Below are 103,820 nucleotides of genomic sequence, written 5' to 3' on the forward strand. Positions count from 1 at the left end.
GCCTTGATCCACTCGGGCTTGCGTTCGACCGGAACCGCTTTGTTGCGCTGCTCAACACGCAGCAACTTACGGCCTTCAGGTGCGGGGTTACTCAAATGCACGCTCATAGGGAGCTCCAGGACTCAGGTGGCGCGGGGGCGCCACGTTGATGTGGTTCCTCCCCGCTCTGTATTGGACCTGAGAGATTCCGCGCCGCCCGCAGCTGCGGGGGTTCGCTTGCCCCGTCGGTGAGTCCGGGCTGTGGGTTCAGCCGGACTGCTTTCCAGAGGTGCCTTGCCGCGGCGGTACGTGGGCCTGAGAGATTCCCGGGGAGGGTTTGCTCCTACGGCGCCTGCTGGACGTACCGGCAGGACTCTCCCGCCGCAGATCATAAGCGCGCGCCGCCACGGGGCGGCACGCTTCACAGGGTACCGGTCGGTGGCGGCCGCGGGCAAAAGGCGGCAGACAATCGGGCGCGATTCGCCGGGGTCGCGGGAGCGCTGCGGGCTCGCTGGAGCGTTCCGGCGACCCGGCACTGTTCCGGCGATTTCGACGTCGGACCGGGGCGGCTTCGTGGGGCGGTTCAGTCTGCGTTCCCCCGGAACTCGGCCAGCAGCTCCGGATCCTCGCAGGCTTTGGCGAACGCGTCGATCCGCCGTTCGATTTCCCGGCCCAGCAGCCAGCCGCCGATCCGCTCCGCAAGTGGTTTCAGCAAAGCCGGCCGGCAGGAAAAGGTGTACTTCCAGACGGCACGGGTGCCGCCGTCGTCGGGGGTGAAGCGCCAGCCTCCGCCGAAGTTCTCGAAGAACCACGGCCCGGCCACCATGGTCATGCCCACGCTCTTCGGCGGCGCGTAGGAGACGTATTCGCTCACCATGCGCAGGCCCATCCGGGACACCGTGCGGGTGCGGATGCCCTTGCCGGCGGCCGTGGCGCCGTCCACGAAGGATTGGGTGGAAATGAAGGGGTCCCATTTCAGGCGGAAGGCGCCGGTGGTCTGGGACATGGCGAAGGCCGTTTCGGGGTCGAGCCGGATGAACCGTTCCGCGCGCACCTGGGGCATGGCTACACCTTGCGGTAGCAGAGGTCGAAGATCATCCGGCCGGCCTCGTGGGCCTTGTTCTCGAAGCTGGTGCGGATGCGGCCGTCAAAGCGCGGGGCCCAGCCGCCCACCTGGTCCACGCCTTCGTTGGGGCCGGTGTGTTCGGTGCTGACCGGCGCGCGGCCCTCCTTGACGGGTGCCCCGCCCACCACGGACTCGACGCCGGATTCCCACACCTTGGTGAGCGGGCTCTCCGGACCGGAGCGTTCCCCGTCGTGGAGGTTCTCGAAGTCCTGCGACTCCGCCACGACGCTGCGGACGTGGACGGCGTAGTTGGACCAGTCGGTGGCGACCCGCCACAGCCCGCCCTTCTGAAGGACGCGGGCCACCAGCGTGGCGAACTCGGGCTGGATGAGGCGGCGCTTGTGGTGCCGCGACTTGTGCCATGGGTCCGGGAAGAAGACCCAGACCTCGCTGACGGAGCCGGCCGGGAGCATGGTGGCCAGGACCTCGGGGGCGTTGGCTTCCACGACGCGCACGTTGCTCAGTCCGCGGCTGGCGATCTTGATCAGGGTGTTGGCCAGGCCGGGAGTGTAGACCTCGACGGCGAGGAAGTCCTTGTCCGGGTTTTCCTCCGCCGCGTGGCAGACGGCCTCGCCCAGGCCCGAGCCGATTTCCACCACCAGGGGGGCTTTCCGGCCGAACTCGGCTTCGGCGTCGAACACGTAATCGGGGTGCACGGAGGTGTTGGCGACGTGCCGCGGAACGTCCAGCACCCAGCGGTCCGCGTGCTCGTCCCAAGCCTGCTGCCGGCGGCCCTGCAGGCGGGTTCCGCGGCGCACGAAGCTGACCGGGCGGCCGCCGTAGGTGCCGAAGGAAGCCTGGCTGCCGGGGGTGACGGGGCGCGGCGTCGAAGGCTGGGCGGGCTGCGGGGACTGCGGAATGTCGGGGGTGCTCATCCCTTTCAGGATAGCGGGGGCCAGGGAAGCGGGCCGCCGTGCGGCCCAGCTCCGGCTGGGCCGGCTCCGCCTTCCTCCGGGATGACCTCCCGAGCCGTTGTCCACCCCCAATGAAAATTTCAGCGGGTCAACAATATTCGCGGGGGCGAAATAGCGGCGGCGTGTAGATTTCGGAACGTGACGCGCAACGCCGAGAACCCCGAGCAACTGGTCGACGCCGAAATCGACGAGGTCCCCGCCGCGGCGCCCACGCGGGTCTCCACCAAGAAGGGCCTCGTGTTCCTGGGCGTCTGCCTGGTGCTGATCGGGCTTAACCTGCGCACCGTGTTCTCCAGTTTCTCCGCCGTGCTTCCGGAGATCACCGCCGACGCCGGCCTGCCGGGCTGGGCGGTGGTGGTGCTCACCACTGTGCCGGTCACCCTCCTGGGGGTGTTCGCGCCGCTGGCCCCCGTGCTCGCACGGCGTTTCGGTGCCGAGCGGGTGCTGCTCGGTGCGATGGCACTCCTGACGGCGGGCCTGCTGCTGCGTCCGGTGGATGTCCCGGGTGCCGGCCACCTGCCCGCCCTGCTGGCCGGTACGGCAGCCTGCGGTGCCGCGATCGCGTTGTGCAATGTGCTGCTGCCGGGAGTGGTGAAGCGCGACTTCCCGCACCGGCTCGGTCTGATGGGCGGGCTCTACACGACGGCAATCTGTGCCTCCGCGGCGCTCGGTGCCGGCTTCACCTATCCGGTGTTCCGGGCTGCCGGCCAGTGGACCTCGGCTCTCTGGTTCTGGGCGCTGCCCGCCGCCGTCGTCCTTCTGCTGTTCCTGCCGCTGGCGATCCGCCAGCCCGCCGTCCGGCACCAGGTGCTGGGCGGGGGCGTGAATGTGTGGCGTTCGGCCGTCGCCTGGCAGGTGACCGTCTTCATGGTGCTGCAGGCGATGATGTCCTTCAGCGTGTTCGCCTGGCTGGCGCCGATCCTGCGCGAGCGCGGGGTCGACGGCGGCACGGCCGGGCTGATCGTCTCCGTTTCGATCGCGCTGCAGATGCTCGGTTCCCTGTTCGCCCCGGGCCTGGCCGCGCGGTTCCGGGACCAGCGCGCCATCAATGTGGTGGTGGCCTTGATGACCGGCGGCGGCTTTGCCTTGAGCATTTTCGGACCGGTGGAGCTGGCCTGGCTGTGGACCGGACTGCTGGGCCTCGGGCAGGGCAGCCTCACCGCCGTGGCCTTGACCATGATCATGCTGCGCACCAGGGACGCGCACACTGCGGCGCACCTTTCGGGCATGATGCAAGGAGTGGGCTACGGACTGGGCTCCACCGGCACCCTGCTGGTGGGGCAGCTGCACCAGGCCACGGGCGGCTTCGCGGCGGCCGGTGTCCTGTTCCTGATGGTGGGTTCACTGGCCGCGGTGTTCGGCTACCGCGCCGGACGTGACCGGTACGTCGAGGGCTGACGCTGCCTTAAGAGGCTGACGCTGCAGGAGACGTGGTTACGCGAGCCCGTGGCGGAAGACCCAGAGGTCCTTCGGGCCGCCGTCGAAGCTCCAGTCCCGCTCCGGAACCCGCACGAAACCGAGCGATCCGTAGAGCCGGTGGGCCGGCGCCATCCAGGCGCCGCTGGTGATGGCCACGGCCTCCACGTCGTCCAGCGAACGGGCATGGTCGAGGACCCGCTCCACGATCCGGCGGCCGACGCCGAGGCCCTGCGCAGCCGGGTCGACGGCCAGCATGCGGAACTCGATCTCACCGTCGAGCGCCACCTCGGTGTACTTCCGGCCCGGGTGGGTGATCATCACCGAACCCACGGCCCGGCCGCCCACCTCGGCGATCCACAGCTCGGCGTGCCTGGCCCGCTGTTCCACATTGCCCAGGATGGCCAGGTACGGGTGGCCTTCGCTGATGTGACCGGCGTCGAGGTAGGCGGCGAGCGTGATGCGCCGGATCTCGGCGAAGTCCTCCGGCCCGGCAACGCGGATCTCCAACTCCGTAGCGGCGGGGGCGGCCGTCACGCGGACGCAATCCCCAAGTAGGAATCCAGCCGCCCGAGCTCCGGCTGCGAGGAGTGCTGCCCTACGGCGTCGGCCCCTACCGCGTTGGCGGCGGCCAGGGCCTGCTCGTCGGAGAGCCCGTTGCGCAGGCCCAGCACGAGGGCGGCGCAGAAGGCATCGCCGGCGCCGATCGTGTTGACCACGGTGGCACGGCGGCCGGCGGCGCGGGCCACCTCCTTGCCGTCCCGGAACAGGGCCGATCCGTCCTTGCCGTAGGTCACGGCCACCAGCCGGGCCTGTGCCAGCCCGGGGATGAGCTCGTATTCGGTTTCGTTGACGATCACCAGGTCGCAGCGCTGCACGAGTTCCACGGGCAGGGACTGGGCCGGGGCTGCGTTGAGTGCGAAGAAACCGGGGTGCCTGCGGGAGGCCTCGACGACCACGTCCAGTCCCACCTCGAGCTGGCAGAGGAGCGTCTCGTCCTCGGCGAAGACGACACCGTCCAACGACACCTCGCCGTTCGCGCCCGGGCACACGACGATCTGGTTCTCGCCGGCGCTGTCGACGACGATCAGCGCGGTTCCGGTGGGCGTGCTGCGGTGCGCGACGTCGGACACGTCCACTCCCGCGGCGGTGAGTGCCTCGAGCATTTCGCGTCCGGCGTCGTCGTCGCCTACTGCGCCGATCATCCGGGCGGAGCCGTCCAGGCGGGCCGCTGCGGCGGCCTGGTTGGCGCCCTTGCCGCCCGGCTGCCTGCTCAGGGCGCCGCCGCCGATGGTTTCGCCTGCCGTGGGGAGGCGTTCCGCGGTGGCGATGAGGTCAAGGTTGATGCTGCCGAGCACGGTGAGGGCGCGGCGGTTCGGCTGTGGCCAGTCCGAAGCGGGCCGGGTCGAAGAAGTCATGGGGGACAGTGTAGTCATTTTCACACTTAAATGTTGTACTTGTTCGTAATACATGCTTGTATAACAACTCGAATCCATAAGGTTCCCGTCATCCCAACCCGAGAAACACCGCCCGACGAACAAGGGAGTTTGTTGTGATTTCCTCACCCGCCAACGCCGCCCCCCAAGGCGCCGACGTCGAGGCCGCCGCCCCGGCTCAGGCAGCCTCAGCGCAGTCCGCCGGCCGCCGCCCCCAGGCCGCCGTCCTCATCACCACGCTCCTGCTGGGCGTGCTGTCCTTCCAGCTCAACGCAAGCATGGTCACCCCGGCGCTGCCGCAGATCGGCGTGCATTTCGGTGCCGACGCCGGAGCAGTGGCCCAGGTGCAGTCCATGTTCTTCCTGGCCGGCGCCATCTCCGGGCCCATCATGGGCCGCTGGAGTGACTTCATCGGCCGGCGCAGGGCGCTCCTGCTGGTGCTCGGCGTCATGGCCGTAGGCACCGTGCTCTGCCTGCTCGCCCCCAGCCTGCCGCTGCTGGTGGTCGGCCGCTTCCTCCAGGGCGTGTCCAGCGCCATCTTCGCGCTCGCCTACATCGTGCTCCGGGAAAACCTCGATGCCCGCGCTTTCGGCACCTCGGTGGGCATCATCGCCGCGGTCAACGGCGGAATCGCCGGCTTCGACGGTTACGCCGGCGGGCTCATGACCGAGGCCTTCGGTTTCCAATCGATCTTCCTGGTGGTCCTGGGCCTCGCCGCGATCGCCGCCGCGTGCATCATCCGCTTCGTCCCCGGCGGGCGGACGGCACATGCCGCCGGTACCAGCGGAAGCATGGACTGGTGGGGAGCTGCCTTCCTCTCGGCGTTCCTGGTCTGCCTGAGCTACTTCGTCAGCACCGGTTCCTCCGCGGGCTGGACCTCCGTGCCCGCACTCGCCCTGCTGACCGGGACCGTGGCGGCGTTCATCGCCTTCTACGCCGTGGAAAAGCGCCGCAGCTCCCCGCTGATCGCCGTGCACCACCTGCGCTCCCGCCAGGTCTGGACCGTCATCGCCACCACCGTGCTCACCCTCGCCGGCATCTTCGCCATCATGAACTTCACCGTGGTGCTGCTCAGCCAGGACGGCAAGAACGGCTTCGGGTTCAGCGCCTCCCTCTCCGCCCTGCTCTTCCTCACTCCGGCTGCCCTTATCGGCGTCTTCGCTGCGCCCCTGGCCGGCTGGCTGACCGGCCGGATGGGCTGGATCAGGACCCTCCGCATCGGCACCGCCCTCAGCCTCGCCTGCGCCATGGCGGCGGCCCTCTTCGCCGGAAACGAATGGGCGGTCCTGGCTGCTGTCGCCGCCCTGGGCATCTTCTACAACGGTTTCTTCCTCACCTCGATCAACGGCCTCTCCGTGCTCCTCTCGCCGAAGGAAGCCCCGGGCTCCCTGCCAGGCATCAACGGTGCCTCCTTCGGCACCGGGGCGAGCCTCGGCGTCGTCCTCGTGGCACCCTTCGCCGGGCTCGGCACCCAAGGCGGCTACGGCGTCGCGCTCTGGATTTCGGTGGGCATCACCGCGGCGGCCCTGCTGGTCAGCCTCCTGGTCCCCGCCCCCGACGCCTCCGCCTAAGCCCGCACCCTCCCACAGAAAAGAGATACCCAGACATGCTGCCCATCTACCTGGACTGCGACACCGGAATCGACGACGCCCTGGCTCTGGCCTACCTGCTGGCCGCGCCGGAGGCCCGGCTGCTCGGCATCGGCAGCGTCAGCGGAAACGTCGCAGCGGCCACCGGCGCCGTGAACACCCTGGATCTGCTGCGCCTGGCCGGCCGGCCGGAGATTCCGGTGGCCGTCGGGGCGCACGACTTCCAGGCCCGGGCGTTCGACGGCGGTGCGCCCCACGTGCACGGCGCCAACGGCATCGGCGGGGTGGCGCTGCCCGCGTCCGGCGCCGCGCCGCTGGCCGAGACCGCCGCCGAGATGCTGGTCCGCCTGGCCCGCGAAAACGCCGGCGAACTGCGCGTGCTGGCCATCGGCCCGCTGACCAACATTGCCGAGGCCCTGCGCCTGGAACCTCGGCTGCCCGAGCTGGTCGCCGAAATCACCATCATGGGCGGCGCGGCGATGGTTCCGGGCAACATCAGCCCCCTTGCCGAAGCCAACATCGGCAATGATCCCGAGGCCGCGCGTGAGGTCTTCGCCGCGCCGTGGAACATCAAGCTGGTGCCGCTGGACGTGACCATGAGCAACGTCCTGGAAGAGGAACACCGCCTCGAACTGCTCGCCTCGGACAGCCCGCTGGCCCGGGCCCTGGGCGAGATGCTGGGCTACTACTACCGCTTCTACGAGGGCATCTTCGGCCGCGCCTGCTCGGCGATGCACGATCCCTTGGCCGCCGCAGTGGCCCTGGACGCCGTCGCGCTGCGGACCGCACCGGTGGTCCATGTGGAAGTCGACGCCGGCGACGGGCCGGGCCGCGGGCAGACGGTCTGCGACTTGCGCGGTGTGCACTTGGGCTACCCGGAGCAGTCCGGTGCCCACTGCCAGGTGGTCCTGGAACTCGAAGAGGATTTCGCGCCGCACCTGATGGCGGCGCTGCTGGCACGCGTGCCGGTGTCGCTGGAAGCCTGACGGCGGCACATGTCCTTCCCATGCGGCGAAGGATGGACCTATCAGCAAGATGTCCATCCTTCGCATGCGGGGGAGGACATGTCCGTTTGTGGGGTGCGTCGCTGCGGCGCCGACCCCGGACTCAGGACTGGCCGGTGACCGTCAGCGTGATGAGCACGCAGTTCAGGATGACGATCAGGGCGGCGCTGGTCCAGCCCGCGATCTTCAAGGCCGTGGAGTCCGTGTGGATACCCATGACGCTGCGGTTGCCCGTCAGGCGGATCAGCGGGATCAGGGCGAAGGGGATGCCGAAGCTGAGCAGCACCTGGCTGAGCACGAGTGCCAGGGTCGGTTCGATGCCGACGCCCAGGATGACCAGGGCCGGAATGAGGGTGATCACGCGGCGGACCAGCAGCGGGATGCGGATCGTCAGCAGCCCGCCCATGATGGTGGCGCCCGCATAGCAGCCCACCGAGGTCGAGGCCAGGCCGGAAGCGAGCAGGCCGATCGCGAAGACGACGCCGATCACCGGGCCGAGGGCGGATGTGACGGCGGCGTGCGCACCCGCGATGGTGTCCGTTCCCTCGATGCCGCGCAGGCTCGAGGCGGCCAGGAGCAGCATGGAGACGTTCACGACGCCGGCCAGCAACAGGGCCCCGACGACGTCGAAACGCGTCGCCCGGATGAGTCGGGTCCGCACAGCGGGGTCCTCGGAGAAGCCGTGCCGGTCCCGGGCCAACGCGGAGTGCAGGTAGATTGCGTGCGGCATCACGGTGGCTCCCAGCATGCTCGCGGCGAGCAGGACCGTGTCCGTGCCTTCAAAACGGGGCAGCAGGCCACCCAGGGCACTGCCGCCGTCGGGCGCGTGGACGAACAGGCCGGACATGAAGCCGACGGCGATGACCCCCAGCAGGACGAGGATCGCGTACTCGAAGGTGCGCTGCCCCCGCTGCGACTGCAGCGCCAGGAGCGCCATGGAGGCCAGGCCGATGATGACACCGCCGGCCAGCAGCGGAACTCCGAACAGCAGGTTCAGGGCCACGGCCCCGCCGATCACCTCGGCCATGTCCGTGGCACCGGCGACGATCTCGGCCTGGGCCCAGTACAGGCGGCGGCGCTTGGTGCCGAGGCGCTTGCCGAGGATTTCCGGCAGGCTCATGCCCGTGGCCAGGCCCAGCTTCGCCGACTGGTACTGCACCAGGACCGCCATGGCGTTGGCCATGACCAGCACCCACACCAGCAGGTAGCCGTAGCTCGCACCGGCGGTAAGGTTCGCGGCCACGTTCCCTGGATCGACGTAGGCGATGGCGGCCACGAAGGCCGGTCCGAGCAGCAGCAGGCGCGACCATGCCTTTGCCGGTGTGGCACGGGTCCGGAGGGTGGTGGTTGTGGCCATGGGGGTCCTTCAGCGTCAAGGCATCTGTTACGAGGATAACGAATATTTAGGCATGCCGAAAATACGTTTTTAGGAGCGCCGATCAAGTGCCGCCCCGGATGCCTGAGCAGGCACGCTCAGCGTGGATACGGCGTGCGGCCCGGGCAACGCGGCATAATCGGGTGGATGGTCATGAACGCACCTTTGCGCGAGCTGGACGGCCTGGACCGGCGGATCGTTGGAGCCCTCCAGGTCAACGGCCGCGCCTCATGGCGCCGGATAGCCGAGGTGCTGGGGGAGTCCTTCAGTACCGTGACCCGGCGCGGCATGGCGCTGCTCGAATCCGGGACGGTGCGGGTCGCCGGGCTCGTGACCCTCGGCCCCACCCACCTGGTGGAGGTCCAGTGCGAACCGGCAAAGCTGGCCGGCATCGCGGAAGAGCTGGCCAAAGACCCGGACGCCAACTTCCTCTACGCCCTCACCAGCCCCACCCGGCTGCTCTTCGAAGTCCAGGCCCGGCCCGGCCGGCTTTCCAGCCTGGTGCTGGAGGAACTCCCGGCGCTCGACGGTGTCACGCAGGTGAACGCCTGGCCCCTCATGGAGTATTTCCGCACCGTGGCCGAGTGGCACCCCGGCCCCGTCACCGCCGAGGAGACCGCGGCACTGCAGGACTTCCCCTCGCCATTGTCCCGGCCCAGTGCCAGTGCCATGCTCGACGACGTCGACACGCGGCTCGTGCAGTTGCTCGTCGAGGACGGCCGCGTTCCGGTGGCCGAACTCGGCGAAGCCGTGGGCCTGTCCGCTCCGGCCGTCCGGCGCCGGCTCAACGCCCTGTTCGAACAGGACACCCTCACCGTCCGGGCCATCGTTGAACCCGCGGATATCGGCCTGCCCATCGAGGCCGTCATCTGGGTCCGCACGGCACCCACGGACGTCGTGGAGGTCGGCCGGCTCCTCGGTGGGGAACCGGCCGTGCGCTATGCGGCGATGGCCCTGGGCGAGTTCCAGATCATGGCCAACGTGACGCTCGCGAGCCTGAACGAACTGCGCGCCTTCCTGCTCGAATCCCCCTGGGCCGGGCGCGCCCTTGCCGTGCGCAGTTCGCTCGTGGTCCGCGCATACAAGCGCGGCGGCGTGCGCATGCCCGAGCGCCCCTGAACTGCTCTGATTCCAGCCGGGGCTGCCGGCGGGTGCGTGGTGGCGGCGTTGTGTTGTCGGTAGTGCCGCTCTAGACCGCGGAAACGGAGTTCTGCTGGGCGGTCCAGGCTGCGTAACTGCCGTCAAGTTCAACGACGTCATACCCGGCCCGGCGCAGGGCGCTGGCTGCGACGGAGTTCCGCACGCCGGATTGGCAGTAGGTCACGATGGTGCCAATGACAGGCAGTTCGCCGAGGTGCCACATGAGCCGGCCGCCGCTGAGCTGGTGCGAACCAGGAATGTGGCCGGCCGTGTGCTCGGTCTTGTTGCGGACATCCAGGATCATGGCGGCGTCAAAACCATCCAGTTCCTTGGGCTGGATGAGCTTCGGGGCGGTCGTGGGCAGGCCTTCGATGCTGGTGAGGTACCCGGCGACGTTGTCGATGCCGACGCGTACGAGGTGGTCCCACATGTCCTGCGCGGTTTCCTGGTTGGAGGCGAGGAGCACCAGCGGGTTCTTGTCGGTTTCCGGGTTGACGACCCAGGCACCGTAGCTGGCTACTGACTTGCCGGCCGGAACGTTCAGGGAACGAGCCACGGTGCCTTGGTGGACCTCACCGTTGGAACGGGTGTCGATGAATGTGACTTTGTCCGCTGCCAGGTCCTTGGCGACATCGGCGCTGTCCAGTTCCCTGAGGGGCGTGCGTTCGCCCATGACGGCCGGTCCTTCACGGTTTTCCCGCTTCATCCGGCCGAAGTAGGCGTGGGCATCCGGCTGGCCGTCGAGGAGTTCGTCGATGAAGCCCTGCTCGTCATTCGCTGCGAGGTAGGGTCCCCACCAGGCATAGAGGCGTTCGTAGCCGACGGTGGAGGACGGAACGGCACCGAGGGCCTTGCCGCACGCGCTGCCTGCACCGTGGGCCGGGTGGACCTGGACGTAGTCCGGCAGGGTGAGGAATTTGTCCCGGAGGCTGGCGAACAGTTGCCTGGCGCCTTCGAAACGGGTGTCGATGCCGCCGGCTGCTTCGTCGAGCAGGTCCGGCCGGCCGAGGTCGCCGGAGAAGACGAAGTCACCCGAGAGGAGGTAACCGGGCTGGTCGCTGAACGCACCGTCGGTCACCAGGAAAGACAGGTGTTCCGGAGTGTGCCCGGGTGTATGGATGGCCTTGATGGTGATGTTGCCCAAGGTGACGGTGTCTCCGTCATGGAGCCGTTCGCCGTCGAACCCGTACTGCCAGTCCGGGCCGCCTTCGCCGGAGAGGTAGACCGTTGCCCCGGTGGCCGCGGCCAGCTCGCGGGTACCGGAGAGGTAGTCGGCGTGGATGTGGGTCTCGGTGACGGCGATGATCTTCATGCCGTTCTTCTCAGCCAGGGACCGATAGACGGCGATGTCGCGCCGGCCGTCCACCACGATGGCTTCTCCCTTGGCCTGGCAGCCGATGAGGTAGCTGGCCTGGGCAAGGTCTTCGTCGTAAATACGCTCGATAAGCATGGTGCTCTCCTTGGATGAAAGGGACGTTTGTTGTGTCCTGGCTGGACGGGCCCTGTTTCAGCCGTGTTGGTGTCCGGCAGCGTTCCGGAGCTTTGTCATGTCCAGGTTCCTTACTCCCTGGATGACTTCTTCCAGGCCTGCGGCGTTGAGTGCTCCGGGTCGGGCGAAGACGAGCGTCCTGTTCTTGAAGGCCATCAGGGTGGGGATGGAGGTGATGTTCGCTGCGGCGGCGAGGGCTTGTTCGGCTTCGGTGTCGACCTTGGCGAAGGTGATGTCCGGGTGCCTGTCGGCGGCGGCTCCGTAGGTGGGGGCGAACATGCGGCAGGGACCGCACCAGGCTGCCCAGAAGTCAACGAACACGATCTCGTTGTTCTCCAGGGTCCCGGCGAAGCTTTGTCCGGTGATGTCGATGGTTGTCATCGTGTCTCGCGTCCTTTCGGGTGTTGTTCCGGCAGTTGGTGGGTGGGAGTACAGGGATCAGGTGGTGGGAAGGCCGGCGCGGGTCCAGGCGATCATGCCGCCGGCCATGGTGTCAGCCGTGTACCCTGCTCCGTTCAGGGCGTCGGCGACGCGGGCTGAGCGGCCGCCGCTGCGGCACACGGCGATGACGGGCACGGCCGGGTCCAGTTCTGACAAGCGGGCCCGCAACTGGCCCATCGGGATGTGCAGGGCGCCGGGGATCATGCCCTCGACGACCTCGAGGTCCTCGCGGACGTCCAGGATGCGCGCAGTGGAGCGGCGCCGGTCGGCGTCGGTGACGGTGATTTCAGCCATGGGGGTTCTCCTTTGAAGCGGTGGGGTTGCTCTTTAGCGGACTGGCTCGCCTGCCCGGCGCCAAGCGTTCATTCCGCCGCGGACCGAGTAGGCCTGGTACCCATTGGTGGCCAGGAGCCTGGCTGCCGACACCGAACGGACCCCTGAAGCGCAGATGGCAACGACGGGCCTGTGCTTCGGGATCCCGGCGAGGCTGTTTTGCAGCCGGTCCAGGGGCACATGTTTCGCCTGCGGGGCGCGGCCGGAGCGCCATTCCTGGGCGGACCGGACATCCACCAAGGTGGCGCCCGAGGCCAAGAGCTCCTTGGCCCCGGCCACGGACACGGTCGTGTAGGGCTTGCGAAAGGCGTTCCTGAGGGAACTGATGAGGCTCATGGTTCTCCTAACCCGGGGAGTGCGGTTTTGGGCGATGTGAATACCCCACCCAGTATTTCAGATACCCCTCGGGGTAGTCAAAACACCCTGGGGGGTATACTTGGTGGGAAGCTACCGATATTGGAGAAGCCCATGGAACTCAACCCCTCTGAACTCACGCCCGTCATCAATCGGCTCAAGCGCGCCCAGGGCCAGCTCGCCGCCGTCACCCGGATGCTTGAAGAAGGCCGGGACTGCAAGGACGTAGTCACCCAGCTCGCTGCCGTCTCGAAGGCCCTTGACCGGGCGGGGTTCGCCGTCATCGCCACCGGCCTGGAACAGTGCCTCGTCCAAAAGGACGCAACGATGGACAAGAAAGACCTCGAGAAGCTCTTCCTCTCCCTTGCGTAACGGCTCACTGCATAACGGCCCCCTTGCATAACGGCTCACTTTCGATCCGCCGCCCCGGGGAACCGGGACGCATGCACTCAGTACCCGCCTTCCCGTGACGCCGGGCGCCCCGCGCCCGGCCCCGTCCTCCCTGACCTCTTTGAATCGCGATGGCCCGCGACCCGCCGTGAACCACGGCGCGTCGCGGGCTTTGTCGTGCCAAAGAAGGTCAGGGCGGCTGCCCCGACTCACCCTGCATGACGCTGCCGTGCGCCCGTCGCCCGTACCCCGCGCGTCTCCAACGCGCCAAGAAAATCCCCCGCACCCCTAGCCAAACGTGATTGGCGCCACTATGGTGATTCATTAACTCCAACTAGGCCGTATGAACGGTTCAAAAGGAAATCAAACAAAGGTTCTATGAATCATGATGAATGAATTGGTGTACCGCGGGGCGGTGGAGCTCGCAGGGCTCCTGCGCTCCCGTGAGGTATCCGCCGTCGAGGTGCTCGAAGCCCACCTCGAACAGATTGACCGCCTCAATCCGCTCGTGAACGCCGTGGTCACCATCGATGAAGACGGTGCCCGCGCGGCCGCGGCAGAGGCCGACCGCAAGCTCGCCGCAGGCCTCGCCCCCGGGCCCCTGCACGGCCTGCCCGTCAGCTTCAAGGACACCGCCCGCACGGCAGGGATGCGCACCACCTTCGGGCACCCGCGCCACGCCGATTTCGTGCCGGACTTCAACGACCTGCACGTGCAGCGGATCCTGGACGCCGGAGCCATCCGCGTGGGCAAGACCAACGTGCCGGAATACGCCGCCGGCTCGCACACCTTCAACCGGCTCTTCGGCACCACCCGGAACCCCTACGACCCCACCAAGTCGGCCGGTGGCAGCAGCGGCGGCGCGGCGGCGGCACTGGCCTCCGGCTTCCAGCCGATCGCCGACGGCAGCGACATGGGTGGCTCCCTGCGCAACCCGGCGTCGTTCTGCAATGTGGTGGGCCTGCGCCCGACGCCGGGCATGGTCCCCAACACCGACGGCGGCAACGTCTTCTTCCCGCTGGGCGTCGCGGGTCCGATGGGCCGCACCGCGGAGGACACCGCGCTGCTCTTCTCGGCCATGCGCGGGGCCACCCCGGACGACCCCTTCTCCGTCTTCCCGGTCGAGCAAGGGCACACCGGCGAGCCGTCCCCGCAGGACTTCGCCGGGTTGCGCATCGCCTACGCCCCCACCCTGGGCGGCCGCATCCCGGTGGCCCGCGAAGTGCTGGACGTGCTGGACCCCCAGGCCAAGGCACTGGCGGAACTCGGCGCCCACGTGGAGATCGACTGCCCGGACCTGGACGGCTCCGACGAAGTGTTCCGGGTGCTGCGGGCGGCCAGCTTCCACGCCGCCTGGGGAGACGACCTCGACGCCGAGCCAGGCCTGTTCAACCATTTCCTCTCCGGAAACATCCGCGACGGCGCCGGCCTGAGCGGGCGCGACGTGTTCCGGGCCGAGGAAGGCATGACCCGCCTTATCCGCAAGGCGGCGGAGTTCTTCACCCGCTACGACCTTGTGATCGCGCCGGCCTCCCAGCTGGCGCCGTTCGACGCCGACCTCGAATACCCCACCGAGATCGAGGGGCAGCAGCTCGACAGCTACCTCGACTGGATGCGCGCCCCGTACCTGTTCACCCCGCTGGGACTCCCGGCCCTGTCCGTCCCGGCCGGCTTCACGCCGTCGGGCCTTCCCGTCGGCCTCCAGATGGTCGGCGCACGCGGCAGCGATGTCCGCCTGCTCCGCCTCGCCTCGGCCTTCGAACAACTCTCATCCTGCTCAGCCGTTCGCCCCCAAGGAGCTGCAGTCCTATGAGTACCGTCCTCGCCTCACCCAAGCGGCTTTCCATCGCCGCAGTCCCCATCATCGGCATGATCGCCACCCCCTTCCTGCCCTTCGTTTCCACCCCCACCCTGTGGCTGGGCCTGCCCGCCGCAATCGTCTGGATGGGCCTGATGATCATCGCCACGGTGGCGGCCCTGCAGATCATCGAGCGCAGCTACCTGCGCGAAGGCGGCGCCGAACTGGACCGGCTCGAACTCGAACTGTCCGAACAGCGCCGGGCCGCACTCGACGCGAACGGACCGGAGGCCCACTGATGCTTACTGTCGCCATCATCATCGGAATCATCGGCATCGGCGCCCTAGGCATCGCCGGCCGCCGCCGCCAGACCGAACTCTCCGGCTGGACGGTCGGGAAGCGCGACCTGCCCCGCTGGACCACCTGGTTCCTGCAGGCCGGCGAATCCCTCACCACCTTCAGCTTCCTGGGCCTGGCGGGCATCGCCTTCGGCGGCGGCGTCGCAGCGCTCTTCGCCGTCGCCTACCTGACCATCACCTGCATCCTGCAGTACTTCGTGGTCCCGCGGCAGCGCGAACTGGGCGCGCACCGCGGCTACCTGACCATGGCCGATTTCTTCGGGGACCGCTTCAAGAGCAAGTCCCTGGGCAAGACCGTTGCCCTCGTCGGCGCCGTCTTCCTCATCCCGTACCTGCAGCTGCAGATCACCGGCCTCGGCCTGATCGTCCAGCTGGCCACGGGCAGCGAATCGGCCCGCGGTTACAGCATGGCCGTGGCCAGCGTCCTGGTGGTCGTCTTCGTCATCTGGGCGGGCATCCGCGGCCTGGCCAAGGTGGCCATCTTCAAGGACTTCGCCATGCTCGCGGCCCTCGTGATCGTCCTGGCCGGCGTGGTCGCCGGCATCGGCGGCATTCCGGACATCTTCGCCAAGGTCATCGACACCGCCCCGGACTACCTCACCGTCACCCGGCCCGGCTTCGATGCCACCTTCTGGGTGACCTCCGTGATCGTGACGAGCATCGGTGCCGGCCTGAACACCTTCCCGCACCTGTGGCCGCCGGTCCTGGCCGCCAAGAGCGGGGCCGTGCTCCGGGACAACGTCAAGTGGCTCGCCATTTACCAGTTCCTGCTGCTCATCCCCATCACCGCCGGCATCGCCGCCACACTCATCCTCGACCCCAAGACCAAAGGGAACCAGGTCCTGCTGAGCATCGCCCAGCACACCCTGCCCGAGCCCCTCATCGCGGTCATCGCGATCGGCGGCGCGGCGGCCGCCATGGTTCCGGCCGGCGCTATTGCCATGGGCATATCCTCGCTGGTCTCCAACAACCTGCTCACGGTCAAGAACCCCAAGCTGCGGTTCCGGCTCAACCATGTGGTGGTCGCCGTCGCCGTCGGCCTTGCGCTGGTCTTCGGGCTGGCGAAGTCGGACATCGGCGCGCTGCTGCTGCTCACCTATGGCGGCCTCACCCAACTGGCGCCCGCCGTCGCGATCGCCATCGGCCGCAAGGTGCGTGTCGGCGCGGTCCCGGTCAACTTGGGCATCATCACCGGCACACTCACGGTGGCCCTCATAACCTTCGGAAACATCCCCACCGGCGGGGTGGATTCGGGCCTGATCGCCCTGGCCCCGAACCTCCTGGTCCTCGTCATCGGGGAGTTCATCCGGCGCCGCCGCAACCCGCTGGAGGTCCACGACACCGCGGACGAGGACCCGCTCAGCGGACGCCGGGCAGTCGGAGCCCCGGTATGACGGGCGCAGGCACGACGGGCACCGCGACCGGACCTCTGGACGGCACGCTCGTCGTCGACCTCTCCCGGGCGCTCGCCGGCCCGCACGCCGGCATGATGCTTGGCGACCTCGGTGCCCGGGTCATCAAGGTGGAGAATCCCGACGGCGGCGACGACACCCGCGGTTGGGGCCCGCCCTTCGTGGACACCCTGGAAGGCCGCGAGTCAACGTACTTCCTCTCCTGCAACCGGAACAAGGAATCCCTGCGACTGGACCTGAAGTCGGCAGACGGCAAGGACACCCTGCGTGAACTCCTGCGCCGGGCGGATGTGTTGATCGAGAACTTCCGCCCCGGCACCTTGGACCGGCTGGGCTTTGACCCCGCCACCCTGGAGGAGCTCAACCCGCGGCTGGTCGTGCTGGCCATCAGCGGCTTCGGGCACGACGGACCGGAAGGCCGCCGTGCCGGCTACGACCAGATCGCCCAGGGTGAGGCCGGACTGATGTCCCTCACCGGCTCCGGCCCGGAGGACCTGCAACGCGTCGGCGTCCCGATCGGCGACGTCCTGGCCGGAATCCACGGTGCCTACGGGGTGCTGGCGGCCCTGCTCGAACGGGAGCAGACCGGCCGCGGGAAAATCGTGCGGACCTCCTTGCTCTCCTCGATCGTTGGCGTGTTGGCGTTCCAGGGCACCCGCTGGACCGTGGGCGGTCAGGTGCCGCAGGCCCAGGGCAACCACCACCCGTCCATCGCGCCGTACGGGCTCTTCCGCTGCGCCGGCGGGGCCGTGCAGATCGCAGTCGGCTCCGAAGGGCTCTGGCAGCGATTCGCCGCCGAGTTCGGCCTGCCCGCCGCGGATAAACGCTGGAAGGACAACCAGTCCCGGGTCAGCAACCGGGCCGGGCTCATCGAAGCCATCGAAGCCGTCTTCGCGGAGACCGGATCGGAGCAACTGCTCGCCCGGCTGGAAGCAGCGGGCATCCCGGCCGGCCGCGTCCGTTCCCTGGACGAGGTCTTCGCCTGGGAGCAGACCCGCAGCCAGCACCTGCTCCTGGACGTCGAGCACCCCACGCTTGGCCGGATCGGGATCCCGGGCTCCCCGCTGCGCTTCTTCGACGGTGATGGCACCGAAACCACCCGCCTGCAGCACACCGCCCCGCCCCGGCTCGGTGAGCACGACCAGAGCATCCGGGCCTGGCTGAACGAGGGCGCGCTGCTCGGTGCCGGGGCCAGCGCCGCAGGAACGGGCGCGCCATGACCGCCGTGCTGGAAAGCGGCACCCGGCCGCTGCGGCTGGGCGGCGCCGAAGTCCTGGAGCGGTTGCTCGATCCCGGCAGCTTCCGCAGCTGGGACCGGCCGGCCGGGGTGCCGGCCGGCGCCTCCCGGGCCTACCTCGACGACCTGGACCGGGCCCGCGAACGCAGTGGCGCCGACGAGGCCGTCCTCAGCGGCGAAGGCAGGATCGACGGGCAAGCCGTCGCCGTGCTGGCCAGCGAGTTCACCTTCCTGGGCGGCTCGATCGGCCGGGCCACCGCGGACCGGATTGTCGCGGCGATCGAGGAGGCGGGCCGCCGCGGCCTGCCGCTCATCGCCGCACCGGCGTCCGGCGGCACGCGCATGCAGGAGGGCACGCTCGCCTTCCTGCAGATGGTGCGGATCACCGAGGCCCTTACCGCGTACAAGGCGCTCGGCCTGCCCTACCTGGCGTACCTGCGGCACCCCACCACGGGCGGCGTGTTCGCATCCTGGGGTTCCCTGGGCCATGTGACCGTGGCCGAGCCCGGCGCCCTGGTGGGCTTCCTCGGGCCCAAGGTCTACGCCGGGCTCCGCGGCGAGGAGTTTCCCGCCGGGATCCAGTCCGGCGAACACCTGCTCGCGCTCGGAACGGTCGACGCCGTGCTGGACGTTGCGGGCTTCCGGAACCTCGCAGCCGGGGTGCTGGGGATCCTGGCCGGCCGGGGTTCGGCGCCAGGTGCCGGGTCGCCCGGTGGCGGGGAGTCCGACCCTTCCGAGGCGGCGCCCGACTCCAAGGCGGCGCCCGACTCCAAGGCGATGCCCGACGGCGGCACCCCCGTTCCCGCGGAGCGCACCGGCAGCGTGTGGGACTCGGTCCTGCGCAGCCGCGAAGCCGGTCGTCCCGGCCTGGCGGAACTGCTCGACGGCGGCTTCGGCCGCACGGTCCGGCTGTCCGGTACGGGACGCGGGGAGCGTTCGGCGAGCACCGCCGTCGTACTGGCTGAACTCCCCGGAACGTCCGGGCTGCCCGCCCGGCCGGTCGTCGTCGTCGGGCAGGACCGTGCGGCCCAGCGCGCCGGTGCCGTGCTCGACGCCGCGGGGCTGGCGCAGGCCCGCCGCGGCATGCGCCTGGCGCAGGACCTCGGGCTGCCCCTGGTCACCGTGGTGGACACCCCGGGCGCCGAGCTTTCGGTCCGCGCCGAGGAAGCTGCGATCGCCGGGGGCATCGCCGATTGCATCGCAGGGCTCCTGCAGCTCACCGTGCCCAGCGTGGCGATCCTGATGGGCGAAGGCACCGGGGGAGGGGCCCTGGCGCTCGCGGCCGCCCGCCGCACCGTGGCTGCGGAGCACGCCTGGCTGGCGCCGCTGCCGCCCGAAGGCGCCAGCCTGATCGTGCACCGGGACACCGCGCACGCCCGGGAGTTGGCGGAGCAGCAGCGGATCGGCGCCCCCGAACTGTTCGGCGACGGCGCCCTGCACGAGATCGTCCCGGAGGGAAGGCCCGGCGAAGGGTCGGAGTTCTGCCGCCGGCTTGCCGCCGCAGCGGCCCGCCAGATCGCAGTCCAGGAAAGGCTCGCGGTTCAGGAGGTTGAGTCGCAGGAACGGCGGGGAGGCCGTAACTCCTGACCTCCTTTGAACGGCGAGGGCCCGCGACACACCGTGAGGTACGGAGTGTCGCGGGCTTTTCCGTGCCAAAGAAGGTCAGGAGGGTCGTGTCACTGTCCGGCGGAGTCCTCCAACACGGCCATCGCGGCGTTGTGGCCACCGATGCCGCTCACTCCGCCGCCGCGCCGGGCGCCTGCACCGCAGAGGAGGATGCGCGGTTTGCCGGTGCCGACGCCCCAGCGTTCGGCTGCCGTGTTCCTCGGTGCGTCGTCTTCAAGGAACGGCCAGTCCAGCGAGCCGTGGAAGATGTTGCCGCCCGGCATGTTGATGGCGTGCTCCAGGTCCAGCGTCGTCTTGGTTTCGATGCACGGCCTGCCGTTGGCGTCCTTGAGGATCAGTTCCTCGATCGGCTCGGCCAGGACCGAATTCAGTGACGCAAGCACGGCCGACTGCAATTCTTCCCGTCGTGCGACGTTGTTTTCTTCCGTGATGAGCCGGTGCGGGACGTGCAGGCCGAAAACAGTGAGCGTCTGCGCCCCGGCCGCAACGAGTTCAGGCGAAAGAATGCTCGGATCGGTCAGCGAATGGCAGTAGATCTCGCAGGGCAGCGGGCTGGGGATCGCGCCTCCGAGCGCTTCCTGATAAGCCTCTTCGAGCTGGCCGTAGCCTTCGTTGATGTGGAACGTTCCGCCGAACGCCGCTTCGGGGGCCACGGATTGGTCGTTGAGCCGGGGGAGCCGGGCGAGCAGGAGGTTGACCTTCACCTGGGCGCCTTCGGGCTTTGCGGAACGGGTGCTCCTGGGGCTGTTTCCGCCGTCGAGCAGGCCGTCCAGGACCCAGGGAGCGACATTGGCCAGGATGTGACGGCCTTCGACAGCGTGCTCTTCGCCGTCCAAAACGTAGCGGACACCGCCGTCGGGCGATACCGCGGTGACTTCGGCGCCGGTGAGCAGCCTGGCGCCGGCCTCGCGGGCCACACGTTCCAGCTCGCGGGAGACAGCGCCCATGCCTCCGATAGGGATATCCCAGTCGCCGGTTCCGTTCCCGACGACGTGGTAGAGGAAGCAGCGGTTGGCGTCCAGCGAAGTGTCGTCCAGGGAGGTGAAGGTACCGATGAGTGCATCGGTCGCCATAACGCCGCGGACGACGTCGTCCGTGAACCGCCGGGCGATCGCCTGGCCCAGCGGCTGTTCGATGAGCTCCTCCCAGAGGGCGTCGTCGTCGAGCAGTTTGCGGGCCTCGGAGCGGCTCGGCAGCGGCTCGCAGAAGGTGGGGAACAGTGCGCGGGCCAAGCGCCCGGTGTCGGCGCTGAATTCCTGCATCGCATCGAAGTCGGCATCGTTGCCGGCCACGCGCTCGAAGGATTCCCGGGTGGCCTCGCCGTCGCCGCCGTCGATCAGCAAGCCTGCCGAAGTGTTGCCGGGGACGGGGGTGTAGGAGGAATAGCGGCGGCGGGCGAGTTCGATGTCCAGGTCCAGCTCTTCGATGATCTGCTTCGGCATGAGGCTGACCAGGTAGGAATAGCGGGACAGTCGGGCGTCCACCCCGTCAAAGGCTGTAGCCGAAACCGCTGCGCCGCCCAGATGGTCATCGCGCTCAAGGAGGAGCACGTCCTTGCCGGCCCGCGCCAGATAGGCCGCGGCGGTGAGGCCGTTGTGTCCGCCACCAACAATCACTACGTCGTAAGAGGTGTTCGTCATGGGGCCAAGCTATGCGGAGAGCGCGGTTTCCTGATACGACTGCCGGGGATTCGTAAGGAAGGCTTTCCCTTGGTGCGCAAAATCCGGGACGAGCATCACTGATTGGTGCCTGGGGTTGAATTATTACTGCGGTAAGCCGCCTCCGTGACGGGCAGTGGGTAAGCACATGTCTCCTTTTCCTGAAATTGCCTCCCGCGTCAAATATTGTGGGCTGGTCCCGATTGCAGCAGCCTGTTCACTCCCAGGAGCCTCCTTGCAGCTGAGTATTTACCTTGGCTTGGCCGCCTCCCTCCTCGCAGTGGTGGGACTGCTGGCCCACGCGCGCTCCGAGCGCCCGGAAGTTTCACGTGCTGGATCCAAACGAACCTATCCTTTGAAGGGCACACCGTGGGTGTTGGTTCTCCACCCAATCGTCCTGTTCCTTGGATTCTGCGCCTATCAAGGTGGCCAGGAGTTCGTATCTTCGGGCCCAGCTGGCCTGGCCGCTTGGGGTGTGCTTTGGCCGGCGGCGGCTGAGACAGCTTCGTTCGGCCGCCCGTACAGAATTGCCCGGCTGCTTCGGCACTACTTGGACTACGGGTCGCTTCTGCCGTTCACCCCGGAACACAGCAAATATCGAAGGAAAATGCGCCCTTTGCGCCTTACGGAATGGAAACTCTTTGCCCTCGTCCTGCCTGCCATGCTGGTTGGGGGTGCCTTGGCCAGCGTGTTTTCAGGAGCTTCCTAAGAGTGGTGGTTCGTGAGGCGGCGGATCAGGTCGTGCATGAGCCTTTCATACGCGGCCCGCTCGAACACGAATGTCTTATCGATCTCCACCGCTTCCGTGGGAGAACCGAAGACGTCATCCCATCCGAAATCAGCCCAGGCGACGGTCGTCTCCGTGAAGGTGATGCGGGTGCTGAAGCCGCCGCATCCCGGGTCCCCACATTGGCAGTACAGGACCCAGACTCGTCCGTTCCTGTCGGCTGGCAATGGGCCGCCGAGGAGCTGCTGGAGCTGGTCCAAGGATTCATCCGGGCGATCCCGTCCGAGCAAGGGCATCTTGCGATCAGGATCGTCCGCCTCAGCTGGCTCGATCAACGACAACAATGGTGCGCCATCAATGTAGAACTCATGCACGGGCGCTTTGCGTTTGACTTCCTCCCGTCGGCGGAACCACCGGAACGTGGACTCCGTCCATTCCACGTGATTCTCGACGATTGTCAGGACGTTGCTCGGATTGCCCATGCTGAATACCTCCGATTCTCAGAGGTCCCGGACATGAAAGACGGACCTGAGGCCCAGTTGCCGGCGGGGCCGGCTTTCCCTGAGGTTGTCGATCAGGACAGATGCTCCGACCCATGTCGCTCCGGTTTCCTCGACAAGTCTTTGCATCGCGAGCAGTTGTCCTCCTGTGTCAATCAGGTCGTCAACAGCGAGCACCCTATCGCCAGCGCGGATCAGCCCCTTGGGTAAGCCCAGTTCGAGGTGGCGGTCCTTGTAGTCCGGAGGGCTGGTGACCTTTACCCATGGATCGCTGTCAAAAGAGGGCGCAGGGTCCTTGCGCACGGGGCAGAAGCCAACGCCCAGGCTCACGGCCGTGAGGACTCCGGTGAGGTGTCCACTAGCGGACGGACCGACGACGATATTCGGAGAAGCTGCCCGGAACGGCTCGGCGAGAAGGGAACCCACACCGGCCACAACCTCTGGTTCCCTCCACCAAGCAAAGAGATTGAAGTACTGGCTGCCGGTCTCGGGGTTGGCCTTCCATTCGAAAAGCTCCGCCATGCGGCGTCGAAGCTGTGTCGTGTCGGCGGCAGGCATGCGCTACATCATATTTCCTCCTGCCTGCACCCAAAGCCTCCAAGCGCGAATGCCCGCGGCGCATCGTGCGAGCCGCGGGCATTCGGGGACGGGGCTCCCGGCATGACCTAGTGCGTGAGATCCTTGCCCTTGGTCTCCGGGATGGTGAACACGAAGGCGATGCCGATCGCCAGCAGCACCACGGCGTAGACGTTGAACAGGCTGCCCTGGCCGGTGCTCGCCAACCAACTCTGCAGATAGGGGGCCGTGCCGCCGAAGGCTGCGACGCAGATGGAGTAGGGGACGCCGACGCCCACGGTGCGGATCTTGGTGGGGAACAGCTCCGCGTAGACGGCCGGCACGATCGCGGCGCTCGCGGCGATGAAGAAGAGCATCACGGACATGCCCACGGCCAGCTGCCACGGAGAGTCCTTCAGCAGCCAGGTCATCGGGAAGTGCAGCAGCGCCGCGCCGGCGGCGCCGGCAATGAGCACCGGTTTGCGGCCGATCCGGTCCGAGAGCCTGCCCCAGAACGGGAGGGCGGCGATGAACACGATGTTGCCCACCACGCTGGCCCACAGCGCGGCGCCGCGGTCCATCTTCAGGGTGGTGGCGGCGTAGCTCGGGGCCACGACGCCCCAGACGTAGTAGATGACGGTCAAGCCCACGGTGAGCCCGATGACCTGCAGGGCCTGCTTGCGGTGCCGGAAGATCTGCGGCCAGATGGGCTGGTGCTTTTCCTTGACGGTCTCCGCCTCGAACGCCTCCGTCTCCTTCATCCGCGCCCGCATCACCAGGGCATAGATGCCCAGGAAGCCACCCAGGATGAACGGGATGCGCCAGCCCCAGGCGGCCATGTCGGTCTTGCTCAGCATCGCGGACAGGATGGCGCCCAGGAGCGTTCCGAGGAGGATGCCCACCGTGCCCGAGGTGTAGATGAGGGTGGCCCAGAAGCCGCGCTTCTCCTTGGGTGCCATTTCGGACAGGTACGTTTGCGACGACGGCAGCTCGCCGCCGTGCGCCAGGCCCTGGATGAGCCGGGCGAACAGCAGCATGATCGAGGCGAAGACGCCCACCGTTTCGAAGGTGGGGGCGACGCCGATCAGCAGGCTGCCGAAGGCCCCGAGCGCGACCGCGAAGGTCATGGAGGTCTTGCGGCCGATCCGGTCGCCGATCCAGCCGAACACGAAGCCGCCGAAGGGCCGGGCCACGAAGCCGACGGCGAAGATCGCCAGGGTGGACAGGATGGCCGAGGTGGGGTCGGCGCTGCTGAACAGGGCGCTCGCGATGAACGGGGCGAACGTGGCGTAGATGGCCCAGTCGTACCATTCGACGGCGTTGCCGATGCCGGTGCCGACAAGGGTGCGCAGGTGCGACTTGTGCTCCTGGACGGGGGTCTGGGTCCCTGTGGTGGTCATGTCATGCTCCAAACGGGGGAGTTGGGGATTCAGTTGCGGGCGCCGGCGAGGGCGGCGATACGGGAGACGGCCAGTTCGGCGTAGAGCGCTGCACCGTCGGCCAGCACGCCGTCGTCGAATGTGGCGAAGGGCGAGTGGTTGTAGGCGGCGGCCTGGGGGTCCGCCCCCTTGGGGACGGCGCTGAGCCCGATGAACGTTCCGGGCACCTCGGCCATGACGCGGGAGAAATCTTCCGATCCGCTGAGCGGGGTGGCCCAGCGGGTGTGCCGGGATTCGCCGAACATTTCCAGGATGGTCTTTTCGGCGGTTGCGGTTTCGTCTTCGTTGGTGACGCTGAGGGGGTATTCGCCGCGGTAGTCCACGTCCACCTCGAGGCCATGGGCGGCGGCGATGCCCTTGAGCAGGACGGGGATGGCCTTCATCATGCGCTCGCGGGAGGCCTCGGAGAAGGTCCGGATGGTGGCTTCGAAACGGGCGCTTTCCGGGATGACGTTGCGTTTGGTCCCGGCCTGCAGCACCCCGACCGTGAGGACCACAGGATCGAACATGTTGAACTGCCGGGTGATCATCACCTGCAGTGCCGTGACCATTTCGGCCGCGGCCGTCACCGGATCCTTGGCGGCAAACGGCGCGGAACCGTGCCCGCCGGCACCAAGCACGGTGACGAACAGGCCGTCCGAGGCGCTCATGATCACGCCCGGCTTGGTGCAGAACCGGCCGTACGGCTCCATCGCGGAGAAGACGTGCATGCCGTAGGCGGCGTCCACCCGGCGGCCCGCGGCGTCCAGGACGCCTTCGCGGATCATGTGCCCGGCGCCGTCGAACCCTTCTTCACCGGGCTGGAACATCAGCACCACGTCGCCGGCCAGTTGCTCCCGGCGTTCGGCGAGCAGGGTCGCGGCGCCGGCCAGCATGGCGGTGTGCAGGTCGTGGCCGCAGGCGTGCATGGCACCGTCCACCGTTGAGGTGTAGTCAACGCCGCTGCGCTCCTGCACGGGCAGGGCGTCCATGTCCGCGCGCAGCAGTACCGCCGGTTTCCCGGCGGAATCAGCGCCTGCGCCGGGTGCGCTGCCGCGCAGCACCGCGGTGACCGACGTCGTGCTCTCACCCAGGGTGATTTCGTACGGCAGTCCGTCGAGCGCCTTGAGCACCTTCTCCTGCGTGCGCGGGAGGTCCAGTCCGATTTCGGGCTCGCGGTGGAGTTCGTGGCGGAAACGGACGATGTCTTCCTGGAGTTCCCGGGCGTCTGCAGCGATGGTCATACGGTGTGGTCTGCCTTTCCGAATGGTCGGTAAATCCTCTCCAAGCCATTGTGGAGTAATGCCGTTCACATTCAGTAAAATGGCAGGAAAAATGCAGAAGTAGAATGATAGCCGCAGGATTAACGCATGGAGAGAGGGGTGGGAATGGAACTGAGCGAAGAGGACCTCGGGCTCATCAACGCGCTGCAGATCGCCCCGCGGATCAGCTGGTCCGACGCCGCCGGAGTACTCGGCGTCCACGCCACTACCCTCGCGGCCCGCTGGGAACGGCTCCGCTCGGCCGGCGCGGCCTGGACCACTGCCCACCTGATCGGCGATCCGAAACAGATGTGCCTGGCCCTGGTGGACATCGACTGCGACATGCGGCTCCGGGCGGACGTCACCGCGGCGTTGGCGGCGATCCCCGAGGTGGTGACGGTGGAGGAGGCTGCCAGCAACCGCGACCTGATCCTGACGGTGATCACGCCCACCCTCGCCGCATTCACCGACACCGTGGTGCCGCAGTTCAAGGAGATCGAGGGGCTGCAGAAATACCGCACCTCCCTCTGCACGCGCCTGCACACGGGCGGCCACGCCTGGCGGTTGAACGTGCTGGACCGATCGCAGCAGGCCGCCCTCAAGGCCCTCGCCGGTCCGGAATCCTCCTCGGCCGCGGCGCCCGTGGGTCCCGAGCTGCCGCAGAGCCACCTGGACCTGATCCCTTTCCTGGCCCAGGACGGCCGGGCGACGGCGGCGGACATGGCCCGCGCGCTGGGCCGCAACCCCGCCACCGTGCAGCGCCAGCTCAACCGCCTCCTTGCCAGCCGCGTGCTGTCCTTCCGCTGCGAGGTGGCGCAGAAGTTCTCCGGCTACCCGGTGACCTGCCAGTGGTTCGCCAACGTCCCGGCCGGCCAGCACGAGGCTGCCGCCGCAGAGCTGCGCGGGTTCAGGAACCTGCGGCTCAGCGCCTCCACCACCGGGCGCACCAACTTCGTGATCGTCATGTGGCTGCATTCACTGTCGGACGTGATGAATGCCGAGCTCGCCCTGCAGCAGCGCATCCCCGGCATCGAACTGGTGGAAAGCGTGGTGGTCCTCAGCTCGGCCAAGCGCGTCGGCTGGATGCTGAACCCGGACACGACGGCGAGCGGCGCCGTCGTCGTTCCCGCCGCCGAGCTGAACCCGACAGCGTAGCCACCCCTGATCGCAGCTGTTTGTTTCCGCACGGAAGACAACAAAAACAATCACTTCAGGACTAGGCTTGACCAATGACCGACGACGATCTTTCGGCCGGGATCCTGCGCCGCCCGTACCTCCTGGCCACCGTGGGTTCCTGCGCCCTGGTGTTCATGGTCGCCTTCGAAGCCATGGCGGTCACCACGATCATGCCGCGTGTGGGCCGCGAACTGGACGGCCTGGAGCTCTACGCGCTGGCCTTCGCCGCACCGCTGGCCACCAGTGTGGTGGGCATGGTGGTGGCCGGGAACTGGGCCGACCGCCGCGGACCCGCAGGGCCGCTCTACGCCTCGGTGGTGCTGTTTGCGGCCGGACTGCTCGTCGCGGGCACGGCCCTGTCCATGCCCGTGTTTGTCGGCGGCCGCTTCGTGCAGGGCCTCGGCGGCGGCGCCATGACCGTTGCCCTCTACGTGATGATCGCCCGCGCATATCCCGCCCGGCTGCACGCGAAAATGTTCGCCGCCTTCGCCGCGGTATGGGTGGTTCCGTCCATGGTGGGACCGTTCGCTGCCGGTGTGGTGGCCGAGCTGGTCGGCTGGCACTGGGTCTTCCTGGGCGTCGTGGTCTTGGTGGTTCCGGCGCTGGCGATGACCGTTCTGGCGCTACGGCAGATGCGCGGGCCGGCCGACGGCGGCGCAGCCGCGGCTTCCCCGCCGGCTGTCCCCTGGAAGCTGGGCCGGATCGGCTGGGCGGTACTCGCCGGCGTCGCGGTCCTCGCCCTGAACCTGTCCGGGCAGGTCCCGGTGGCGGGCTGGGTGCTGGCCCTCGGCGCCCTCATTGTCTCGCTGTTCGCCGCACGGCCGCTGCTGCCGCCCGGCACCCTGACCGCCGGCCACGGGCTGCCGAGCGTGATCCTGCTCCGCGGCCTGGTCGCCGCCGCCTTCTTCGGCGCCGAGGTCTACCTGCCCTACCTGCTCACCGAACGCTACGGTTTCTCCCCGGCGTTCGCGGGCCTCGCGATGACGGGCTCGGCGCTGGCCTGGGCTACGACCTCGGGAATCCAGGGCCGCTGGGGTGCCCGCATCAGCAACGCGGCGGCGATCCGGACCGGCACGTCGGTGGTGCTCGCGGTCCTGCTGCTGGAGCTGGCGGCGGTGCTCTTCGCCTGGCCGCCACTGCCCGCCATCATTTGCTGGACCTTCGGCGGCGCCGGCATGGGCCTGATGTTCCCGCGGCTGAGCACCATGACCATCGGCCTGTCGGAGCCCGACGCCCAAGGCTTCAACAGCTCGGCCCTGTCCATCTCCGACTCCATCGGCAGCGCCCTGGCCCTCGCCATGGCGGGCATGATCTTCAACCTGCTCGCGGCAGGGTACGGCTTCGCCGGGGTGTTCGGGCTGACGGCGGTGATCGCCGTCGCCGGGCTGCTGGTCTCGCCGCGGGCCACCACCGTCGCGGCAGGGAGCCGCACCGCCGTTCTCGCCGGCCGCTGACTCGCAGCTAAGTCGCTTTGAGCGCCCAAAACGGCCTCAACTGCGGGCTAGTTGGACGGGTCCGGGGAGATCAGGGACGCGTAGCCCGCAGCACCGTGTCCACGAGCGTCCGGCTTCCGCCGTCGGGAGCGGCGACGATCCGTTCGCGCGTCTCGAGGATGTGCACCGTCCACGTGTCGAGGACGCCGTCGAGCGCCGCGGCCAGTTCGTCCGGCGTGTAGAACATTTCCCGCGCCGAGTGCTGGCCCTGCGGGTAATGGCCCACCAGCAGCAGGGTGCCCCCGGGCGCCACCGCCCCGGCCGACGCAACCGCGGAGGCACGCCAGTCCAGCAGGGGCGAGTGCAGGTACTGGGAGGACACCAGCCCGTAACCTGTTTCCGGCCGCCACGTGGCCAGGTCCCTCCGCCGGAAGGTGATCCGTTCCGCCACACCCGACTCGGCGGCGTGCCCGGCCGCCCGTTCCAGCGCGACGGCGGAAACGTCGACGGCGGTGACCGCCCAGCCCTGCTGTGCGAGCCAGATCGCATCGGCGCCCTCGCCGCAGCCCAGATCCAGCGCGGTGGCGCCGGGTTCCGGAACCGGGCCGGCCATTTCCACCACGAGCTGTGGATTCGGGCGGCCGCTCCAGATCCGCGACTGCTCGCGGTAGCGGTCGTCCCACAGCTGCCCGGCACTCCCGGCACCCGCCCCGAAGGCGTGGGCGCCGCCGTCGTGGTTTCCGCCGTCGTGCTGCCCATGGGAGGCGTGATTTCCGCTGTGTTCCACGCGAGCGTCCTTTCGTCGTGCTCCCATCTTGCCCCGTGGGCGCCAAAGAACCGCCGGAATCGCCCGGAATCCGCCGGCGGTGAAAATCCTGGTGGAAATCCTGGCCTCCGGCCCCTGTTAGACTGGAGGAACTTGATGTGCAATGGGAGGCCCGCGTGTGCGGGCCTTGTTCATGTGAGAGGCACATCCTGCGTCGATGAACGCGTTCGGTCCCGGCCCCGGCTTCCTGTCAGGCGGTTGACCACTGACTTTTTCCTCGGCGAACCCCTGGCCCAACCGGCGTCGGGGGCCGATGCCCGGACGGGCGCCGCCAGAAAGACCCACCAAACACATGACTACTTTTGCTGCCCTTGGCACGCCCAAAGCCATCGCCGAATCCCTCGCAGCCAACGGCATCGAAGAAGCCTTCCCCATCCAGGTGAAGACCCTCCCGGACACCCTCGCCGGCCGCGATGTGCTGGGCCGCGGCCGCACCGGTTCGGGCAAGACCATCGCCTTCGCCATCCCGCTGGTGGCCCGCCTTGCCGAGCGCGAGGCCGCGTACTTCCGCAAGCCCGGCCGCCCCATGGGCATGGTCCTGGCCCCCACCCGCGAACTGGCCACCCAGATCAACGCCACGGTTGAGCCGCTGGCCAAGGCCATGGGCCTGACCACCACCGTCATCTACGGCGGCGTCTCCCAGGCCCGCCAGGAGAAGGCACTCGCCGCCGGCGTGGACATCATCATCGCCTGCCCGGGCCGCCTCGAAGACCTCATCCGCCAGCGCATCCTGACCCTCGAAGCCGTGGAGATCACCGTGCTGGACGAGGCCGACCACATGGCCGACCTCGGCTTCCTGCCCGTGGTCAAGAAGCTCATGGACATGACCCCCAGCCAGGGCCAGCGCCTGCTCTTCTCGGCAACCCTGGACAACGGTGTGGACAAGCTGGTCCACCGTTACCTGTCCAACCCGCTGACCCACTCGGTGGACGACCCCCAGGCCGCCGTGACCACCATGGAACACCACGTCCTGGTGGTCAACGACCAGACCGTCAAGAAGCAACTGGTTGTTGAACTGGCCTCCGGAACCGGCCGCCGCGTGCTCTTCATGCGCACCAAGCACCACGCCCGCAAGCTGGCCAAGCAGCTCACCGACGTCGGCATCCCCGCCGTGGACCTGCACGGCAATCTTTCGCAGAACGCCCGCGACCGCAACCTTGCCGAGTTCTCCTCCGGTGACGTGCGCGTGCTGGTGGCTACCGACGTCGCGGCCCGCGGTGTGCACGTGGACGACGTCGAACTGGTCATCCACGTCGACCCGCCCACCGAGCACAAGGCGTACCTGCACCGCTCCGGCCGTACCGCCCGCGCGGGCTCCGAAGGCACTGTGGTCACGCTGACGCTCCCCGAGCAGCAGCAGGACGTCAAGAAGCTCATGAAGGCAGCCGGCGTGGAGGTTTCCTTCGAACGCGTCACCGCCAGCTCACCCCTGGTTGCCGAGCTGGTGGGAGACGTCGCCGAGAAGATCGATCCGCGCACCCGCGCGGCCCTGCTGGCGGCCAAGGCCCAGCCCCAGGGCGGCGGCACCTCCACCGGCGCCAACGCCCAGCGCAAGCGGGCCCGCCGCTCCAGCCAGGCAGCGCCCACCGCGGGTGGCCGCGGAGGGCGTGGCGGACGCGGCAAGGTTTCGGCCGAACCCGTGCGCACCGACCTGAACCGTGCCGACCGCCGTGCAGCAGCAAGCGAGGACGTCGCCCGCAACTCCCGCGGCCGCGCCGCTGCTTCCGCTCGCACGGGATCCGGCCACCGCAACGATGTCCCGGCCGCCCAGGGCCAGGGCGGAGGCCGCGGCGGACGTCCGGCCACGGGTCAGCGTGCCGCTGGTTCGCGTTCGGCTGCGGCTCCCCGTTCGGCCTCGGCAACCACCTCGCGTGGTGCAGGAAACTCCGGCAGCAAGGCCGTGTGGTCCTCCAACACCGGCGGCACCTCGGGTGGCTCGTTCGGTGCGGGCTCGGGCAACTCAGGCCGTCCCGCCCGCAAGGGTCCGCGCCGGGCTTCGGCTCCGGCGTCGAACGAGCGCCGCGGCCGCTAAGGCTCCCGCTTTCAACGTTGTGAGGCCCGCTTTACGTCCAATGGCCAAACCAAAGGGCGTAGACCGGGCCTCACAACGCTTCTACCAGCCGCGCTCGCGCCACTCCTGCAGCTGCGGCCGCTCCGCGCCGAGCGTGGTGGGTTTGCCATGGCCCGGGTGCACCACGGTGTCATCCGGGTAGGCGTTGAACAGCCTCTCGGTCACATCGTCCAGCAGCGAGGTGAAGCGCGCGGGGTCGTTCTGCGTGTTGCCCACCCCTCCCGGGAACAGCGAATCGCCGCTGAAGATGTGGGCGGGGCCGTCCGGGTCCTGGTATACGTAGGCGATCGAGCCGGGGGTGTGCCCGCGCAGGTGCACCGCCGTGATGTCGAAGCCCTCGAAGTTACCCACGTCGCCGTGCTCCAGCAGGACGTCCACGGGCACGGGCAGCGCCGCGGCGTCATCCATCCCGGCTGACGTCTTCGCCCCGGTGGCCGCCACCAGTTCCGGCAGGGCGCGGACGTGGTCCCAATGCTGGTGCGTCGTGGCAATCAGGGCAAGCTTCGGAGTCGCCGTGGTGTCCGCGGCCGACTCCACCAGCATCGCCTGGATCGCCGGCAGCTCATCCGCGGCGTCGATCAACAGCTGCACCCCGCTCGCTTTGGCGGTGAGCAGGTACACGTTGTTGTCCATCCCGCTGACCGAAATGCGCCGGATGGTGATGTCCCGCAGGGAGTGAATGAGTGAGTCCATCCACCCACTCTACGGAACGCTACTCGCGGCCCTGCGACACCCACTTGGGGTCGGCGGAACGGGAGCCGACGACGGCCGACGCGGCGCCGTCGAGCACCTCCAGCTGGGCGGCACCCAGCTCCACGGACAGTGCCCCGAGGTTCTCGTCGATCCGCTGTGCGCGGCGGGTGCCGGGGATCGGGACCACCGGGAGGCCGAGGCGGCGGCCCTGCTCGAAAAGCCAGGCGAGCGCCACCTGGGCTGGGGTTGCCTCCAGTTCCGCGGCCACGGAGCGGACGGCGGCGACGACGGCCTGGTTGGCGTCCAGCGCGTCCGCGGCAAAACGGGGGATGCGGTGCCGGAAGTCGCTTTCGCCGAGGTCGCTCGCATTGACGGTGCCGGTGAGGAAACCGCGGCCCAGCGGGGAGTAGGGTACGAAGCCGGTCCCGAGCTCCTTCGCGGCCGGGACCACGTTGCGCTCCACGTCCCGGCTCCAGATGGACCACTCGCTCTGTACCGCGGCAATCGGGTGCACGGCAGTGGCTTCCCGGAGTTCCTCGGCTGTCACCTCGGACAGGCCGAGGTGGCGCACCTTGCCTTCCCGGACCAGCTCCGCCATGGCCTCCACGGTTTCCACAATCGGAACGCGGAGGTCACGGCGGTGCAGGTAGTAGAGATCGATGGTGTCCGTGCCAAGGCGGCGCAGGCTGTTATCCGCGGCCTGCTTCACGTAGGCGGCGTCGCCGCGGACATCGGTGTAGCCGTCCCGCGGATTGCCCACGATGCCGAACTTCGTGGCCAACTGGACCTCGTCCCGGCGGTCTTTCAGGAGCCGGGCTACGAGTTCCTCGTTGCCACCGGCACCGTAGACGTCCGCGGTGTCGATGAACGTGACGCCGGCATCGACGGCGTGATGCAGGGTTTGCAGGGACTCGGCAGGGTCGGCGTCGCCGTACACCGTAGTGAGGGCCATGCCGCCGAAGCCGAGGGGACTGACGGTGAGGCCGTCGCCGAGGTGGACGTGTGCGGGAATGGTGCCAGGGGTGTTCTCGGGTGCCATGGTTCTCCATCCTTCGGGATTGCTACCTTCGTTGGCAAGAACCCAGGCCACTGCGGGAGTATTCCGAAGAATGTCAGGCCCTCTTGTCCGCGGATGCCTCGTCCCCGGCCGGTAGGGCCTTCAAACCGGCTGCGCAGCCCACGATTCCCGCGATGAAAAGAAGCTTCAGCGGATTGGCAGGCTCCACGCCGGTGACCATGGCCCACGCGACCGTCAGCGCCGCGCCGATCCCCACCCACACGGCGTAGGCGGTGCCGAGGGGGATGCGCTTCACGGCCACGCCCAGGCCCACCATGCTCAGCGTCGCGGTCACGGCGAAGACGAGCGAGGGCAGCAAACGGCTGAAGCCCTCGGACAGGCCCAGGGCCGTGGCCCACACGGCCTCGAGAACGGCGGAGGCCAGGAGCACCAGCCAGGAAAGGCGGACGGACATCGCTACGCCACCACCTTCAGGCCGACCACGCACATGCCGATGCCCGCGAGCAGCGCAAGCCGCGCCGCCGTCGGGCGTTCAACCTTCGTGACCATCGCGTAGGCGGCGGTGAGGACAACGCCGACGCCCACCCACACGGCGTACGCCGTGCCGGTGGGGATGTCCCGCATCGCGAAGGCCAGGCCGCCGGTGCTGGCAATGACCGAAACGAGGAAGACCAAGGAGGGGACGGGGCGGCGGAAACCCTTGGAACGGTGCAGGGCTGCGGCCCAGACGGCTTCGAGTGCACCCGAAAGAATGAGGACGATCCACGACATGACGTTTCCTTTGGCCAGTCTTGTCGCGTGCCGGGTACTGAACCGTCGTCCGGAGGCCCGGATGCGGGCCTTGGTCCTAGGCTAGCAAACTAGTGCAGCGCCCCGTCCCGCGCCGGCCTACGCCGTAACCCGGTCGATCGACACGACGGCCACGAAGCCGCGGCCCAGGAGTTCGGGGCTGCGCCGGTCCGAACCGACCACGGCGTCGTAACGGCCCAGTTCCACGGGCCCAGCGGCGGGGGCCTCGTCATCCGGGTCCGCTCCCTCTTCCGCGGAGCCTTCAACCACGGAAGCCTTGCCCTCCAGCAGGATGGCCAGCTGGCCTTCGAACACCGGGTGGGCGCGTTTCTTGGACAGCTCGATGATCGAGGTGTAGCCCTTGAAGGACCCGGCCCGGGCGATCACGTTGAGGTCCCGGATGTCGCCGGTGGGCAGGGCGGAACTGGTGTCGGCTTCGCCCGAGAAACGGAACGGCCGGTACTTCTCCACCGGGTGTTCCCCGCCGTCCACCGTCAGGAGCAGCAGTTCGCCGTCGATCACGGTGAGGACCCGCTCCATGCCCGGGAAGGTCGAGAAGGCGCCGGCTTTGGAGACGTCCGCGATGCTGACCCGCCAGTCCCAGGCGCCGTCCTGCGCAGAGGCTGCCTTCGGATGGCTGGCGAGTTCGCGTGTCACCCCGCCGCCGTTGCGCCAGGGTTCGGGCCGGATGTCGGAAAAGCGGATGATCTCCATGTGTTCCACCCTACCCATCGACGTAGTTCGGAGCCGCGCGGCGCGGCTTGCTAACGTCTTGGGTAGGAGATTCATCGGGAAACGGCTGGAGGCGCGGGAGTGTTCGTCAAAGTGTGCGGCCTGAGCACGCCCGAATCCGTGCAGGCCGCCGTCGAAAGCGGTGCGGACGCCGTTGGCTTCGTGCTCACGAAGAGCCCGCGCGAGGTCTCGCCCGAACAAGCCCGGGCCCTGCTGGCTGGCGTGCCGGAGGGGGTTGCCGCCGTCGGCGTTTTCCGCCACGAAACTGCCGCCGACGCCGTCGCCACCGCCCGTGCGGCCGGCTTGGAATGGGTCCAGCTGCATGGCAGCCGCACCCCGGAAGATGTCCGCACGGTGAACGACGCCGGGATGCGGCTCATCCGCGCCGTCACCCTGGGGGCCGCCGATGGGGAGTTCGCCGACTGGGGCGAGGAACTGCTGCTCGTCGATGCTGCCGTTCCCGGCTCGGGTGAAGCCTGGGACTACGCCCTGATGCGCGAAAAGGGACTGGCTGGCCGGAAGTGGCTGTTGGCCGGCGGGCTGTCCCCGGAGAACGTGGCGTCCGCCGTCGAGGCCGCCGCTGCCTGGGGAGTGGATGTGTCCTCCGGCGTCGAAGCCTCCCGCGGGGTGAAGGACCTGGTGAAGGTGCGGGCATTCGTGGCCGCCGCCAGGCAAGCCCGGACTTAAGGGGCCGTTCAGGGCAAACCCCTACCCCCTGCGGCGGGAGGAAGCGGGAGAATGGTTGGCATGAAGACGATCCTCAACATCATCTGGTTGGTTTTCGGCGGGTTTTGGCTGGCGCTGGGCTATTTCGCGGCCGGCATCGTGTGCTGCGTGCTGATCGTGACCATCCCTTGGGGGATCGCGTCCTTCCGGATCGCCGCCTACACCCTGTGGCCGTTCGGCAGGACAGTGGTGGACAAGCCCGGCTCCGGAAACGTGTTCACCCTTCTGGGCAACGTGATCTGGCTGCTGGTCGCCGGAATCTGGATCGCGATCGGCCACGTGGTCACCGCATTCGCCATGGCGATCACCATCATCGGCATCCCGCTGGCCATCGCCAACCTCAAGCTGATCCCGGTGTCCCTCATGCCGCTCGGCAAGCAGATTGTGCCCAGCAACCGGCCGTTCGCGAGCAACTACCGCTAGGCGGCTAGGCCCGCCCGAACGCCCCGTCCCTCAGCACCGCCACCGCGGAGGCGGCGTCCAGCCCGGCCGCGATCTCGACGTCGTCCGGGTACCCCATGCCGATCAGCTCCCGGCCGCTGGAGCAGCCCCGCAGCAGCTCCGGCAGGGCCGGCTCGGCGGCGTCAAAAGCGGCGGCCGCCGCCAAGGCCTCGGGGGACAATGCCTCGGGGGTGAAGACCTCGCGCCCTGCCGCCACGAGTCCGGCCAGGAACGCGCCCGCACCCCACAGGTCCTCGATGGCCGGCCGGAGCCCGCCGTCGGGCCATTTCTCGCCCGCCGCCACCACCGCGATCACGGCATCCTCGGGAAGGGTGGCCAGCACCCAGTCAGCGGTAGCCGCGGCGTTGCGCAGGCACACGGCCGTCAGCCGCGGCACCTCCCGGGCCAGTTCGTGGCAGATGGCCGAGCCATTGGGCGACGGCAGCACCACCCGCTCCAGCCCCGGGGTGTCGCGCAGGCTCGACGGCGACAGGCTCAGTCCGCCGCCGTTCCGCGGCCCCGCCAGCGTGGCGTGGTGGTGGACGGCGAAGTCCTCGGCACCAGTGTCCTTCCAACGGTACGGGTAGACCTGCACGCCGCGTTCGACGGCGACGCTCACGCAGGTGCTGAACGAGAGCACGTCCACCACCACCGCGAGGTCCGCCCCGGACGTGACCGTGCGGGCGCCGTCGAGCCCCCATTCGAACCTGATCCGGTATGGCTGCTGCCGGTGCACGGCCGCGGCGGTCACTGCAGTTCCGCCTGCAGGTTCCGGCGAGCGGCGTCCAACCAGAGCGTTTTGGCGCGGGAGCTGTGGAAGAGCGGGTCGAGCGCCAGCAGGCGGCGGACGACGGCGGCCCGGCCAGCGGCGAAGTCGGCGTCGCTGACGTGCGCGTAGTCTTCGCGGACGGCGGCCAGGTACAGCGCGTAGGCGGGCGGTTCGGCGCCGAGGACGGAGAGGTCCGCATCGCAGAGCAGGGCGCCGGCGTAGTCTCCGGGCGCGGGATCGTGGGTGGCGGTGAGCCGGACCAGGCGGGCGACCTCGGCAACGTCGCCGGCGGGCAGGCCCGCCTCGGTGAGCAGTCTCTCGGCCAGTACGGCGGATTCCTCTTCATCCTGGCCGGCGATACCTTCGTAGACGGCGTCGTGGAACCAGGCCGCCAGGGCCACGGTCCGGGCTGGCAGGGCGGGGTCGGTCAGGGTGTCCAGCGCTTCCAGGACCGCCAGCAGGTGGGTACGGCTGTGGTATCTGCGGTGGTCTTCGCCCCAGCGTTCCAGCAGTTCGAAGCCGAGTTCCTCGTGGCCGGGAAGGACCGAGTTCCAGCGCTCGAGCAAGGGGACCGTCAAAGTTTTGCTGCGTTGGCGGGCCGGGATCCGCAGGCCGCTGGCGATCAGCTTGCGCACCAGCACCCGGGCTTCGACGGCGATCGCCCCGGCCGCCACAAGGTCGGCGTAACGGCGCTCCGGGACGTCGTAGTGGTCGCCGTCGAAGGCCCGCTCAGGTACGCCGGCCGCCGCGGCGAAGGCGTGCAGTTCCTCAAGGGACGTATCCGACACCAGGTGGGAGAACACGGTCCCGTGTGCGGGCCACAGGGGTGGATCCACGTAGACGGCCATGGCCAAAGTGTAGTCCGGGCGGAGGGCCCGGCAAGGGCCTCGCGGGTGACGGCTCAGCGCTCGGCAGGGAGGATGTTCTGGTTGCCGCGGAAGGTGTTCTCCGGATCGAATTCCCGCTTCACCCGGGACAGCCGCTTGTAGTTCTCCTCGCCGTACGCGGCCACGATGCGTTCTTGCCCTTCGTGGCCGATGAAGTTCAGCCACACGCCGCCCGTAGTGTGCGGGGCGATGTCGGCGCGGAAACGCTTGACCCAGGCTTTGGCTTCCTGGCCGCCCTCGGGCGTGTCCGCCAAGCCGAACGGGTGGCTCACCCAGGCGGCGCTGCGGTTCTGCAGGGGCGTTGACGCCGCGCCCGGCCCGCCTACGGCTCCGCCCCAGCGGGCGATGAGCTGCTGTGAATGTTCGCCCGGCAGTCGCTGCGCCGAGTCCACGAAAAGGTCCAAGGCATCGTCCGGAAGCTGGTCGTGGTAGTCGGCGCTCCAGTAGTTGTACTTGCCGGGTGGATCGTCCAGCATGCACTGGAAGTCCGCATATCCCATGGGCCCCACGAGGTCCACGACCGGGCCCATGTCGCGGAACGGCTGGACGTGCGCGGCACCCTCCTCGGCGTCCCCGGCATAGACGTACGCCACGCCAACCGCCATCTTGCCCACCATGTGCTCCGGGACGAACGGTTCCGGCGGAGCTGTGAGGTAGATCAGGGCGGTCCCGACGGCGTCGGGGGCTGCCAGCGCTGCGTCGCGGAAGCCGCGGCTCACCTCCGCCGCAGTGCCGCCGTCGAAAAGCAGGATGCCAGCCTGCACGGTGGGGCCGAGATCCCGCAACTGGAACGTGAAGGACGTGGCCACCCCGAAGTTCCCGCCGCCTCCGTGCAGGGCCCAGAACAGGTCCGGGTTTTCCCGGGCGTTCGCGGTGACCCGCTCCCCGGCCGCTGTCACCAGGTCCACAGCGAGCAGGCTGTCGCAGGCGAAGCCGAAGGAACGTTCCAGCCAGCCGGAGCCGCCCCCCAAGGTGAAGCCTGCCACGCCGGTGGTGGAGGCCCGGCCGCCGGTGGTGGCGAGGCCGTGTTCCTGGGTGGCGCGGTCGAACTCGCCCCAAGTCACGCCCGAGCCAACCGTCACGGTTCGGGCTTCGCGGTCGACGCTGATGGTTTTCATGGGCCGCACGTCCACCACCAGGCCGCCTTCGTTGGTGGACATCCCCGCTACCGAGTGGCCGCCGGCGCGCACCGCGACGTCAAGGCGGTGGTTACGGGCGTACTGCAGTGCCTCGGCCACGTCGGTCGGGGACGCGCATTGCGCGATGACTGCCGGACGGAGGTCGATCATCGCGTTGAAAAGCTTCCGCCTTTCGTCGTAGTCCGGGCTGTCGGGCCGGGTCCATTCCATGGTGCACCTCCGCGTCCGTGGCCCTACCCCTCACGCTAAACAGTACGACGGCGCGCTGCCGCCAGCCACGGGGGAATCCTTAGGAAATTCTTTCAGCCTTGCCGCTTGGCAGCCTCGGTGCCGAGGGCGGCCAGGCCCTTTTCGAAGTCCTTGCCCACCATCTTGTCCATGTTCATGAACAGGGCGAACAGTTTGGACATGAGGGTCTTGTTCTCGCCGGTCATTGCCCAGGTGACCCGGGTGGCGCCGCCTTCCTGGACGAAGGTGAAAAGGGTGGGGTTCACGCTCTTGAATGGCTTGATGAACTCCAGCCTGATCTGGACACGGGACGGCTCATCCGAACCAACAATCTCCATGTTGCCGGAGCCCACCTTGCCATTGCCGGTCCACGCGTATTTGGCGCCCACACCGGACTCGGGGCCGGAGTAGCTGCGGCTGAGGTTCGGGTCCATGGCTTCCCACGGAGACCAGTGGGTCCATTCGTGGAAGTCATTGACCAAAGGGAAGACCGCTGACGCGGGTACGGGGATGAGCGCGCTTCGGGAAACAGAAAAGGTTGCCATGGCCACATGGTACGACTGTGACGGAGCAAACAGGCGGCAGGCGCCCGGCCGTACCGCGTTGGGCGACCCTGCTACATTCCGGGGATGTCGAGCGCCGGGTAGATCTGGATGCTGGATCCGCCTCCGCTCAGCTTGTTCCTAGGACGCGGCTTCGCCGCCCGGGAGGGGCGCCCGGTACTCGTTTTTCGGGCCCGCTGGACAGCCGTTCCGCGGTGGGCAAGCATGGACCGCAGAAGACGAAAATAAAGTTGAGCGTGATAGACTCAAGTTTATAAAGTCATCGGACTCAACTTTGAATTTTCAGCTTCCCGAAAGGAGCTCTTTCTTGGACGTCAAATTCACCACCAAGAGCCAGGAGGCTCTTTCGGCGGCAGCCATGAACGCCTCGACGGCGGGGAATCCGCAAGTCGAACCGGCCCACCTCCTCAAGGCCCTCATGGACCAGCGCGAGGGCGTCGCTGTCGCGCTGTTGCGTGCCACGGGCGCGGACCCGGACGCGGTGAGCGTCCAGGCGAGCTCCGCGATCAAGGCGCTGCCGTCGTCGTCGGGCAGCTCGGTGCAGCAGGCGCAGCTCTCCCGGCCTGCCCTGCAGGCCATCAAGGCCGCCGAAAGCGAAGCGGAAAAGCTCGGCGATTCCTTCGTCTCCACCGAACACCTGCTGCTGGGCCTCTCCGCTGGAAGTGACGCGGTCGGGAAACTGCTGCGCGACGCCGGGGCCTCCCATGAAGCGCTGCTCGCCGCCCTGCCGGGTGTCCGCGGCGACCGCAAGGTCAACTCCCCGGATCCGGAGAACACCTTCCAGGCGCTCGAGAAGTTCGGCACGGACCTGACCGCCGTGGCGCGTTCGGGCAAACTGGACCCGGTGATCGGCCGCGATTCCGAAATCCGCCGCGTCATCCAGGTGCTCTCGCGCCGCACCAAGAACAACCCGGTGCTGATCGGCGAGCCCGGCGTGGGCAAGACCGCCGTCGTCGAGGGCCTGGCCCAGCGCATGGTGGCCGGTGACGTGCCGGAGAGCCTGCGCGGCAAGACGCTGGTGGCTTTGGACCTGGCCTCGATGGTGGCCGGTGCCAAGTACCGCGGCGAATTCGAGGAACGCCTCAAGGCCGTGCTGGAGGAAATCAAGAGCTCCGAGGGCCAGATCGTCACGTTCATCGACGAGATCCACACCGTGGTGGGTGCCGGTGCCACCGGTGAGAGCGCCATGGATGCCGGAAACATGCTCAAGCCCATGCTGGCCCGCGGCGAGCTGCGCCTGATCGGCGCCACCACCCTGGACGAGTACCGCGAGAACATCGAAAAGGACCCCGCCCTGGAACGCCGCTTCCAGCAGGTCTATGTGGGCGAGCCGAGCGTGGATGACACCATCGGGATCCTGCGCGGCCTCAAGGAGCGTTACGAGGCGCACCACAAGGTGGCCATCGCCGACTCCGCCCTCGTGGCCGCCGCGACCCTGTCCAACCGCTACATTTCCGGCCGGCAGCTGCCGGACAAGGCCATCGACCTCGTGGACGAGGCCGCGTCCAGGCTGCGCATGGAGATCGATTCCGCTCCGGAGGAGATTGACCAGCTCCGCCGTGCCGTGGACCGGCTCACGATGGAAGAGCTCGCCCTCCAGGGCGAGACCGATGCCGCCTCCGTGGAGCGCCTCGCTGCGCTCCGTGCGGACATGGCGGACAAAAAGGAAACCCTGGCCGCACTCAACGCCCGGTGGGAAGCGGAGAAGGCAGGGCTCAACCGCGTCGGTGACCTCAAGGCGAAGATCGACGAACTGCGTTCCGCCGCGGAGAAGTACCAGCGCGAAGGCGACCTCGAATCGGCGTCGCGCATCCTCTACGGCGAACTGCCCGCACTGGAACGCGAGCTGAATGCCGCGGCGGCGGAGGAGTCTGCCCGGACGGGAACGGGCGACAGGCCGGACCTCATGGTCGCGGAGGAAGTCACCGCGGATGACATCGCCGAGGTCATCTCCGCCTGGACCGGCATCCCCGCCGGGCGCATGCTGCAGGGCGAGTCGCAGAAGCTGCTGCACATGGAGGAAGAGCTGGGCAAGCGCCTGATCGGCCAGCACAAGGCCGTCACCGCCGTCTCCGACGCCGTCCGTCGCGCCCGCGCCGGCATCTCCGACCCCCACCGGCCCACCGGCTCGTTCATGTTCCTCGGCCCCACCGGCGTCGGCAAGACCGAACTGGCCAAGGCCCTGGCGGACTTCCTCTTCGACGACGAACGCGCCATGATCAGGATCGACATGTCCGAATACGGCGAAAAGCACTCGGTAGCCCGCTTGGTCGGTGCCCCTCCGGGCTACATCGGCTACGAGGAAGGCGGCCAGCTCACGGAAGCCGTGCGGCGCCGCCCGTACTCCGTGGTGCTCCTGGACGAGGTGGAGAAGGCCCACCCCGAAGTCTTCGACATCCTCTTGCAGGTGCTCGACGACGGCCGCCTCACCGACGGCCAGGGCCGCACGGTCGACTTCCGGAACACCATCCTGGTGCTGACGTCCAACTCCGGCAGCCAGTTCCTGGTGGATCAGTCGCTGGACGCCCGTGCCAAGCAGGAAGCCGTGATGTCCGTGGTGCGGGCTTCCTTCAAACCGGAGTTCCTGAACCGCCTGGATGAAATCGTGCTGTTCGATCCGCTGAGCGTGGACGAACTGGCGGACATCGTGGAACTGCACGTGGCCGAGCTCGGCAAGCGCCTGCACGGCCGCCGGCTTACCCTCGAGGTCAGCGACGGCGCCCGGGCCTGGCTGGCGATGACCGGCTTCGATCCTGCTTACGGTGCCCGGCCGCTGCGCCGCCTCGTGCAGCGCGAGATCGGCGACCGGCTCGCCAAGGAGATCCTGGCCGGCACGATCGCCGATGGGGACACTGTGCTGGTGGACACCGCCACCGACGTCGACGAACTCACCATTGAGGGACTCGAGGCCCTTGCCGGGCCCGACGGCGGTGCTCCTGCCGGCGCCGGCCTGGTGGTGCGCCGGAAGGACTGATTCGTCGCGCGGGTTCCCTGCTTCCGGCAGGGAACCCGCCGGCCCTATTTCTGGAGGACGCTTTCCTTCAGTGTGTTGCCCGAGTCCACCACGATGAAGCAGTCCACGCGGCGGTCGCCGCTGTCCCAGCTGGTGGAACTCGGATAGACGTTCTGTTGGAGCAGCTTGTAGTTGCGGGAGGCCTCGTTCAGCATCACGGTGAGGCAGACCGCGCGCCCCTTGTCCCGCAGGGCGTTGGTGCCCGGGAAGCTGTCGTTCTCCTTGTAGCTGAACACGGCGCCAAGCTGGGCGGAGTGCGGCGTGGTGCATTCCACGGCGCGGGCCTTGTCGGCATTTGAATCGAAGTCCGCAAAGCAGTCGCCGACGCGGTAGTCCTTGGACTCGATGTCAGCAGGCAGCGGAGGGCGGCTGGCGGAGGCCGCGGCTCCCGGGCCGCCGGCGGGCTCGGGGCGGTTGCCGAAGACGGAGACCAAGGTCCAGATCAGTGCGATGATCAGCAACAGCACGAAAAGGACGACGCCGCCGATGATCAGCCGCTGCCTGGTCAGGAGGTCCATCGGCCTGCGGGACCATGCCGGCCGGTTGGCGGGCACGGCGTCGCCGTATCCGTCCTCCGTGTTGTCCGGGAAGGGGTTTTCCTGGCCCATGTCCGAATCCGTGCCTTTCCTGCTTAGCGAAGCTCACCTTTGGGAGACTTTACCCAAGTTTTGCCCGCGCCCGCCTGCCATGGTTCACACGGGGCTGCCGGGGTGCCAAGGGTGGGTCCGCGTGGCACGCAGTCGCTCCAGAAAGCATGTAATCTAGACATACGACAAATTGACCAAACATTCCGGGGCCTCACCGATCGCCAAGGTGACCACCTCCGGTCCAAGTACAAAAGGGGGTCACGCCATGGGGCGCGGCCGTCAAAAGGCAAAAGCTACCAAGCAGGCTCGGGACATCAAGTACTACTCCCCGAACACTGACTATTCGGCCCTCCAGCGTGAGCTGACGGGGCCATCAAGTCGTGCGGTGAGCCACTTCGATGACGATCCCACGGAGCCGGATTACTCGGCCTATGCGGACAAGTACGCACAGGATGACGAAGACGACGAGGTAGACTCGCGCCGCATCGGCTAGTTGGCGTGTGCGGTGCCGCCAGGCACCGGCGACGCCACCGCCGTCGTACTTGCATCTCCCGCACTTCCGCCTACCCGGAACGACACCGGGAAGCACAGTTCTTCACCCGCAGGGTGCGCCCCAGGCGCCCCCTGCGGGTATTTTGCGTGCCTTGGCTATAAACGTGCCTGGCTATGAACGTGCCTGGCTATCGAGCAGATCGGCCCGGTGGGCAGATTGATTGGCCGGCGACGGTGCCGGAGCTAAGCTGCCGACCCGCCGGACCCGCGCGGAGTGGAAGCGTCGAGGGATGCCGAGAGGGCCTCGATGAATTCCGTCTGGTCGCCGAGGTCGCTGTGCGGGCTTGCGTTGAAGGCGGCCATGACGGCGTCCAGGTACAGCCTGTTGACCCACCGCATCGCCTGACGTCCGCCGGGCGTGAGCGCGAGCTTGATACTGCGCCGGTCGGTGGGATGCGGTTGGCGCACCATCAGGCCCGCGCGCTCGAGCCGGTCGATCATGGTGGTCATCGATCCGGTGGTGAGGTCCATGAGCTCGGAAAGCTTCTTGGGGGTCAGGCCCTCCTGGTCGGCGGCATGCGAGAGCGCGTTCAGTTCGGCCATGCTGACGCCCAGTTCCTTGGCGATGCCCGCACGCAAGTTACCGCTCGTGAGCTGAAGCTGGCGCAGCAGCAGAACGAACGGCACGTAATCAGCTGAGCTGGCCATTGCCGGACTCCCTAATAGCTTGATGTGAAAGTTACCTCAGTATAGGGCTAGCTCGTCAAGCTTGCTCGGTTTTCCGTCGGTTCCAAGCCGGACGACCCGTTTTAGCTTGATGAAAATATAGCTTGATAAAAATTTTGCTTGACGATCAAGTGAAATTTGCTACGCTGGTTTCGAGCCCGCGGCAGTGGCTCACCCGATGAGGTCTCAATCGGCCCACAGCTTTCAGGAGTCACCATGCGTCACTCAGTTCACGCAGCCGTCATCGCAAAATGGGCTGCCGTTCCTGCGGCACTGGTCGTCAGCGGCCTGCTCGTGTCCCAGGCGTCGTACTCGGCGTTCAGCGCAACCACCAACAACGCCGGCAACAGCTGGGCTTCCGGCACCCTGGCCCTGAGCAACGATGCATCCGGGACGGCGCTGTTCTCGGCCTCCAACATCAAGCCGGGTGACGCGGGAAGCAAGTGCATCACCGTTTCCACCACGGCAAACGTCGCCAGCACCCTGAAGCTCTATGCCTCCAGCTACAGCAAAGGCACCAAGAGCCTCGGTGACCGTATCAACGTCACCGTCACCAGCGGCAGCTTCCCGGGCGCTGCCCCGGCCAACGGCGCCTGCACCGGTTTCACCGCCGGCTCGGTTGCCGTCGCAACGACCTCGCTGACGTCCTTCGCCGCCGCCTCGAGCAGCTACGCGACGGGTGCAGATTCCTACGCGCTGCCCGCCGGTGGTTCCCGCACCTACAAGGTCGACTGGACCTTCGCTACCGCGGGCTCCACTTCGGCAGACAACGCGTACCAGGGCGACACCGCCTCCATCGGGTTTACCTGGGAGTCCCAGAGCTAGACCCTCCGTGCTTGCCGCCACCCGTCCCACCCTGCAGGAGCCCCCGAATGTTGCCGACAGAACAAGCAGCCGCAGCGGATGCTGCCGCGACTGCCGGCGACCCGGGGGAGCCGAAAGGGCACTCCATTTCCCAGCAGTGGCTGCGCGTTCTGGGCGCCGCGCTGGGGCGGGTGGTGGTGATTCTTGCGGTCACCATGATGGGCTGGGCCTCCGCGCCCGCCCTCCTTGGCTGGCAGCCCACCACCGTGGTGAGCGGCTCCATGGAACCGACCATCTCGGTGGGCGACGTCGTGGTTTCCCGCCCCGCGGGAGCTCAAGACCTCATACCCGGGCGCGTGGTCCTGGTGGACGACCCGGACCACGCCGACCGGCTCCGCCTCCACCGCATCGCCGCGGTGAACCCGGACGGCTCCCTCGTCCTGCGGGGAGATGCCAACGCGGCCAACGACTCCTCGAGCGTGTGGCCCTCGGCCGTGCACGGCGTGGGCTACCTGAGGATCCCGGCAGTCGGCCTGCCGATCGTCTGGGTCGGCAAAGGCCAATGGACACTGCTTGTCATCGGCGTCGTAGTGCTGGCCATGGCGCTGGCCATGACGAGGCTGGACAGGCACTTCGCCCGGCCGGGACGGAAGGACGCCAAGTCCGGAAGCCGCCGTCGAGCAGACTGGAAAGCCAGGCTCAGGCCGGCGCGGCGGACAAGCTGCCTGGTGTTGTTCCTGGCTGCCGCGGCAGGCCTCGCCGGAGGTGCTGTCATGACCGCCCCCATGGCGCACGCTGCATTCGCCGGGACGAGTTCAACCGAAGCCAGCACCCTGTCGTCCCGGGCGTTCTTCAGCTGCACGGCTGCGGCCCTTGCCGACGCGCCGTCCCTGTTCTACGGCTTCAACGATTCGCCGAAACCGGCCACCGCCGTCACTGACAGCTCCGGTGCCGGCGACGACGGTACCTTCCGCATGACGGCGTCCCTCAGCACCTCGGTTCCCTGCGCAGGGGACGGCGGCAACAGCGCAGATCTTTCCGGCCTCCGGTACATCGCAACCACCACCTCCAGCAGCGGGCCGACGGTGTTCAGCTGCGAAATGTGGTTCAAGACCAGTTCGATCCTCGGCGGGAAGCTGGCCGGATTCCAGGACTCCAAGAACAATGCCCTTGGCACCAACGACCGCAACCTCTACATGCGGGCCGACGGGAAGTTGGTCTTCGGCGTCGCCCCTGGCGGCACCATGCAGACGATCGTGTCGCCCGCGGCCTACAACGACGGCGCATGGCACCACACCGTGGTCACCCTTTCTTCCGCGGGAATGAAGCTCTACGTCGACGGCGCACAGGCAGCCTCCTCGGCCTCCGTCACCACGGCCCGGAGCGGCTACACCGGGTACTGGCGCTTCGGCGACGGCGACCTCACGGCCTGGCCCGGTGCCGCTCTGTCGGCGTTCAACGGCCAAGTGGACAACATCGCCATCTATGACACCGCCGCCCTCACCCAGGCGCAGATCCTGGCACACTTCCAGGCGGCTGCGCCATGAGCCGCCGGACCGCCGCGCTGACCGCGGACACAGACTTCCGTCCGGAACCGGGTTCCGGAACCCCACTGAAGGCACGCTCACGCGATGAAAGGACCATTGGCCATGAACAAGCAGAATGACTTCCTGTTGCTGGACGACTTGGATGGAAGCAGCGCCGACGAGAGGGTGCGGTTCGCGGTCGATGGCATCGACTACGAAGTGGACCTGTCTGCGGCGAATGCTGCGGCCTTCCGCTCCTACCTCGGGGTCTTCATGAACGCGGGCCGGCGGAAAGCGTCGGCTCCGGCTCCCCAGGGCAAGAAGGAAGCGCCACTTTCCGTGACGGCCAGGATCCGTCGCTGGGCCGCGGAACAGGGCTACGAACTGAGCAGCCGGGGCCAGATCCCCAAGTCGATCGTGCAGGCCTTCCAGGCCGCCGAAGCCGGTGCCTGAGCACCAACACGGGGTCACGTACGGCCCATACGGGGCTGGCGGATGGGCCGTACGTGACCCCGCGTTGCACAGCGCCGCCTGATAACGCAAAAGCGGGCCGGCAGTTCATCACTGCCGGCCCGCTTTCGTCGTTCCCGCTTAGGCGTAGGCGTTCACCAAACGGACGGCTCCGCCGTCGACGCCCTTGGCGCCCTGGACGTAGTCCGGACCGCTCTTGTCAAGCGAGCTCAAACCGGAGTCCGTCGAAACGGTGCCCATGATCCAGGACGGCAGGCCGCGCTCGTTGAGGCGGGCCACTGCGGCATCGGCGATTTCCGGGGACACGATGGCCACCATGCCGACGCCGAGGTTCAGGGTGCGCTCGAGGTCGGCGAGCGGCACGTTGCCGAGCTCGGAGACCAGCTTGAAGATGGCCGGCAGTTCCCACGTGGCGCGGTCGACGGTGGCGACGAGGCCCTGCGGCAGCACGCGGGCCAGGTTGGCGGCCAGGCCGCCGCCGGTGACGTGGCTGAAGCCGTTGACACTGCCGTTGGTGGCAGAGCTCCTGTTCACCGGGAAGGCACGGGCCAGGTCCAGGCAGTCGGCGGCGTAGACGCGGGTGGGTTCGAGCAGTTCCTCACCCAGGGTGCGGCCGAGTTCGGAGACCTGGCGGTCCAGGGCCCAGCCGGCGTGGTTGATGACGCGGCGGACCAGGGAGTAGCCGTTGGAGTGCAGGCCGGAGGAGGCCATGCCGATGACGACGTCGCCGGCCTTCACGCGCTCCGGGCCCAGCAGGGCGTCGGCCTCGACAACACCGGTGGCTGCGCCGGCGACGTCGTACTCGTGCTCGCCCAGCAGGCCCGGGTGCTCGGCGGTTTCGCCACCCACCAGGGCAGTGCCGGCCACGGAGCAGGCGGAGGCGATGCCGCGGACGATCCCGGCGATGCGCTCGGGGACCACCTTGCCGCAGGCAATGTAGTCGGTCATGTAGAGCGGCTCGGCGCCGACCACCACGATGTCATCGACCACCATGCCCACCAGGTCGAACCCGATGGTGTCGTGGATGTCCATGGCCTGGGCGATGGCGACCTTGGTGCCTACGCCGTCCGTGGAGGTGGCCAGCAGCGGCCTCTTGTAGCTCAGCAGCTTGGAGACGTCGTACAGGCCGGCGAAACCGCCGACGCCGCCCAGCACCGAGCTGTTGTGCGTCGCCTTGACGGCGTCCTTCATGAGCTCGACTGCGCGGTCGCCCGCTTCGACGTCGACGCCGGCGGAGGCGTAGGTGATGCCTGAGTTGTTTTCGGCGGCGGGGGAGGCGGAGGTCATACAGACTCTTTCTTGTCGGCGTCGGTCAGCAGGTTCTCAAACTCGGCGTCGGGTCCTGGATCGCAGCCCGTTGCGCCCGGCTTCTCTGCCGGGTCCTCTGTGTCATTCAGGGAAGCGTTCGACGCCGGCAGCCCGCCGAGGTCGGCGCGCTCCAGCAGGTTCTTGCCCAGTTTGTCCGAGCCCGGGAGCTCGATGGGGTACTGGCCCGTGAAGCACGCGGTGCAGAGGCGTTCGCGGGGCTGCTGGGTGGCCCCGATCATGCCGTCTTCGGAGATGTAGGCGAGGGAGTCCGCGCCGATGGCCTGGGAGATTTCCTCGATGGTGGCGCCGTTGGCGATCAGTTCCGCGCGGGAGGCGAAGTCGATGCCGTAGAAGCACGGCCACTGCACCGGCGGGGAGGAGATCTTGATGTGGACCTCGGCTGCGCCGGCCTCGCGCAGCATGCGCACGATGGCGCGCTGGGTGTTGCCGCGGACGATCGAGTCATCCACCACCACCACGCGCTTGCCGCGGATCACGGACTCGAGGGCGTTGAGCTTGAGCCGGATGCCGAGCTGGCGCAGGGTCTGCGAGGGCTGGATGAAGGTGCGGCCCACGTAGGCGTTCTTGACGAAGCCGTGCGCGAACGGGATGCCGGATTCCTCGGCGTAGCCCACGGCGGCAGGGGTGCCGGATTCCGGGACGGGAATGACGATGTCGGCCTCGTGGGTGTTTTCGCGGGCCAGCTGGCGGCCCATCTCCACGCGGGATTCGTACACCGAACGGCCGTTGATGGCGGCGTCCGGGCGGGCGAGGTACACGTATTCGAAAACGCAGCCGGCCGGCGTCGCGTCTGCGAAGCGCTGGGAACGGACGCCGTTCTCGTCGATGGCGATGAATTCGCCGGGTTCGATTTCGCGGATGAAGCTGGCGCCCACGGTGGCGAGGCCGGCCTGCTCGGAGGCCACCACCCAGCCCCGCTCCAGGCGGCCGAGGCACAGCGGGCGGATGCCGTAGGTGTCGCGGGCTGCGTAGAGGGTGCCTTCGTCCATGAACACGAAGCAGAAGCCGCCCTTGATCTTGGGCAACAGCTCCATGGCCGTCTCTTCGAGGGTCTTGCCGGGCTCGCCTTCAAGGAGGGCGGTGACCAGGGCGGTGTCCGAGGTGTTGCCCTGCTTCATTTCGCCGGTGAGCTGGCCGTCGTTGCGCTCGAGGATCATTTCGCGCAGTTCGGCCGTGTTGGTCAGGTTGCCGTTGTGTGCCAGGGCAACCGTGCCGGTGGCGGTCGCGCCCAAGGTGGGCTGTGCGTTGGCCCAGTGGCTGGCTCCAGTGGTGGAGTAGCGGCAGTGGCCGACGGCGAGGTGCCCGGTGAGGGTGTTCAGGGTGGTTTCGTCGAAGACCTGGGACACGAGGCCCATGTCCTTGTAGACATTGATGCGCTTGCCGTCACTGGTCGCGATGCCAGCCGACTCTTGTCCGCGGTGCTGCAGCGCATACAGCCCGTAATAGGTGAGTTTTGCTACCTCTTCGCCAGGGGCCCAGACTCCGAAGACGCCACAAGCGTCCTGGGGTCCTTTTTCGCCGGGGAGAAGATCATGTGAAAGTTTTCCGTCGCCACGTGCCACTGGTCGATTGTCTCACGTCCCGGGCGTGGTATTTTCCGCCGACTCGGATTGTGACCCGTCCGGGGGTGTGATCTCAGTCGTCGCCGGGTTCGTCATCGGCCACGGCTTCCACGATGGCGTGTTCGCTGCGGCGGATGCTCAGGCGGTCCAGGATGAGTGCCACGATGCAACCGAGGATCACGCCGGCCGCCGCGAAGGCGACGGTGAAGAAGCCGAACACTGCGCCGGCGTCGAACTGCGGATCGGCTGGCAGGCCGAATGCCACGAAGGCCGCAACCACAATCCCGAGGAGCCCGCCGAGCACCATGAACGGCACGAAGCGGGGCGCGCGGCGTACCGTGATGCGCCGCTCCGGAGCGCTGTCCGCGGAGTTGCCGGTGATGTTCGAGTCCTCAGAAACCATGCCTTCCAGCCTACCGGCTTCCGCCCTGGCCCAACTGACTCGCAGTCAGTTGGGCGGGCAGGGAGGGGCTAGCTGCCGCGATAAGTGGAGAAGGCGAAGGGGCTCAGCAGCAGCGGCACGTGGTAGTGCTCGCCGGCGTCGGACACGGTGAAGCTCAGGTCGACCTCCGGGAAGAAGGTCTCCGTTCCGAGGCCCGCGTAGTACGCGCCGGTGGCGAAGTTGAGCTTGTACGTGCCGCCCGGGACCCGCTCGGGGCCGAGGTCCTTGATCCGGCCGTCGGCATCTGTGGTGCCTTCCGCGACGGGAGTCCAGTTGCCGCCGTCGAGCACTGACAGCACGACGGCGACATCCGCCGCCGGGCGGCCGGAGCCAGTGTCGAGGATGTGGGTGGTGATCTGGGAAACGCTCATGCGCCGATTACTCCTTCAAGGCGGAGCAGTGCGATTTCGCGGAGCTGCTGGGCCACGATGCGGTCTTCTTCTTCGGGGGTGTGGTTGAGTCGCTCGTTCAGGGAAGCGAGGATTTCCTGGGCGCTGCGGCCGGCAGCGCGGATCAGGAAGACCCGGTTGAACTTCTCTTCGTAGGCCCGGTTGCCTTCGGCCAGCGCGCGGGCGGTGGCGTCGTCGCTGGGGTCCACGCCGGACTGCTCCGAACGGGACATGGCCGCCTCGGTGGTAGTGGCCTGTGGGCGTTCGCCGATGCGCGGGTGGTGGGCGAGTGCGGACTCGAGTTCTTCCGCAGTGAACGGGGCGGCCGCGTCCTTGGCGAAGGCCAGGAGGTCATCCTTGCCACTGAACGGCCGGGCGTCGGCAATTTCCCCCACCCAGCGCTCGACGTCGAGGCAAGGGCGCAGGACTCCGACGGCGTCCGCACGGTCTGCGCTGTTGAATACTGCAAGCTGCATGCTTGTTCATTCCTCGTGCAAAATGCTGGCATCCATGGTGACGGCTATGCGGAACTCCGGCGGTGGTGCCGGATGGGCAGGCGCCACACGGCAGCCAAACCTTCCACATCATGGAACTGTTATTTCAGCATGCGTAATAGTTAAGCGGAGCCGACGCGCCGCTGTCAAGGACTTTGCGGTCAAGCGCGGCGGCAAGACCGCTGGCAAGAGCGTACCGCCCGCGGCGGCCCTGGTGCAGAATTGGCCCAACGGTTGCCCCGACGGGTGAAGGAGTCCGCACATGCCAGCCATCTTGACGTCCAGGTACCTGTTTGGCCCCGGCCCGGGCAACGCCTATCCGGAAGCCATGGCCGCCCTGTCCCATCCGGTGATCGGACACCTCGATCCCGTGTTCATCGAACGGCTGGACCGCACCTGCGCCGGGCTGCGGACGGTCTGGGGGACCGCGAACACCCGCACCCTGCCGCTGAGTGCCACCGGTTCCGGCGGCATGGAGGCCGCGTTCGTCAACACCGTGTCCGACGGCGACGTGGCCGTCGTCGCGGTCAACGGGCTGTTCGGTGAGCGCATGTGCGAGGTGGCCCGCCGCTGCGGCGCCACCGTGGTCCGCGTGGACCACGCATGGGGGCAGCCGGTGGACGCCGAACGCGTCCTCGCGGCGCACCCGGCGCCCAAGGTGATTGCCGCGGTGCACGCGGAAACCTCCACGGGCGTCCTCTCGGACATCGCCACCCTGGGTGCGAACAAGGGCGACGCCCTGTTCATCGCCGACGCCGTGACCTCGATCGGCGGCCTCGAACTGCTGGCCGACCAATGGGGGATCGACGTCGGCTACGCCGGAACCCAGAAGTGCCTGGGTGTGCCGCCGGGGCTGTCCCCGTTCACAGTCTCGGAGCGGGCCTTCGAGCGGCGCATCCGCGATCCGCGTTCCTGGTACCTGGACATCGGGCTGCTGGGCGGCTACGCCGGGGCGGCCACCGGCAGCCGGACCTACCACCACACCGCCCCGGTCACCATGATCGCCGGACTCGAAGCGGCCCTGGACCGGATCCTCGCCGAAGGACTCGAAGCGGTGCAGGCCCGCCACCACGCGGCCGGCGCCGCGCTGCGCGCCGGGCTGCAAGAACTCGGCCTGGAACTGTTCGCGGCCGAAGGCAGCCGGCTGGACAGCCTCACCACCGTGAAAGTGCCCGACGGCGTGGACCCGGCTGCCGTCCGCGGGTACCTGTTGCGCAACTTCAGCATGGAGATCGGCGCCGGAGTCGGGGCGTTCAAGGACATTGTCTGGCGGATTGGAACCATGGGGCCGAATGCATCCCCGGCCACGGTGACGCTCGTGCTGGGCGCGCTGAAGGAGGCGTTGGCGAAGGCGTGAGCCTTTGTCGCTGGCCTGGCGTGAACCCGGCGGTGCGGCTCAGCGGTGCGGCTCAGCGGTCGGGCGACTCGCCGTTGCCCACGGCCTCGATCCAGTCGATGGCATCGTCGGAGAAGTGGTAGCCGTTGGAATCGGTTTCGCCGGACCACCAGGCCTCGGATGCGATGGAGCCGCCGACGTCCACGATCTCCCTGATGATGGACTTGGGGACGGCGTCGCCGTTGTTGTCGATCAGCCACTGCTGCGTGGCCGGCGTCAGCCTCCGCCACCACTGCGCCATCTCCAAGGGCTCCTCGAAGTTCATGGGCACAGTGTCCCACTTCGGGTCCCCGGGGACGAGGGGTATGGGGACCCACCGGGCGAGCTCGAGCGCCGCGGGCTCGCCGGAAATTTCCGGCGACCCCGCGGCGCTCCCGCGAGCTCGCTGAATTTGCCCGCGCCTTACGGGTCCGGGCGCTACAGGTCCGGGCATGAGGGGGTGGGCCTACACGAGGGGGCGGGCCTACTTGGCCGGTGCGGCCGCCTTCGCGGCGAGCATCTTGTCCAGCGGCTTCGCGTACCGTTCCTGGACGATTCTCAGGTGCAGCCAGGATTCGACGCGCGCCACGGAATCCATGGCGCGTACCTTGTCCAGGATCCCGTACATTTCATCGAGGGAACTGACGCCGACGGTGGCCACGAGATCGTGCCTGCCAAGGCAACTGGCGATGAACTCCACGCCGGGCGTGGCCGCGAAGAAGTCCACGGCCTCTGCACTTCCGCCCGCAGTGGAGATGCCGAAGCCGAAGGCCAGGGCGCGGGAAGATCCTGATCGGCTCCGGATGGGGCCGATCTGCATGACACGCGCCTCCAGCAGGCGGAGGACCCGCATTCTGGCGGCGCTGGCGGAAAGCCCCACGCGTTCGCCCAGCGTTTCGAAACCGAGCCTGCCATCCACTTGCAACTCGCCCATGAGCAGCAGGTCCGTGTGGTCCAGCTCCAGCCTGGGATCCGGCGGCTCCTGGCCCAGGAAGAGGCTGCGGACCACGTCCTTGTACATCAGGACCTCGACGGCGGCCACGCCGTCCGCGAGCCGGACCGTTTCGATGTCCTCGTAAAGGCGCTCCATGCTGGGCAGCCGCAGTTCGGCCACGATGCCGTACTTGCCCGTGGTCAGCGAGGCGAATACGGCTCCGTCCAGGCGCGCCAGGGTGTCGAGGGCAGCCTGCGCCGAGCCGTTGAGCTGGATGGAAATATGCGCGACGGCGGTCAGGCCCAGCAGGCGCGGGTGGACCGCGGCCACGACCCTAAGTTCGCCAGACGACAGCAGGTCATTGAGCTTGGCCGTGACGGTGGAACGGGTGACGCCAAGTTGCTTGGACAGTTCGCTGAACGAGGCCCGGCCGTCGGCCTGCAGCAAACGGATCAGGCGCTCGTCCAGAGTGTGCATGGTTCTCACCTTAACTGTCCTGTCTCCCGCTGAGGTTTCGTCCCGCAATAATCGCATGGTTTCGCGCTTGAAACTAAAGATTTGGAGTCTTCACGCGATCAAACTGAACAAAAGCTCTGTAACAGAGAGAGTAATCGCTTGATTTGCCATCTTGTTTCGTTACTATCGTGACCAGCGCCACACCGGTTCCCCTCCGCCGTCGCGCATCCGCTTCACTGTTCAGCATCGCCATCGCATCCGACCGTTCATTGGAGACAGCACATGTCCACGTTCACCAAGCCCGCGCTTGCCGCGGCCGCCCTCGCCCTTCTCCTGAGCGGCTGCTCCGGCGCCGCCAGTTCCTCGCCGTCGGGCCAGTCCCCGGACAAGGCGCCCAAGGGGCTGGCCACCAGCGGGAAGCTCACGCTGTGCATCGACCCCGAATACGCCCCGCTGGAGTACTACGCCAACGGCTCCAGCGGCGAGATCGTGGGCTTCGACGCCGACGCCGCCCGGGCACTGGCCAAGCACTGGGGCGTGGAGGCCAAGTTCGAGGTCACCACGTTCGACGGCCTGATGCCCGGCCTGCAGACCCGACGCTGCGATGCGATCTTCGGCGGCCTGTACATGAGCAAGGCACGCTTGGAAGTTGCCGACGCGGCACCGGTGATGAACGCCGGGCCGGCGATCCTGGCGGCACCGGACAACACCGGGAAGTTCAAGGAGCCGCTGGATCTCTGCGGGCACTCGGTCGCGGCCCAGAGCGCCTCGGCCAACGCCGCCCGGATCGCCGCGCTCAAGGACGAGTGCAAGGCCGCCGGCAAGGACGAGCCCCGCCTCACCGAATACCCGAAGACCGCCGAAACGGTGCTGGCCGTGCTCAACGGCAAGTCCGAGGCCCTGATCGAAACCAACGTCGCCGCCGCCTACATGGCTTCGCGGAACGAAGGCAAGCTCAGCGTGGCGCCGGGCGTCTTCCCGCCGGACACCACCTTCGGTGTCTTCACCCGCAAGGGCGACCAGCTCAGCCCGGCGGTTGCCGAGGCACTGAAGGCGCTGCACGACGACGGCACCCTCGCCAAGATCGCCACCCAGTACAAGCTCGATCCGGCGATCGTCGACGTCAAGCGCTAAGACCTCACGCACCCAAGACACTGAAAGGAGTGTCCTGATGGAATTCGACGTCGGCATTTTCCTCCAACAGATCGTCAATCCCAGTTACTTGAGCGGCGCGTTCCTGTCCGTTGCCGTCGCCGTGCTGTCCTTGGTGCTGGCCACCGTGATCGGCTTCGTCGTTGCCCTCGGCCGCACCTCCCGGAGCCGCGTGGCGCAAGGCGCAGCCGGACTCTACACCTGGTTCTTCCGGGCGATCCCGGCGCTGCTGGTGCTGCTCATCATCTGGAACGCCCTGCCGCAGCTCTTCCCCGTGCTGCGCCAGGAGTGGTTCTCGCCCTTCATCGCCGCGTTCATTGGCCTGGGGGTGGTGGAGGCAGCGTTCATGGCCGAGATCATCCGCTCCGCCCTGCTCAGCGTGGACGAGGGCCAGGCACTCGCGGGCCGGGCGCTGGGCATGTCGCCGGCCAAGGTCATGCTGAAGGTCATCCTTCCGCAGGCCATCCGCATCGCCCTGCCGCCCACCGGCAACGAGTTCATCGGCTTGGTGAAGTTCTCCTCGCTGGCCTCGGTGATCTCCCTGCAGGAACTGCTGACCACCGCCCAGGTGGGCGTGAACATCACCTTCCGCTACGCCGAGTACTACGCCGCGGCAATCGTCTACTACCTGATCATCGTCAGCTTGCTGACCCTGGTCCAAAGCCAAGTGGAGAAGAAATTCGTATGGACCTCACGGACAAGATCCAAGAAGCTTCCCAGGCCGGAAACCGCAGGCCAGGGGGTGTTCTCATGAGCGAAGCAAACGCCCCCGTCAGCCCGGTCCTCAGCGTCCGGAAGCTCCACAAGCGCTACGAAGACCAGCACGTGCTGCGCGGCGTCGAGTTCGACATCCACAAGGGCCAGGTCAAGGCCGTGCTGGGTCCCTCCGGTTCGGGCAAGTCCACCATGCTGCGCCTGATGGCGCTGCTCGAACCGGCCGACGACGGCGAGATCCTCCTGCACGGGCGGCGCATCGGGGTGCGCGATGGGAGAGCACCGGGCGGCCTTGCCGTCGCCTTGCCGGAGCGGGAACTCGCCAAGGAACGCCGCAACATCGGCATGGTGTTCCAGAAGTTCAACCTGTTCCCGCACCTCTCGGCGTGCCGCAACGTGATGCTCGGCCTCACTTCCGTGAAAGGCATCCACCACAAAGACGCCGAGGAGCAGGCGATGGCCATGCTGGCCAGCGTGGGCCTGTCCCACCGCTCCGGGCACTTCCCCTCGGAACTGTCGGGCGGCCAGCAGCAGCGTGTCGCCATCGCCCGTGCGCTGGTCATGAACCCGGACGTGCTGCTCTTCGACGAACCCACTTCCGCCTTGGACCCGGAGTTGGTGGGCGAAGTCCTGGACGTCATGGAATCCCTCGCCAACGACGGCATGACGATGATCGTGGTCACCCACGAGGTCCGCTTCGCCCGCCGTGTTGCCGACGAGGTCACCCTGTTCGACGGCGGCGTGATCGTTGAGCAGGCCGCCCCGGACGAATTCTTCGACAACCCGCAGCACGAGCGCACCAGGAAGTTTCTCAGCCATGTCCATTAGTCCGCAGGCCCCGACGCCGGAGGAAGCGCCGTCCGGCACCCAAACGGGCCGCCGCCCCCTCGCCGTCTACACCGATATGGAAGACCTCGACTACTCCGCCGGTCTCGCCCTGCTGGAGGAGAACGGCTACGACGTCCGGTATCTCGGCACGCAGGATCCCAAGGTGATCGCCGAACAGGCCAAGGACGCCGAGGCCCTCCTGGTGGGGTACGCCCCCGTGACGGCCGCAGTCATGGACGCCATCCCGGGCTTGAGAATCATCGCCCTCGTGGCCATGGGCTTCGACAATGTCGACATCGAAGCGGCCCGGGAACGTGGCATCTGGGTCAGCAACCTCCCCGGTGTCGCCACCGAGGAAGTGGCCACCCATGCGCTGGCACTCGCGCTCGCCGTGACGCGCGAGATTCCGTTCTTCCAGGGGCGCGTGGCCGACGGCGATTGGAACACCCGCCCGGACAGCAGGGTGTTCCGGCTCAGCCAGGAGCGCTTGGGGCTGATTGGACTCGGACGGATCGGCAGCCGGCTGGGCGAAATCGCGTCCGGCATTTTCGGCGAAGTGATCGGCTACGACCCCTATCTCCCGGACACCCCGGACACCCAGGGGATGCTGGCAAACGCGGGCATCCGGCGGGCCGGCCTGGAGGAGGTCCTTGCAGAATCCGCCGTGGTGTCCTTGCACATGCCGCTTACCGCGGAAACCCGGCACATCATTAGCGCCGAAAGCCTTGCGGCAATGCGGCCGGGAAGCTATCTGGTCAACGTCAGCCGCGGAGAGCTGATTGACAACGATGCCCTGCGCGCCGCCGTCGATTCGGGGCACATCCGCGCGGCGGCCCTGGACGTGCTCGATATTGAACCGGCACCGTCCGGCCACCCGCTCATGGGCCATCCCCGGATTCTTGTGACGCCCCATGTGGGCTTCCTGTCGGACGTCACCCTCGCCGAATACGTCAGGATCCAGGCCCAGAACGTCGTCTCCCACGCCCGTACGGGTTTCCCGGACACGCCCCTGTTCCAGCTGGAACCCGCAGTCTGACTGCGACCGGTCCCGGCCGAACCCCCCATTCCAAACACGAAAAGGTACCCATGTCACGACTGGCATCCCACGAAACCTCGCCCATCGCCCCCTCGGCGACCATCTTCCACGGCGGACGCATCCGCACCGTGGACGAACAGAACTCCACCGCGGAGGCGATGCTCGTTATCGGCAACCGGATTGCCGCCGTCGGGAACCCGGAACACTGCCGTGCCGCAGCCGCTGAACTGACGACGGCGGCGCCCGCCGTCGTCGACCTCCAAGGACGCACGGTGGTGCCCGGCTTCCTGGACCCGCACGCGCACCCGCTCATGTACGGGCAGCTGTTGTCCTGGGTGGACTGCGGGCCGGACGTCGCGCCGGATATTCCCACCATGCTTGAGCGGCTGAAGAAGGCCGCGGCTGGGACTCCCGGCAATACCCCGATCCGCGGCTACGGCTACGAACACCGCAACCTGGCCGAACGCCGCCACCCCACGCGGCAGGAGTTCGACACGGTCTCCACCTCGCGCGAGGTGTACGTGATGAACGCCAGCGGCCACGGCGGCGTCGTCAACAGCTTCGTGCTGGAGCAGGCGGGGATCGGCAAGGACACCCCCAACCCGCCCGGCGGCACTTTCTTCCGGGACGCCGACGGCGAGCTGACCGGTGAGCTCTCCGACGCCGCCTGCGACATCCTCACCGGGGCCGAAGGCGTGAAGCTGGGCCACCACGGACCCAACTTCCACCTGGGCGACAGCAAGGAGCAGCACCGTGCCCAGCTGCTGCACGCCCAGCGCGAGTTCCTGAGCCACGGCGTCACCACTATCGGCGATGCGCAGGTGACCAAGCGTGAATTCTCCGCATACCTGGATCTTGTGGAGCGCGGCGAACTGGTGGCCAGGGTGAATGCGTATTTCCTCTCAAGCCTGCTGGACGAGGTGCTGGAGCTGGGACTGGTGGACAAGTTCGGCGACTCGCTGCTGTCCTTCGCCGGCATCAAGCTCTATGCCGACGGCACGCTAGGCGGCTGGACGGCCTACTTCCCGGAGGGTTACCGGGACGATCCCTGCCGTACGGGTTCCCTGTACCACGAGCCCGCCGAGTACAAGGCGTTGGTGGCCAAAGCCCATGGCGCAGGACTGCAGACGGCCACGCACGCGCAGTCGCCCACGGCCATCCAGCTGGTGCTGGACGCCGTGGCTTCGGCGCTTGAGGCTTCGCCGCGGAAGGACCACCGGCACCGGATCGAGCACTGCGGACTACCCACCCTGGAGCAGATCGACCGCATGGCCGAACTCGGGATCATGCCCGTCAACCAGCCGCAGCACTATTACAACTGGGGCCCGGGCGTCACCGATGCCATCGGTTCGCCGGGGGAGCGGTTCAACCCGCTGGGCGAATTCGTGGCCGCGTCCGTGCCTGTGACCATGAGCTCCGACGCGCCCGTGGCCGATCCCCGCCCGCTCGAAGCCATCCAGACCTCCGTCACCCGGCTGACGCGCTCCGGGGTGCAGTTGGGCGGCGACCAGCTGAAGATCGACGCCGTCGAGGCCCTCCGTGCCCACACCATCAACGGTGCCCGGGCCATGGGACGTGAGCACGAGCTCGGTTCCCTGGAACCGCGCAAGCTGGCCGACTTCGTGGTCCTGGCGGCAGATCCCCTGGAGGTGTCCCCTGGCGAGATCAGTGGCATCGAGGTGCTGGAAACCTGGGTCAACGGGGTGCAGGTGTACGCGGGATAGGGGGTTCCGGTTCGCTCCGCGGCAGGGCACCGGCGCTCAGGAGCGGTGTTTCAGGGCGCGCAGGATGCGGCTCTTGAATTCCTGTTCGCGGAAGAGGTCCTTCCATTGGAGCCGGATGAAGTACCAGCCCTCCTCCATCAGGGCCTTCTCCCGGAGACGTTCCTTGTAGAGCACTTCTTCGGTGGGTTCGTAATCGAAGTACTTGGCCTTGCCGTCGAATTCGAGAGCGACTTTGTTTTCCCTCCAGGCGAAGTCCAGGCGGTGGCGTCCTTCGCGGCTGGTTACTTCGAACTGTAGTTCCGGCATGGGGAGTTTCAGACGGAGCAGCAGTTCCCTGGTAAGGGTTTCCCCGGGTGATTCCGAGCGCGGGTCTGCGTTACCGATGGCCCGGCGGAGGGTTGTGACTCCGGCCCGCCCGGCCAGTTTGGCGCAGGCTTCGCGGAGTTGCTCGACGTCGGCACCCAGCCGTAAAGCGTGATCCACGACGATGAGGGCTTGTTTGTCGTTGAGCATGAGGCAGCAGTCCACGACAGTGCGTTCCAGGGATGTGCAGGGGAGCCCGTCGATCGTCGCGACCTCCTTGCTGCCCAACTCCCGGGTATGCGCCACCACGTCGCTGCCATGCGAAACCGGCGACGGCACGGTGCTTTGCGTGAGGTGGATGCGGTCATCCGCTTTCCAGAGTTTCAGGCGGTGCAGGCGTGCAGCCGTGATGTGGCTGTAGACGAATCCGCCCTTGGACGTGCACAGGGTTCCATGGGAATGGGCGGCTATAAGGAAACGGCTCCGGGCCGGCTTGCCCATCTCTGCCCAGGCGCTGCTCCTGCCGTAACAGCCCCGGCGGAGACGCAGGATTACGCCCGCGGTGACCAGTTGCCTGATGGCAGGCCACGTGAAGCCCGCCTGCAGGAGTTCTTCCGTGCGCCAGAGATTCGCGCCGGATGGTAGCTGGGGTGCCTGACGAGGTGCCATGGATCAAGAATTCGCCCTGGCCCCGAACGGCGCGACCCCGAAACCGCGCTATGTGGAAAGGCCGATTAGACGGTTCCCGCACCACACGATGGAGGCCATCGTCTCATGGTGCGGGAACCGTCTAATCGGCGCAGCAGCCCGTAGAACGCCGTCCCTACAACCCCCGGATCGCCTCGCCCAGGCGACGGACGCCCTCGCTGAGCTGCTCTTCGTCCGCGTAGGAGAAGGCGATGCGGAGCTGGTTGGCGCCGCCGCCGTCGGCGTAGAACGCACTGCCGGGGACGAACACGACGCCGGAGTCGATGGCGGCGGCGAGGACCTGTTCGGTGTCGATCCCCTCAGGCAGGGTCACCCAGGTGAAGAAGCCGCCGGCGGGGGTGGTCCAGTGCGTGCCGTCGGGCATGTGGGCGGCGAGGGCGTCCAGCGTGGCCCGGCAACGGGAGGCGTACACGGAGCTGTAGGCCTCGATCTGTCCGCGCCAGTCGTAGGAGGAGATGTAGTTTTCCACGATCAGCTGGCTCAATACGGAGGGGCAGATGGTGGTCGCTTCGGAGGCGATCTGCAGCCGGCCGCGCACGTCTTCGGGCGCCACCACCCAGCCCACGCGCAGGCCCGGGGCGAAGATCTTGGAAAAGGATCCCAGGTACAGCACGTTGTCCGGGTCCAGGCTGTGCAGGGCGGGGGCGGGCGCGCCGTCGAAGGCCAAAAGCCCGTAGGGGTTGTCCTCCACAATCAGGACGTCCTCGGCCCGGCATACGTCCACCACGCGCTGCCGCCGCTCCAGCGAGAGCGAAATGCCGGAGGGATTGTTGAAGTTGGGGATCGTGTAGAAGAACTTGATGGTCTTGCCCGCTGCCTTGAGCCCGGCGATCAGCTGCTGGAGGTGCTCAGGGTCCACGCCGTCGTCGTCCATGGCAACATGCGCCACTTCGGCCTGGAAACCTTCGAACACACCCAGCGCACCCACATAGGTGGGGCCCTCGGCGATCACCACGTCGCCCGGATCGCAGAACAGCTTGGTGACCAGTTCCAGCGCCATCTGGGAACCGGCGGTGACCTGGATGTTTTCGGGCGCGGCGGAGATTCCCTCGCGCTTCATGACCTGGCAGATCAGGGCCTGAAGTTCCTCGGTCCCGGCACCGGAGCCGTACTGCAGGGCCTCCAGTCCGCGCTCAAGGACTACACCGCGCGCCAGCTCCGCGATCCCCTCCAGCGGCAGGGCGGGCAGGTAGGGGTTGCCGCCGGCCAGCGAAATCATTCCCGGCTGCATGGAGACGTCGAAGACGGCGCGCACGGGGGAGGGCTGGAAGCCGGCGGCGCGGGTGGCCATGTTGGCCAGGTGTGAGGAGGTGGCGGTGACGGTCATGGGAGGTCCTTCGTGACGGGGCCGGACGCGTCGCTGCGGCCGGCTGGGTCGGGTTAGCGTGCGTCCACCAGCTTGGAGCGCTTGTTGCGGATGAATTCTTCGGCGTCGATGCCGAATTCCCGGGCGGCGAAACGGTGCAGCGTGGTGACGAGTTCGTCCGGGGTGGCGGCGTGGACGCCGTTGAGGGCCTGAATGGCCAGGCCGTCGATCGTGGCCACCAGCAGGGTGGCGAGTTCGTTGATGTCGATGGCCGGCTGGAGCAGCTTCTCCTCGGCGGCTTCCTCCAGTGCACGGACGAAGAGGCCGCGCCAGGAGTTCCACACCGAGGCCACGCTTTCGCGGATTTCGGCGTTCTTGTGGGCTGCCGCGTAGATCTGCAACCAGAATCCCCAGGCCTCCTCGAAAGGGGTGTCGCCCTGGATGGCGAAGGTCAGCAGGTCATGCAGGCGTTCCAGGGCGTTGGCACCGCGGTCGTAGATGCGCTGCCATTCGGCCAGGGATTCCTCGATCCGGTACTCCACGGCGGCGCCGATCAACCGCTCGCGGTGCCGGAAGTAGTGCTGGATCATGCCGATGCTGTAGCCGGTGGCCTCGGACAGTTCGGCGAAGGAGCACCCTTCCACGCCGCTGCGCGCAATCACCTGGGAGGCGTGGTGCAGGATGCTTGCCCGGCGCTCGGCCATGGCTTCCGCGGTGACGCTGCGCGTGCGCTTGGCTGCGGTGGTCCCGTTCATGGTGTTGCTTCCTTCATGCGGTTGCTCCTTTTGCTGCTTCCCGACGGCGGTGGTTCCGGCGGTTTCGTTCCCTGCGGGCGCTTTGTGGGCGCTCTTGTTCCGTCTCCACGATGGTGCCACGTCACCCGGCGCGGTTCCGGTGGAAGTCCCTTGACAGGTATTGTGGCTGATCTCACAATAAGTTGAACATATTGTTATTTCAACCCGATGCGAACCGGAGATCCCCCATGATGCTCAAAGGCGTGAAGCGGCCGCTGATTGCAGCAGCCGCCATCAGTTTCCTGGCGCTCACCACCGCTTGCACCAACACCGAAGGCCCCGCACCCGCAGCCAGCAGCGACGGCGCTGCACGCGGAAAGAGCGGGCAGGAACTTGCCCAGGCGGTGCAGGCCGACCCGAAGGTCCAGGAACTGGTTCCGGCCGCCATCAAGTCCAAGGGCAAGCTGACCCTGGTCACGGACCCCACGTACGCGCCCATCGATTTCACCGACGAGAAGGGCAACATCGTGGGCCTGGAACCGGACATGGCACTGGCCGTGGCCAAGAAGATGGGCGTCACCATCGCCATCGAGAAGGGCGACTTCAACGGCATCATCGCGGGCATCGAAGCCAAGCGCTACGACGCCTCCTGGGCGGCCTTCTCCATCACCGAGGAACGCAAGGCCAAGGTCAACATGGTCAGCTTCATGCAGGGCGGCACCTCCGTGATGGTCCGCAAGGGCAACCCGCTGGGCATCAACTCGGAACTGGACCTCTGCGGCAAGACCGTGGCCGCCCAGACCGGCACCACCCAGGCACTGAACGTCCTTCCCGCCTTCGACAAGAAGTGCGTGGACGCCGGCAAAGACAAGCCAACGTCCCTGCTGCTGCCCCAGCAGGACAACGTCAACCAGTCCGTTGCCGCAGGCCGCGCCCAGGCGCTCATTGCGGACAACGCATTGACCGCCTACTACGCCCAGCTGCAGCCGGACGCGTTCACCTCCGTGGACTCGATCCTGGTGGAGCCGTCCCTCTCCGGCGTGGTCAGCACCAAGAACGACGGCGGCCTGGCCAAGGCGTTCCAGGCAGCCATCCAGTCGCTCATGGATGACGGTACCTACGCCGGGATCATGGAGGCCTGGAACCTGAAGTCCGGCATCGTGGAGAAGGCTGAAGTCAACCCGACGGCGGGGTCATGACCGTGACCGGACAAACCGCCGTCGCCGAATCCCGGCCGGACTTCGTGGAACTGGCCTCCCGGCCGGTGCTCAAGCGGAAGCGCCCCGGGCAGCTGATTGCCATGGTGGTGGTGGGGCTGTTCGCGCTGATGGGCGCCTACATCGTCGTCACCAACCCCGGTTTCGGCTGGCCCACCGTGGCCAAGTACCTCTTCGATATGCGGATCCTTAACGGCCTGCTCACCACGATCGAACTCACGGTCATCGCCATGATCCTGGGCTTCGTGATCGGATTGGTGGTTGCCGTGATGAGGATGTCCGAAAACGGGCTGCTCCGGGGCGTGGCCGGGGCCTACATCTGGTTCTTCCGCGGCACTCCGCTGCTGGTGCAGATGCTCTTCTGGGGTTTCGCGGCCGTGCTTTTCCCCACCATCGGGATCGGCATCCCCGGCGGGCCCATGCTGGTGGAATGGAACACCAATGACGTGCTTCCGCTGTTCGTGGCCGGCATCCTGGGCCTGGGCCTGAACGAGGGCGCCTACATGGCTGAGATCGTGCGCGCCGGCCTGATGGGCGTGCCGGCCGGGCAGTCCGAAGCCTCGCACGCCATGGGCTTCAGCCGGATGGAAACCCTGCGCCACGTGGTCATTCCGCAGGCCATGAAGATCATCCTCCCGCCCGTGGGCAACGAGACCATCTCGATGCTCAAGACCACCTCCCTGGTGATCGTGATCGGCGTCGGGGACCTGCTCTACAACGCCCAGCAGATCTATGCCCGCAACCTCGAACAAATCCCGCTGCTGATCGTGGCCAGCCTCTGGTACATCCTGCTCACCACCCTCCTCTCGCTCGTCCAGGCGCGCATCGAGAAGCAGTACTCCCGGGGCAACATGCTCCAGGTACGAAAGGCATAAGCTCCATGTCCGAAGTCCAGTTCCTCAACGTGCACAAGGATTTCTCCGGGGTGGAGGTCCTGAAAGGCATCAACTTCACGGTGCAGGCCGGGCAGGTGGCGTGCCTGATCGGACCCTCCGGTTCCGGCAAGTCCACCCTGCTGCGCTGCGTGAACCACCTGGAGACCACCAGTTCCGGCACCATCCTGGTGGGTGGCCGGATGATCGGCTACGAAGTCCACGGTGACCGGCTCATCGAAGCCCACCAGAAGGACATCAACAAGCGCCGTTCCCGGATCGGCATGGTGTTCCAGTCCTTCAACCTCTTCGGCCACATGACCGCCCTGGAGAACGTGATGATGGGCCCGGTGAAGCTCCTCAAGGTGCCCAAGGCCCAGGCTGAAGCCGAGGCCCGCGAACTGCTGGCCAAGGTGGGCCTCGCGGAGCGCACCGGCCACTACCCGGCACAGCTGTCCGGCGGCCAGCAGCAGCGCGTGGCCATTGCCCGGGCGCTGTCCATGAAGCCGGACCTCATGCTCTTCGATGAACCCACCTCCGCCCTGGACCCCGAGCTGGTGGGCGAAGTACTGGACGTGATGAAGGCCCTGGCCCGCGACGGCATGACCATGATCGTAGTGACCCACGAGATGGGCTTCGCCCGCGAAGTTGCCGATGTTGTGGCGTTCATGGACGGCGGCGTGATCGTCGAGGCCGGCGATCCCCGCGAAATCATCTCCAACCCCCGGCACGAACGCACCCAGGCTTTCCTTTCCAAAGTGCTCTGATTCTCCTGCCCTGATTCTTCCTAAGGACCACCATGACCATCCCCAGCAACAACGTCGGCCTCGCCGTCATGACCACGCTGCGGAACTACGGGATCGACACGATCTTCGGCATTCCCGGCACCCACAACCTCGAGTTCTACCGGCACCTGAAGCCGCTCGGCATCCACCCCGTGACGACCCGCCACGAGCAGGGGGCCGGGTACGGCTCGGACGGCTGGAGCCAGCTCAAGGGACTTCCCGGCGTCGTGATCACCACTTCCGGGCCCGGGCTGCTGAACGCGCTGTCCGCCGCGGCCACCTCCTATTGCGAGTCCCGTCCCATGATCATCCTGTCCCCGGGCGCCCCGCGCGGCAGCGAGCTTTCGGATATCGGCCTGCTGCACGAAACCCGTGACCCCACCGGCGCGGTCCGGGCGCTGATCGGCCGCAGCACCCGGGTGGCCAGCGGCAGCGAAGCCGTTGAGCTCATCCACGAGTCCTTTGCGCTCTTCGCGCACGGCCGCCCGCGGCCGGTCCACATCGAAATCCCGCTGGACGTGCTGGAAGGACCCAGCGACGTACCGGAGAGCGCGCTGGAGGCCCGCCCGCTGGGCGCTCCGAAGCAAGCAGCCGACGACGCCGTTGCCGCCGCCGCGGATATCCTCCGCGGTGCGTCCAACCCGGTGATCCTGGCCGGCGGCGGCTCCCTTGGAACCGGCGGCGCCCTGCTGGATCTCGCCGAGACCCTGCAGGCACCCGTCGTCACCACCATCAACGGCAAGGGCGCCATTCCGGAGTCGCACCCGCTGTCGTTGGGTTCGGAAATCCGGCTCGCCACGGCCCAGGACCTGTGCAGCGGCGCTGACGCCCTGTTGGTGATTGGCTCGAAGGTGGGGCAGTCCGAGCTCTGGGGCGGCAAGCTGGTGCCGCAGGGCAAGTGCATCCGGATCGACGTCGACCCCGGCCAGCTGAGCTGCAACCTCGAGCCGGACGTCGGGCTGGAAGGCAACGCGGCCGCCGTCGTACCCCAACTGCTGGCTGCACTCGAAGGGCATGACCCGGGCACGGCACCTGATCTGAAAGCCCTGTGGCAGCATCTGCGCTCCGAAGCCCGGAACATGGCGCCGGTGTTGTCCCGGATCAACGAGATCCTCGCTGCTGCACTGCCTGCGGACACCGTGGTTGCCGGCGATTCCTCGCAGATCACCTACTTCGGCACCACGTCCTTCTTTCCCATGCAGCACCCACACCAGCTGCTCTACACTCCGGCGTATGCGACGCTCGGCTACGGGCTCCCAGCGGCCATCGGGGCCAAGGTGGCGGCACCGGAACGCCCGGTGGTCTGCCTGCTGGGCGACGGCGCGCTGATGTTCGCGGTGCAGGAATTCATCACGGCCGTCGAACAGGGCGTGGACCTGCCGATCATCTGCATCGACAACGGCGGCTACGGCGAGATCAAGCAGAACATGGCGGACCGGGACCTTGAGGCTGTCGGCGTCGATCTGGTCCAGCCGGACTGGGTGCGGATGGCTGAGGGCTTCGGGCTGGCGGGCTTCGCGGTGGAATCGCTGGACGATCTCGCGGCCACCGTGAAGCGGGCCATGGCCGTCAAAGGACCCAGCCTGGTCCACGTGAGCATTTGAGGGGGCACCCATGACTGAGCTGAAAAAGACCGCCTGGGACTGGGTGGAGCAGCGCCGCGAAGATTTGTCCGCCTGGCACACCACCATCTGGGAACTCGCCGAGCCGGCCTGGCGCGAGTACGAATCCTGCGCCTGGTACGTGAAGACGCTGCGGGAACACGGCTTCACGGTCGAAGAAGGCAGTGCGGGCATGCCCACCGCCTTCGCCGCGGAGTGGACAAGTCCGGCCGGGCCCGGCCCGCGGATCCTGGGCTACGCCGAATACGACGCCATCCCCGGCAACTGCCAGGCGGCCTCCACCAAACGCGAGCCGCGCGCGGGACTGTCCCGCTTCGCTCCGGGCCACACCGATCCGCACTCGGCCCTGGGCATCTCCACGCTGGCCGGTTTCCTCGCCGCCAAGGACGCCATGGAGCGGCACAACATTCCCGGCACGCTCGTCTATACGGGCGAGCCGGCGGAGAAGGTTCAGGGCTCCAAGGTGGTGCACGGCCTGCGCGGCTACTACGACACGCTCGATGCGATCATCTCGTACCACCCCTTCTACATGCTGCCGCTGTGCAACACCGCGCGCTGGGACACGCACTGCGGGGCGTACTACAGCAAGATCTACACCTTCACCTGCGACAACCCGGAGGACTGGAACAACACCTACGGGGACAGCCCCATCCCCTCCTCGCACTCGGCCGCCCGGGCGCCCGGCGCGGACGCGGCCCTGTTCACGATGTTCTCGCTGACCAAGACCACGCAGGACTCAATGCTGCCGCAGGCCGGAGGCTGGTCGCTTTCCGAGGCGATCCTCACCGCGGGGCAGGCGACGGCGGACAACCAGCCCGCGGGCCTGGCCCAGATCCAATACTCCTGGCGCTGCTCTGGGATTGCTGAGGCTGACTCCGTACTCGCCGTGCTGGACCGGAACGCGGAACTGGCCGCGGCCGCGTCGCACTGCACCGTGAGCGCGCGCTGGGTGGCGCGCAACCGCCCCGGCATCGCCAACCACACGCTGGCCCACGTGGCGTGGGAAAACATCGCCGCGGTCGGAGCTCCGGTGCTGGACGAGCGTGCCCGGGAAATCGGCCGCGAGATCCAAGCTTCCTGCGGCGTGGAGCCCATGGAGAACCCCTTCCATCCGGCGACGGCGGAGCTCATCAGCCCGGCCGACGCCGAGGCCGAGTTGCGCCGCCACATCCCGGCCACCCAGCTGAACTGGACCAGCGACGACTACGTGGAAATGACCTGGTACGCGCCCACCATCCGCTTCTATACGGCACGGCCCACGCTGGCGCCATCGCCCGACGGAAAGCCGTACCCGGGCTGGGCCATGACCGCGCTGGGCGGCATTCCGGAAACCATCGACCCCACCATCACCGCCACGGGCAAGATGGTGGCCGGCATGGTGCTGGACCTGCTCACCTCGCCCGGGGTGCTGGCGGAGGCCAAAGCAGAGTTCGACGCCGAGAGGGCCCGCCGCGGGGCCGTGCAGCCACTGCTGCCTGCCGATTTCAGCGCGCCCACGGACTTCCGCTGGCCTGCATACACCGGCGAAGGTCCAGGCCGCGACTGGTGGATCCCGGTGTCCGAGGAGGCGTGGAACAGCGCGGGCTAACGGTCTGTTGCCTTTCAACCGGCCCGGGCCTACCATCCTGTTACGCCTTGTAACGTAATTAAACGGACCGAGTCACGCACGCGGCACAAGCCGTAAACGTGGCTCGGTCCGTCATCGGTTCTTCCTGGCCGGGTCGCGGCACCGCCGGAAGGCATGGGGGTAGCCGCGCTCCTTGGGAGGGCGTTACTGCCGTGAACTCTGTTGAAAACACTCCGAGCGAAGCTGCGCTGATCGAGGCCGTCAAGCCTTGGCTGTCGCGGCCCAACATCGTCGGCCTGGACGTCGGGGAAAAGACCGTCAACGGCCAGCCGACGGACGTGCGCGCCATCGTTGTGCACGTGGTGAAGAAGCTGCCGCTGGCCCAGCTCGGGGCGGAGGACTTCCGGATTCCGGAAGCGTACGCCGCCCACGTCCTGGGCCCGGACGGCGAAGTCCTGGAAGTCACCGTGCCCACCGACGTCGTCGAGGTCGGCCAGCCCAGGCTAGACATCAACAACGAGCGCATCCGGCCCGCCGAGGGCGGGTACCAGATCAGGGCCGAGAACATGAACGGATCCGGGACACTCGGCGTCAACATCGTGTGGGCGTCCAAGTACCGGCTGATGACCAACAACCATGTGATTGCCTGCAACGGCAACGCAGGGGCCGACGTCTATCAGCCGGTCAACGGGGCGAACAACAAGATCGGCGTGGTCAACGGCTTCATCCCCGTGGTGACCTACCCCAATCCCACCGAACCACACCCGCACTACAACACCCAGGACCTGGCCTGGACATACCTCACGCCCGCGGTCGGGTCCCCGGAGATCACCCAGATCGGCGTCCCCAGCGGCGTCCGCGCCCCTGTGGCAGGGGAATCGGTGGTGCTGGTCGGCAAACAGACCGGCACGGTCCGGAAGGCGAAGATCGCCAGCCTGGCCTACGCGACCACAACGCAGTGGCCGGGCCCGGGCAGCTACGCCTGGTTCGACACCTTGATCCGCCTCGACGCCAACGTGACCCAGCCCGGCGACTCGGGATCGGCCTACGTGGCACTCTCCGACGGCAAAGTGGTGGGCATCCACGTGGGCGGAAACGCCGCGTTCTCCTTCGGCTGCCAACTCGCCCCTTACTGAGCAGGCCGTACTGAGCAGACCGGGCTGAGCCGGTCCTGCCGAAACAGCCGAACGCCACTCAGCGGGGAATCTCCTTGGGGTCGCAGCCCGCGGAGGCCACGGGGACGCCCAGCCGGACGTAGGCGGTGCCTTTCGATTCCACCCGCAGGGTGGCGCCGGCAGGGTCGGTGCTCTTGGCGACCACCCAGCCGCCGGGGACGGGGTCCGTTCCGCCGAATGCTTCGAAGCCATGCTTTTCGAGGACCGGATCCGCGGCGGAGAAGACTTCCTGGAACTGCTTCGAAGGTTCCACGATGTCTTTGGCGCTTTGCATTTCCTCCAGGAACAACATGCACGTGCCGTTGCTCAGGCGCTGCATCGTGGCCGGGGAGTGGACGTCCCAGGTGATGCCCGGCAGCTTCTTCTCCAGCGCGGCAACGACGTCGGTCCGCACCGCATCGTACTTGGCGAAACTTTCAGCGACCGGTGCGTGGGTCCCGGCCTCCGGGGTGCCGGACGGCCCGGGGACGGCCGGCGCACTGCAGGCGGCCAGAGCCTGGGCTCCCAGCAGCGGAAGGGCCGCTGACAGCGCCAGGCGGCTCCGACGTCGTCCGCGGAACTGCCGTTCGGAGTGCTGCCGTGCGCGGTTACGGGGTCCTGTACGGTTCATTCGAACACTCTCCTTGGTCCTCAATCTGTCTGATCAGGCGTGGACTCCCGGGTGCGGATCCAGGTGTTCGTCCCGTCCTGCCGCTCAAAGGTCACCGTCGTCACCAAGGCCTCGATAAGGGCCAGGCCGCGTCCGGACCCGGCGTCCTCGGTCCGGCAGTTCGGCGCGCCTGTCGTTGGCGAATGGTTCGCGGGCGTTCTGCGCGCTGACCCGGGCCACGAGGCGGGCCGGGCGGACGCTGATGTCGACCGGGAGCAGGCCGCGGATATCGTCGTGGTCCTCGATGACGACTGCGCGGCCTTGGACCGGAGCGGAAGACATAACACCATTAACTCCCGTCACACGAGGTTTGTCACTTCCGGTCAAAGTGCGGCAGGGCGCCGGCTCCGTTGTGAGCAGAACTCGCGGCCGAGGCACGCCGTCCCTTCCATCTTTGACCATCAGGACCCTGGTGGCGCGATCCGGCAAGGTCACTTGCGGGAGCATCGACCTTCATGCGGTAGTGCACACTCGCTGACGCGGATTGGTAGGAAATCCGTCCGGACGCCAGGGGGTGAACTTCGGCAATGCGCTAATCCAGGCGTTCTAAGGTCGAGCACACACTCAGTACGATTCATGTTCGTGCGGTCCGCCAAATGACCAACACCGAGTACCAGGTTCAGTGGCCGAAGTCCTCAGGCCTTCGACAAATCGCGAGGCCGGGCCAGTGACGACCCTTTGTGAAACGCCAACTGCCCCGGCACGCCGTCATACGACGGCGTGCCGGGGCAGTTGCTGTGCAAAGAAGGTCAGGAACGCCCCCGAGGGACGCGACCGGAAAGGCTAGACGCCCAGTTCTTCCTTCAGGGCGGCGACGTGGCCCTGGGCCTTCACCTGGTACTGGGTGAGGACAACGTTGCCCTCCCCGTTGACCACCACGGTGGAGCGGACCAGGCCGTCGACCACTTCGCCGTCCACCAGCTTCTCGCCCCAGGCGCCGTAGGCCAGTGCCACGGCGTGGTTCTCGTCGGAGAGCAGCGGGAAGGTGAGGGCGAATTCGTCGACGAAGCGGGCGATCTTCTCCGGGGCGTCCGGGGAGATGCCGAGGACTTCGTAGCCGGAGCCCTGGAGGCTGGCGAGGCTGTCGCGGAAGTCGCAGGCTTCCGTGGTGCAACCGGGGGTGGAGGCCTCCGGGTAGAAGTACACGATGACGTTGCGGCCGCGGAAATCGGAGAGCGAAACCTTCTGGCCGTTGGAGTCGAGCAGGGCGAAATCGGGGGCCTGGGTTCCGGCGAGGAGTTTCTGGGTCATGTTGTGATCCTTGACTGGTCGGGTAACCGCCGTGGCCGGCGATCTCTCATACAAATAACGGTCTGCCTAGATGCAGTATTCCGCCGGCCCGCGCACCGTGGACCCGGGTCCGGGCACGAATTGGTAACCGCCACCGCGTACTGTGGCGATGGCGTTGCGGGCTGAGCCCAGCTTGCGCCGGACGCGTCCAACATACACGTCGATCGAGCGGAACGCCGCGCCGGGGCAGTCAAGTGACTCGAGGAAGCGTTGCAATTCTTCACGCGGAATGGGACGGGAAAGGTTCTCCACGAGGTAGCGCAGGAGCTTGTGCTCCATGAACGTGAAGGTGACCGGGACGCCGTCGAGCAGGACGGTGTCCGCCGCCAGATCCACGGCCAGGCTGCTGCGCCGGGCGGACAGGGCGATCGGCTGGGCGACGACGCCGGAGGCGGCGCCGTGCCGCAGGTGCAGCTCGGCCTGGGGCGCCAAACGGCGGGCCCGGGCCAGCACCGCTTCGGCGGCCTTGGCCCAGACCTCGGAGTCGATCTCCTGGCCTTCGGCGGGCTCCACCCAGACGGCCAGGCCGCGGGCTTGGACGCCTGGAGCCAAGCCGGGACGGCCCGGGGCCAAGCCGGGACGGCCCGGGTGTGCGCCGGCCAAGGAACCGGTCAGGGCGCCGGCCAAGGAGCCGGGCCGGTGGCCGGCGCGCAGGGCTTGGCGCGCGCCGGCGGGCGGGAGCGAATGGGCGTTGACGGCCATCGCGTCCGCCTTACACGTTGCCGCGGCGGATCAGCTTTCCGCCGGGGGTCTGGCCGTCCACCACCGAGCCCCGCAGGTAGGTCTTGCGGACGACGCCGGACAGCGCCTTGCCGTCGTACGGCGTGATGGGGTTCTTGTGCTTGAGCTTCTTGACGTCCACCACGAACGCTTCGTCCGCCGCGAACACGGCGAAGTCGGCGTCGTAGCCGAGGGCCAGCTGGCCCTTGTTGGACAGGCGGGCCAAGGCGGCGGGCTTGGCCGACATCCAGGAGACCACCTGCTCGAGGCTGATGCCGCGGTGGCGCGCCTCGCTCCAGATCAGCGACAGGCCCAGCTGCAGGGAGGAGACGCCGCCCCAGGCCACGGCGAAGTCGCCGTTTTCCAGGTCCTTGAGGTCAAGGGTGGAGGGGGAGTGGTCCGAGACGATGCAGTCGATGGTGCCGTCTTCCAGGCCCTTCCACAGCAGCTCGCGGTTGGAGGCCTCGCGGATGGGCGGGCAGCACTTGTAGGCGGTGGCGCCGTCCGGGATTTCCTCGGCCATCAGGGTGAGGTAGTGCGGGCAGGTTTCCACCGTGAGGTTCACGCCGTCGCGCTTGGCCGAAGCGATCATCGGCAGCGCGTCGGAGGAGGACAGGTGCAGGATGTGGGCGCGGGCGCCGGTCCAGCGGGCACGCTCGATGACCTCGGCGATCGCCTTGTTTTCGGCGCCGCGCGGGCGGGAGGCCAGGAAAGTGGCGTAGTGGTCGCCGCCCGGGTGCGGGGCGTGGTCGATCGCGTGGGAGTCCTCGGCGTGGACGATCATGAGCGAGTCGAAGGACTTCAGCTCGCGCATGTCCTCTTCCATCTCGTCCGCGTCCAGGTGCGGGAATTCATCCACACCCGAGTGCAGCAGGAAGCACTTGAAGCCGAACACGCCTTCGTCGTGCAGCGGGCGGAGATCGGCCTTGTTGCCGGGGATCGCGCCGCCCCAGAATCCGACGTCGATGAACGCCTGGTCCTCGGCCACCTCGCGCTTGAGCTTGAGGCCCTCTACGGTGGTGGTGGGCGGGATGGAGTTCAGCGGCATGTCGATGATGGTGGTGACACCGCCGGCTGCTGCGGCGCGGGTGGCGGAGGCGAAGCCTTCCCACTCGGTGCGGCCGGGCTCGTTGACGTGGACGTGGGTGTCCACGAGGCCCGGGATGAGGGTTTCGTCGTCGGCAAGATCGATGACTTCGGCACCGGCAAGGCCGTTACCGAGAGGTTCGATGGCGGCGATCACGCCGTTGCGGACGCCGACTTCGCGGGCGGCGATGCCCGCAGTGGTGAGGATCCGCTTGCCGCGGATGACCAGGTCAAAGCTTTCAGACATTGAGAGACTCCTTCGTGCGGGACGCGGCCGCCAGCTGTTCGCCGATGGTCCGTCCCAGCTTCTCGAGCAAGGTTCCTGCTTCCCTTATACATACTTCGACGTCGGATTCAAGGCTGGTCAGGGGGAGAACCTGCTGGAATCCGGAGTCGTTTTGCTGCTCCTGGCTCAGGGTGGTCCGGCCGCAGACGGCCACCACGGGAACACCCGCGGTTTCCGCCGCACGGGCCACGCCCATGGGGGTTTTGCCGAGCAGGCTTTGTTCGTCCAGGCTGCCTTCGCCGGTGATCACCAGATCGGCGCCTGCCAGTTGTTCGGCGAGGCCGGTGAATTCGAGGACGACGTCGATCCCCGGCCGGCGTGCCGCGCCCAGGACCGCGATGGCGGCGTAGCCCACGCCGCCGGCTGCGCCCGCGCCCGGTGCCTCGGCAGCACGCGGAGCGCGGTCGCCGATTTCTTCGCCGAGGACCTCGACGAAGCGCGCCAGGGCGGCGTCCAGCGCGGTGACATCTTCCGGCGTCGCGCCTTTCTGCGGACCGAACACCGCCGGGGCGCCGAGCGTCCCGAGGAGGGGATTGTCGACGTCGGACGCCAGGACGAAGCGGCTGGCCTCCAGGCGGACGTCCAGGCCGGAGAAGTCGATGCTGGCCAGGCGGGCCAGCGCACCGCCGCCGGGCGGGAGTTCGTTGCCGTCGGCGTCCAGCAGCCGGGCGCCGAGGCCCTGCAGCACGCCGGCGCCGCCGTCGGTGTTCGCACTGCCGCCGACGCCGAGGATGATCTTTCGGCAGCCCAGGTCCAAGGCGGCGCGGATGAGTTCGCCGGTGCCGATGCTGTTGGCTTCCTTGGCCGTTTCCGTAGAGGGACCTTCAGGGAGGAGGGCCAGCCCGGAGGCGGCCGCCATCTCGATGACGGCCTGGTTGCCGCGGACCGCGAAGTCCGCCGTCACCGGTTCGCCCAGTGGCCCGGTGACGGTGGCGCTGCGGCGGGTGAAGCCGGAGCCGACGGCGGCGTCAAGGGTTCCCTCGCCGCCGTCGGCCACTGGAATGAGCGTGGTCTCCACCGTTCCCGCGGCACCCGCGGCGGCGAAACCGGCCGCCAGGCCGTCCGCCACGTGCCGGGCGACCTCGGGCGCGGACAGTGATCCCTTGAACTTGTCCGGGGCGATGACCACACGCATTCCGTACCTCCTTGTACTTTCCTGTTTGGTGCGTTCCGCGATTAGTCCAGCAGGGCGATGATCGCGGTGGGGGCGTCCTCGCCGCGCTCGGCCAGCTCTTCGAACTCGTTCACGCCGTCGATCTCAACGCCCATGGAGATGTTGGTGACCTTCTCCAGGATCACTTCGACCACCACGGGAACCTTGAATTCCTCCATGAGCGCCTTGGCCTTGTCGAAGGCGGCGGGCAGGTCGGAGGGGTTCTCGACGCGCAGGGCCTTGCAGCCCAGGCCTTCGGTGACCTTGACGTGGTCCACGCCGTAGCCGTTGGTTTCGGGGGAGTTGATGTTCTCGAACGCCAGGGACACGTTCTGCTCCATCTGGAAGCCGCGCTGCGACTGGCGGATCAGGCCCAGGTAGGAGTTGTTCACCACCACGTGGATGTACGGCAGGTTGAACTGCGCGCCCACGGCCAGCTCTTCGATCATGAACTGGAAATCGTAGTCACCGGAAAGGGCAACAACGGTCTCGCCCGGCTTGCCGCGCACGACGCCGAGGGCGGCCGGTGCGGTCCAGCCCAGCGGGCCTGCCTGGCCGGCGTTGATCCACTTGCGCGGGCCGAAGACGTGCAGCAGCTGCGCGCCGGCGATCTGCGACAGGCCGATGGTGGTCACGTAGGTGGTGTCCTTGCCGAACGCCTTGTTCATCTCTTCGTAGACTCGCTGCGGCTTGATCGGCACGTTCTCGAAGTGGGTCTTGCGCTGCAGGGAACCCTTGCGCTTGATGCAGTCGGCAACCCAGCCGGAGTAGTCTGGCAGGCTCTTGGCCGCCTGGCGCTCGCGGGCGATTTCCAGGAGGCCGTCCAGCGCGGCGCCGGCGTCGGAGGCGATGCCGAAGTCCGGGGAGAACACGCGGCCGATCTGGGTGGGCTCGATGTCGATGTGCACGAACTTGCGGCCCGCGGTGTAGGTGTCCAGGCCACCGGTGTGGCGGTTGGCCCAGCGGTTGCCGATGCCGATCACGAAGTCGCTCTGCAGGAGCGTTTCGTTGCCGTAGCGGTGGGAGGTCTGCAGGCCCACCATGCCCGCCATCAGCTGGTGGTCGTCCGGGATGGCGCCCCAGCCCATCAGGGTGGGGATGACCGGAACGTTCAGGATCTCGGCCAGTTCCACCAGCTGCGCGGAGGCGCCGGCGTTGATGATGCCGCCACCGGCGACAATCAGCGGACGCTCTGCGGCGGTGAGCATGTCCAGGGCCTTTTCCAGCTGCTTGCGGCTGGCCTTGGGCTTCTCGACGGGGAGCGGCTCGTAGGTGTCGATGTCGAATTCGATTTCGGCCATCTGCACGTCGAAGGGCAGGTCCAGCAGCACCGGGCCCGGGCGGCCGGAGCGCATCAGCTGGAAGGCCTTCTGGAAGGCGCCGGGAACCTGGCCCGGTTCCAGGATGGTCATGGCCATCTTGGTGACCGGCTTGGCGATGGACTCGATGTCCACGGCCTGGAAGTCTTCCTTGTGCAGCTTGGCAACGGGGGCCTGGCCGGTGATGCAGAGCATCGGGATGGAATCGGCCCAGGAGGCGTACAGGCCGGTGATCATGTCGGTGCCGGCGGGGCCGGAGGTGCCGATGCAGACGCCGATGTTGCCGTCCTTGGCGCGGGAGAAACCGTCGGCCATGTGGCTGGCGCCTTCAACGTGGCGGGCCAGGGTGTGGCGGATCCCGCCGTTGGCGCGCATTGCGGAGTAGAAGGGGTTGATTGCCGCGCCGGGCAGGCCGAACGCCTCGATGGCGCCTTCCTTCACCAGGATGGCCACGGCAGCGTCAACGGTGCGCATCTTTGCCATTGTGTGCTCCTAAAGTCTTTGGGTGTGCCCCGTGCGTTCGCGGTTCGGGGCGGGTTTTGGGTGTGTCGGGCTGAGCCGCCGTCGATATTGCGTACGACGGCGGCTGCCCTGGTTGCTTGTGTTTCGCTCCTTGAGGAGCGGGTTGGCTTACTTGCGGCCGGGGTTACTTGCGGCCGGAGAGCTGCAGGACCTGCTTGAAGAGTCCCGAGTGGTCCAGGCCGCCGTCGCCCTGGTTGACAGTGGCGGCGACCAGCTGGGCGACAGCTGCGCCGAGCGGGATGGAGACGTTGGCCTCGCGGGCCGCGGAGGTAACGATGCCCATGTCCTTGTGGTGCAGGGCGAGGCGGAAGCCGGGGTCGAAGTTGCGGTCGAGCATTTTCTGGCCCTTCTGGTCCAGGACCTTGGAGCCGGCCAGGCCGCCGCCGAGGACCTTGAGGGCGGCGTCGGTGTCCACGCCGTAGGCCTCCAGGAAGGCGATGGCTTCGCCGAGGACCTCGATGTTGACGGCCACGATCAGCTGGTTTGCAGCCTTGACGGTCTGGCCGGAGCCGGACGGGCCGACGTGCACGATGGTCTTGCCGACGGCGTTGAGCACGTCCTGGGCAGCGGCGAAGTCTTCAGCGGAACCCCCCACCATGATGGAGAGGACGGCGTCGATGGCGCCCTGCTCGCCGCCGGACACCGGGGCGTCCAGCGGACGGATGCCGGCAGCCTTGGCGGCCTCGGCGAGGCGGACCGCGACGTCGGGGCGGATGGAGGAAGCGTCGATCCACAGGGTGCCCTGCTTGGCGTTGGCGAACACGCCCTCTTCGCCGCTGACTACGCCCTCAACATCGGGGGAGTCCGGCACCATGGTGATGACGACGTCGGCGTCCTTCACGGCGTCGGCAATGCTGCTGGCACCCTTGCCGCCTTCGGAGACGAGCTTGTCGATCTTGTCCTGGCTGCGGTTGAAACCGGTGACGGTGTGGCCGGCCTTGACGAGGTTGATGGCCATGGGCAGGCCCATGATTCCGAGGCCGATGACTGCAACGTTGCTCATTGTTGTTTCTCTTTCTGGAAGTCTTTTTAGCTCAGGTGTGCTGTGTGGCTTTTGCTTGGCAGACGCTTAGCGGGCGGCGCGTTCGCGGATGGCCCAGGCGAAGGCGGTTTCCTGCGGTTCCTTGTACTCGAGGCCGATGTAGCCGTCGTAGCCGAGTTCGCGGCTGCGGGCGATCCATTCGCCGAGCGGGAGTTCGCCGGTGCCGGGGGCGCCGCGGCCGGGGTTGTCGGCGATCTGGATGTGGCCGAAGTCCTTGGCGTGGTTCTCGATCACGGCGGCGACGTCGTCGCCGTTGACTGCCAGGTGGTAGAAGTCAGCCAGCAGCTTGACGTTCCCGACGCCGGACTCTTCCTTCACGCGGGCGATCACCTTCAGTGCGTCTTCCGCGGTGAGGAGCGGGTACTTGGGTGCGCCGCTGACGGGTTCGAGGAGGACGGTGCCGCCGATGCGGGCCACGCCCTGGGCTGCCTTGGCGAGGTTCTCGGCGCCGATGGCGTCCTGCTCTTCGGCGGAGGCGCCGTCAACACGGTTGCCGTAGAGGGCGTTGAAGGCCTTGCAGCGGAGGCGTTCGCCGATGCCGGCGACGACGTCGATGTTGTCCTGGAATTCGGAGGAACGTGCGGGCCAGGAGACCAGGCCGCGGTCGCCGCCGGGCATGTTGCCGGCGTTGAAGTTCAGGCCGGTGAGCTGCACGCCGGCGTCCTTGATGGCGTTTTCGAATTCGGTGACCTGGGCGTCGGTGGGGACGGAGGTGTCGAACGGCCACCAGAACTCGACGGCGTCAAAACCGGCGGCCTTGGCGGCGGCCGGGCGCTCGAGCAGGGGCAGCTCCGTCAGCAGGATGGAGCAGTTCACTGTGTACGTCATCGTAGGTGTCCTTCCGAGGAGGGGCTTTGGATCGTGGTTCCGCTTGGCTTCAGTCTATAGTTTCCGCTTTGTGGAATTTAGATTCTGCTTTATGAAAAGTGTAGGGAAGGAGGGGTGAGGGAGTCAAGGGGAAGGCTGGGTTGGGATACCAAAGCTGCTTGTGCGGCAGGTGGGTGCCTAACCGGGGGGGGCTCACCGTTACGGTTGTAGAACGAATGAGTTCCTGGAGAAGCGCGGCGCCCCCGATTGCGAAGACTCTTCAGTCCATCGAGTATGTGGTGTCGTGCGCAGCCATTGCCGCTCATGAGCGTCTTGTGGGCACCAGCCAGAGGAGGAAGCACTCTTCTGGTGAGAATGACGATGCTTGTTGCCGCTGAACCAGTCGCCGAACGCGGCGCAGCGATGTTCAAGCGAACTTTGTACGGCTTCTTCGTCCTGCGGCGGATGATTCAGATGTCTTCTTAGGGGAGTATGACCATACTGTAGGCGATCCGTTTCCTGTGATCTGTTCCTTGCCTACTGGGGGTGAGTGCAGATTGGGGGAAGACGCTGTCCGCGATAGCGGATCTGTGCCTTCCTTAGGCTTTGCGATGTTTTGCATGTCGTCTTGACAATGCTCGTCATCCAGAGAAACTGGCTTGTTTGAATACTCGCGACGGCGAAAGAACGCGAGGAATCAGACGGAATGAATTTGATTCCTAGTCATACCCGCGCTTGGAAATAGTCGATGATTGGAAGATTATCTCCTGCCAGAATGTGTCAACATGTTTATCCGTCTGCGGGCGGTGAAATCTGCTTTTCGGTCCCTGACCCCTGGACAGCCTGACGGTTGACGTCTTTGGGGTATGTCTCTTGAAGTACTTCAGTAAGCCATTGCAATTCTGAGAGTTTCTCAATGACCTGAACTTCGGATTTGTCCTTCATCGAAACGCTGGCCTCCTCTTTTCGGCTTCAAATTGGCATTGACATTTAACCGCAACGCTTGATGTACCTCCATTTCCCGGGCGACTGCTCCAGATAAAGGGTCGTGTCCAGCGAGGCGCATCCGGGCGTTGAGGCCATTATACTCACCAGAGAGGAATTCTTCTCTATTTATTCGTTCGAAAAGTCTAGGAAAGACGGTCCATGAGGCGCCCCAGAAAGGGCTAACTTCAACTCCCCCAGGCCGTGCCAAGGAATCTGGATACATCTCTGAAGCGAGGGATTTTGAATAGGGGTCAACGTACACAACCCGTCGAATTCCACTCCCGATTATGAGTCGCATGCACATATGGCAGGGAAACGTGGTTGTATAAAGAGTTCCGTCTTGCGTGGATGAGGACGTCCGAGCGGCCTGGGTTATGGCGGACATCTCTGCATGAGATATTCTTCCAAATTCTATTAACGAATTGAACCTCAACTTCTTTAGGTCACCCCTATTTGCGTTCATTATTCGACGGCATTGCTCGTCAAGAGATAGGACTTGAAGTTCGGGAGAGAGCATGTTTCTTCGTGCAAGATAAGACACGAATTCTCTCATAGCACGATTCGTAATGCGTTTATTGAAGTTGTAGCCAAGCCTGAAGTCCCGGCTATCTCCATCATCTCCCTCCCAGTAATTTCCACCACCCGCCCGTGGTACTTCGTTTGTTCCCGTAACGATTATTTCCCCGGCGGGGGTTGTAACTGCGGCGCCGACTTGCCGTCCTGGATCTGAAGAACGGAACGCTGCTGCGTAAGCATGAAACATTCCCTGTTCATCTCGGGTTGGGGTTACGAATGGCTTTCCGAACAAAAGGCCTACAAGTCGGGACGTTTCGTTCTCAATGTCGGCATTCACATTAATGAAGTAGTCAGATAGCGAGTACGTGTCGCGAACGTGTTGTCCGCTTTCGTTTTCGCTATCCATTTGGTCTCGTGTAATAAGACGCATGGCCAGTCCCTGAATATCTGGATCCGTTGGGCGCTCATCCCTTAAGTCGCCGCATAATTTCGTCATTCTTGTAGCTTCGTCCTGCTGGGCGCCGACCAAAATGAATCGGCTTCCGTAGACATGCCGGAGTAGTTCTACTTCCTTTTCATGTTTTAACGTGCGGAGGATCCAGACGTGTCGCGACGATTGATCCTGGGGAATCCTCTGCTTATTTCGCTGAGACCAGATGCTTGCGATCCCAAGTGCGGCGAGGGCGCCGTTGTATTTCAGGCCCGCTCGCAATTCGTCTCCTGAATTCATCAGCTTTTCGGCAGTACATAGGTTGTCAGAAGTCGTTTGGCCCGTACCACCTATCTTGCGGTCGGTGACCAAGAGTCGGCTCAGCCGAATCATCGTGCTTCCATATTGGTATTGTCCGAGCTCCCGTCTGAGATGGAAGAACAGGCTTTCGAGGTCAGTTCCAATCGGCGCCACGATTCCGATAACAATCTCGAAATCCCGTACTTCGGTGTCCTTCCCAGGAAATCCTCTGGGATCCGCGGACGGGGTGGACTCGTTATTCATGGTGTGAGGGTATACGCCTTCCAGCTCCTTGCACAGGATTGTTGGCCGAAGTGTTCTGGCTGCCGAGGCCCGCGGCCTCAGTCTCCGGCAGCCACCGTAGAGACGCGCTAGCTCATTGAGGGGAGAGGCTCTTCACCGTGGAGCGGGGGGCGCGTTCGGCCGGGCCGTTTCCTTGATGTGGCGAATCGCCTCGCGCACTGGCATCACGCTGGTGCCTGCCTGCACCGCCAAGTCCCGGTTTCGCAGGTAGGATTCAGCAAGGTCGCCGTTCAGGTTTCGCCGGAGCGCAAGCCGGGCTGCAGCCTAATGCCCCACTGAGGCCGAGAGCAGAAGCCTCCGAACCCGCTAGCCTTCGCGCTGTCCCGCCAAGGCTTCCTTGATGCGGTTGCGCGCATCCGTGAGGGAGGTGCCGCTGTTGTCGCGGCAGCATCGGCGTCGTTTCTTGCGTGCTGCGGCGAGCAGATCTGCCTGATAACGCCAGAGCGAATCGTCGCCGTCGGCAAGGCGTCCCTGAGCGCCGACGATCTTGTATGCCCGGCATTGGTGCCACAGGGTTTGGATCATCTACAGAAGTATGGGGTTGCCCGATGCGCCATAAAGGATCGAGGGTATGGCTTCGTCGTGGTCAAGGAGTGCGACCACTCGGCCCTCGGTAAATGCCGTGCGCAACAGATCGTACTCGGCCTGCATCCGGTCGCAGTCTTCGGCTGAGATGTTCTGGCTGCCCAGCCGTGCGGCTTGCGGCTCGAGCATGCGCCGCACCTCGTAGACAGGGACGAGTTCCTTGAGGGAAATCTCCTTCACGATGACACCCCTGCGGGGCGCACGTTCGGCCAGGCCGGCCGCTTCCAAGCGGCGGAGCGCCTGGCGAACGGGCATTGTGCTCGTTCCTACCTGTTCGGCGAGCTCCTTGAAACGCAGGGGAGTGCCTGCCGCCAGGTCGCCGTTCAGTATCGCTTCGTGAACGCCGCGATCATGGCGCTGAGCGGTTCGATGCCGGGGAGGGCATGGTGATGATGTCCGGCCTCCCGCTGCGGATGCCGCGCAAGGACTGGACGGCGTCGAGGTCCCGCGTCACCAACCGGGCAGGTCCACCAGTTCCTTGCCCGCCTGCTGAGCACCGTGCGGCGGCCGATCCGGTGGAGCAGCGGGACGCCGAGTTCCTTTTCCAGGCTCGCGATCGTCTGGCTCAGGGACGGCTGCGCGATGAGCAAGTGTTCGGCGGCCCGGCTGGAGTCGTTGTGGTCGACGATGGGCGAGGAAATACTTGAGCTTCCGCGTCAGGCTTCCTTTCCGGCAGGTATCCGGTTCGGCCGGTCCATTTCGTCGAGCAGTTCGGTGGCGGCCTAGGCTCGGTGACGCTTGGATTGGCCGACGGCACGAATCAGTGGACCTCCGGAAGTCTGAATAGCGGAGTCACTGTTTAGACTTTAGTGCTCAAATCTGAACAACGGCTCGACCATCGGCCCGCGCTGGTGCCTGTCGTCGTCGCGCTCTTCCTGGAGGCGACTGCGGCTCTGCGGCAGTATGCTGCCGATTTCTCGGCCGGGAGGCGGCAACATGCGAGTGCATGCAAGAATCGGCAAGTTGCTGCCGATATTGCTTGGAAGGTTCCCTTTGGCCTGCGAGAGCATGCACGAAGCGGCAAAATTTCGTTGATCCGCCGTTTTGGCGCCCTAACGACCCTTCGCCGCAGGACCGGGCAACTCCCTGATCCCCACCGGATCGGCCAGGAACCGGGCGAACACGAGCTCCGCGGCGCCGATCATCATGAGGTCCGATCCCAGCGCGGCGCGGTGGATCCTGATCTTGTCCGCGGTGCCGCCGAGGGCCTGGGTGCGCAGCAGGCCCTCCAGGGTGCCGGGGGAGAGCGAGTGGAGGACGCCCAGGAAGCCGTCGAGCACGATGGTGTCCGGGTTGAAGATGTTGACTGCGTTCCGCAGCGTGATCCCGAGGAAGCCCAGTTGCCGGGCGACTTCGGCGGCCAGTTCCGGGCCGTCCTTGGCGCGCAGCGCTTCCTCGAGCTGCCCGGCGTCGCCGCCTTCCAGTCCGGCCAGTTCAAAAAGGGGGGACTGCGAGACTTCGGTCTCGAGGCAGCCGGTGGCACCGCAGTGGCAGTCCTTGCCGTCAGTGCGTACGAAGGTGTGCCCCAGTTCCCCGGCGTATCCGGTGGAGCCGCGCAGCAGGGCCCCGTCTGCGATGACGCCGCCGCCGATGCCGCTGGCGCCGCCGTTGAGGTAGACCAGGTTGCCGCGGCCGGCGCCGGCTCCGAAGATCAGTTCGGCCTCCGCGCCCAGGGAGGCGTCGTTGTCCGCGAGGCAGGGGTAGCCGGTGGCCTTGCTCATCATCCGGGCCACAGGCTCGTTCCGCCACGCCAGGTGCGGGGCATGGCGGACCACGCCGTCGGCCCGGTTGACCAGGCCGGGTACCGCCATGCCGACGCCGGTGATCCGGTAAGAGGCGTCGAGCTCGGAGCGCATCCCGGCGATGACGGCCGCGGCGATGTTGACGGCTTCCTTGGCCGTGGGAATCCGCTCCGTGGCGAAGCGGATCTTCTTCTGCACCTTGCCGCCCAGGGACACCAACCCGATGGTCACGGCGTCCACTTCCGGATTCACCGCCAGCGCCGCCGTCGAGGGATCGGGCCGGACGTCCGGACTCGGGCGGCCTACCTGTCCTTCGCCCGTCGGGGCGCTTTCGTAGACGAGTCCGAGGGCCACGAGCTGGCCAACCAGCGTTCCCACGGTCGACCTGTTCAGGCCCGTCCTCTTCGTCAGCTCCGCCCGGCTGAGCACGCCGTGGTGGTGGACCAGGGACGAAATCAGGGCCAGGTTGTTCCGGCGCGACGGATCAAGGTCGCCGGCAGGCGCGGCGGGACGGGCTGTTGCGGACATCATCGCGAGAATATCAGCTGCCAAACACGGTGCGGTCAAGGAATCCGTTGCGGAACGTGCCGTCCGGATCAAGCCGCCGGGCCAGGGCGATGAAGTCGCCGAAGCGTGGGTACAAGGGCGCGACGGCGGCAGCACCGGCGTCGAACAGTTTGCCCCAGTGCGGCCTCGCCGCGAACGGGGCCAGTTCCGCTTCAATCAGCGGAAGGACGGCCTCCACAGCAGGCTGGTCCTGGCGCCAGGTGAAGTGCAGGCCGATGCCGTCGCGGCCGTAGTTGGGGCTCAGCCAGAGCTTGTCCGCCGCCATGGTGCGGATCTCGCCGATCAGCAGCAGCGGAGTCACCACGCCGGAGAGCCCGCGCATGGTGCGCAGGGCCTCCACGGCGTGCTCGCGCGGGATGAAGTATTCGCTCTGGAGTTCCTCGCCCTGGCTCGGGGTGAACTCCATCCTGAAGTGCGCCAGCCGCTCGGACCACGGCCCGGGCACGCCGAGCTGCTGGGTGCAGTTGCTGCCTGAAACCCCGGGGAGGGGATGCCGCGCCTCCGTGGCCGGTGTGCCCCCGAAGAACGCCTCGGGCGACGGTGCGGAGCCCCGCCGCTTGAGCCACGCCTGGCCGATGGTGTCGCCGCTCCAGTCGGTGAAGAGGCTGACACTGTAGGCCGAGGACGTCACCGCATCGAAGTCGGCCAGGACCTGCTCCCAGCTGAGGTTTTCGAAGACGTTCTGGGAGACGTCGAAGCTTGGCTCGATGTCCAAGGTCAGCTCGGTGACGATGCCGAGCGCGCCCAGCCCCACCACCATGCCGTCGAAGTCCGGGTCGCCGCGGCGGACCGTGAGGAGGCTGCCGTCCGCCGTGACCATCGTGAGGCCGGCGACGGCGGTGGCGAGGTTGCCGTTGCTGTCGCCGGAGCCGTGGGTCGCCGTCGCCACCGCTCCCGCGATGGAAATGTGGGGTAGCGAGGCCAGGTTGTGAATGGCGAAGCCTTGGCGCTGCAGCTCTGTGGCGAGGGTTCCGTAGCGGGTGCCGCCGCTGACGGTGACCGTCAAGGTGTCCGTGTTGATGCTGATGCCGGGATCGAAGCGGTCCAGCACCGCGAGCGTTCCGGCGGTGTCCGCGATGGAGTTGAAGGAGTGCCGGGAGCCGAGTGCCCGGATGTGCTGCGCGCCCGCCACGAGCTCCTGGAGTTCGGCCACGCTTTCCGGGTGGGCGATCCGGGGTGCTTGGTAGCTGTAGTTACGGGCCCAGTTGCGTTCGGCTACCAGTTGATCGGTCACGGTTGAATCCTTCGTCCGGGGCTTGCTGTCCTATTTGATGTTTTCAACAACATAACAGCCGGATGCCGCTCCGCACTAGGGTTCGGGCCGGTTTTCCGCCTGCGTCCCGTCGAGGAATTTCCCGCGAGAAGTGGTTGACATCACGGAAATCCATAATATGTTGGATAGCAGAACAATTCAGTTCGCCAAGCCCACTTCAAGCAATCCCGGAGCACTCAATGACGATTCAGCCCACCCGTGAAGACAAGTTCTCCTTCGGTCTGTGGACCGTGGGATGGGAGGCCCAGGACCAGTTCGGTTCCGCCACCCGTCCGCCGCTGGACACCGTGGAAGCCGTCAACCGGCTCAGCGAGCTCGGCGCCTACGGCATTACCTTCCACGACAACGACCTCTTCCCCTTCGGCTGCTCGGCAGCCGACCGCCAGCGCGAAATCGACCGCCTCCAGGGTGCGCTGAAGGCCACCGGCATGGTGGTTCCCATGGTCACCACCAACCTGTTCAGCCACCCCGTCTTCAAGGACGGCGGCTTCACCAGCAACGACCGCGGCGTCCGCCGCTTCGCGCTGCGCAAGGTGCTGGACAACATCGACCTCGCCGCCGAACTCGGTGCCGAAACCTTCGTGATGTGGGGCGGCCGCGAAGGCAGTGAATACGACGCAGCCAAGGACATCCGCGGTGCCCTGGAACGCTACCGCGAGGCCGTGAACCTCCTGGGCGACTACGTCACGGACAAGGGCTACAACATCCGCTTCGCGATCGAACCGAAGCCGAACGAACCCCGCGGCGACATCCTGCTCCCCACCCTTGGCCACGCCCTGGCATTCATCGAAACCCTGGAACGCCCGGAACTGGTGGGCATCAACCCCGAGACCGGCCACGAGCAGATGGCCGGCCTGAACTTCACCCACGGCATCGCCCAGGCCCTGTACCAGGGCAAGCTGTTCCACATCGACCTCAACGGCCAGCGCAGCATCAAGTTCGACCAGGACCTGGTGTTCGGCCACGGCGACCTGCAGAATGCTTTCTCCCTGGTGGACCTGCTCGAAAACGGCGGCCCCGACGGCGGCCCGGCCTACGACGGCCCGCGCCACTTCGACTACAAGCCCAGCCGCACGGAGGACATCAACGGCGTGTGGGACTCCGCGGCCGCGAACATGCAGACCTACCTGCTCCTGAAGGAACGCGCCAAGGCATTCCGCGCCGACCCCGAGGTCCAGGCCGCCCTCGAGGCGTCCCGCGTCTCCGAAATCAACGAGCCCACCCTGAACCCGGGCGAAGGCTACGAGCAGCTCCGTGCGGACAAGTCCTCCTACGAGGACTTCGACGCCGACGCCTACTTCGGCGGCAAGGGCTTCGGTTTCGTGAAGCTCCAGCAGCTCTTCATTGAGCACCTCCTCGGAGCACGCTGATCCCGTGCCGGCTGCTTCCTTGAACCTCGTTGCCGGGGTTGATTCCTCTACCCAAAGCTGCAAAGTGGTAGTCCTCGACGCGGACAGCGGTGAGCTGCTCCGCGAGGGACGCGCGAGCCATCCGGAAGGCACGGAGGTGCATCCGGACGAGTGGTGGCGGGCGCTTGCCGAAGCGTTCGACGACGCCGGCGGCCTGCCGGACGTCAGCGCCTTGTCCGTCGGCGGCCAGCAGCACGGCATGGTGCTGCTGGACCGCGATGGCAAGGTGATCCGCCCGGCCCTGCTGTGGAACGACACCCGTTCGGCGGGCGCCGCGGCGGACCTCACCGCCGAAGTGGGGGCGGAGGACTTCGCCCGGCGCACCGGACTGGTGCCCGTGGCGTCCTTCACCATCACCAAGATCCGGTGGATCCGGGACAACGAGCCGGAAAGCCTGGCCAGGGTGGCCGCCGTCGCACTGCCGCATGACTGGCTCACCTGGCGCCTGCGCGGTTACGGCCCGGCGGGCTCCGGCCCGCTGGGCCCGGACCTGGACGCCCTCACCACGGATCGCTCGGACGCCAGCGGCACCGGGTACTGGAGCCCGCTGACCGGCCGCTACGACCTGGAGCTGTTCAAGCTCGCCTTCGGGCAGGATGCCCGGGAAGCCACTCCCGACGGCGGCGAGGCGGCCGGCGTCGTGATCCTGCCCCGGGTGCTGGGTCCCGGCGACAGCGCCGGGCGGGTCCACCCGGACTGCTTCGGCGGTGCCGCGCTGGGCGGCACCGCTGGAATCCCGTCCGACGGAATCCTACTGGGCGTGGGGGCAGGCGACAATGCCGCCGCGGCGCTCGGCCTGGGGGCGAAGGCCGGCGACGTCGTCGTGTCCGTGGGCACCAGCGGCACCGTGTTCGCCGTCGACACCGCAGCCGGACAGGATGCGAGCGGTACCGTGGCCGGTTTCGCGGATGCCGGCGGCGACTACCTGCCGATCACCGTGACACTGAACGCCGCCCGCGTGCTCAGCTCCGTCGCGGGAATGCTCGACGTTGACTTCGACGGCCTCTCGCGGCTCGCCCTGGAGGCGGAACCGGGAGCCGGGGGCGTGGTGCTCGTGCCGTACTTCGAGGGGGAGCGGACGCCCAACCTGCCCCACGCGAAAGCGAGTTTCCACGGGCTCAGCATCGCCTCCACCACCCGGCCGAACATCGCCCGGGCCGCCATCGAAGGCATGCTGTGCGGACTCGCCGGCGGCCTCGATGCGCTGCGTGGGCAGGGCCTCAGCGCCGAACGGCTGCTGCTGATCGGCGGTGCCGTGCAGAATCCTGCTGTGCAGCGCATCGCGGCCCAGGTGTTCGAACTTCCCGTGGTGGTGCCGAGCCCGGGCGAGTACGTTGCCCGGGGCGCGGCGGTCCAGGCGGCCTGGGCGCTCGCAGGGGAACGCCCGGACTGGCCCGTGGCCCTCGACGCCACACCGGAGCAGGACTTCCGGCCCTCCATCGGCGAGAACTACGCGAAGGCAGCGGCGCTGGTTGCCGAAGCTGCCGGCCGGGCCGACTGAGCCGGCATCGGGCCCGCAGAGCCGAACCACCGGACCGCACGACGCGTCTATCCGGCATTACGCGCCCATGGGCCCTCCCCGAACGATGGTGGAGACCACCACGTCTCCAAACCGCTCCCGGAGGGCCCATGCCCCATCCACCAACGCCCGCAGCTGGACGGGTCGCAGCTGCCGGACGGGTGGGAACCGCTGGGGGTGGGCGATGTCCGCAGGCAGAACCTCGCGCTCGTCCTTGCTGGAATCCACAGGAACGGCGGGGTGGCGGGCAACTGACCGTTCCCCGGGGTGGTGGACACCGAACGGAACGTGGTACTTGCCGCCTCCAAGCCGGGCGGTCATTTCGTCGCGCTCGGGGAATGAGACGGCCCCGGCGCTGTGCCGGAGCCTGGATCACTGCGTGCCGGGACGTCCCGGCCGGGAACGTGGCGATCTCCGGACTGGGGCAGGCGGGGCGCTCATCGGCGCCACCGCCACCTCAGTCCGGAGAATCCCCGGCAGCCCCTATGAGCTGGTTCCCTGACCACCGCCAACGGGAACCTCAGCCGCCAGCGCGGTGAGTTCCACGGGTTCCGGCCGCGCCACGGTGCTCGTGATGGCCACTGCCGAGCCGCTGTGCGCCGAGGTCAGCACCGATTCCATGACCTCCAGCGCGTGGTACGCCAACTGTCCGCCCGCACGGGGTTCCGAACCGGCGGGAGTCGCGGCGAGGTCAGCGATGCCGAAGCCGCGGCCCGAGTCCACATAGCCCGCCGAGACCGGGAGGGTCTGCCAGGACTCGGCACCGAGCGCGAAAAGCTCCACGTCGCCGTCGAAAAGGTTCGGGTCAGGCACTGCGAGCGTCCCGAGCGAGCCGTGGACCTCGATGTTGGCCGACTTCGTACTGACAGCGTCAAAGCTCATGAACAGCGTGGACATGGCCCCGGAGGCGTGTACCAGGACGCCGGTGACGTGCGAATCGATGGTCACCGGGATCACCTCGCCCTTCCGCGGCCCGGAGCCGATCACCCGCTCCGGGCGGGTGTGGCTTGCTGCCCCGATGACCGAGACCACGGGGCCGAGCAGGGTGACGAGGGCGCTGACGTAGTACGGACCCATGTCCAACAGCGGCCCGCCACCGGGCTGGTAGTAGAAGTCCGGGTTCGGGTGCCAGCGCTCGTGCCCCGACGTCACCATGGTGGCGGTGGCCGAAATCGGGGAGCCGATCAGGCCGTCGTCGATCGCCTTGCGGGCGGTCTGGATCCCGGTGCCCAGCACCGTGTCGGGGGCGCAGCCGACCACGACGCCGGCCTCCCGCGCGGCGTCGAGCACCTGCTTCGCCTCCGCGGTGGTCGCCGCGAGCGGCTTCTCCCCGTACACGCTCTTTCCGGCGGCAATCGCCTTCAGCGCGATCGGCCCGTGCGCCGCCGGGATGGTCAGGTTCAGGACGAGTTCGACGTCGTCTGCCGCCAGGAGCTCGTCCACGGACAGGGCGCGGACGCCCTCGTAGGAGTCAGCCACGGCCTGCGCCCTCGCAAAGTCCAGGTCCGCGACGGCGACCAGTTCGATCGTGTCGAGCCGGCGGAAGTTCGTGAGGTACTGGGCGATGATGGCGCCGCAGCCGATGATTCCAACCTTGAGCGGCTGGTCTGTGTTTAGCGGCTTGCCCAAAGCATGCCCCTTTCGATGATCGTGCGGACGTTCGCGTCCTGGAGGATTTCCACCCGGTGGCCGGGGGTGCAGACGAAGATCCGGCCCTTGGCCCATTGCCGGGTCCAGATCGCCGGGGAGGTGACTTCGCGGTTCCACTGGTCCCAGTCCCGGACCTTCTGGGTGGTGGTGGCGAGGACGTCGATGTAGTCGTCGGCCAGGACCCAATACTGCTCGGTGACCAGCTCGAAATCACCGATGCCCTCGGTGATCGGATGGTTCGCCGCTGCCGGAAGCATGTTCACCGTGTGGGGCACGTAGTTATCCGACATATCACCGGTTCGTTCGTCCGGGTGTTTGCCGGGGTGGCAGGCGAACTGGCCGCCGATCATGTGCAGGTAGTCCGAGGTGTTCCGGTAGGAATCGGCGATCCCGCCGTGCCAGCCGGCCAGGCCGGTGCCGTTTTCGACGGCGGTGCGCAGCCCCTCGAACTCGTCCTTCTCGATGGTGGACATCGTGACGCACTGCACGATCAGGTCCAGGCCGGCCATGTATTCCGTATCGGCATATACCTTGGGGGATTCCTCCACCCGGACGTCATAGCCATTCTCTTTCAGGAAGGGAATGAAGAGTTCGGTGGCCTCGACGGGCTGGTGGCCGTCCCAGCCGCCGCGCACCACCAAGGCGGTTTTGTTGTCAGTCATGGTTTCCTTTGCTGTGAAAGTGGGGTTGGCGCCGTGTCAGCGGCTGCTGCTGAAGGCGGCGTCGAACGCCGCGGCGGGGGGTGCGATACGGGCAAGCTCCTTCACCAGGGCCAGGGACTGCGGCGCCCCGATGAGCCGGTCCATGCCGGCGTCTTCCCATTCGACGCTGGTGGGTCCCTGATAGCCGATCGCGTTCAAGGTGCGGAAGATCGGCTCCCAGTTCACGTCGCCGTGACCGGCGGTGACGAAGTCCCAGCCGCGGCGGGGGTCCGCCCAGGGCAGGTGCGATCCGAGCCGGCCGTTGCGGCCGTTGAGCTGGCGCACGGATTCCTTGACGTGCACATGGAAGATCTTGTCCGCGAAGTCCTGCAGGAACATCACCGGGTCCAGGTCCTGCCAGATGAAGTGCGAAGGGTCGAAGTTCAGCCCGAAGGCTTCCCGGTGGCCGATCGCTTCCAAGGTCCGCTTGGCGGTCCAGTAGTCGTAGGCGATCTCGGAGGGGTGGACCTCCAGGGCGAAGCGGACGCCCTCCTCGTCGAAGACGTCCAGGATGGGATTCCAACGGTCCGTGAAGTCCTGGTAGCCGCGCTCGATCATGCCCGGCGAGGCGGGCGGGAACATGGCCACGGCCTTCCAGATCGAGGACCCGGTGAACCCCGTGACGGTGCCGGCGCCGAGGCGTGCCGCGGCGCGGGCGGTGGCCTTCATCGCTTCCGCCGCGCGCTGCCGCACGCCTTCCGCGTCGCCGTCGCCCCATACCTGCTCCGGGAGGATGTCCCGGTGCCGTTCGTCGATCGGGTCATCGCACACCGCCTGGCCCGTGAGGTGGTTGGCGATTGCGAAAACCTCCAGCCCGTTGCGCTTCAGGATGTCCAGCCGGTCCTGCACGTACGCGTCGTCGCTGGCTGCGAGAAAGGGGTCAAGGTGGTCGCCCCAGCAGGCAATCTCCAGCCCGTCGAAGCCCCATTCGCCAGCGAGGCGGGCGACCTCCTCGAAGGGCAGATCGGCCCACTGGCCGGTGAACAACGTCATCGGTCGTGCCATGTCAGGCTCCTTCGACTTTGGTCCAGCGGGACTCTTCCATGGCGCTGGCTTCAACGGCTTCCAGGACGCGCTGCACCTGCAGGGCGTCGGCGAACGACGGCGAGGGCTGCGTCCCTGCCCCGATCGCCGTCACGAGGTCCACCACCTGGTGGGTGAAGCCGTGTTCGTAGCCCAGGCCGTGGCCGGTGGGCCACCAGTTCCCGACGTACGGGTGCTCGGGTTCGGTCACGAAGATCCGGCGGAATCCGGCGTCGGGAGACTCGGCGGCGTCGTAGAAGGAGAGTACGTTCATGTCCTCGAAGTCGAAGGCAATCGAACCGAGGGTGCCGTTGACTTCCAGCCGCATCGCGTTCTTGCGTCCCAGCGCGAAGCGGGTCGCTTCGAAGACCCCGACGGCGCCCGGGAAGCTGCCGGCGCCGTCGGCCGTTCCGCCGTCAAAGCGGGCGCTGAAAACGGCCGCGTCATCCACGGTGACCATGCCGCGCGGCGCATCCGCCCCGGTGTCGCCGTGGCCGCCCAGTCCCACGAGGTCGCCTGCGAGGGGACGTTCGTGGACGAAGGTTTCCAGCAGCGCCGAAACCCCCGTGATGTTCTGCCCGGTGACCCACTGCGCGGCGTCGATGCTGTGGGCTCCGATGTCGCCGAGCGAGCCGGACCCGGACATGGCCTTGTCCAACCGCCAGGTCATGGGCGCGTTTTCGTCGCTGAGCCAGTCCTGCAGGTACTGCGCACGCACGTGCCGGATCTGCCCGAGCCTGCCTTCGGCGACCATCCGCCGGGCCAAGGCCAACGCGGGGGTGCGGCGGTAGGAGAACCCGCACATCGAAAACACCCCGCGTTCCGCGGCGGCCCGGGCGGCCTCGGCCATGCGTTCGGCCTCGGCCACCGAGTTCGCCAGCGGCTTCTCGCACAGGACGTGCTTCCCGGCTTCGAGCGCCGCTATCGCGATCTCGGCGTGGGTGTTGCCCGGGGTGCAGATGTCGATCAGGTCAATGTCGTCGCGCTCGATCAGGCGCCGCCAATCGGTCTCCACGGATCCCCAGCCGAGCTTGGCAGCGGCGGCCCGGACGCCGTCGTCGTTCCTTCCGCAGAGGGCGGTGAGCTGGGGGTCCAGCGGGAGATCGAAGAACCTCGGCGCGGTGCGCCATGCATGGGAGTGGGCGGCGCCCATGAACGCATACCCGACCATGCCGACGCGCAAGGGCGTTGTGCTTGTCACAGGGAGTCCTTTCTATTTGCTGAAGCCGGCCGTGAGACCGCTGATCAGTTGGCGGCGGGCCACCACGTAGATGACCAGCAGCGGCAGGGTGGCGAGCACCACCGAGGCCAGCACCGCCGGGATGTTGACGCTGAACTCGCCCTGGAATGTCCACAGGGACAGGGGCAGGACGCGGGTTGAAGGGCTTTGGGTGAGGATGAGCGGGAAGAGGAAGCCGTTCCAGACGCCGAGCGCGTTGTAGATGCCAACGGTCACGACGGCGGGACGCGTCATGGGCAGCGCGAGGCGCCACATCATGGCCCAGTCCGAGCAGCCGTCCAGCCGCATGGACTCGAACAGTTCGTTGGGGACGTCGCGCATGAAGTTGCTCAGGATCAGCACGGAGATGGGGATCGCGAACGCGATCGACGGCAGGATCAGGGCGAGCAGGGTGTCGTAGAGGTGCGCTTTGGTGATCATCCAATAGATGGGAATGATCGTGGCGTGCAGCGGAATGGCCAGGCCGAGGAGGAAGAGCCGGTTCGTCCAGCCCAGGAACCGGGACTTGCCGCGGACGATCGCGTACGCCGCCATGAAGGAGACCAGGAGTGCGGGCACCACGCTGCCGACGGTGACGACCAGGCTGTTTACGAAGTACATCGCGAAGTCGTTTTCGAGCACCAGCTTGTAGTTGTCCAGCGTGGGCTCGGTGGGCGGCATCATCGGGTTGGAGGTGAAGAAGCCGGCCTGGTTCTTCAGGCTCGTGACCACCACGTAGTAGATGGGCACGATGATGACGGCCAGCCACAGCCATCCGCCCAGGCCTCCAAGGAAGTTTGGCCGGGAGCGGCCGGGCCCTTTGCTCCGCTGGACGGGCTTGCGGCTCGGGGCGTTGAATGTGGCCGGCGGCGTGGGGAGCTGGGTCGTGGAAGCCATCAGGCACCTTCCAATTGGCTTGCGTTGCGGTTCTTGCCGCCGAGGCGTTGCAGGACCAGGGCCAGCACCAGGCCGATCGCCACGAGGATGACGCCGAGGGCGCTGGCGGCCCCCATGTCGTTGGCTTTGAAGCCGGTCAGGTACATGTGCAGGGGGAGCAGGCGGGTGGAGTAGCCGGGGCCGCCGCCGGTGAGGACGAAGACGAGGTCGAAGTAGGCCAGCGAGCCGACCACCATGAGGGTGGAGGACGTGATGATCGTGTACTTCAGCTGGGGCAGGGTGATGGCGAAGAATTGCTGGACCCGTCCGGCGCCGTCGATCTGGGCCGCCTCGTAGAGCGACGCCGGAATCTGCCGCACACCGCCTTGGTAGATGAGTGTGTGGAACGGGACGAACTGCCAGGCGATGACGAAGACCACCACGAACAGCACGAGGTCCGAGTTGCCAAGCCAATCCTGCGCAAGGAACGGAACGCCCAGGCCCGGGCCGAGGCCGAAGTTCGGGTCCAGCAGGGCCTTGTACGCGATGGCTACGGCGGCCGAGGACAGCAGCAGCGGAACGAAGTACAGGACCGCAAGGACTGCACGGTACTTCTGGGAGGCGGACGTGAAGACGCCGAGCAGGAGGCTGATGGGTGCCTGGACGACGAACGAGAAGAACATGATCTTGGCGGTGACCCACAGCGCGTTCCCGGTGACCGGGTCGGTCAGGACTGTGGTCCAGCTCGACAGGCCATCCAGCTTGATCTCGCCCAGCCCGTCCCATTTGGTGAAGCTGAGGAAGAAGACGCCGGCCAAGGGGATGATGGCGAACAGCAGGAAGAAGAACAGGGCCGGAGCGGCCAGCCACCCCGACGGGCCCTTTTCGAGGACCCGCCGGGAACCGGTTGAGACAGACACTGCTACTTTCCGATCGTTGCGTTCATCGTGGAGACGAACTGCTCGGGGGTGATCTTCTTGAGGAAGATCTGGTCCAGGTTCGCCAGCATGGCGTCGCCTTGTGCGGGGCTGAGGGCCTGGTCCCAGGAGAGGGTGAAGTTCGGCGCGTTCTTGGCCATGCCGTACACGTAGCTCAGGAAGTCCTTGTCCGGCGAAGCAGCCAACTTCGCTTCGATGCCCGTGGTGACGGGGACGGCACCCGAATCGATCAGGGCCTGGGTGTCGGCGTCGGTGAACATGCCGCTCTTGACGTATTCGAGGGCAGCCTTCTTCTGACTCTCAGTGGCCTTGGACGAGATCGACCAGAAATTGGACGGGTTGCCCACCACGTTGGCGGGGTCGCCCTTGCCGCCGGAAACGGTGGGGAACGTGGTGTAGCCCAGCTTGCCGCTCGAGACGAAGTCCGCCGCGTCCTTCTTCAGGCCCTGGTAGATCCAGCCGCCCTGCAGGATCATGGCGGCCTTCCCGGTGTAGAGGAGTGCCTGGTCCGCGTTGCTGTCGGCGGCGACGGAGGAGAAGCCGTTGATGAAACCGCCGGCGTCCACCAGTTCCTGGATCTTGGTCAGGGCTTCCTTGACGGCGGGGTCGGACCAGGCGCCGGGCTTGTTCGCGGCGATGTTGGCGAACACTTCGGGACCGCCGATGCGCTCCACCAGGTATTCTAGCCACATCAGGTCGGGCCATTTGGACTGGCCGCCCAGCGAGAACGGGGCAACGCCGGCAGCCTTGAACTTGGGCACGAGAGCCATGAGTTCGTCCCAGGTCTTAGGGGCCTGGGCGCCGATCTTGTCGAAGACTTCCTTGTTGTAATACAGGACCACGGGCTGGACGTTGTTGTTCGGCAGGGCGTAGGTCTTGCCGTCGATCGTGCCGTTCTTGAGGACGGAGGGCAGGTAGCGGCTCTTGACGTCGGGGTTGTCCTTGACGAAGTCAGACAGGTCGGCCACTTGGCCGGCGTCCACATACGACTTCAGGACGCCGCCGCCCCAGCCGTAGATGAATGTGGGTCCCTGCCCGGCGCCGACGGCGGTGCGCACCTTGGTCTTGTACGCATCGTTTGCGAAGAAGTCGAGTTTGATGGCCTCTTCCGGATGCGCCTTGTTCCAGGCGTCCACCGACTTCTGGAGCACCGGCTGGTTGCCGCCCGTCAGCCCCCACATTGTGGCCGAGCCGGTGCTGGCCGACGAACCTGCAGGCCCGCTGGATCCGCAGGCCGCGAGGGAGATCGAGACTGCCGCTGCAGTGGCGGCGATCGCTGCTGAGCGCAACGTGAGTTTTACCATTTGTATTTCCATTCGTCCTTCGGGCTCGACGCTGATAGCCCGGCTGTTGGTTTCGGGAGTCCGGCCGTCGGGGAGGCCATGCTGCCGTTGACACGGAACAGATTTTGAGTCCGAAATATTTCGATAGTATTTTCGGTTCGTGAAGCAAATCTAACTGTGGTCTGAGTCACGGTCAAGGATCTGGGGTCATAAAGTTCACAACCTTTGCCGAATGTCGGTTGACTTCGCGGGCAAGGGGCACACACACTGGTGCCACCGAAATGTTTCGAAAGAGTCGAGGTGTGTATGGCCGGCAGCGAACGCCCAGCCAAGTTGACGTTGGCCGCGATTGCCCGGGAAGCGGGTGTGTCCGCCCCCACCGTCTCGAAGGTGGTGAACGGCCGTGAGGACGTTGCCGCGGAGACGCGCGCCAAGGTCCTCACCGCCCTGGAACGCTCAGGATACAAGTCGCCCCTGCAGCGCAAGAACATCGCCTGGCGGCGGCCCGTGGTGGAAATGGTCCTCGACAGCTTGAACTCCGCCTACGGCGTGGAAGTGCTGAACGGCGTGCTGGAGCACGCGGCCGCGTCCGACGTCGAAGTCCTCCTCAACGTCACGGGAGTGCAGGGGGCCTCACCCCTCAGCCCCGAGCAGCGGGCTCAGCGGATCATCGACGAGGGCCGGTGCGGCATGATCGTGGTGACGTCGGCCTTCAGTTCGGCGCAGCTGGAACCGTTCCTCCGGCGCGACATTCCCATCGTCGTGATCGACCCGCTCAATCCGCCCCAGGCTGACGTGGTCAGCGTCGGCGCCAGCAACTGGGCCGGCGGCAAGGCCGCGACCGCCCATTTGCTGGGACTGGGGCACCGGCGGATCGCTTTCCTCGGCGGTCCCGAGGCAGCGGAATGCAACCAGGCCAGGCTCCACGGCTACATGGCCGCGCTGATGGCCGAAGGCGTGCCGGTTGAGGAGGACTACATCCTTTCGGGGACCTTCCGTCCCGAACACGGCGTGGCGGGCATGAAGGCCCTGCTCCGACTTGAAAAGCGCCCCACCGCCATCTTCGCGGCGAGTGACAGCATCGCCCTCGGCGTCCTCGCGGAGGCGCGCCGCCAGCAGATCCGGATTCCGGAGGACATGAGCGTGGTGGGGTTCGACGGGACGTATCAGGCTGAGGAATCCGTTCCGCCATTGACCTCCGTGTCCCAGCCGCTGCAGGAAATGGGCCGCGCCGCCCTGCGTTTTGTCCTGCGCCAGATGCGCGGCGATACCCTCGATTCGCGCCGGGTGGAGCTCGCAACCCACTTGGTGGTCCGTGAATCCACAGCGCCGTGCGCGGGCGAGGCCGCATCGGCGCATTAGCCGGCGGCTGCGTCGCTGCCCCTTGATTCGACGGCCGGTTTTCATTCCGGTTGCACGGCGGATTTTACGTTCCCGGATTCCGGATTACGCTGAGAATTCCAGCGGTTCTATTGCCTACATCGTTCTGATACTGTGCTCTCACCGCGAGAATTGTCTCGCGAGAACAATGGGGAGAATTGCATGAAACGAACACTGGCCGCGTTATTCGGCGCCTTCACGCTTGTAGCGGCGGGGCCCCTCGCTCCGTCAACGGCGGCGACTCCGAGTATTACGCCCGGACAGGTCACCACGGGCTTCTCGGGAATCGCGTATGGTTCCTACATTTTCAATTCCGACAAGACACTTACGTCCGGTCCCACCGCTAATTCATCGATCGGATGCACCGGTCTTACCGGATTGACGTCCACCAACAGCGCCGCAGCCTTGAATGTTCCGGCAGTGGGTGCCGTGGGCGCCGCCGCAACAAGCGTCAGGACGCTGGAAACGGCGACGGGCAAACGCATCGAAGGACGTTCGGTTGTCGGCAGCGCCAATCTGCTGGGTGGACTCATCACGGCCGGGACCATTTCGTCCGTGAGTATTGCAGACAAGAACACCGCCGGCGCATTCTCCGGCACGAACCAGACCAACATTGCCAACCTGAAAGTCCTGGGTCTTCCCGTGGCCGCCAACCCGGCCCCCAATACGGTGATTGACCTGAATGTGCCGCTTCTGGGTTCACTCGGCAAAATTACGCTGAACGGCCAGGAGAAGAAGCTGGTCAACGGTACCTACCAGGTATCGACGACGGCGCTGCGCGTCGAAGTCCTCAAGGCCGGAATCGCAGGCGTGAAGGCAGGAACGGACATCCGCCTGGGTGTCAGCCTTGCCAAGCTGACGCCGGCACAGGTCGGCTACGCCGCCGGTGCAGGGTTCACGACAAAGAGCACCCTGGCGACCGGGCTTCTCGGCTCGGGTCCCACGGCGTATGCCTCCCTCAGCTGCAGCGCCGGGACCCAGACCGTAAACCTCGCGGGTACCACCCTTACGGGTCTTGCAACGGTGGGCGCCTCCACGACGACCACCACCACCGTTGTCAGCCCCGCCCTCAAGGGCACCGTGACCAATTCCCTTGCCGGGCTCAACGTCCTGAGCGGCGTGATCCAGGCCGACGCCATCAAGGCAGAGACCAGCGCCAGCCGTGCCACGGCGGGCGGCGTGGTCACCCTGACCGACACCTCCACGTTCACCAACCTGAGGATCACCGGATTGCCGGCGATCAATGCCTCCGTTGCGCCCAACACCGTGGTCCAGGTGCCGGGCTTGGGCAAGGTCACTCTGCACAAGGTAACCAAGACCTCCGCGGCAATTGTCGTCACGATGGTCGAAATTGTCCTGAACCAGTCGATCGGCGGCCTGCCGACCGGGTCGACCATTCAGATCGGCTATTCAAACACGGGTATCAGGAACTAGGCGCCCGGCAATCCAGCCAGGGGTGTCGCCGCAATCTGCGGCGGCACCCCTTTTGTTTTGGCCGCGGCCCGGTGTTCATGAACGTACGCCGTTTGGGTTCTTTGCCCGGCTCAATGAAACGATGAACCCCATGGTCCAAAAGATTGCCTACCAGGGAGAGCCGGGAGCCAACTCGGACCTTGCCTGCAGGGAAATGTTCCCCGACGCGGAAAGCGTTCCATGTGCCAGCTTCGAGGACGCCTTTGAGCTGCTGTCGACGGGGGCCGTGGAATTGGGCATGATCCCCATCGAGAATTCCATTGCCGGCCGCGTGGCTGACATCCACGCCCTGCTGCCGCAGTCCAAGCTGCAGATTGTCGGAGAGTACTTCCTGCCGATCCGTTTCGACTTGATGGGCGTTCCCGGAAGCAGCATCGAGGAAGCCACCGAGGTCCACAGCCATATCCATGCGCTGGGGCAATGCCGGCGGATCATCCGCGAGGCGGGCCTGAAGCCGGTGATCGCCGGGGACACCGCGGGATCAGCGCGGGAAGTGCGCGAATGGAACGATCCGCGCAAGCTGTCCCTGGCTCCGCCCCTCGCGGCGGAACTGTACGGCCTTGAGGTCCTGGCCTCCGGCGTCGAGGACGATCCGAGCAACACCACCCGCTTTGTGGTCCTCACCCAGGAACGGCCGCTTCCCACCAAGCAGGAACTGCCCGGGCCGGCCATCACGAGTTTCGTCTTCCGCGTCCGCAACGTGCCGTCGGCCCTGTACAAGGCCCTCGGCGGTTTCGCCACCAACGGGGTGAACATGACCCGGCTGGAGAGCTACATGGTGGGCAATGAATTCGCCGCCACCATGTTCATCACCGACGTCGAAGGGCATCCGGAGGATCCCCGGCTTCGCCGTGCGCTGGAAGAACTCGAGTTCTTCACTACGGAAGTGCGGATCCTCGGGGTTTACGCCGCCGATGCGTATCGTGCCGAGCACGCGGAGAATTCCTGACGATTTAGTGGCGGCTGAAGATCGCGACCGCTAATACAAGGCACGTCGCCAGAACCCAGCCGGCACGGATAAGTGCGGCCCTGCGTACCTGTTGCTGGAGAGTTTTGAACCAAGTCTGCAATGTGCGGGGATCAACTGCGGGCGGAGGGTTCCTGTGCCACAACCGGGGGTTCCCGGCGACTGCCGCAAGCCGTTCGGTCTCCGCGCTGGACAGCACTTGTGGCTGCCGCCGCAGCCAGCGCGTGAGCTGCGGGGCGGAAAGAACCACGACGCCGGCGGGCTGTTCCTTGATGGTCAGGCTCTTCGCGCCGAAGATCACCAGAACAGCGGTAGCAGTGACGGGGTGGCCCAGCGCCAAGGTAAGCAGCTTGGAAGCGCGTTGCGCCTCGAATTGGGAGTTCGGGATGTGCCGCTGTTTCGAACCGGACACCATGAGCGTCCTGCCGGCCACCCAGACGGAATGACCCGTGTGGTTCTTGGTGTTGAGGGTGAAGACGCCGCCTGGGCCGATCACCACGTGATCGATGTCGGAGGTTCCTGAACCCACTGGAATTGCATGGAATGCGGACCACTCCGGGCCCAGAGCAGACAGAATCTCACCCACTGCGATTTCAGCGATGGCTCCGCGGTACCAAGGTTTGGCCTCGGCCGTCAGCGGACTCACGCCGAATATTCGTCCGATTGCCGGTTGAGCCGGAGTTGATTCTTGGAGCGCCATGACTTGATGCATGACGGACTGGCCGGGGACATGATGACGCAACTGTGAATGATCGGGCACGGTGGGCTCCGGTTGGGAGGCCATGGGGGCGGTGGTGGTCGCCCCCATGCGTTTGTCAGAGATAGTTCTTTACACTGGCCCGGAGAGTTTCGGTGTGCTCATAGATCTCTTCGAGGGAGTTGATGGGTACTCGGGTTTCTTCTTTGTTTACGTCGAAGAGGCCGATGTACTTTTGCGAGCGGTTGAAGTGAAGGCGGGCGATCGGTTTGCGGTTGTTGTCATCGAGAAGGACGGCAAAGTAGGACTTTGCATCACGCTGGACAACTCGGGCCGGTTTCACCTCGCTGCACACAATTGCCCGGACGATCTGGTAACCCTCGATTTCTTCGAGCGTCGTTTCGATGCCATCCGCTTCTTCGAGATCTGCTTCAACTGCCGGTGCGCTGGTGACCTCAGGAGCCACCACCGTTTCGTCTGAAACCACAAACGACTGGGCGCCCAACGCCTTCTTGAGTCGCTCATTTACTTGGTCATTGAGGAATTGCTTTGCAGCCTTTGCTACGAGGACCGTGAACTGTTCACGCACCTTCTGGGTATACGGGCCTGTGTAGACCCTTGCCGTCAGGAACTTCACCCACTCATCTTCCGGGTCCTTGAACTGTGCGGCCAGCGTTCGCTTGAGTTCCCCAATGAACTTCAGCTCTCCGGCCGCACTGATGATGGAATCGAGATCGAAAACCTCCTTGGAGAGCTTCTGAAGTTCCGGGATGAGGGATTCGTCGATATCGTTCAGGTCCAGCACCAGGAAGGGCTTGGCATCCATGCGGTTTGGAGCGTCGAGGTCAGTGAAGAACTGATAAATTTCGCCGTTGGTCAAGATGGCAATGCGGGCGTTGGTAACAGCAAAGTACCGGAACAGCTGTGAAGCATGCTCGATCCGTACGGGGCCGACCGACTTCTTGCATTCAATCAGAATTTGGACTTCACCATCCTTCACGATTGCGTAGTCGATCTTCTCGCCCTTCTTGATTCCCACGTCGGCAGTGAACTCCGGGACGACCTCCAGCGGATTGAACACGTCATAGCCCAAGATTGAGGAGATGAAGGGCATGACGAATGCGTTCTTTGTTGCTTCTTCGGTCTCGATGGCTCCGCGTTGCTGGCGCACCTTTGCAGCCAAAGACGTGAGTCGTTCTGCGAATTCCATTTGTCCCCCTACGGTTGATCCTCGAACGAACTCACAGTAGCCGAGACATCAGACAAAACGGCAGAGCCAGGGGCCAATTGTTGGCGCAGCGACTTTCAGGCCTTTGCCTACACCGCCCCGAGGCCCTTCCGCCCCGGCCGCCCCAATCACCTGCGCCGTGACTTCCGCTGCCGGGGCTTCGGCGTAGATCTACGCGGAATCCGGGCAGGCCTGCATCACTTTGCCGGCCGGATCATCAACGGAACAACGGGAATGACGCAAGACGTCCTTGCGAGGCCGGGATCCCCGGCGCCCTGGCGCTTCAGCCGGTTGTTCCTGCCGGTGTCATCGCACCAGTCCAGCCGATAAGGCATGGCGGTGACGCCGGCCTTGCCAGGCTTCATCCCGGACGGGACCTCGAACGAAAAGGTGAATCCGCCGTCGTTGTTCATCGGTCCCGTCTTCTTGAAGATTTCCCTGCCGGCGGCGTCGGTGAGGGAGACTTCAATCTTTGCGCCCTGCCCGTAAGCCGGGTTGCAGTCAACGTCCGGGGCGGAAACAGTGACCTGTTCGCCGGGCCGGACTGTCCCGGGGTCCACCGAATATTTCGGCGGAAAGCATGCCGGCGGATCATGGGGATATCCGGAGCAGGCGCCGAGAGCCCCGCCCGCAACTGCCGCTGCAAGGAAAAGGGACACCGCCCGCCCGGTCCGCCGCCTCATTTATCGATTTTCCCGCTGGCGGTGGAATTGCTTCAAGCGAATTTGCTTGCGGTTCGGGAACAGAATGCAGCCCCGGACCGGAAAGCCCGACGACGGCGGGAGGCTCCCGCCGGACCGCTCGCCTTCGGCCGGTCACATTCGTCATCTGCCGCGGGATCCATTGACTTCACGGGGTGTGAGCTACAACACTTCGAATGGGATCCCAAAATGGGATCCCATTCGAAGGTGCCGGTACCGCGGGGGCCAGTCCCGCCGCCGGAACCCCCATCCAATCCCCAACGTCAGAACCCCTCCAGGAGCCACCATGGATTCCGAGCACACGTCCCTTGCCGCGCTCGACCCGTCCGGACGCCTCTACAACGAGGACCTTGCCCCGGCCACTGAACGGAAGTGGACCACCTACAGTTTCTTCGCCGTCTGGATGTCAGCCATCCACAACATCGGCACCTACACCTTCGTCGCCGGGCTTTTCGTCATCGGCCTCACCGGCTGGCAGGTGCTCGCCGCGATCCTCATCGGCACCGGCATCCTGTTCTTCGGCATGAACTGGGCCGGCCGGATGGGGCAGCGCACCGGCGTCCCCTTCCCGGTGATGGCCAGGATCAGCTTCGGCATCTGGGGTGCGAACATCCCGGCCCTCATCCGCGCCGTCATCGCCATCTGCTGGTACGGGATCCAGACCTACCTGGCCTCCATGGCGGTAGTGGTCCTGTTGCTGCGGATCGACCCGGACCTCCAGCAATGGCAGAACCAAAGCTTCCTGGGACTGTCCCTGCTCGGCTGGGCCTGCTTCATCCTGCTCTGGGTGCTCCAGCTGGTGGTCATCACCCGCGGCATGGAGGCCGTGCGGCGCTTCCAGGACTGGGCCGGTCCCATCGTCTGGGTGGTCATGCTGGCCATGGCCGTCTGGCTCTTCGCGCAGGCCGGCTGGAACATCCCGATGGACATGTCCATCGCCCCGCTGTCCGGCGGCGACTCCGTCCTCGGCGTGCTGACCGGCGCCTTCCTGCTCGTGGCCACCTACGCCACCATGCTGCTGAACTACTGCGACTTCACCCGCTTCGCCCGTTCAGGAAAGGCCGTGGTCCGCGGCAACTTCTGGGGAATTCCGGTGAACTTCGCAGCGTTCGCCGCTATCAGCATCACCATGACCATCGGCACCGTGGTGGTGTTCGGCGACGCCATCACCGACCCCGCGCTCATCCTCGCCAAGGTCCCGGACACCGCCATCCTGGTCCTCGGCGCCGTGATGTTCATCGTGGCCACGATCGGCGTCAACGTGGTCCTGAACTTCGTCTCCCCGGCCTACGACCTCGCCAATGTCTGGCCCAAGCACATCACCTTCAAGCGCGGCGGCATCATCAGCGCCGTCCTGGCCCTGCTGGTCATGCCGTGGAACCTGTACTCGAACCCGGTGGTGGTCAACTACTTCCTGGGCGGCCTGGGTGCTTTCCTCGGCCCGCTGTTCGGGATCATGGCCGCGGACTACTTCCTGGTCAACCGCGGAATCGTCAGGATCAAGGACCTCTACCGTTCGGACGAATCGGGCGCCTACTTCTTCCGCAAGGGCGTCAATCCGAAGGCGATCGCGGTGTTCATCCCCACGGCGTTTCTTGCCGCGATCCTCGCACTCGCCCCGGGACTCGGGGCAGTAGCCGCTTTCGCCTGGCCGGTCGGCCTGGTCACCGCCGGCGTCGCGTACTACCTCGCCATGGGCGGGGCGGCGAAAGCCGCGGTCGCCGCGGGCGAGCCGGAAGCGGAACTCGAACCGGCTGAGTGACAACGCAAAGGGCGGGACGACGACGGCGGAAGCGTCCGCCGTCGT

The 103,820-nt window shown here is 66.8% G+C and carries 99 protein-coding genes, 1 pseudogene and 3 riboswitches; of the genes and pseudogenes, 38 read left to right on the forward strand and 62 right to left on the reverse strand.

What is annotated here, in order from left to right; translation table 11 throughout:
• Nucleotides 1-156 precede the first annotated feature (156 nt).
• Nucleotides 157-271, reverse strand: a riboswitch (glycine riboswitch).
• 1 nt (nt 272) lies between these two features.
• Nucleotides 273-370, reverse strand: a riboswitch (glycine riboswitch).
• 192 nt (nt 371-562) lie between these two features.
• Both DWV11_RS14455 and trmB read right to left on the reverse strand, forming a co-directional pair.
• On the reverse strand, nt 563-1,042 hold the full coding sequence (locus DWV11_RS14455) for a type II toxin-antitoxin system RatA family toxin (protein WP_115789621.1): 480 nt from the start codon (nt 1,040-1,042) through the stop codon (nt 563-565).
• Nucleotides 1,043-1,044: 2 nt separating this feature from the next.
• Nucleotides 1,045-1,980 (reverse strand): tRNA (guanosine(46)-N7)-methyltransferase TrmB, encoded by a 936-nt coding sequence (gene trmB / locus DWV11_RS14460; protein ID WP_210725762.1) that lies wholly within the window; start codon nt 1,978-1,980, stop codon nt 1,045-1,047.
• A gap of 177 nt (nt 1,981-2,157) precedes the next feature.
• Between trmB and DWV11_RS14465 the strand changes: the two genes are divergently transcribed.
• Nucleotides 2,158-3,417 (forward strand): MFS transporter, encoded by a 1,260-nt coding sequence (locus DWV11_RS14465; protein WP_115789622.1) that lies wholly within the window; start codon nt 2,158-2,160, stop codon nt 3,415-3,417.
• A 36-nt stretch (nt 3,418-3,453) separates the two neighbouring features.
• Here DWV11_RS14465 and DWV11_RS14470 read toward each other — a convergent pair whose 3' ends face one another.
• Nucleotides 3,454-3,972 carry a GNAT family N-acetyltransferase gene (locus DWV11_RS14470; protein WP_115789623.1) on the reverse strand — a complete coding sequence of 173 codons (519 nt, stop codon included), beginning with the start codon at nt 3,970-3,972 and terminating at the stop codon, nt 3,454-3,456.
• Nucleotides 3,969-4,853 (reverse strand): ribokinase, encoded by an 885-nt coding sequence (locus DWV11_RS14475; protein ID WP_115789624.1) that lies wholly within the window; start codon nt 4,851-4,853, stop codon nt 3,969-3,971. Before DWV11_RS14475 ends, DWV11_RS14470 begins: the two co-directional genes overlap by 4 nt.
• A gap of 137 nt (nt 4,854-4,990) precedes the next feature.
• Here DWV11_RS14475 and DWV11_RS14480 point away from each other — a divergent pair, with 137 nt between their 5' ends.
• Both DWV11_RS14480 and DWV11_RS14485 read left to right on the forward strand, forming a co-directional pair.
• Nucleotides 4,991-6,442: an MFS transporter gene (locus tag DWV11_RS14480; protein ID WP_115789705.1), complete on the forward strand. Its 1,452-nt coding sequence runs from the start codon at nt 4,991-4,993 to the stop codon at nt 6,440-6,442.
• Nucleotides 6,443-6,477: 35 nt separating this feature from the next.
• On the forward strand, nt 6,478-7,446 hold the full coding sequence (locus DWV11_RS14485) for a nucleoside hydrolase (RefSeq protein ID WP_115789625.1): 969 nt from the start codon (nt 6,478-6,480) through the stop codon (nt 7,444-7,446).
• Nucleotides 7,447-7,567: 121 nt separating this feature from the next.
• Here DWV11_RS14485 and DWV11_RS14490 read toward each other — a convergent pair whose 3' ends face one another.
• Nucleotides 7,568-8,821 (reverse strand): Nramp family divalent metal transporter, encoded by a 1,254-nt coding sequence (locus DWV11_RS14490; protein ID WP_115789626.1) that lies wholly within the window; start codon nt 8,819-8,821, stop codon nt 7,568-7,570.
• Nucleotides 8,822-8,986: 165 nt separating this feature from the next.
• On the opposite strand from DWV11_RS14490, the gene DWV11_RS14495 reads away from it, so the two are divergent.
• On the forward strand, nt 8,987-9,958 hold the full coding sequence (locus DWV11_RS14495) for an Lrp/AsnC family transcriptional regulator (RefSeq protein WP_115789627.1): 972 nt from the start codon (nt 8,987-8,989) through the stop codon (nt 9,956-9,958).
• 70 nt (nt 9,959-10,028) lie between these two features.
• Here the strand turns inward: DWV11_RS14495 and DWV11_RS14500 are convergent, their stop codons facing one another.
• From DWV11_RS14500 to DWV11_RS14515, 4 genes are read right to left on the reverse strand one after another with little or no spacing between them, the layout of a single operon-like run.
• A complete protein-coding gene (locus DWV11_RS14500) occupies nt 10,029-11,429 on the reverse strand; it encodes an MBL fold metallo-hydrolase (RefSeq protein WP_115789628.1) in 1,401 nt (466 codons plus the stop codon).
• Nucleotides 11,430-11,486: 57 nt separating this feature from the next.
• On the reverse strand, nt 11,487-11,849 hold the full coding sequence (locus DWV11_RS14505) for a thioredoxin family protein (RefSeq protein ID WP_115789629.1): 363 nt from the start codon (nt 11,847-11,849) through the stop codon (nt 11,487-11,489).
• 57 nt (nt 11,850-11,906) lie between these two features.
• Entirely contained in the window at nt 11,907-12,203 is a 297-nt protein-coding gene (locus tag DWV11_RS14510; RefSeq protein WP_115789630.1) for a rhodanese-like domain-containing protein, read from the reverse strand.
• A gap of 33 nt (nt 12,204-12,236) precedes the next feature.
• Nucleotides 12,237-12,578 (reverse strand): rhodanese-like domain-containing protein, encoded by a 342-nt coding sequence (locus DWV11_RS14515; protein WP_115789631.1) that lies wholly within the window; start codon nt 12,576-12,578, stop codon nt 12,237-12,239.
• Nucleotides 12,579-12,710: 132 nt separating this feature from the next.
• Between DWV11_RS14515 and DWV11_RS14520 the strand changes: the two genes are divergently transcribed.
• From DWV11_RS14520 to DWV11_RS14540, 6 genes are all read left to right on the forward strand, one after another.
• A complete protein-coding gene (locus tag DWV11_RS14520; protein ID WP_115789632.1) occupies nt 12,711-12,968 on the forward strand; it encodes a metal-sensitive transcriptional regulator in 258 nt (85 codons plus the stop codon).
• Between the two features lie 403 nt (nt 12,969-13,371).
• Entirely contained in the window at nt 13,372-14,799 is a 1,428-nt protein-coding gene (locus DWV11_RS14525) for an amidase family protein (protein WP_210725763.1), read from the forward strand.
• Nucleotides 14,796-15,083, forward strand: coding sequence for a hypothetical protein (locus DWV11_RS19945; RefSeq protein WP_136017914.1), 288 nt, complete (start codon nt 14,796-14,798; stop codon nt 15,081-15,083). Before DWV11_RS14525 ends, DWV11_RS19945 begins: the two co-directional genes overlap by 4 nt.
• Nucleotides 15,083-16,537 carry a sodium:solute symporter family protein gene (locus DWV11_RS14530; RefSeq protein ID WP_245953666.1) on the forward strand — a complete coding sequence of 485 codons (1,455 nt, stop codon included), beginning with the start codon at nt 15,083-15,085 and terminating at the stop codon, nt 16,535-16,537. The genes DWV11_RS19945 and DWV11_RS14530 overlap by 1 nt, the downstream gene beginning before the upstream one ends.
• Nucleotides 16,534-17,775: a CaiB/BaiF CoA transferase family protein gene (locus DWV11_RS14535; protein WP_115789633.1), complete on the forward strand. Its 1,242-nt coding sequence runs from the start codon at nt 16,534-16,536 to the stop codon at nt 17,773-17,775. Before DWV11_RS14530 ends, DWV11_RS14535 begins: the two co-directional genes overlap by 4 nt.
• The gene (locus tag DWV11_RS14540; RefSeq protein WP_115789634.1) at nt 17,772-19,379 is read left to right on the forward strand and encodes a carboxyl transferase domain-containing protein; all 1,608 of its coding nucleotides are present in this window, start codon (nt 17,772-17,774) and stop codon (nt 19,377-19,379) included. The genes DWV11_RS14535 and DWV11_RS14540 overlap by 4 nt, the downstream gene beginning before the upstream one ends.
• Nucleotides 19,380-19,468: 89 nt before the next feature.
• On the opposite strand, the gene DWV11_RS14545 is transcribed toward DWV11_RS14540, so the two are convergent.
• From DWV11_RS14545 to DWV11_RS14565, 5 genes are all read right to left on the reverse strand, one after another.
• Nucleotides 19,469-21,058 carry a phytoene desaturase family protein gene (locus tag DWV11_RS14545; RefSeq protein ID WP_115789635.1) on the reverse strand — a complete coding sequence of 530 codons (1,590 nt, stop codon included), beginning with the start codon at nt 21,056-21,058 and terminating at the stop codon, nt 19,469-19,471.
• Nucleotides 21,059-21,781: 723 nt separating this feature from the next.
• A complete protein-coding gene (locus DWV11_RS14550) occupies nt 21,782-22,285 on the reverse strand; it encodes a hypothetical protein (RefSeq protein ID WP_115789636.1) in 504 nt (167 codons plus the stop codon).
• An 18-nt stretch (nt 22,286-22,303) separates the two neighbouring features.
• The gene (locus DWV11_RS14555; RefSeq protein ID WP_245953668.1) at nt 22,304-22,861 is read right to left on the reverse strand and encodes a phosphoribosyltransferase family protein; all 558 of its coding nucleotides are present in this window, start codon (nt 22,859-22,861) and stop codon (nt 22,304-22,306) included.
• A 107-nt stretch (nt 22,862-22,968) separates the two neighbouring features.
• Nucleotides 22,969-24,258: an MFS transporter gene (locus DWV11_RS14560; protein WP_115789637.1), complete on the reverse strand. Its 1,290-nt coding sequence runs from the start codon at nt 24,256-24,258 to the stop codon at nt 22,969-22,971.
• Between the two features lie 29 nt (nt 24,259-24,287).
• Complete coding sequence (locus DWV11_RS14565) at nt 24,288-25,520, reverse strand: M20 metallopeptidase family protein (protein WP_115789638.1); 1,233 nt, start codon at nt 25,518-25,520, stop codon at nt 24,288-24,290.
• A gap of 144 nt (nt 25,521-25,664) precedes the next feature.
• On the opposite strand from DWV11_RS14565, the gene DWV11_RS14570 reads away from it, so the two are divergent.
• On the forward strand, nt 25,665-26,693 hold the full coding sequence (locus tag DWV11_RS14570) for an Lrp/AsnC family transcriptional regulator (RefSeq protein WP_115789639.1): 1,029 nt from the start codon (nt 25,665-25,667) through the stop codon (nt 26,691-26,693).
• 74 nt (nt 26,694-26,767) lie between these two features.
• Nucleotides 26,768-28,168 carry an MFS transporter gene (locus DWV11_RS14575; protein WP_115789640.1) on the forward strand — a complete coding sequence of 467 codons (1,401 nt, stop codon included), beginning with the start codon at nt 26,768-26,770 and terminating at the stop codon, nt 28,166-28,168.
• Between the two features lie 70 nt (nt 28,169-28,238).
• Here DWV11_RS14575 and DWV11_RS14580 read toward each other — a convergent pair whose 3' ends face one another.
• On the reverse strand, nt 28,239-28,934 hold the full coding sequence (locus tag DWV11_RS14580) for an SAM-dependent methyltransferase (RefSeq protein ID WP_245953669.1): 696 nt from the start codon (nt 28,932-28,934) through the stop codon (nt 28,239-28,241).
• 331 nt (nt 28,935-29,265) lie between these two features.
• Here DWV11_RS14580 and DWV11_RS14585 point away from each other — a divergent pair, with 331 nt between their 5' ends.
• The gene (locus tag DWV11_RS14585) at nt 29,266-31,005 is read left to right on the forward strand and encodes a DEAD/DEAH box helicase (protein WP_115789642.1); all 1,740 of its coding nucleotides are present in this window, start codon (nt 29,266-29,268) and stop codon (nt 31,003-31,005) included.
• An 81-nt stretch (nt 31,006-31,086) separates the two neighbouring features.
• On the opposite strand, the gene DWV11_RS14590 is transcribed toward DWV11_RS14585, so the two are convergent.
• The 5 genes from DWV11_RS14590 to DWV11_RS14610 all read right to left on the reverse strand — a co-directional run bounded on the left by DWV11_RS14590 (nt 31,087) and on the right by DWV11_RS14610 (nt 34,258).
• Entirely contained in the window at nt 31,087-31,737 is a 651-nt protein-coding gene (locus DWV11_RS14590) for an MBL fold metallo-hydrolase (RefSeq protein WP_115789643.1), read from the reverse strand.
• A gap of 19 nt (nt 31,738-31,756) precedes the next feature.
• Entirely contained in the window at nt 31,757-32,776 is a 1,020-nt protein-coding gene (locus DWV11_RS14595; RefSeq protein WP_115789644.1) for an aldo/keto reductase, read from the reverse strand.
• 73 nt (nt 32,777-32,849) lie between these two features.
• On the reverse strand, nt 32,850-33,209 hold the full coding sequence (locus tag DWV11_RS14600) for a DMT family transporter (protein ID WP_115789645.1): 360 nt from the start codon (nt 33,207-33,209) through the stop codon (nt 32,850-32,852).
• A gap of 2 nt (nt 33,210-33,211) precedes the next feature.
• Nucleotides 33,212-33,526 (reverse strand): DMT family transporter, encoded by a 315-nt coding sequence (locus tag DWV11_RS14605; protein WP_115789646.1) that lies wholly within the window; start codon nt 33,524-33,526, stop codon nt 33,212-33,214.
• Nucleotides 33,527-33,535: 9 nt separating this feature from the next.
• A riboswitch (guanidine-III (ykkC-III) riboswitch) is annotated at nt 33,536-33,600 on the reverse strand.
• A gap of 43 nt (nt 33,601-33,643) precedes the next feature.
• On the reverse strand, nt 33,644-34,258 hold the full coding sequence (locus DWV11_RS14610) for a HutD/Ves family protein (RefSeq protein WP_115789647.1): 615 nt from the start codon (nt 34,256-34,258) through the stop codon (nt 33,644-33,646).
• Nucleotides 34,259-34,357: 99 nt separating this feature from the next.
• Here DWV11_RS14610 and DWV11_RS14615 point away from each other — a divergent pair, with 99 nt between their 5' ends.
• Together DWV11_RS14615 and DWV11_RS14620 are read left to right on the forward strand one after the other, a co-directional pair.
• Nucleotides 34,358-34,963, forward strand: coding sequence for a phosphoribosylanthranilate isomerase (locus DWV11_RS14615; RefSeq protein WP_115789648.1), 606 nt, complete (start codon nt 34,358-34,360; stop codon nt 34,961-34,963).
• 60 nt (nt 34,964-35,023) lie between these two features.
• Nucleotides 35,024-35,425 carry a YccF domain-containing protein gene (locus DWV11_RS14620; protein ID WP_115789709.1) on the forward strand — a complete coding sequence of 134 codons (402 nt, stop codon included), beginning with the start codon at nt 35,024-35,026 and terminating at the stop codon, nt 35,423-35,425.
• A gap of 4 nt (nt 35,426-35,429) precedes the next feature.
• Here the strand turns inward: DWV11_RS14620 and DWV11_RS14625 are convergent, their stop codons facing one another.
• The 4 genes from DWV11_RS14625 to DWV11_RS14640 form a co-directional block, all read right to left on the reverse strand.
• Entirely contained in the window at nt 35,430-36,194 is a 765-nt protein-coding gene (locus DWV11_RS14625; RefSeq protein WP_115789649.1) for a 2-phosphosulfolactate phosphatase, read from the reverse strand.
• Complete coding sequence (locus tag DWV11_RS14630) at nt 36,191-37,060, reverse strand: DUF4031 domain-containing protein (RefSeq protein WP_115789650.1); 870 nt, start codon at nt 37,058-37,060, stop codon at nt 36,191-36,193. Before DWV11_RS14630 ends, DWV11_RS14625 begins: the two co-directional genes overlap by 4 nt.
• Before the next feature lie 53 nt (nt 37,061-37,113).
• Nucleotides 37,114-38,448: an FAD-binding oxidoreductase gene (locus tag DWV11_RS14635; protein ID WP_115789651.1), complete on the reverse strand. Its 1,335-nt coding sequence runs from the start codon at nt 38,446-38,448 to the stop codon at nt 37,114-37,116.
• 92 nt (nt 38,449-38,540) lie between these two features.
• On the reverse strand, nt 38,541-39,011 hold the full coding sequence (locus DWV11_RS14640) for an SRPBCC family protein (protein WP_115789652.1): 471 nt from the start codon (nt 39,009-39,011) through the stop codon (nt 38,541-38,543).
• Nucleotides 39,012-39,336: 325 nt separating this feature from the next.
• On the opposite strand from DWV11_RS14640, the gene clpB reads away from it, so the two are divergent.
• Nucleotides 39,337-42,003 carry an ATP-dependent chaperone ClpB gene (gene clpB / locus DWV11_RS14645; RefSeq protein ID WP_115789653.1) on the forward strand — a complete coding sequence of 889 codons (2,667 nt, stop codon included), beginning with the start codon at nt 39,337-39,339 and terminating at the stop codon, nt 42,001-42,003.
• A gap of 44 nt (nt 42,004-42,047) precedes the next feature.
• On the opposite strand, the gene DWV11_RS14650 is transcribed toward clpB, so the two are convergent.
• Complete coding sequence (locus DWV11_RS14650; protein WP_245953672.1) at nt 42,048-42,650, reverse strand: septum formation family protein; 603 nt, start codon at nt 42,648-42,650, stop codon at nt 42,048-42,050.
• A 244-nt stretch (nt 42,651-42,894) separates the two neighbouring features.
• On the opposite strand from DWV11_RS14650, the gene DWV11_RS14655 reads away from it, so the two are divergent.
• Nucleotides 42,895-43,122: a DUF3073 domain-containing protein gene (locus DWV11_RS14655; RefSeq protein ID WP_115789654.1), complete on the forward strand. Its 228-nt coding sequence runs from the start codon at nt 42,895-42,897 to the stop codon at nt 43,120-43,122.
• 242 nt (nt 43,123-43,364) lie between these two features.
• Here DWV11_RS14655 and DWV11_RS14660 read toward each other — a convergent pair whose 3' ends face one another.
• Nucleotides 43,365-43,829, reverse strand: coding sequence for a MarR family winged helix-turn-helix transcriptional regulator (locus DWV11_RS14660; protein ID WP_115789655.1), 465 nt, complete (start codon nt 43,827-43,829; stop codon nt 43,365-43,367).
• A 234-nt stretch (nt 43,830-44,063) separates the two neighbouring features.
• Between DWV11_RS14660 and DWV11_RS14665 the strand changes: the two genes are divergently transcribed.
• From DWV11_RS14665 to DWV11_RS14675, 3 genes are all read left to right on the forward strand, one after another.
• Nucleotides 44,064-44,672 carry a M73 family metallopeptidase gene (locus tag DWV11_RS14665; protein WP_115789656.1) on the forward strand — a complete coding sequence of 203 codons (609 nt, stop codon included), beginning with the start codon at nt 44,064-44,066 and terminating at the stop codon, nt 44,670-44,672.
• Nucleotides 44,673-44,719: 47 nt separating this feature from the next.
• A complete protein-coding gene (locus DWV11_RS14670) occupies nt 44,720-46,198 on the forward strand; it encodes a LamG-like jellyroll fold domain-containing protein (RefSeq protein WP_115789657.1) in 1,479 nt (492 codons plus the stop codon).
• Between the two features lie 102 nt (nt 46,199-46,300).
• The gene (locus tag DWV11_RS14675; protein ID WP_115789658.1) at nt 46,301-46,630 is read left to right on the forward strand and encodes a histone-like nucleoid-structuring protein Lsr2; all 330 of its coding nucleotides are present in this window, start codon (nt 46,301-46,303) and stop codon (nt 46,628-46,630) included.
• Nucleotides 46,631-46,768: 138 nt separating this feature from the next.
• On the opposite strand, the gene purM is transcribed toward DWV11_RS14675, so the two are convergent.
• The 5 genes from purM to uraD form a co-directional block, all read right to left on the reverse strand.
• Complete coding sequence (gene purM, locus DWV11_RS14680; protein ID WP_115789659.1) at nt 46,769-47,935, reverse strand: phosphoribosylformylglycinamidine cyclo-ligase; 1,167 nt, start codon at nt 47,933-47,935, stop codon at nt 46,769-46,771.
• Nucleotides 47,932-49,539 (reverse strand): amidophosphoribosyltransferase, encoded by a 1,608-nt coding sequence (gene purF / locus DWV11_RS14685; protein ID WP_115789660.1) that lies wholly within the window; start codon nt 49,537-49,539, stop codon nt 47,932-47,934. The genes purM and purF overlap by 4 nt, the downstream gene beginning before the upstream one ends.
• Before the next feature lie 73 nt (nt 49,540-49,612).
• Nucleotides 49,613-49,942, reverse strand: coding sequence for a hypothetical protein (locus DWV11_RS14690; protein ID WP_115789661.1), 330 nt, complete (start codon nt 49,940-49,942; stop codon nt 49,613-49,615).
• 68 nt (nt 49,943-50,010) lie between these two features.
• A complete protein-coding gene (uraH, locus tag DWV11_RS14695) occupies nt 50,011-50,352 on the reverse strand; it encodes a hydroxyisourate hydrolase (RefSeq protein WP_115789662.1) in 342 nt (113 codons plus the stop codon).
• Nucleotides 50,349-50,846: a 2-oxo-4-hydroxy-4-carboxy-5-ureidoimidazoline decarboxylase gene (gene uraD / locus DWV11_RS14700; RefSeq protein WP_115789663.1), complete on the reverse strand. Its 498-nt coding sequence runs from the start codon at nt 50,844-50,846 to the stop codon at nt 50,349-50,351. The genes uraH and uraD overlap by 4 nt, the downstream gene beginning before the upstream one ends.
• Nucleotides 50,847-51,126: 280 nt before the next feature.
• On the opposite strand from uraD, the gene DWV11_RS14705 reads away from it, so the two are divergent.
• Entirely contained in the window at nt 51,127-52,221 is a 1,095-nt protein-coding gene (locus tag DWV11_RS14705; protein ID WP_115789664.1) for a pyridoxal-phosphate-dependent aminotransferase family protein, read from the forward strand.
• A 52-nt stretch (nt 52,222-52,273) separates the two neighbouring features.
• Here DWV11_RS14705 and DWV11_RS14710 read toward each other — a convergent pair whose 3' ends face one another.
• Together DWV11_RS14710 and DWV11_RS14715 are read right to left on the reverse strand one after the other, a co-directional pair.
• Nucleotides 52,274-52,525, reverse strand: coding sequence for a hypothetical protein (locus tag DWV11_RS14710; RefSeq protein WP_245953673.1), 252 nt, complete (start codon nt 52,523-52,525; stop codon nt 52,274-52,276).
• Between the two features lie 198 nt (nt 52,526-52,723).
• Entirely contained in the window at nt 52,724-53,650 is a 927-nt protein-coding gene (locus DWV11_RS14715) for an Lrp/AsnC family transcriptional regulator (RefSeq protein WP_168404718.1), read from the reverse strand.
• 261 nt (nt 53,651-53,911) lie between these two features.
• On the opposite strand from DWV11_RS14715, the gene DWV11_RS14720 reads away from it, so the two are divergent.
• From DWV11_RS14720 to DWV11_RS14740, 5 genes are read left to right on the forward strand one after another with little or no spacing between them, the layout of a single operon-like run.
• Nucleotides 53,912-54,763 (forward strand): ABC transporter substrate-binding protein, encoded by an 852-nt coding sequence (locus tag DWV11_RS14720; protein WP_115789666.1) that lies wholly within the window; start codon nt 53,912-53,914, stop codon nt 54,761-54,763.
• A gap of 37 nt (nt 54,764-54,800) precedes the next feature.
• A complete protein-coding gene (locus DWV11_RS14725; protein ID WP_115789667.1) occupies nt 54,801-55,535 on the forward strand; it encodes an amino acid ABC transporter permease in 735 nt (244 codons plus the stop codon).
• On the forward strand, nt 55,532-56,323 hold the full coding sequence (locus tag DWV11_RS14730; RefSeq protein ID WP_115789668.1) for an amino acid ABC transporter ATP-binding protein: 792 nt from the start codon (nt 55,532-55,534) through the stop codon (nt 56,321-56,323). Before DWV11_RS14725 ends, DWV11_RS14730 begins: the two co-directional genes overlap by 4 nt.
• Entirely contained in the window at nt 56,313-57,359 is a 1,047-nt protein-coding gene (locus DWV11_RS14735; protein WP_115789669.1) for a C-terminal binding protein, read from the forward strand. The genes DWV11_RS14730 and DWV11_RS14735 overlap by 11 nt, the downstream gene beginning before the upstream one ends.
• A gap of 50 nt (nt 57,360-57,409) precedes the next feature.
• Entirely contained in the window at nt 57,410-59,083 is a 1,674-nt protein-coding gene (locus DWV11_RS14740) for an amidohydrolase (RefSeq protein ID WP_115789670.1), read from the forward strand.
• 36 nt (nt 59,084-59,119) lie between these two features.
• On the opposite strand, the gene DWV11_RS14745 is transcribed toward DWV11_RS14740, so the two are convergent.
• The 3 genes from DWV11_RS14745 to DWV11_RS14755 all read right to left on the reverse strand — a co-directional run bounded on the left by DWV11_RS14745 (nt 59,120) and on the right by DWV11_RS14755 (nt 62,155).
• Entirely contained in the window at nt 59,120-60,055 is a 936-nt protein-coding gene (locus DWV11_RS14745) for a type IV toxin-antitoxin system AbiEi family antitoxin domain-containing protein (RefSeq protein ID WP_115789671.1), read from the reverse strand.
• Nucleotides 60,056-60,209: 154 nt separating this feature from the next.
• Nucleotides 60,210-61,421, reverse strand: coding sequence for an aminotransferase-like domain-containing protein (locus DWV11_RS14750; RefSeq protein ID WP_115789672.1), 1,212 nt, complete (start codon nt 61,419-61,421; stop codon nt 60,210-60,212).
• 53 nt (nt 61,422-61,474) lie between these two features.
• A complete protein-coding gene (locus tag DWV11_RS14755) occupies nt 61,475-62,155 on the reverse strand; it encodes a TetR/AcrR family transcriptional regulator (protein WP_115789673.1) in 681 nt (226 codons plus the stop codon).
• Nucleotides 62,156-62,382: 227 nt separating this feature from the next.
• On the opposite strand from DWV11_RS14755, the gene DWV11_RS14760 reads away from it, so the two are divergent.
• The 6 genes from DWV11_RS14760 (at nt 62,383) to DWV11_RS14785 (ending at nt 69,333) form a co-directional block, all read left to right on the forward strand.
• Complete coding sequence (locus DWV11_RS14760; protein ID WP_115789674.1) at nt 62,383-63,333, forward strand: transporter substrate-binding domain-containing protein; 951 nt, start codon at nt 62,383-62,385, stop codon at nt 63,331-63,333.
• The gene (locus DWV11_RS14765) at nt 63,330-64,226 is read left to right on the forward strand and encodes an amino acid ABC transporter permease (RefSeq protein ID WP_115789675.1); all 897 of its coding nucleotides are present in this window, start codon (nt 63,330-63,332) and stop codon (nt 64,224-64,226) included. Before DWV11_RS14760 ends, DWV11_RS14765 begins: the two co-directional genes overlap by 4 nt.
• A gap of 5 nt (nt 64,227-64,231) precedes the next feature.
• Nucleotides 64,232-64,990 carry an amino acid ABC transporter ATP-binding protein gene (locus DWV11_RS14770; protein WP_115789676.1) on the forward strand — a complete coding sequence of 253 codons (759 nt, stop codon included), beginning with the start codon at nt 64,232-64,234 and terminating at the stop codon, nt 64,988-64,990.
• Between the two features lie 32 nt (nt 64,991-65,022).
• A complete protein-coding gene (locus tag DWV11_RS14775) occupies nt 65,023-66,612 on the forward strand; it encodes a thiamine pyrophosphate-binding protein (protein WP_115789677.1) in 1,590 nt (529 codons plus the stop codon).
• Between the two features lie 10 nt (nt 66,613-66,622).
• Nucleotides 66,623-68,218: a zinc-binding metallopeptidase family protein gene (locus DWV11_RS14780; protein WP_115789678.1), complete on the forward strand. Its 1,596-nt coding sequence runs from the start codon at nt 66,623-66,625 to the stop codon at nt 68,216-68,218.
• A gap of 191 nt (nt 68,219-68,409) precedes the next feature.
• The gene (locus DWV11_RS14785) at nt 68,410-69,333 is read left to right on the forward strand and encodes a trypsin-like peptidase domain-containing protein (RefSeq protein WP_115789679.1); all 924 of its coding nucleotides are present in this window, start codon (nt 68,410-68,412) and stop codon (nt 69,331-69,333) included.
• A 58-nt stretch (nt 69,334-69,391) separates the two neighbouring features.
• Here the strand turns inward: DWV11_RS14785 and DWV11_RS14790 are convergent, their stop codons facing one another.
• From DWV11_RS14790 to DWV11_RS14855, 15 genes and pseudogenes are all read right to left on the reverse strand, one after another.
• A complete protein-coding gene (locus DWV11_RS14790) occupies nt 69,392-69,982 on the reverse strand; it encodes a hypothetical protein (RefSeq protein WP_245953676.1) in 591 nt (196 codons plus the stop codon).
• Between the two features lie 84 nt (nt 69,983-70,066).
• Nucleotides 70,067-70,303: a hypothetical protein gene (locus tag DWV11_RS14795; protein WP_245953678.1), complete on the reverse strand. Its 237-nt coding sequence runs from the start codon at nt 70,301-70,303 to the stop codon at nt 70,067-70,069.
• A 501-nt stretch (nt 70,304-70,804) separates the two neighbouring features.
• Nucleotides 70,805-71,272, reverse strand: a complete 468-nt coding sequence (gene bcp / locus DWV11_RS14800) for a thioredoxin-dependent thiol peroxidase (protein WP_115789680.1) — start codon at nt 71,270-71,272, stop codon at nt 70,805-70,807.
• Nucleotides 71,273-71,338: 66 nt separating this feature from the next.
• Entirely contained in the window at nt 71,339-72,013 is a 675-nt protein-coding gene (locus DWV11_RS14805; protein WP_115789681.1) for a winged helix-turn-helix domain-containing protein, read from the reverse strand.
• A 10-nt stretch (nt 72,014-72,023) separates the two neighbouring features.
• The gene (gene allB, locus DWV11_RS14810) at nt 72,024-73,364 is read right to left on the reverse strand and encodes an allantoinase AllB (RefSeq protein WP_115789682.1); all 1,341 of its coding nucleotides are present in this window, start codon (nt 73,362-73,364) and stop codon (nt 72,024-72,026) included.
• A complete protein-coding gene (locus DWV11_RS14815) occupies nt 73,357-74,538 on the reverse strand; it encodes a glycerate kinase (RefSeq protein ID WP_115789683.1) in 1,182 nt (393 codons plus the stop codon). The genes allB and DWV11_RS14815 overlap by 8 nt, the downstream gene beginning before the upstream one ends.
• Nucleotides 74,539-74,579: 41 nt before the next feature.
• Complete coding sequence (gene gcl / locus DWV11_RS14820; protein ID WP_115789684.1) at nt 74,580-76,358, reverse strand: glyoxylate carboligase; 1,779 nt, start codon at nt 76,356-76,358, stop codon at nt 74,580-74,582.
• Between the two features lie 163 nt (nt 76,359-76,521).
• A pseudogene (locus DWV11_RS14825) lies at nt 76,522-77,421 on the reverse strand (2-hydroxy-3-oxopropionate reductase); the annotation flags it as partial.
• Between the two features lie 45 nt (nt 77,422-77,466).
• The gene (locus tag DWV11_RS14830; protein WP_115789686.1) at nt 77,467-78,267 is read right to left on the reverse strand and encodes a hydroxypyruvate isomerase family protein; all 801 of its coding nucleotides are present in this window, start codon (nt 78,265-78,267) and stop codon (nt 77,467-77,469) included.
• An 892-nt stretch (nt 78,268-79,159) separates the two neighbouring features.
• Nucleotides 79,160-80,743, reverse strand: coding sequence for an anti-phage dCTP deaminase (locus tag DWV11_RS14835; protein WP_115789687.1), 1,584 nt, complete (start codon nt 80,741-80,743; stop codon nt 79,160-79,162).
• Between the two features lie 345 nt (nt 80,744-81,088).
• Nucleotides 81,089-81,307: a hypothetical protein gene (locus DWV11_RS20260; protein ID WP_210725764.1), complete on the reverse strand. Its 219-nt coding sequence runs from the start codon at nt 81,305-81,307 to the stop codon at nt 81,089-81,091.
• Nucleotides 81,308-81,697, reverse strand: coding sequence for a GntR family transcriptional regulator (locus tag DWV11_RS20420; RefSeq protein WP_342767750.1), 390 nt, complete (start codon nt 81,695-81,697; stop codon nt 81,308-81,310).
• A complete protein-coding gene (locus DWV11_RS20425; protein WP_245953680.1) occupies nt 81,691-81,957 on the reverse strand; it encodes a helix-turn-helix domain-containing protein in 267 nt (88 codons plus the stop codon). Before DWV11_RS20425 ends, DWV11_RS20420 begins: the two co-directional genes overlap by 7 nt.
• A gap of 462 nt (nt 81,958-82,419) precedes the next feature.
• Nucleotides 82,420-83,637, reverse strand: coding sequence for an ROK family transcriptional regulator (locus DWV11_RS14850; protein ID WP_245953681.1), 1,218 nt, complete (start codon nt 83,635-83,637; stop codon nt 82,420-82,422).
• 13 nt (nt 83,638-83,650) lie between these two features.
• Nucleotides 83,651-84,910, reverse strand: coding sequence for an FAD-binding protein (locus DWV11_RS14855; RefSeq protein WP_245953683.1), 1,260 nt, complete (start codon nt 84,908-84,910; stop codon nt 83,651-83,653).
• A gap of 218 nt (nt 84,911-85,128) precedes the next feature.
• On the opposite strand from DWV11_RS14855, the gene xylA reads away from it, so the two are divergent.
• On the forward strand, nt 85,129-86,319 hold the full coding sequence (xylA, locus tag DWV11_RS14860) for a xylose isomerase (protein WP_115789689.1): 1,191 nt from the start codon (nt 85,129-85,131) through the stop codon (nt 86,317-86,319).
• 19 nt (nt 86,320-86,338) lie between these two features.
• On the forward strand, nt 86,339-87,859 hold the full coding sequence (gene xylB, locus DWV11_RS14865) for a xylulokinase (protein ID WP_115789713.1): 1,521 nt from the start codon (nt 86,339-86,341) through the stop codon (nt 87,857-87,859).
• 57 nt (nt 87,860-87,916) lie between these two features.
• Here the strand turns inward: xylB and DWV11_RS14870 are convergent, their stop codons facing one another.
• The 8 genes from DWV11_RS14870 to DWV11_RS14905 form a co-directional block, all read right to left on the reverse strand.
• Entirely contained in the window at nt 87,917-88,198 is a 282-nt protein-coding gene (locus tag DWV11_RS14870) for a hypothetical protein (RefSeq protein ID WP_136017915.1), read from the reverse strand.
• Nucleotides 88,199-88,360: 162 nt separating this feature from the next.
• Entirely contained in the window at nt 88,361-89,506 is a 1,146-nt protein-coding gene (locus tag DWV11_RS14875) for a Gfo/Idh/MocA family protein (protein ID WP_245953685.1), read from the reverse strand.
• Nucleotides 89,491-90,189, reverse strand: a complete 699-nt coding sequence (locus DWV11_RS14880; RefSeq protein ID WP_115789692.1) for a ThuA domain-containing protein — start codon at nt 90,187-90,189, stop codon at nt 89,491-89,493. The genes DWV11_RS14875 and DWV11_RS14880 overlap by 16 nt, the downstream gene beginning before the upstream one ends.
• A gap of 36 nt (nt 90,190-90,225) precedes the next feature.
• Nucleotides 90,226-91,233 carry a sugar phosphate isomerase/epimerase family protein gene (locus DWV11_RS14885; protein ID WP_115789693.1) on the reverse strand — a complete coding sequence of 336 codons (1,008 nt, stop codon included), beginning with the start codon at nt 91,231-91,233 and terminating at the stop codon, nt 90,226-90,228.
• 1 nt (nt 91,234) lies between these two features.
• On the reverse strand, nt 91,235-92,452 hold the full coding sequence (locus DWV11_RS14890; protein ID WP_115789694.1) for a Gfo/Idh/MocA family protein: 1,218 nt from the start codon (nt 92,450-92,452) through the stop codon (nt 91,235-91,237).
• 12 nt (nt 92,453-92,464) lie between these two features.
• Nucleotides 92,465-93,367 (reverse strand): carbohydrate ABC transporter permease, encoded by a 903-nt coding sequence (locus DWV11_RS14895; protein ID WP_115789695.1) that lies wholly within the window; start codon nt 93,365-93,367, stop codon nt 92,465-92,467.
• Nucleotides 93,367-94,266, reverse strand: coding sequence for a carbohydrate ABC transporter permease (locus DWV11_RS14900; protein ID WP_115789696.1), 900 nt, complete (start codon nt 94,264-94,266; stop codon nt 93,367-93,369). The genes DWV11_RS14895 and DWV11_RS14900 overlap by 1 nt, the downstream gene beginning before the upstream one ends.
• 2 nt (nt 94,267-94,268) lie before the next feature.
• Nucleotides 94,269-95,588: an extracellular solute-binding protein gene (locus DWV11_RS14905; RefSeq protein WP_115789697.1), complete on the reverse strand. Its 1,320-nt coding sequence runs from the start codon at nt 95,586-95,588 to the stop codon at nt 94,269-94,271.
• Between the two features lie 285 nt (nt 95,589-95,873).
• Between DWV11_RS14905 and DWV11_RS14910 the strand changes: the two genes are divergently transcribed.
• The 3 genes from DWV11_RS14910 to DWV11_RS14920 all read left to right on the forward strand — a co-directional run bounded on the left by DWV11_RS14910 (nt 95,874) and on the right by DWV11_RS14920 (nt 99,369).
• Nucleotides 95,874-96,929, forward strand: a complete 1,056-nt coding sequence (locus tag DWV11_RS14910) for a LacI family DNA-binding transcriptional regulator (protein ID WP_115789698.1) — start codon at nt 95,874-95,876, stop codon at nt 96,927-96,929.
• 180 nt (nt 96,930-97,109) lie between these two features.
• A complete protein-coding gene (locus tag DWV11_RS14915) occupies nt 97,110-98,381 on the forward strand; it encodes a choice-of-anchor P family protein (RefSeq protein ID WP_168404720.1) in 1,272 nt (423 codons plus the stop codon).
• 130 nt (nt 98,382-98,511) lie between these two features.
• A complete protein-coding gene (locus DWV11_RS14920) occupies nt 98,512-99,369 on the forward strand; it encodes a prephenate dehydratase (RefSeq protein ID WP_115789714.1) in 858 nt (285 codons plus the stop codon).
• Nucleotides 99,370-99,373: 4 nt separating this feature from the next.
• Here DWV11_RS14920 and DWV11_RS14925 read toward each other — a convergent pair whose 3' ends face one another.
• The 3 genes from DWV11_RS14925 to DWV11_RS14935 all read right to left on the reverse strand — a co-directional run bounded on the left by DWV11_RS14925 (nt 99,374) and on the right by DWV11_RS14935 (nt 101,872).
• Complete coding sequence (locus DWV11_RS14925) at nt 99,374-100,147, reverse strand: nuclease-related domain-containing protein (RefSeq protein ID WP_168404722.1); 774 nt, start codon at nt 100,145-100,147, stop codon at nt 99,374-99,376.
• A gap of 55 nt (nt 100,148-100,202) precedes the next feature.
• The gene (locus DWV11_RS14930) at nt 100,203-101,294 is read right to left on the reverse strand and encodes a type I restriction endonuclease (protein WP_115789701.1); all 1,092 of its coding nucleotides are present in this window, start codon (nt 101,292-101,294) and stop codon (nt 100,203-100,205) included.
• Between the two features lie 215 nt (nt 101,295-101,509).
• Nucleotides 101,510-101,872: a hypothetical protein gene (locus tag DWV11_RS14935; RefSeq protein ID WP_115789702.1), complete on the reverse strand. Its 363-nt coding sequence runs from the start codon at nt 101,870-101,872 to the stop codon at nt 101,510-101,512.
• A gap of 427 nt (nt 101,873-102,299) precedes the next feature.
• Here DWV11_RS14935 and DWV11_RS14940 point away from each other — a divergent pair, with 427 nt between their 5' ends.
• Nucleotides 102,300-103,775 carry an NCS1 family nucleobase:cation symporter-1 gene (locus tag DWV11_RS14940; RefSeq protein ID WP_115789703.1) on the forward strand — a complete coding sequence of 492 codons (1,476 nt, stop codon included), beginning with the start codon at nt 102,300-102,302 and terminating at the stop codon, nt 103,773-103,775.
• The last annotated feature ends 45 nt before the right edge of the window (nt 103,776-103,820 follow it).

The organism is Arthrobacter silvisoli (genome assembly GCF_003369445.1).
GTDB classification, from domain to species: Bacteria; Actinomycetota; Actinomycetes; order Actinomycetales; family Micrococcaceae; genus Arthrobacter; species Arthrobacter silvisoli.

Excerpts from the sequence above, each read along its gene's own strand:
- DWV11_RS14650 (WP_245953672.1), bottom strand. The coding sequence starts at position 42,650 with ATGGGCCAGGAAAACCCCTTCCCGGACAACACGGAGGACGGATACGGC.
- DWV11_RS14500 (WP_115789628.1), bottom strand. The coding sequence starts at position 11,429 with ATGCTTATCGAGCGTATTTACGACGAAGACCTTGCCCAGGCCAGCTAC.
- uraD (WP_115789663.1), bottom strand. The coding sequence starts at position 50,846 with ATGCAGCTTGCAGTATTCAACAGCGCAGACCGTGCGGACGCCGTCGGA.
- DWV11_RS14790 (WP_245953676.1), bottom strand. The coding sequence starts at position 69,982 with ATGAACCGTACAGGACCCCGTAACCGCGCACGGCAGCACTCCGAACGG.
- DWV11_RS19945 (WP_136017914.1), top strand. The coding sequence starts at position 14,796 with ATGAGTACCGTCCTCGCCTCACCCAAGCGGCTTTCCATCGCCGCAGTC.
- DWV11_RS14870 (WP_136017915.1), bottom strand. The coding sequence starts at position 88,198 with ATGACCGCCCGGCTTGGAGGCGGCAAGTACCACGTTCCGTTCGGTGTC.
- DWV11_RS20260 (WP_210725764.1), bottom strand. The coding sequence starts at position 81,307 with ATGATCCAAACCCTGTGGCACCAATGCCGGGCATACAAGATCGTCGGC.
- DWV11_RS14735 (WP_115789669.1), top strand. The coding sequence starts at position 56,313 with ATGTCCATTAGTCCGCAGGCCCCGACGCCGGAGGAAGCGCCGTCCGGC.
- DWV11_RS14815 (WP_115789683.1), bottom strand. The coding sequence starts at position 74,538 with ATGCGTGTGGTCATCGCCCCGGACAAGTTCAAGGGATCACTGTCCGCG.
- DWV11_RS14525 (WP_210725763.1), top strand. The coding sequence starts at position 13,372 with ATGATGAATGAATTGGTGTACCGCGGGGCGGTGGAGCTCGCAGGGCTC.
- DWV11_RS14640 (WP_115789652.1), bottom strand. The coding sequence starts at position 39,011 with ATGGCAACCTTTTCTGTTTCCCGAAGCGCGCTCATCCCCGTACCCGCG.
- DWV11_RS14905 (WP_115789697.1), bottom strand. The coding sequence starts at position 95,588 with ATGGTAAAACTCACGTTGCGCTCAGCAGCGATCGCCGCCACTGCAGCG.
- DWV11_RS14940 (WP_115789703.1), top strand. The coding sequence starts at position 102,300 with ATGGATTCCGAGCACACGTCCCTTGCCGCGCTCGACCCGTCCGGACGC.
- DWV11_RS14850 (WP_245953681.1), bottom strand. The coding sequence starts at position 83,637 with ATGTCCGCAACAGCCCGTCCCGCCGCGCCTGCCGGCGACCTTGATCCG.
- DWV11_RS14600 (WP_115789645.1), bottom strand. The coding sequence starts at position 33,209 with ATGTCCGTCCGCCTTTCCTGGCTGGTGCTCCTGGCCTCCGCCGTTCTC.
- DWV11_RS14830 (WP_115789686.1), bottom strand. The coding sequence starts at position 78,267 with ATGACGTACACAGTGAACTGCTCCATCCTGCTGACGGAGCTGCCCCTG.
- DWV11_RS14665 (WP_115789656.1), top strand. The coding sequence starts at position 44,064 with ATGCGTCACTCAGTTCACGCAGCCGTCATCGCAAAATGGGCTGCCGTT.
- DWV11_RS14595 (WP_115789644.1), bottom strand. The coding sequence starts at position 32,776 with ATGGCACCCGAGAACACCCCTGGCACCATTCCCGCACACGTCCACCTC.
- DWV11_RS14495 (WP_115789627.1), top strand. The coding sequence starts at position 8,987 with ATGGTCATGAACGCACCTTTGCGCGAGCTGGACGGCCTGGACCGGCGG.
- DWV11_RS14780 (WP_115789678.1), top strand. The coding sequence starts at position 66,623 with ATGACTGAGCTGAAAAAGACCGCCTGGGACTGGGTGGAGCAGCGCCGC.
- DWV11_RS14895 (WP_115789695.1), bottom strand. The coding sequence starts at position 93,367 with ATGGCTTCCACGACCCAGCTCCCCACGCCGCCGGCCACATTCAACGCC.
- DWV11_RS14520 (WP_115789632.1), top strand. The coding sequence starts at position 12,711 with ATGGAACTCAACCCCTCTGAACTCACGCCCGTCATCAATCGGCTCAAG.
- DWV11_RS14515 (WP_115789631.1), bottom strand. The coding sequence starts at position 12,578 with ATGAGCCTCATCAGTTCCCTCAGGAACGCCTTTCGCAAGCCCTACACG.
- DWV11_RS14670 (WP_115789657.1), top strand. The coding sequence starts at position 44,720 with ATGTTGCCGACAGAACAAGCAGCCGCAGCGGATGCTGCCGCGACTGCC.
- DWV11_RS14795 (WP_245953678.1), bottom strand. The coding sequence starts at position 70,303 with ATGTCTTCCGCTCCGGTCCAAGGCCGCGCAGTCGTCATCGAGGACCAC.
- DWV11_RS14705 (WP_115789664.1), top strand. The coding sequence starts at position 51,127 with ATGCCAGCCATCTTGACGTCCAGGTACCTGTTTGGCCCCGGCCCGGGC.
- DWV11_RS14545 (WP_115789635.1), bottom strand. The coding sequence starts at position 21,058 with ATGACGAACACCTCTTACGACGTAGTGATTGTTGGTGGCGGACACAAC.
- DWV11_RS14745 (WP_115789671.1), bottom strand. The coding sequence starts at position 60,055 with ATGGCACCTCGTCAGGCACCCCAGCTACCATCCGGCGCGAATCTCTGG.
- DWV11_RS14755 (WP_115789673.1), bottom strand. The coding sequence starts at position 62,155 with ATGAACGGGACCACCGCAGCCAAGCGCACGCGCAGCGTCACCGCGGAA.
- DWV11_RS14605 (WP_115789646.1), bottom strand. The coding sequence starts at position 33,526 with ATGTCGTGGATCGTCCTCATTCTTTCGGGTGCACTCGAAGCCGTCTGG.
- DWV11_RS14570 (WP_115789639.1), top strand. The coding sequence starts at position 25,665 with ATGGAACTGAGCGAAGAGGACCTCGGGCTCATCAACGCGCTGCAGATC.
- DWV11_RS14910 (WP_115789698.1), top strand. The coding sequence starts at position 95,874 with ATGGCCGGCAGCGAACGCCCAGCCAAGTTGACGTTGGCCGCGATTGCC.
- allB (WP_115789682.1), bottom strand. The coding sequence starts at position 73,364 with ATGTCTGAAAGCTTTGACCTGGTCATCCGCGGCAAGCGGATCCTCACC.
- DWV11_RS14630 (WP_115789650.1), bottom strand. The coding sequence starts at position 37,060 with ATGGCCGTCTACGTGGATCCACCCCTGTGGCCCGCACACGGGACCGTG.
- DWV11_RS14915 (WP_168404720.1), top strand. The coding sequence starts at position 97,110 with ATGAAACGAACACTGGCCGCGTTATTCGGCGCCTTCACGCTTGTAGCG.
- DWV11_RS14880 (WP_115789692.1), bottom strand. The coding sequence starts at position 90,189 with ATGACTGACAACAAAACCGCCTTGGTGGTGCGCGGCGGCTGGGACGGC.
- DWV11_RS14560 (WP_115789637.1), bottom strand. The coding sequence starts at position 24,258 with ATGACCACCACAGGGACCCAGACCCCCGTCCAGGAGCACAAGTCGCAC.
- DWV11_RS14770 (WP_115789676.1), top strand. The coding sequence starts at position 64,232 with ATGTCCGAAGTCCAGTTCCTCAACGTGCACAAGGATTTCTCCGGGGTG.
- DWV11_RS14660 (WP_115789655.1), bottom strand. The coding sequence starts at position 43,829 with ATGGCCAGCTCAGCTGATTACGTGCCGTTCGTTCTGCTGCTGCGCCAG.
- DWV11_RS14805 (WP_115789681.1), bottom strand. The coding sequence starts at position 72,013 with ATGGCCGTCAACGCCCATTCGCTCCCGCCCGCCGGCGCGCGCCAAGCC.
- DWV11_RS14540 (WP_115789634.1), top strand. The coding sequence starts at position 17,772 with ATGACCGCCGTGCTGGAAAGCGGCACCCGGCCGCTGCGGCTGGGCGGC.
- DWV11_RS14740 (WP_115789670.1), top strand. The coding sequence starts at position 57,410 with ATGTCACGACTGGCATCCCACGAAACCTCGCCCATCGCCCCCTCGGCG.
- DWV11_RS14920 (WP_115789714.1), top strand. The coding sequence starts at position 98,512 with ATGGTCCAAAAGATTGCCTACCAGGGAGAGCCGGGAGCCAACTCGGAC.
- DWV11_RS14930 (WP_115789701.1), bottom strand. The coding sequence starts at position 101,294 with ATGGAATTCGCAGAACGACTCACGTCTTTGGCTGCAAAGGTGCGCCAG.
- bcp (WP_115789680.1), bottom strand. The coding sequence starts at position 71,272 with ATGACCCAGAAACTCCTCGCCGGAACCCAGGCCCCCGATTTCGCCCTG.
- DWV11_RS14510 (WP_115789630.1), bottom strand. The coding sequence starts at position 12,203 with ATGGCTGAAATCACCGTCACCGACGCCGACCGGCGCCGCTCCACTGCG.
- DWV11_RS14635 (WP_115789651.1), bottom strand. The coding sequence starts at position 38,448 with ATGGAATGGACCCGGCCCGACAGCCCGGACTACGACGAAAGGCGGAAG.
- DWV11_RS14760 (WP_115789674.1), top strand. The coding sequence starts at position 62,383 with ATGATGCTCAAAGGCGTGAAGCGGCCGCTGATTGCAGCAGCCGCCATC.
- DWV11_RS14725 (WP_115789667.1), top strand. The coding sequence starts at position 54,801 with ATGGAATTCGACGTCGGCATTTTCCTCCAACAGATCGTCAATCCCAGT.
- DWV11_RS14575 (WP_115789640.1), top strand. The coding sequence starts at position 26,768 with ATGACCGACGACGATCTTTCGGCCGGGATCCTGCGCCGCCCGTACCTC.
- DWV11_RS14730 (WP_115789668.1), top strand. The coding sequence starts at position 55,532 with ATGAGCGAAGCAAACGCCCCCGTCAGCCCGGTCCTCAGCGTCCGGAAG.
- DWV11_RS14885 (WP_115789693.1), bottom strand. The coding sequence starts at position 91,233 with ATGGCACGACCGATGACGTTGTTCACCGGCCAGTGGGCCGATCTGCCC.
- xylA (WP_115789689.1), top strand. The coding sequence starts at position 85,129 with ATGACGATTCAGCCCACCCGTGAAGACAAGTTCTCCTTCGGTCTGTGG.
- DWV11_RS14610 (WP_115789647.1), bottom strand. The coding sequence starts at position 34,258 with ATGGAGATCATCCGCTTTTCCGACATCCGGCCCGAACCCTGGCGCAAC.
- DWV11_RS14475 (WP_115789624.1), bottom strand. The coding sequence starts at position 4,853 with ATGACTTCTTCGACCCGGCCCGCTTCGGACTGGCCACAGCCGAACCGC.
- gcl (WP_115789684.1), bottom strand. The coding sequence starts at position 76,358 with ATGGCAAAGATGCGCACCGTTGACGCTGCCGTGGCCATCCTGGTGAAG.
- DWV11_RS14485 (WP_115789625.1), top strand. The coding sequence starts at position 6,478 with ATGCTGCCCATCTACCTGGACTGCGACACCGGAATCGACGACGCCCTG.
- DWV11_RS14490 (WP_115789626.1), bottom strand. The coding sequence starts at position 8,821 with ATGGCCACAACCACCACCCTCCGGACCCGTGCCACACCGGCAAAGGCA.
- trmB (WP_210725762.1), bottom strand. The coding sequence starts at position 1,980 with ATGAGCACCCCCGACATTCCGCAGTCCCCGCAGCCCGCCCAGCCTTCG.
- DWV11_RS14550 (WP_115789636.1), bottom strand. The coding sequence starts at position 22,285 with ATGGGCAATCCGAGCAACGTCCTGACAATCGTCGAGAATCACGTGGAA.
- DWV11_RS14565 (WP_115789638.1), bottom strand. The coding sequence starts at position 25,520 with ATGACCATCGCTGCAGACGCCCGGGAACTCCAGGAAGACATCGTCCGT.
- uraH (WP_115789662.1), bottom strand. The coding sequence starts at position 50,352 with ATGAGCGTTTCCCAGATCACCACCCACATCCTCGACACTGGCTCCGGC.
- DWV11_RS14690 (WP_115789661.1), bottom strand. The coding sequence starts at position 49,942 with ATGGTTTCTGAGGACTCGAACATCACCGGCAACTCCGCGGACAGCGCT.
- DWV11_RS14655 (WP_115789654.1), top strand. The coding sequence starts at position 42,895 with ATGGGGCGCGGCCGTCAAAAGGCAAAAGCTACCAAGCAGGCTCGGGAC.
- DWV11_RS14505 (WP_115789629.1), bottom strand. The coding sequence starts at position 11,849 with ATGACAACCATCGACATCACCGGACAAAGCTTCGCCGGGACCCTGGAG.
- DWV11_RS14775 (WP_115789677.1), top strand. The coding sequence starts at position 65,023 with ATGACCATCCCCAGCAACAACGTCGGCCTCGCCGTCATGACCACGCTG.
- DWV11_RS14675 (WP_115789658.1), top strand. The coding sequence starts at position 46,301 with ATGAACAAGCAGAATGACTTCCTGTTGCTGGACGACTTGGATGGAAGC.
- DWV11_RS14835 (WP_115789687.1), bottom strand. The coding sequence starts at position 80,743 with ATGAATAACGAGTCCACCCCGTCCGCGGATCCCAGAGGATTTCCTGGG.
- DWV11_RS14590 (WP_115789643.1), bottom strand. The coding sequence starts at position 31,737 with ATGGACTCACTCATTCACTCCCTGCGGGACATCACCATCCGGCGCATT.
- DWV11_RS14710 (WP_245953673.1), bottom strand. The coding sequence starts at position 52,525 with ATGAACTTCGAGGAGCCCTTGGAGATGGCGCAGTGGTGGCGGAGGCTG.
- DWV11_RS14720 (WP_115789666.1), top strand. The coding sequence starts at position 53,912 with ATGTCCACGTTCACCAAGCCCGCGCTTGCCGCGGCCGCCCTCGCCCTT.
- DWV11_RS14535 (WP_115789633.1), top strand. The coding sequence starts at position 16,534 with ATGACGGGCGCAGGCACGACGGGCACCGCGACCGGACCTCTGGACGGC.
- DWV11_RS14715 (WP_168404718.1), bottom strand. The coding sequence starts at position 53,650 with ATGCACACTCTGGACGAGCGCCTGATCCGTTTGCTGCAGGCCGACGGC.
- DWV11_RS14530 (WP_245953666.1), top strand. The coding sequence starts at position 15,083 with ATGCTTACTGTCGCCATCATCATCGGAATCATCGGCATCGGCGCCCTA.
- DWV11_RS14555 (WP_245953668.1), bottom strand. The coding sequence starts at position 22,861 with ATGCCTGCCGCCGACACGACACAGCTTCGACGCCGCATGGCGGAGCTT.
- DWV11_RS14750 (WP_115789672.1), bottom strand. The coding sequence starts at position 61,421 with ATGACCGTCACCGCCACCTCCTCACACCTGGCCAACATGGCCACCCGC.
- DWV11_RS14455 (WP_115789621.1), bottom strand. The coding sequence starts at position 1,042 with ATGCCCCAGGTGCGCGCGGAACGGTTCATCCGGCTCGACCCCGAAACG.
- DWV11_RS14585 (WP_115789642.1), top strand. The coding sequence starts at position 29,266 with ATGACTACTTTTGCTGCCCTTGGCACGCCCAAAGCCATCGCCGAATCC.
- DWV11_RS14620 (WP_115789709.1), top strand. The coding sequence starts at position 35,024 with ATGAAGACGATCCTCAACATCATCTGGTTGGTTTTCGGCGGGTTTTGG.
- purM (WP_115789659.1), bottom strand. The coding sequence starts at position 47,935 with ATGACCTCCGCCTCCCCCGCCGCCGAAAACAACTCAGGCATCACCTAC.
- DWV11_RS14765 (WP_115789675.1), top strand. The coding sequence starts at position 63,330 with ATGACCGTGACCGGACAAACCGCCGTCGCCGAATCCCGGCCGGACTTC.